This window comes from Bradyrhizobium sp. dw_411 (assembly GCF_018449695.1).
In the GTDB taxonomy this organism is placed as follows: Bacteria; Pseudomonadota; Alphaproteobacteria; order Rhizobiales; family Xanthobacteraceae; genus Bradyrhizobium.
This window is the reverse complement of the sequence record NZ_JAAVUY010000027.1, coordinates 1-81,682: the sequence shown is the minus strand read 5'-3', so window position 1 is coordinate 81,682 and position 81,682 is coordinate 1. Positions and strand designations below refer to the sequence as shown.

Genomic DNA, 81,682 nt, shown 5'->3' with positions numbered 1-81,682 from the left:
TCCGTATTGTGCGCGGTCTCACTCATTTTGATGCAGTGCAGCGCGTAGAGCAGACCCGACGTCAACGCATGTGGTGAAATGTTGGGCGGTATGTAAAAGGGGGCCGCAAGCTTTGAGTCCCCCCCCCTGATGTTGCAATTCCCAGTTCCCGTTGAGACCAAGTCCGTAGAGACCAAGTCCATAGAGACAAAGTCTTCCTGGACCATCGCGTTCGTAGCGCTCTTCATTCTCGGGATGTCGTTCGGCGCTGCCTGGATTGCCGTGGTCGCGCTCAAGGACATCGCCAGCGAGGTCGGCGGATCGCGTTCCGTTCCGGCGCTCGCCAGTGCGCTGGCGTGGCTCGGTTCCGGCGTCGGCGGAATCCTGATGTCCCGGATCGCCGACCGGGTCGGCACACGCTGGACCGTCATCTTCGGCGCGTTGATGATCGGTCTTGGCCTCTCGATTTCGACGCTTGGGCCGCCCTGGCCGCTGTGGCTCGGCCACGGTCTGTTCATCGGCTTGATCGGGCTCGCGGGCATCAATGCGCCGCTGTACATCTATGTCAGCCGCTGGTTCGACCGCCGCCGTGGCTCCGCACTCGCGCTGATCTCAAGCGGCACTTATCTGGCCGGCGCGCTATGGCCGCCGGTGTTCGAGCAGGCGATCGCCCGTTTCGGCTGGCGGCAGACGATGCTGTGGTATGCGCTCGCTGAAATAATTCTGATCGTGCCGTTGGCGGCGATTTATTTTCGCGCGCCTCCCGAAGTGATTCATCACCCGGCGCCGGCCGCAGCCGGTTCAGGCCCGGTGCGTGTGCTCGGCTGGCCGCCCAATGCAGTGTTCGCCGCGATGTGCGCCGCCGCCGTGCTGTGTTGTATTCCGATGGCGATGCCGCAGGGCCACCTGATCGCGTTTTGCACCGATCTGGGGATCAGCCGGTCGATGAGCGCGCTGATGCTGTCGGTGCTGCTCGGAACTGCGTTCCTGAGCCGGCAAGTCTGGGGCGTGATATCGGATCGCATCGGCGGTCTTGCGACCGTCTTGATCGGATCGGCGTGGCAGGCAGTGTCGATGACGGCGTTTCTGCTGACGCAGAGCGAAGCCGGCCTGCTTTTGGTATCCGCCGCATTCGGGCTCGGCTTTTCCGGCATCATCCCGGCCTATGTGCTGGCGGCGCGTGAATTGTTTCCGGCGGCGGAAGCCTCCTGGCGAATCCCGACCATCTTGCTGTTCACTGGATTGGGCATGTCCTCCGGCGGCTGGATCGCCGGGCTGCTTTACGATCATCTCGGATATTATGCGCCTGCCTTCTCTCTCGGTATCGGCGCCAACATTCTCAATTTGCTGATGATCAGCCTGCTGGTCGGCCGGCAACGCCATCGCGCGATCCCTGCCTGAGGTTTAAGGCGCACTATTTGTCGGCACGGACCATCGCATGGTACGTTGCATGTCTTGCATGGTCTCAAAGCATGAAAATTGGGTCGCGGTCTGTCCGGCGGCCGGTCTGACAGCGAAGGCGTTCGTCTGCGCGCGGGTGGAGACTGTCGATATCCTGCTGATGCGGGATGGCGATCGGATATTTGCCTGCGAAAGATTCTGTCCGCACGAACAGGCCGATCTGAGTCAGGGGCGGATTTCCGACGGCCGCTTGTTCTGCCCGCGCCATCTCGCGTCGTTCGGCCTGCTCGACGGCAATATGTCTGCGGGGTGGCCGAGCCGGGATTTGCGGGTCTATCCCGCGCGGATTGAAGGCGACACGATCTGGGTCGATACGGCAGCGATGGGCCGGGCTGGATAACAGGGACGGTGGCGTTCGCGGCGGTTTGAATATTCGCCGCACAGCCTCATCTGGAAAACAATTCCGGCCGATATTCAAAGTGCATGGTGTCGTAGTGATACCATTTTCCGCCCCAGATAAATCCGTGACGCTCGAAGATGTCGACGATCTCGCGCGGCATCCTGTTTTTGTAGGGAATCGTCCCGCTCTTTCCGGACCACAACCAGTAATCGGAATATTTCAGGTTCAGGTCGATAGCGGCCGCATATCCGTGCACGCTCATCTTTCCCGTGTCGGCGACGGGGCGACACGCAAGCACGCCCGCGATGGGGAACGCGGCGGCCTTGATCGAAGGCTCAAGCTCCTCGATCTCGGTGGAAATCGCCTTGAGCCGGTCTGCAATCCCGTTTATCCGCGTCACCCGGATTTCTTTTCCCCAGGAGCGGGGTAACCAGGCGATCGTAGCGAGGTTCTTTTGAAAGTCGCTGTTGTGGCAGTCGCCGTACATTTTCCTGAAGAAGGCTTCATTTCGAAAGCGGCCCGGATCGTCGTTGAGTTGCGGCGGCCGGGAAGCGCCCGTCAGGTAGGGTAAACGAAGCTGATCCAGGATGGAGGCGTTGCGCAGCAGCTCATCAAAGGACTTTGCGCCGATCCCGTCATCGGCATGCATGATTGTCCCGTCTCGCCAGAATATATCCCTGTCGTCGTGTCCGGATAATGCCTCGGGATAGGCCCGGACCAGACGATCCAGGCTTTGATCTGCGGTCTCGGCGCTCAGCTCCGTGGGCGCCAAGAGCTGGCAGAATAAGAGCTGGCCAATCAAGATCGCCGCTGCTCCGAGCGAAATTCTGTTCACTATCGCTTCTCGATCTGGTCCATGAGCGCGACGTTGGCCTGCTCGACCGAATTGAGCCGCGGGTTCCAGGTATTTGGACGGTACCATGAGAAACGTTCGAACCGGGCCTTGAGGTCGGCTGCATCGAAGTAGCGGCCGCGTCTGGCGAAGATTTCGTTGCGGGCTATGCGCAGTTCATCCTTCGAAAGCTTTCTGAGATCGCCGATCGAGAGCACGCGCCTGTCGGAGTCGGGAATGATAAATTCACTGCCGGTCGCTGGAGCGGCCTCCGCGCGCTCGATCGATGCGATGTTGGCCAGCTCAATGCCATTAAGTGGCGGGTCCCACGTGTTGGGAGTGTACCAGGAATACTGGCCAAATCTTGCCTTGAGGTCCGGCGAAGTGAAGTAGCGCCCCTTGCGAGCCAGAATTTCGTTGCGGGCCACCCGCAGATCGTCTTTCGAGAGAGGGTTCAGATCATCAGGCGTGAGCGCTCTCCTGTCGGAATCGGGAAATATGAAACCCGATTGCGCCACCCTGGGCGTCGACGAGGGAGCCGTAGGAATCGGCGCAGACGGCAGAGGGTCGTTGGCCGGACCTGCCGTCGCGAGCTGGCTGGCCGTACCGGAGAAGTAGAACGAACCGTCGATCGGCGACGTCGAGACCCACGGCTGCTGCGAGCTTCCGGTCGCGCGCTTCACGGTCAGCCCGACCTGATTGAATGTCTGGAACACGTCGAGGCCCGGCTTCTGCATCGTATCCACGAGGGCCTTCGTATAGGGACTGTGTCCATCGTCGCCGTCCAGCGCCACGTTTCCCGGCTGCGTCGCGTAGGAAAGCAGCGTGCCCTCCGGTGCGCGGATCTGGGCGAGGCCGCCGTCCGAGGATCGCAGGCCGCGCCCTCCGAACGGGTTGTTCCGGCAAGCGTCCAGGATCACGAGATTGAGCTTGGTGCCGGCGCCCTCCATCTGACGGAGAACGAGTGAGACATCGATCATCTGAAAATCAACGTCGGTTTCGCGGACCGGGTTTGCCGTGATCGGAACCAGATAGTTGGTACCGCGGACCTGGATGCCATGCCCGGCGTAATAGAACAGGGCGACATCGGCGCCGATCAACTGGTTGCCGAAATTTTGCACGGCGGCATCAAAGCGTGCCTTGTCGAGGTCGATCTGCGCACCGCCGCCGACCAGGACGAAGCCCAATCGGCCGAGGGTGGCGGCCATCAATGTGGCATCCGACTTGGGATTGGGGAGCGGCGACACGTTCTGATAGGCCGAATTGCCGATCACGAGCGCTACGCGTTTGTCAGCAAAAGCAGGCGAAGACAGACACGCGATCAGGACTGCGGCCGCAAAATACTTCCAGTTCATAATCGACTTCCATCGACAATATCCGGTCAATTTAGCGGATGGTATCCGACAAATCGAGGCTCACATAGCCTCGCGGGCGCTTGCTGTATCGTGTTTCCGCCGGCGACGCGGACCAAGACCCCGACCTCTCCCGGCTTTAGCGTTGCACTGGCTCCCTGGCGGCGGCGAGAATCCAGCTTCGGAAAGCCTTGATGGCAGGATCGCGCAGGCGATCGTCGCGGATGATCAGTTGATACTCATCGGCCCGCAATTCAGGGCCCGCGATCGGACAGACCAGACGGCCGGCGGCGATGTCGGCTTCAATCAGGTGCAGCGATCCCAACGCAATGCCGAGCCCGTCGACGGCGGCCTGAAGCTGAAGATAGACATGATCGAGCTCAAGGTGTTTTGCCGGCGCGAGGCCCGGGACACCGGCCGCCGCAAACCATTTTGGCCATGCGGAGCGCGTCGTCGTGGAATGCAACAGAACGTGCCGACGCAAGTCTTGCGCCGTTTCCACCGGCCGGTCGCGCAGGATTTTGGGATTGCACACCGGAAGCTGCCGGTCCGGCATCAGCGTCTCGCATTGAATGCCGGGGCCGCGCTCGACGCCTGCGCGGATGCCGATGTCGAAACCAGTTCCGACATAGCGCAGCTTGCGCGACGAGGTCGAGATTTTGACCTCGACGCTCGGATACGCGTCCTGAAATCGCGAGAGTCTTGGCAATAGCCAGCGCAGCGCAAAGCTCGACAACACATTGACGCGAACGATGCCGGACACGCGGCGTGCCGATTGAGGTCCGCGAAGCCTTGATGTTGCCGAGGTCAGGCGCGTCAGCGCCGCGCTGACATCGGTCAGCAGATCCGCGCCATGGTCCGTCAGCGCGACGCCGCGTGTCCGCCGCTCGAACAAGGGGACGCCGAGCCAGTCTTCCAGATGTCTGATCTGTTTGCCGATCGCCCAATGGGTGACGTGCAAATCCTTCGCGGCCTCGACAAAGCTGCCGCGCCGGGCCGCGGCCTCGAAGGCCCTGATCGCATTGAGGGGTAGTTCATCGCCCATGAGTGACTTTTTCTCTCCTCTGACGGGAAAATAGCTCAGTTGAAGGCCCACCGCTACCGGACTATGCCAGCTTGGTAGAGGGAAATGGTCGCAAATGCAGGATCCCTCCTGGGAGGAGTTCTCCCCATTTCGGCCAAACAGCGAATCGGACCGCGGATGATGGCGCTGGAAGCAAACGAGGGAGACGCGGGCGTACCGGCGGCCTCGCGTGCACGGACGCTCTGGACCGCCTGTGCGGCCCACGCGCTGCATGACGGCTACACCGATCTGATTTATCTGCTGCTGCCGATCTGGCAGGCCGAATTTGGGCTCGGCTACGGCGCGCTCGCGTTTCTGCGCGGCGTGGCGGCGGCGACGATGGCAGGACTGCAATTGCCGGCGGGATGGGTCGCCGAGCGTCTCGGCGGCCGCACCGTGCTGGCGCTCGGGACGCTGCTGGCCGCGCTGGGCTATGTGCTTGGCGGGTTTTCCGCCGGATTGATTGGACTATGCGTGGCGCTCGCGGTGACCGGATGCGGATTGAGTACGCAGCATCCCATCGCGTCGGCCGCGGTCTCGCGCGCCTATCAGAACGATGCGCGCGGTCCGCTCGGCACTTACAATTTCTCGGGCGATATCGGCAAGGCCGCTATACCGAGCGGCGCGTCGCTGTTGCTCGGCTTGATGTCGTGGCACTACATGGTGTGGTACCTCGCGGCGCTCGGCGCGGCCGTGGCACTGGCGGTGGCGATCTTCTTTCCGGCCAATCTGCGGCCGGTTGTGTCGGATAAAAAGATCGAACATCACGCTTCCGGCGCGCATAAGGGCTTCACGCTGCTGCTGAGTATCGGCATCCTCGACTCCAGCGTCCGCATGGGATTTCTGACCTTCCTGCCATTCCTGCTGAAGGAGCAGGGCGCATCGCTGTCGACGATCGGCTCGGCGCTGGCGCTGGTGTTCATTGGCGGCGCGGCCGGAAAGTTCGCCTGCGGCTGGCTCGGCGCACGGTTCGGTGTGCTCGCGACGGTGCTGCTGACCGAGGCCGGCACGGCCGCCGTCATTCTCTCCGTGCTGGTGCTGCCGCTCGGCGCGGTGCTGGCGCTGTTGCCGGTCGTCGGCGTGATGCTCAACGGCACATCGTCGGTTCTTTATGGAACCGTTCCCGAACTGGCGCCCGCCGGCCGCACCGAACAGGCCTTCGCGATCTTCTACACCGGCACTATCGGGGCCGGTGCGATCGCGCCGATCCTGTTCGGGATATTGGGCGATGCGGTGGGATCGCACGGCGCGATGATGGCGACCGCGATCACGGCCGCCGTCATTTTGCCGCTCGCGATCGCCCTAGCACCGCGGCTTCCGGCCGCAGCATCGGTAAGCCGCGACGCTGATTAAAGACCTTTGACAGAGCCGGGCTTGAGCAACGCGATGGCGCGATCGATCAGGGATTGCTGATAGCGATAAAACATCTCGTCCCCCATCGGGGTCACGAACGAGCTGACTTGAGTTTGGCAGCGCTCGCGCAGTTCGGTCAGGCGGAGCAGGATGTCGGCGCGGGTGTCGGGCAAACGAACTTGCGATGAACCGGCTTCTGGCTGAAGGTGCTGAACTTCGGCTTCGAGTTTTTCGCGTGCTGAGTCGATGCGCCAAAGACGAAACCGGCTCAGTCCGCGCAGCCCGTTGGAGAACGCGGTTGCGGCCATCAGCAGATAGACCCAATAGACCGGCGACATCAGATTGACGGCCCATGGGAAATATCGATCGGGGAATTGCATCTCTCCGGTGGCGAAGAATTGCCTGGCTTCGGACGCCAGCGGGACCGTGGCGGCCGAACTGGTCCAGGCCGGCGGATTGCTCTTGATGAAATCCGGAATCTCCGCGCTGAGCAGCGAGAGAAATGCAATCCGGTCCGCACGCTTGGCGCAGGGATTCGCGATGATCAGCGTGTTGACTTGCGCCGCGAGTTTGTCGGCTTCCGGCAGCGGCGGGACCAGGCTGAAGCGACCCGCGGGAATCCGCCCGAGCGTCAGCCATCGATAGCGGTCAACCAGGCCCGGCAAGTCTTTCAATTCCACAATGTCCAGATTGTTCTGCCGAATGATGGTGCGCAGAAATTCCGCATCGCTTCTGATCACATAGGCTGCAAGATCAAGCCGCCCTTCCGATACCGCGCGCGCTTGTTGCTGCAAATCCATGGTCGGCATCTCGATTTTCAGACCAGCCAGATCAGGATCGGCGAATAGCTGCCGCATCAGAAATGCCGTCCCGGAGCCTTCCGGGCCGATGCCGATGGATTTGTTGCGCAGGTCTTCGAAGGTCCTGATGGTGTTGTCGCGACGCGTGAGCAGCACCAGTGTTTCCGGCTCGGGAAGCCGTCCTATCAGCTCCAATCCCATGTCGGCCTGCATCGGCGTGCCGTCCTGGACCAGCGCGAACGCCGCGTCGCAGCGCGTGGCGCCTTGCACCAGACGGCTGACGTTTTCGACGGAGCCCGACGTCGCGACCGGCGTGAGCTTGCCGTGATCGCTCATCGCCCGCTCGGCCAGGCGCGTCGCCAGGGCGTAGTATGCGCCGGTCGGCGGCCCGGACAGCAGCGACGCTTTGAGAAAGCCGTATTGGCGTGCCAGACCGAACATCGAGATCAATGCCGCCACCAGCGCGGACGCGATCAGGATGACCGCGGCACGCAGCACGCCCCGACGTCGCCAGATCGATAGACGGTTGAGGCTTTCATCCGCTCGCGTCGGCATGATCGCGCCTTTTGCTATTCGACGTGTTCGGCCTCTCTCAATAGCAGCAGTATTATATTGGGTAATTTGCGGCGTTTTCGCTCGCTTTTTAGATATTTCAGGCGCCAGGCGTTGGGTGGCCTCCCGGCTTTGGTCGCGCGAAATACTGATGTAGTCTCACGTCATGAGATTTGTCGCATTCCTTGTTGCGCTTGTTGTCCTGTCCGGGAGCGCTTTGGCCAAGCCAGCCAAACATCGTGCCAGATTGCAGGGAAAGCCGGCTCCAACCGAGCAGCGGACATTTCCCTCCAATGGCTACGCCATGCCGGTTCGATAACAGAATGCACGGCAAAGGGGAGTGCGCTTTATGCCGCGTAACCGGCTTCCCGCCCGCCGGATGGCAGAGCCTTCAATCCTTCTGCGCGTTGACCGCGCCCTTGAGCCCGGCGGTTGTTTCGATCTGCTGCAAGCGTCCGCTCGACTGGACGTCGCGAACGAAGTTGTCGAGCAGTCCCTGCGCAGTTTCACGTCCCTTGGGGACGGCAATGGCCATGTGTTCCGCGCCCCAATTGCCATCCAGAACCCGCGCGCCGGGCAGCGACCGCGCCATCTGGAACAGGATCGACTTGTTGGTGGCGTAGACGTCGAAAACACCATCGCGCAGCGAATTGATCGCATCCGGGACGCTCTCGGTCGAAATGATCTTCGCATTCCGGTATTTTTCCGCCAGCACCCGCTCCGACGTGCCGCCCTTGGAAACGCCGATGCGGATGCCCGGCCCGTCGATCTGCTCGGGCCGGGCAATCGGCGAATTCGCGGGCACCAGGTAGCCGAGTTCGACCATCAACAGCATCTTGCTGAAGTTGATGTCCTTGGCCCGCACCGGCGTAGCATTGGTGACGGTGAAGTCGACTTTGCCGTCCTTGATCGCGTCGATGACATCGGCGACGCGCGGAAAGTTCACATATTCGACCGGCACATTCAGCCGCGCGGCGAATTCCTTACCGAGGTCGTAGGTCACGCCGTGCTTCTCTTTGGTTTCGGGATCGGTCACCTCCGAGGTCGGGCTGCCCGCATAGACGCCGACACGCAAATGGCCTGATGGCGCCAGCGCCTTGCCGGCGGCCGGATCGGTCGACTGCGCCTGGAGCGCGCCGCCACCGGCCAGAAAAGCGAATGCGAGTGCCGCAAACCCTGCGCGCAGCGATAAGCCCATCATCGTGATCCTCCGCTTTGGGGTAGGTGAACGGTTTCGAATCCCGGCTCCCGGCTCTGTCAGAAGCTCAACTACCCCGGGCAAGTCAAGCAGCCGGCGACAATGAACTTGATCGGGACATGGACGACTAACCGCCAGATGAGATCAAAGGAACCATGAAATGAAGCGCAGGGCATCCTGGATCGGCCTATTGGTTGCCTGCAGTATCGGTGTCTGCAATGCGGCGGCCGCCGCGCCGCCCGCGGGTTACAAGATCGAAGAGAAATACACCCGGAAATCGCCCGATGGAGCGACGACGATCGAGCAATATCTGAACAAGGATACCGACGACTGGACATGGCAGTTCTGGGTGCGCCGGCAGGACGCATTCACGCTGCTCGATCCAAAGCCGGCCGATTACCCCGCGGATTTTATCTTCACCAGCGATCTGAAATGGATCGTGCGGGTGCAAAAGATCGGCTCAGGCACCGCCACGCTGCATCTCTATCGTCTGACGCCGCAGGGCTATGCGCGCGCGAACAAGAAGCCGCTCGGCGACATGGCGTGGGATTATCTGAAGATGAGGCCCGACTGGCGAAAGCTCGTGAAGACGCCGGAGTATCACACCTCGGCGTATCTGCTGGAGGGGCTTGAGGAGAACTATCGCGGGCACGGCGTCGATTGGCCGGCGAACCGCTATCTCCTGATCGCCCTGTCGGGGGACGCCGACGTCAGGGGGCGCAAACCGATGCAGACCGGCGTCGTGCACGGCTGGCGCTGCCGATATGACCTGGAGAGCGGCAGGTTCGACGTGCCTGCGCTTTTTGCGGGTAACAATGCGAAGGCCATCATGCCGGAGTGAATGAGGCTTTTGATCGTCGCAACGTCCGGTCGCCGAGGTCGCGGGCCGTTTCGTATCAGGCCAACCCTGCGAAGCTGCCTCTCTGCGAGGCGAGAGCGCGCATCTTTAGCTGGAAGGCGGGGCTGTTACGATGTCTTCATAGGCATAGCGCTTCTTGATGAGCCCGGCATGCTGGAAGATATCCTGCGTCGCCTCGAAGGCTGATCGCGTGATTTCGACGTGCGGGCTCCACGTTCCGAGTTTCTGATACGCCGCGATGGTATCGGTGAGCACGGAAGGATCGGTGCCCTTGAAATAGGAAGCCTCGGCGCTGGCGATATCCGATGCCTTGGTCGCGATCACCCAGGCGCGCGCCTTGCGATAGGCGCGCATGAACGCTTTTGCCTGATCGGTTTCCAGCCATTCGCGTTTGGCGGCGAGGCTGGAGAACGCGCAGGGGCCGATGACATCAGCCAGCGCCGTCACGATATGGGCAGCGCCGTCGTGCTCGAGCTGCTGCGGATACGGCCCCTGCAGATGAATGTAATCGCCTTGACCCCCGCGGAAGGCCGTCACCATGGCGTCGGCCGAACCTGCATCGATCATCTCGATATCCTTGATGTCGATGCCGCTTTTGAAACAGGCATATTTGAACATCGGGGGTGGCTGGTATCCTCCCGTCACAAGGACCTTCTTTCCTTTCAGTTTCTGCCACGAGAAATCCCGGTCGGCGTCTCGCGCGGCGAGAAAGAAACCGTCCCTTTCGTTGATCTGCGCGAAATGGACGGCGGAAGGACGCTCGCCTTTTTCCAGCGCATTGAACGCCTGGGCCGGCGCCGACTGGACCACATGCGCGCTGCCATTATCGAGGCTGGCCAACGCCGATTTGCCGGGAGGCGCTACGGTAAAAACCGGGGCCAGGCCTTCGGCCTGCAAAAAGCCTCCGGCCATGGTCGCGACGAGCGGAGAATAAAACGCGGAGAACAGAGTGAACTCTATTCGGATCGGTTCAGCGGCCATCGCGATCCCCTTGGAAAACAGGCCGCCCGCGAGAGAAGCCGCAGACAATCCCAACATTTTCCGACGATTCATCATCACAACTCCCGGAATTCAACGATCCAACTTGAAGCTTATACTACTTGTTCAAGATCGTGGCAGGGCGCTGTTCGACATCGGCAGATGAAAGCTCAGTCATTCGTGCCGCAATGAATTTCTATGCATCGTCCATTACGAAATTTCATGGGCGGCCACTCGCACGCTCACGCTAGAATTCTTCCAAAAATCCCGACCAAAAGTCGTGGCGAACAATCATACGGAGGAAATCAGCGATGGACACAATAAGTCCGCTTCAGGCCACAAAACCCGCTCCCAATATGCCCGTAAATGCCAGTCGCCGCCCGGGCGAGCCATCGAGGTTCGTGCACAACACCTGGTATGTGGCGATGTTCTCCAGCGATCTTGAGCGGGGGCAGATGGTGCACCGCACGATCCTGAACGAGCCTGTCGTCTTCTATCGGAAAGAGGATGGCGGCGTGGCTGCGATGATCGATCGCTGCTCGCACCGTTTCGCGCCGCTCTCGATGGGCAAGCTGCTGCCGGGCGACCGGGTTCAATGCATCTACCACGGCCTGGAGTTCGGCGCCGACGGACAATGCGTCAAGAATCCCCACGGCAAGGGCACCATCCCGCCGCCGCTGCATCTGCGCAGCTTTCCCGTCGTCGAGCGTCATACGTTGATCTGGATCTGGATGGGCGACAAGAAGGCCGATCCTGCGACGATCCCCGATTACTCCTGTCTCGATAATCGGCCGGCACTCCATGTCACCCGGCCGGGTTATCTGAATGTGGCCGCGCATTACGAACTGGTGGTCGATAATCTGCTCGACCTCAGCCACATCTCCTATGTGCATGTCGGAATTCTCGGCAATGCCGATACCGCGAATGCCGACATCGGCGTCGACCAGAAAGGCGATGTCGTGGCCGTGAGCCGCATCTCCAAGAATGCCGAGACGCCGGGTATTCTCAAAATGATGAGTCCGGCTGGCTTTGAACGCGGCGATCAGTGGAACACGATTTCCTGGTATCCGCCGAGCAACATGATCCTCGAATTCGGAGCCAGCAAGCCGGGCGAACCAAAGGAAAAGGGCACCGGCTATTTCGCCATCCATCTGCTGACGCCGGAGACGGAGCGCAGCACGCATTATCACTACACCGCGGCGCGCTGGAACGTACTCACCGACGACGAACAGAATGCGAAGATCCGCGACAAGATCTACGAGATGCGGACCTTTGCTTTCGCCGAACAGGATGTGCCGGTGATCGAGGCGCAGCAGATCTGCATGGATCAGCCGGAGAAGCCGCTCAGGCCCGCGCTTCTCAGCATCGATGCCGGCCCGATTGCCTACCGGAAGGTGCTGGATCGGCTGCTGAGCGAGGAAGGTTAGTGCAATCCGATTGAGCCGGCGGTTCGCACTGACGCGTGCGTGCCGCCGGCCGGATCACGGATATTGTGCCTGCCGGCTTAATTCACCCGGCCGGTCGAAGGCGGATTGTTGGACGGCGCGACATTGAGCAGATAGGCCGGGTTGTCAATGCACATGGTCCGGATCGCCGTCTCGGAAAGACCTTTTTGGTTCAGCCCTTGCACGTATGAACGAAGCATCTCCGGCGGGTTCGGATGAAACGGCTGGCCGGCATCGGTCGAGATGATGGCGTGTTTCGGACCAACCGCCTCCATGATGTCCTTCATCTGCTGCAGTGTCCTTCCGGCGATGATCGGAAAGACATTGGCGGCGCAAAACTCCAGATAAATTCCCTGGCGCGTCAGATCGATCATGGTTTCCAGATCGAGATTCGGCACGGTGAATTCGGGATGCGTGATCAGCATCCGTTTCAGCTTTTGCGACAATGCATATTCGGCGACCGCATAAATCTCTTCCTTCGAGATGTGTCCGGTCGCCAAAACCGCATCATATGCATTGACGATGTCGATCACTTCCTTGGTCTCGGCGCTGAGCTTTCCGTTGCCGTCCAGTACGGTGTATGTCTTGTCAAAGGTGCTCGGCCGCTTGAAGTCGAGCGTCATCGCCTTGAAACCATAGGTTCCCGCACCGCCAAAGGCGCGGGCATGGTTGGCGGCGTCCAGCGTCGGCAGCCAGACGATCTTCGCGCCCATATCCATCGCGAGTTCGACCGCCGCCGGATTGATGCCGCCGACGCCGCGATTTAGCGCGATCGCCGCATAGACTTTGAAGCTCGGACTATTGATTTCTTTGTTGGCGTGGTGCGCGCGCGCGATCGTGCTTTCGAAATGGCCTTTGGTGACCATTGCTGCCATTCCCGCCGCGGCACACATCCGTCCTACGTCCCCGGCATCGCCGATACGCCGAAATGAAACCGGCCCGGTGTGAACGTGGAGATCGTAGAAGCCTTCGATGCTGATCGGTTCCATGCGTGGTCTCTTTCTTATTTGCGTCCTCACTATTCACCATCGATCTGGCATGCGCCACTGCAATTTTCGTTTCGTTGCGCTATGCGCAACATAATGAAGTCAAATCATCCGTTTTGCCTTTGATTGGAGGCGTGAAACTGAAGTGATGGGTGGCAAACATAAAACTGTGCAGTGCAGCTCATTTCGCTCGATAGTCACTGCGACGGCGAACAATTCCATTTCGTTGTTGACAACAGCACGGCAAGAGTCGAGCATTTGTCTCGCAATATCGTTGCGCCATGCGCAACAATTTGAAAGACAACCTGAAGATGACGCGCCCTTCGCAAACTGCACCGCTTCCCGCGACCGACGCCAAGGCGGCGATGGCGAAGTCACGGGCCGCGTCGAGATCGGCGCGGGCCGAACCCGGTAATCCGGCCAAGTCGAATCCCGTCAGGTCCGATCCGGCCAAATCGCGTTATACGGTTCAATCGCTCGTCGTCGGTTTGCGCGTGCTTGAGGCCTTGGCGAAGGGCGGCGAACCGAGAGGCGTTACCGAACTGGCGCGCGCGCTCGGCACGACCAAGTGGGTGATCTTCCGTCATCTGCACACGCTTTGCAGCCAGAAGTTCGTGGTTCAGGACGCGGTGACGGAGAAATACGAGATCGGTCCCCGGTTTTATGCCTTGAAGGAAATGCTGCCCGACCGCTTTGCGTGGGCGCCCAAGGCGCGTGGCGAGATGCTGCGCCTGCGGCAGGAGGCCGAGTATACGGTCGCGATAGCGGGACCGCTCGAGGATGACAGTGGCGTCGTCATTCTTGACGTCAAGGGCGGCATGCAGAACGTGCAGTTCATGCTGAAGGTCGGCGCGGTGTTCGATTATCACGCCTCCGCACATGGAAAACTTGCACTGGCTTTCGGAGATCCGCGGCTGCTCGAACGGGTCATCGCGCAAGGTCTTCCGCGCCGGGCACGCAAGACGATCACTTCACCGGACGCCCTTCGGCGGGAAGTTACCAAGGTGCGCAAGCGTGGCTGGGCTATGGCTCCTGAAGAATCCGACCCCGGCATGAATGCCCTGACCGCGCCTTTCTTTTCCAGTCAGGGCAAGTTCGAGGGGTCGATCGGTATTTTCGGTTCGCTCGATCAGATCAGTGACAACCCGCCGCCGGCGTTGGTGCGGGCAGTCGTCCAGGCGGCGCAACGTATCTCGCAACGCCTGGGTAACAGAACGCTTCACGTCGCCGACAACCGAGTCCAGTGATGGAATAGGCTGTCGAAAGCACCGCAGCCGCTGACGTCGCAGTTTAAAGGGGTCTACCGCAAAAGCCAAAAAGAGACACGCAAACCCAGTGTTTCGAGCAAGCCAACGCAGAGTGGCGATGCCGACATCAATATGAGGGAGGGATTCATGTTTGCCTGGTTGAAAGACCTGACGAAATCCGAACGCCGGACCATGATCGGCTGCGTGGGCGGCTGGGGCATGGATGCGTTCGATCTCAACGTCTACGGATACGCGGTTCCGACACTGATCGCCGCCTGGGGCATCACCAATACGCAGGCCGGGATGATCGGCACGGTGACCTACGTGGTGTCGGCCCTCGGAGGCTGGGTGGCCGGCATGCTGTGCGATCGCATCGGCCGGGTGCGGATGCTGCAGATCACCATTCTTTGGTACGCCTTCTTCACCTTCGTTTGCGGCTTTGCCCAGAACTTCGAGCAGCTCTTTGTCCTGCGTGCGCTTCAGGGCGTGGGCTTCGGCGGCGAATGGGGTATCGGCGCCGTCCTGATGTCGGAGGCGATCCGCGATAAATATCGCGGCCGCGCCGTAGGTATCGTGCAGAGCGGTTACGCGATCGGCTGGGCCGCGTCCGCGTTGATCTACACGGGCCTGTTCGCATTCCTGCCCGAATCGATCGCCTGGCGCTGTTTGTTCTGGCTCGGCGTGCTGCCCGCACTGCTTGTGTTCTGGATTCGCAAGCACGTCCCCGAAACCGCCATCTACCAGAAGGAGGGAGAGGGCGCGGCCAATCACGGGATCGGCCATCTCTTCTCCATCTTCGAGCGGTCATACCTTTGGACCACGGTGAGACTTTCGGTCATGATCATGGGCGTGCAGGGTGGCGCCACCGTGATCGCCATCTGGCTACCCACCTATCTGCGGACGGAGCGTGGGCTTTCAGCCGTAACCAGCGGTAGTTACCTGTTTGCGCTGATCTGCGGCGCGTTCGTCGGCTACGTTGGCGGCGCGATCCTTGCGGACGGGATCGGCCGCAAGCCGACGTTCATGATCTCGGGCCTGGGCTCGATCGTCGTGATGACGATCTACGCCTTCGCACCTATCAGCAACACGTTCATCCTGCCGGTCGGTTTCGTACTCGGCGTGTTTGTGTTCTCGGCGTTCTCGCCGATCGGCGCCTTTACCGCCGAGCTCTATCCTACCCGTATCCGCGGTACCGGTCAGGGTTTTACTTACAGCTTCGGTCGGGCGATGGGCTCGACCTTCGCGACCGTCGTTGGCTACCTCAGTCAACATGAAACCTCGCTCGGGATCGCCATGGGGGCGATGGCCGTGAGCTGTTATGGGCTCATGCTGCTCGGATTGATCCTGCTGCCGGAAACGCGGGGCAGAAGCCTGCTCGCGCTCGATGCCGAAGACAATGAACGCGACCAAATCGCACGGGCGAATACGGCGCGCAAAGCCAGCGCAACTGTCACGCCGTGACTTGAAACCACAGGATCCGAACACACCAGCCGCCGGGAGAAGATATGTCGCAACGCCTGAAAGTATACAAGATCGCCGATCTGCCGCTCGAAACGCGGCTTCATGAAGGGCGGATGAAGCGTTACTCGCTGCGAACCCAGCACGCCCAGATCGTATTTGGGGAAATTACGCCGCAGCCGCCCGGACAGCAGCACAATCACCGGACACCGCATGACCATCCATACGACATGCTGCTGGTCGTGCTGGACGGCACGATGATGCAGGATGTTGAAGGCGTCGAGTATCGGCTCGATGCCGGCTCGGCAACGATCGTTCCGGCTCATTACATGCATCGCGGCTACGCCTTCGGCGACCGCCCGGCGTCGCTGTTCGAGGTCTTCGCCCCCGCGCGCACCGACTACATCGATCTGGTTTCATATCAGACCGAGTTTACCGACAAGGGCGAGCATTGGGTGAAGGGCGATAGCTTCACCTGGACACCCTTCACCCGCAACGATCCCGGCAAGAAACGACTGCCGGTGTATCAACTGTCCGGCATGCCGGTGGAAAACAAACTGCATCAAGGCCGCATGCAGCGGAAATCGATCCGCACCGAACATGCCCAGGTGGTATGGGCCGAGATCACGCCGCAGCCCAGGAGTCAGCAGGCCCATCACCGCAAACCGCACGATCATCCCTATGACATGATGCTGATATGCACCAAGGGCGGCATGCGAATGGAAGTGGACGGTGTCGACTACGACATGCCGGCGGGAACGGCGATGATCATCCCGGCATTCGCCATGCATCGCGGTTACGCTGTCGGTGACGAGACCGCGTCGCTCATTGAAATTTTCGCCCCCGCGCGATTGGACTACAGCCATCTGGTTGAATATCAGCAGGAGCAATTCAGCGATAAGGGAAAGCCCTGGGTCAAACCCGAATTCGATTCCTGGAACAAGCCTTCAACTTGAAGGCAGTGTGGCGACCCCGAGTGGATGACCGGACAATTCGGGGTCGTTTTCTTCCGCGACTTTAGCTGTTTCGACGCAAAGAGCTCACGGGTGTCCCTCATGATTTCCTCTTTATATGAAATGAATGAAGCAACTCCTGAAGAAGGCCTGGATCTGCTGCGGGCTTTTATGAAACTCAGGAATCGCGAGGTGAGAACGCAAATAATCGAACTGGTCGAACGCGCTCTATCCGAACAGCGTGCGGAGAAACGTTTCCAGCGAAATCCTCGGAAACCGTAAAAACATTCCGGCGCTGATATCTTTCGCGCAGCGACATTACGCCGGGAAACGAGGCATCGGCTTGCGGACCGTGAAGCCGTGTGGTTCTGACGCCTCGGCGCTGGCGTTCAAGTTGGCGGAAGTGTCCGCTGATGACGGCGACAAAAAATCCCGATGACCGGGATTGTCTAGCGAAACCATTCTTCGCTTTGCTGGCGAAGGCGGGTCGTTCGAGCCTCCCTTGAAATCCAGCTGCGGAGTGCCCGCAATTTCTTGAGATTCCGGCTCTCTTTTGGATAGGTCAGATAGTATCCGGAGTTACCGATCACCTTTCGCGGATATGCAGCGACCAGTCGTCCGCTTTTGAGTTCGTCCCAGCAAAAAGCAGGCTGGCCCAGCGCAATACCAAGCCCCTCCAGGGCCGCCTGGTAGGTCAAGGTCGAGCTTTGGAAAGTCATCGGACGTTTGAGTTCGAATTCCGTCGCCCCCGCAGCCTTGAACCATTGAGCCCAATCCAGTGGGCGTTGGATCGAGTCCAACAAGGACTGTTCGGAAAGCGATTGCAGCGTGAAGCCGCCATCCGGTCGAGGAAAATCGGCACTGCAGATCGGGAAAAGCATATCCTCAAACAAGAGATGCTTCTCAAGCGCTGGATCAATTGACGCCGACCATTGCACGGCGGCATTGCAATCATCGTGGTCAAAGTCGGCAGGATCGTGCGACGTTGTGATTTGGACCGAAATATTCTGCTCTTCCGCGTGGAAGTTTGCCAGCCGCGGGACCAGCCAACGGATTGCAAATGTAGGCGGCGATCTAAGCTTGAGCTCTCTGTCGTCCAGTCGGGTGGTCGCCCTGGCGGTCGCGCGCGAGATCTGATCGAACGCGATCCGCACATCCTCCAGATACGCAGCACCGACGGCCGTCAGGGTGACCCTGCGATGCTGCCGCTTGAACAGTTTCGCCTTGATGTCATTTTCGAGTAACGCAACCTGTCGACTGACAGCGCCCGGCGTCACATGAAGTTCTTCACTGGCCTTCTTGAGGCTCCCCAGCCGTGCGGCGGCTTCGAAGGCCCGAAGGGCATTGAGGGGAGGTAGCCGACGGGTCGCGCCGATCCCAGACGCGCCAATCCCATTTGCGGCCTGCGCCGGGGCTGCGCCTTTCAGATCGACTTTCTTCTGTGGGCCGGGATTTGCCATGAGTGAGAATTTCTCAATTAAAACCGCCAATTTTTGGTCTGTCAATTTTTATAATCCTGGCTCATTTCTCGGGAAATGGAGCCGGTTTGACCGGCGCTCGCGAAGTAAGGCTGCGGATCATCAGGCGCTTGCGTGAGCTTTGGTCAACCAACGAGAGAGGGGGGATTGTGATGACACGGCAATCGATACGCCAAGCCCTGTCGGCCGAGTCGCCCCTAGTGATGCCGCTCGCGCATGACGCTTTGTCAGTCCGGTCGATAGAACAGACTGGATTCCGCGCCATTACGGTTGGCAGACGCGCGCTGCTCGCATCGTGAAGACAGATCGCCCTATCCGCAAGGCGCTGTCTTTGGTTTGATCTTTTGCCGTGGCGGCACCCCGCCCGGTCGCTGTTTGTCGCGCCGCTAGGCCAGCCGGATGGCTTGCGGCTCGGATCGAGTATCTAAAAAGAAAACGATAACAACAGGTGGGGAAAGCAATGACGAACATCAGCGCCGATACGCCGATCGCCAGCAAGAACGATCTCAATGTGCCTTGGTACAAGACACTCAACCGCACGCAGTGGAACACGCTTGCCGCCTCGAATCTGGGATGGCTTTTCGACGGGTTCGAGAATTACGCCTTGATCCTGACGGCAGGGCCGGCTCTACGTCAGTTGCTCGATCCGGCCTTCCACGCGCAGGTTCCGTTTTATGTCGGCGTGATTATCGGCATCAACCTGCTTGGCTGGGGGATAGGTGGCCTGCTCGGCGGGATCCTCGCCGACTATATTGGCCGCAAGCGCATGATGGTACTGGCTATCATGGCCTATTCCATTATGACGGGGCTTTCCGCGTTTGCGTTTAGCTGGTGGTCCTTTGCCGCTCTACGCTTCATGGTCGGTATTGCGGTGGGTTCGGAATGGGCGACCGGAAGCTCCATGATCGCCGAACTGTGGCCGGACCGTGCTCGCGGCAAGGGGGCCGGGCTCATGCAATGCGGGCTCGGCATGGGCTTTTTCTTGGCGTCGCTGGTCTGGCTTTTCATCGCGCCAATAGGACCGAACAGCTGGCGCTACATGTACATGGTCGGCGTGCTCCCCGCCCTTTTGACGCTCTGGATCCGACGATCCATTCCGGAATCGGAAGTCTGGGAAAAGACCAATGATCGACGCGAAGCGGCGCAAGAGCGCAAGCGCCGCGGCGAACAACTCTCGGTGTCGGACGAACGGATCACCCGCTTCACGCTCACGGATTTGCTGACGGACGGAACGACCAGACGCTACACCATCGCGGCCTTCCTGATGTCGCTGACATCGACCGTCGGCTTCTGGAGCATCTCGACATGGGTGCCGCCCTACATCGGTTCGCTCGCCGCCTCCGAAGGGATACCGGTCGCTCAATGGACGAGTTATGTGGGCATGTGTTTTACGGCAGGCGCGATCGTCGGATATGCCGGATTCGGATTTCTTGCCGATGCTTTTGGCCGAAAACCGGTGACCCTCACCTTCTTCGCCCTCTCGTTTATCCTGACCCCTGCACTTTTCTTCCTGACCAAGGATCCGCGGGCATTGTTGGTGCTGGCCTTCGTCAACGCCATTTTCGTCAGCGGACAACATAGCTGGATGCCGATCTGGCTTCCGGAACTTTACCCGACACGGATGCGCGCAACCGCCCTTGCCTTTGTTTTCAACGGACCGCGATTCATCTCGTTCATGGGGCCGATGCTGGCAGGATCCATGATAGTCATGTTCGGTGGATTCGTAGAGGCTGCGATGACCCTGTCGTGCATTTACGTGGTCGGCTTTGTCGCGGCCTTCTTCCTGCCGGAGACGAGGGGCAAACCGCTGCCTGCTTGATAATATCCGGTAAGGCAAGCGGACCGTTTCGAGTGGCGAGCCATGGGCTGCGCATAGATGGAGAAATGACAATCATGGCGGCTCATCGGAAGACGGTTTACCGCGGTGTGTTTCCGGTCGTGCCGACAATCTTCGACGAGAACGGAGCGCTTGACCTCGACGGGCAACGCCGCTGTCTTGATTTCATGATCGATGCCGGTTCTCAGGGTCTTTGCATCCTCGCCAATTTCTCCGAGCAATTCGTCTTGACGGACGAGGAGCGCATGCAAGTGATGCACGCCTCGCTGGATCATGTCGCCGGCCGCATACCGGTTATCGTCACGACGACGCATTTCGGCTCGCACATCTGCGCGGATCGTTCCCGCCAGGCGCAAGCGGCCGGCGCCGCCATGGTGATGATCATGCCGCCCTATCACGGCGCGACCTTCCGGGTCGGAGAACCCGCGATCTACGAGTTTTTCAAGATCGTTTCGGACGCGATCGGCATTCCAATCATGATCCAGGATGCGCCGGTCGCCGGAACCCCTCTGTCTGCCGGGTTTCTCGCCCGCATGGCGAAAGAGATCGAGCATGTCGCGTACTTCAAGATCGAAACGCCGCAAGCGGCCAACAAACTTCGCGATCTTATCGAACTTGGCGGCGATGCGATCGAAGGACCCTGGGATGGCGAAGAAGGTATTACCCTTCTGGCAGATCTCGAAGCAGGCGCGAGCGGCGCGATGACCGGCGGCGGTTACCCCGACGGTATCAGGCAGATCACCGATCCGTATTTTGCCGGCGATCGCGCCAAGGCCGCGGAGGCCTATACGCGCTGGCTTCCGCTTATCAATTATGAGAACCGGCAATGCGGCTTGCAGGCCTGCAAGGTACTGATGAAGGAAGGGCGCGTGATCAAATCCGATGCCGTACGTCATCCGCTGAAACAGCTCAGGCCTGAAACGCGCGCCGGCTTGATCGAACTTGCCCGCGGCCTCGATGCGATGGCGCTGCGTTGGGGCCTCTAACACTGCCCGCGCATCTACCCGGACCAGGAGGCCACCAGACTAAAAGCGGACATCCGCTGGCCATGGCAACCTTATAGGTTGACGCCATCGAGACGGCGCAACGCGACGGAGGACTTGCCCGTTGTGCTGATCTGTCGCAGCCGACATCGTTGATCGTACTCCCGTCATTGCATCGCGAAATAGCAAGAACGCGATAGAATCAGCATTGAAAGATCAATAGGCACTTTCAACTGAAGCGCGGGAGAGAGTGATGAAGAGAATTACATTCTCGGCAATTTTGATCATTGCCGCGGTGGTCGCGGTCCTCGGCGGTAGAGCCGTTTCGGCGGAGGACAAGTACACGCTGCAGGTCCCCGGCGGCCTCGCCTTCTCCGAGTTCAGAGGATACGAGGGCTGGTCGGTCATTGCCATCAGTGAGAATGGCGGCCAGATCGCCGTGATCATGGGGAATCCCGCCATGATCGACGCCTATAATGAGGGCGTGCCCGGTAACGGCAAGCCCTTCCCGGACGGCGCGAAGATGGCAAAAATCCATTGGATCCCGAAAAAACAGGAAACGTATCCTGGCCAGCCAACGGTGCCGGGGACCCAGCATGACGTTGATTTCATGGTGAAGGATAGCAAGAGGTTCGCCGATAGTGGCGGATGGGGATATGCCGAGTTCGAGTATAACGCCGCGTCCGAGACGTTTCGGCCCGGCAATTTAAATGACGAGCCGCCACAGGCAAACGATGCCAAGTGCGGATACGCGTGCCACACGATCGTGCAGACAAAAGATTACGTTTTCACGGAATACGGGCACCGGTGAACTGCCGGCAGGATTGCCGGCGCGAGACGCGCGTCAAGTTAATGCAAGTCGAACTTTGAGGCGGGGCGTTATCCAGTTGAGAAACGCGCGGAGCTTGAGAGGCACCGGCTTTCGCGGGGCGTAGATGATGTGCACCGGCAACGGTACCGGCTCGAATTTTTCCAGCACGATCGCGAGTTTTCCCGCGTGCTTTGCCGCGTCCATCTTGTACGACATCACCCGGGTCAGTCCGGCACCTTCGATGGCGGCCAGCACGGCGGCTTCCGATGTATTTACGCACAGCCGCGACCTGATCGGAGCGATCGTCGCGCGGTTGCCGCGCACGAACTTCCAGGTTGACGGAGTGGCGTGATCGTCAATCGTGATGCAATCATGCCTGGTCAAATCGCTAAGCTGCTTAGGATGTCCGTGCGCTTCCAAATATGAGGGGCTCGCGCAAACAACGATGCGAATCGAACCGACCCGGGTCGCGATCATGCCGCTGTCGGGGAGAACGCCGACCCGGATGGCGATATCGATGCCCTCTTCAACCGTGTTGACGATGCGGTCGGTCAACATGAGCCGCAGGCATATTTCCGGGTAGGCTTTGAGGAATTCGACCGCGAGCGGCAACAAATGCGTGTGCCCGAGTCCCCACGGGCTCGTGACACCTAAATCCCCTTTTGGAATTCTGTACTCGCCAGAGACTTCCCGTTCCGCGTCGTCCACCTGTTCGATAATGCGTTTGCAGGCCTCAATATAGGATCGGCCCGCGTCGGTCAGCGTCATCCGCCGTGACGTCCGTTGAAAAAGCTGCGCTTTCAGGCGGGATTCAAGCTCGGCAACCTTTCGGCTTACGGTCGCGACCGGAGACCTCAGACGACGCGAGGCGGCCGAGATACTGCCCGTCTCGGTCACAGCAATGATGACAGACATTGCTTCCAGGCGATCCATGGGGGCTCCCTCTTTCCAAAATTCGAGAACTTCCTTCTCGATCATATGGACTGCCCGGCGGCGCCGCAACGCACTACCACGGTGATTAACCGGGGGCTTTGCATGACGGACCAAAACGGCTGCGACGCCTACGACCGAGCCACCTCACGTCGCGACGTTCTGATCGGCGCCATGGCTGCGGCTTCCACGCTGGCATTGTTGCCCACGGCCGGGATTGCCGCCGGTGCAGCGGATGCAAGCCTGCGGGTCGCACATGCCAGCAGAGGAGTTCGCAGGATGAGCACCATCACGACCAAAGACGGCTCCGACATTTTTTACAAGGACTGGGGCAAGGGACCGACCGTCGTCTTCAGCCATGGCTGGCCGCTCAACGCCGATGTCTGGGACGACCAGATGATGTTCATGGCTTCGCATGGCTATCGTTGCGTTGCCTTCGACCGCCGAGGCCACGGCCGATCGAGCCAGCCGTGGGAGGGCAACAATTATGACACCTTCGCGGAGGACCTCTCGGCCCTGATCGGATCGCTTGATCTCAAGGCCGCCACTCTGGTCGGGCATTCAGCGGGAGCCGGCGATATCGCGCGCTACATCGGGCGGCACGGGACCGTACGTGTTTCTGGAACGGTGATGGTATCTGCCATTCCACCGCTCATGCTCAAGACGTCGGCCAATCCCGGCGGCGTCCCGGTCGAGGTCTTCGATGGCATTCGTGCCGCGGTCGCTGGCGACCGGGCGCAGTTTTACCGCGACCTCGGCGGCGGACCGTTTTTCGGCGCCAACCGCCCGGACTCAAAGGTGTCTCAGGGTGTCAAGGACGCCTTCTGGCTCTGGAGCATGCAGGTTGGACTACGCGCTTCCTATGAAGGCATCAAGGCGTTCTCGGAAACCGACTTCACGCAGGATCTCAGACGATTCGACGTCCCGACATTGATCATCCATGGCGAGGACGACCAGAACGTTCCGATCGCGAACACAGCGCTGCTGTCATCGAAATTGATTAAGAAAGCAACGTTGAAGGTCTATCCCAATGCTCCGCACGGGCTGACGATCACCCACAAAGACAAGTTCAACGATGACCTTCTGGCGTTCGTCAAGGGCGTGAGCTGACGTTCAAAAGAGGTCCGGTCAATCGACCTAATGTGGAAGGGATGTGAACGATGAATACGGTGACGACAAAGGACGGCGTCGAAATATTCTACAAGGACTGGGGAAGCGGTCAGCCCATTGTGTTCAGCCACGGCTGGCCGCTGTCGGCCGACGACTGGGACGCGCAGATGCTGTTCTTCCTTGATCACGGCTATCGCGTCATCGCCCATGACCGCCGCGGCCACGGCCGTTCCACCCAGGTGGGTGACGGTCACGATATGGATCACTATGCCGATGACCTTGCCACGCTGACCGCGCATCTCGATTTGAAGCACGCCATTCACGTCGGTCATTCCACCGGCGGTGGCGAGGTGGTGCGCTATCTCGGACGGCACGGCGAGAGCCGTGTGGACAAGGCCGCGATTATCAGCGCGGTGCCGCCGTTGATGGTGAAGACATCAGGCAATCCGGGAGGACTTCCCAAGGAAGTTTTCGACGGATTTCAGGCGCAGCTCGCGGCCAACCGATCGCAGTTCTATCGCGAGGTCGCAGCAGGTCCCTTCTACAATTACAACCGGCCTGGAGTTGCGGCTTCAGAGGCGATCATCCAGAATTGGTGGCGCCAAGGCATGATGGGCGGCGCCAAGGCGCATTACGACGGCATCGTTGCTTTCTCCCAGACCGACTTCACCGCCGACCTCAAGAAGATCGGTGTTCCAGTGCTGGTGATGCACAGCGAAGACGATCAAATCGTTCCCTACGCCGACGCCGGGCCATTGTCGGCAAAGCTTCTGAAGAACGGGACATTGAAAACATACAAGGGATTCCCGCACGGCATGCCGACCACGCAGGCAGACATCATCAATGGTGACGTGCTCGCATTCCTTAGGAGCTGAGGAGAAAGTCATGAAACAGTCAGGCGGGAAATTGTTGTCGCGACGGGGGTTTTGCCTCTGTTGCGTGGGCGGCGGCACTTTGGCGGCGACAGGCGGATGGCTCACGCCGCGCCAGGCCTTCGCCGAAGCGCGGGGCCTCGTCAGTCTTATCAAGGACAGTGCCGCGGTGTCGCCGATCGTCACCCACAGGCTGCGCAACAATATAAGCGTGCTCGAAGGCTCCGGCGGGAACGTCGCGGTGCTGACCGGCCCCGACGGCAAAGTTCTGGTCGATGCCGGCATTGGCGTGTCACGCCCTCAGGTCACTCGGGCGCTTGCTGACCTCGGCGCCGATCCCATCACCCACCTCATCAACACACACTGGCACTTCGATCATACCGATGGAAATGCGTGGCTGAATTCGGCCGGTGCAAAAATCATCGCACAGGAAAACACCCGCAAGCATCTTCGCGAAGTTCAGCGTGTGGAAGACTGGGATTATAATTTCCTGCCGCTGCCACCGGGGGGAATTCCAAGCGAGATATTCGCAAAGGAACACGCCCTCAAGCTTAACGGCGCGTCCATTGCGATGAAATATTACGGCTCCGCCCATACCGACAGCGATATTTCGGTCACTTTCGCCGAGGCGGACGTCGTGCATGTGGCCGACACCTTCTGGAACGGCATCTACCCGTTTATCGACTATTCGACCGGCGGCAGCATCGACGGGATGATTGCGGCCTCCGACGCAAACCTCGCGGCGACAACGGACAATACCATCATCATTCCCGGGCACGGCAAGGCGGTGAGCAACAAGGCGGAGCTCAGGGAATTCCGCGAAATGCTCGTTACCGTCCGCGACAACGTTGCCGCGCTCAAGAAGCAGGGACGATCGCGGGACGAAACGGTCGCGGCCAAGCCGACCGCGGCCTTCGACGCCAAGTTCGGCCAATTCGTCATCGATCCCGGCTTTTTCACCAGGCTGGTCTACGAGGGCGTCTGACCGCGAATGTGCCAATCACCTTGACCTGGAGCCTCACATGAAGACCATCGAGCTTGCCGACAAGCGATATTCATTGGATCGCCGCCAGATTTTCTTCGGTCTGCCGCTATTGGCCGCCGGCGCCGCCTCGCCGCATGAGGTGTTCGCGGCGACGGCCTCACCGGGCAACGCAGCACCTATCGTCACACATCATCGGACCAGGACGATCGACGGCGTCAAGATATTCTATCGTGAAGCCGGGCCGGCGAACGCTCCCGTCGTTTTGTTGCTGCATGGCTTCCCGACTTCGTCGCACATGTTCCGCAATCTGATCCCGGAGCTTGCCGATCGTTATCATGTCATTGCCCCGGACTACCCGGGCTACGGCCAGAGCGACATGCCCGACCGCGCGAAGTTCGCCTATACTTTCGACCGCTTCGGGGAACTGGTTGACGGCCTGCTCGATCAGCTCGGCGTTGCGCGCTACGCCATGTACGTCATGGACTATGGGGCGCCGGTGGGTTGGCGTCTTGCCCTCAAGCATCCCGACCGCATCACGGCTCTCATTGTGCAGAACGGCAATGCGTACGAGGAAGGGTTGAAGGAATTCTGGGACCCGATCAAAGCCTATTGGTCCGATCACTCGGAAGCACACCGCAAGGCGCTTTACGTGCTGGTCGCGCCGGAAACGACCAAGTTCCAATACACGGACGGCGTCGCCGATGTCAGTCGCGTTGCGCCGGACAACTGGGTTCAAGACCAGGCACTGCTCGATCGGCCCGGCAACGCCGACATCCAGATGGATATCTTCTACGACTATCGCACCAATCTGCCGCTTTATCCGGCCGTGCAGGCTTATTTTCGCAAGCACCAGCCGCCGACGCTGATCGTCTGGGGCAAGAACGACAAGATATTTCCCGCCGATGGCGCGTATCCCTATAAGCGCGACCTTCCCAAGGTCGAATTCCATCTCATCGATACCGGTCATTTCGCGCTTGAAGACAAAGCAGACGAAATGGTCCCGCTGATCCGCGATTTCCTCAAGCGCAAGATCTGATCTTGAGGGGTCACCATGAAACGGCATGTTGTCATAACCTGTCTGGGTGCGATGACCGCATTCCTGGCCACGGCAATGCTATTGACGGCCGGGCGTGCCGACGACAGCTCTCCGATCTTCGGTGTCAAAATCCCGGAGGGATATCGCCAATGGGAGCTGATAGCGCCGTCACACGAAGCCGGCTTCAACGAGCTTCGCGGTATTCTCGGCAATGACGTCTCGATCAAGGCCTATCGCGAAGGAACGCTTCCTTTCCCCGACGGGGCGATACTGGCCAAGCTCGCCTGGAAGCGTGAGCCATCGTCAGAGTTTTCCGGCGCCTTCGTTCCCGGTCACAGCACGACAGTTCAAATCATGGTCAAGGACTCGAAAAAATACGCCTCGACCGGCGGCTGGGGCTTCGGCCGGTTCATCGATGGCAGAGCGGTGGACCAGGCACAGCACGAAACATGCTTTGCCTGCCACCAGGCCAATGTGAAGGACCACGACTTCGTCTTTACGCGGTTCGCGCCATGACGAGCGCGTTCGACTTGCCGGCCATCGCGGCGCCAGCTTCGCAGGAGCCAGCACGCCTTGTCGTTGGGCCGCCGCTCGCCGAGGCGCTGTCACGCGGCCTTGTCGTCGTTCAATATCGTGCCGCCAACCTTCGCATCATTCCCGTCTTCGGACCTGCTGCGCTCGCCGTGACCCCGCGTATCGGTCATGTGCATGTCACGCTTGACGATGCGCGATGGCATTGGGTGGATGCGAGCGGCGAGTTGATCATCCAGGGTCTTGCGCCGGGTCCGCATCGCCTGCTGATCGAGCTCGCCGATCCCACGCATCGGGTGATCGACAGCAAAGAGCTTGCTTTTGAGATTCCGGCACAGCCATCAAAGCAGACGTCCGCTGGCGACTCTTGACTTGTGGTTTACGCCTTGAACGCTGTGTGCGCGTGATTTGCCCGTCGCGTTAATCTGTCGCAAGCGGCGTTGTTGATCGCGCCCCCAAATCAAAGGCAGAATCATCGCGTCTCGTCCCACATGAGGGGCGTATCGCGATCGTCACGGACGCGGGATGGGATGCGGTGGACGCGGATGCGCCTTTGACGAATGGCACTGATGCGGACGGCAAAGTCGTGTGGTCCTGACGCCTCGACGCTGGCGTCAAGTTTCGCGGAAGTGTCCGCGAGGCGACGGTGGCAAAAGAGCCCGATCACCGGGGAGAGCACGAAGGAAACCGTTAACACCATCGCGTGCGGGAATGCCGGGTGTTTCGGCGTATCCGTGGTGACTAACGCGCGTGTTACCTACACACCACGCGCGGCTGCGGGTGCGCGAGCACCCGGCATTCCCCACGCCCTCAAGGGCGGAAGTTTTGGGCATAACCCGGGCGCATCGCGTCGCGGGAATACGAAGGTGTGTGCAGAAGAAGCACGAACACAACTCGTCATGCCCGGGCTTGACCCGGGCATCCATCAATTTCGCAAAAGTTTTTTAAGTGATGGATTGCCGGGTCAAGCCCGGCAATGACGGACCAATGGATAGTTTGAAAATTGAATCGGGAAACACCAACGCGCCCACACTCACCCCCGCTTCCCATACTTCGCCAGAAACATCTGCGTCGCGCTTTCGACGACTTGCGCGATGCGCTCGGGCGAGGGGGGCGGGGCGGCCTGGAAGATGAAGGGCAGAAACAGCGAGGCCTGGCACATCATCATGAATTGCGACGCGGCCAGTTGACAGTCTTCGATCGCGACATCGCCGGCGGACACATGCGCCTCGAGATAGCGGGCGAGGCTGTTGATGGTTTTTTCCAGGACGTTCTCATAATAGCGGCGGCCGACATCGGGCATCCGCTCGGCGATCGCCATCACGGTGCGGATCGCCGATCCGCCGCCGGGCCGGCAGATCAGGTGGATATAGTTCTGGCCGAAATCCCGCAGCGTGGTCGGCACGTCGCGCTCGGGGTCGAAGTTGAACGACAGCCGGCCTTGTTCGAGGGTTTCCTGCGCGACGATGGCCTCGAACAGCCGGCTCTTGTCGGCAAAGTAGACGTAAAGCGTCCCCTTGGAGACGCCGGCGGCGCGGGCGATTTCGCCCATGCTGGCGCCGTCAAAGCCGAGATCCATGAAGACCTTACTGGCGCCGGCGAGAATCTGCCGGCGTTTCGCGTTGTCCTCGTCAAATGATGTCTGCAGGTTGGGGTAGGGGGCTGCAACCATAAGTATCTTTTCTCGAAAACTCGCGGTCGTGGAAACGGCCGGGAAAGGACTCCTGCTCTATGATTCGAATATAACTTGACCGAACCGTTCGGTCAATGATAATTTAGTGAATGACGGTGCGGCGGAGCCATGTTGGGTCCTTCCGGCGCCGCGATATTTTATGAGGAGGCCGTTATGGCCGCAGCACGCGATCAGGCCGCACGTATCGTTCGCACCGAGCCAGGCCCGGCCGACAACGAGTCCGTGCGTGACGCCGCCGAACTGGCCGAACAGCTTCGCGCGAAGCTCTCGGAAGAAACTGCAACGCGTACCGCCGAGGTTTCTGAACGGCCCGCCGCCAACCCCACCAGCCAGCCGGCCGCTCCGGCCGCGACGGCTCCCGTTGTTGGAGCCGCGCCGAAATCCGGCAAGCGCAAGTTCGTGCTGATGGGCGTCGGTCTTTTGCTCGCGCTCGCCGCCGCCTCCTATGGCGTGCATTATTTTCTGGTCGGACGGTTTTTGGTATCGACCGACGATGCTTATGTGCGCGCCAACGCGACCACGCTCGGGGCGCGCGTATCGGGGCATGTCGCGACCATCTTTGCCGGCGACAACACGCTGGTGAAGGCTGGCGAAGTGGTCTTCAAGATCGATGACGGCGATTATCGCATCGCGGTCGATGCCGCGCGCACCCGGATCGAAACCCAGCAGGCCACCATCGACCGGATCGGCCGTCAGATCACCGCGCAGGAAAGCGCGGTCGAGCAAGCCAAGGCGCAACTCGCCTCCGCGGAAGCGGGCCTCAAGCGCGCCGGTCTCGACTACGACCGCCAGCACGAACTCTCCAGCCGGGGTTTTGCCTCGCGCGCGACCTTTGAACAGTCCGAAGCCGGCCGCGATCAGGGCGTTGCGGGCGTGAAGCAGTCACAGGCGGCCTACGATGCGGCGCTGAATAATGTCGAGGTCAACAAGGCGCAGCAGAGCGAGGCTCGCGCCCAACTGGCCGAACTGAAGACCTCGCTCGCCAAGGCGCAGCGCGATCTCGACTTTACGTCGGTGCGCGCGCCGGTCGACGGCACTTTCTCCAACCGTATGGTCAATACCGGTGATTTCATTGTGATGGGACAGCGGCTCGGCAATGTGGTGCCACTGAATGATGTATTCATCGATGCCAATTTCAAGGAGACGCAGCTCAAGCGGATCCGTCCGGGCCAGCCGGTGACGATCTCGGTTGACGCTTACGGCCATCGCAAGTTCGCGGCTGTCGTCGAGAGCATTTCGCCCGCTGCCGGTTCGGTGTTCACGCTGCTGCCGCCGGATAACGCCACAGGTAACTTCACCAAGATCGTGCAGCGGCTGCCGGTTCGCCTGCGGGTGCCGGCCGATGTCGCGCGGCAGAACCTGCTGCGCGCGGGCATGTCGGTCTACGCCACCGTCGATACCAAGGAAGGCGCCAAGGATGCCGACAGCGATGTCGACCTGGATTCACCGACAATGATTCACCCGCAATAATCCTTGCATCGGGCCGTGCGCCCGATGCCATCAGATGTAAGCCGAGCCCATCATGGCTGATGCCACTGCCGCCGCACCGGGAATGATGAACGCCACGGCCGCGCCGTCCGAGCGCATCGCGCCGCGGCGGCTGGTGGCGTTTCTCATCATGGTGTTCGGGATGTTCATGTCGATCCTGGACATCCAGATCGTCTCGGCCTCGCTTACCGATATCCAGGCCGGACTCTCCGCGAGTTCGAGCGAGATATCGTGGGTGCAGACTTCGTATCTGATCGCCGAAGTGATCGCGATTCCTTTGTCCGGCTTTCTGTCGCGCGCGCTCGGCACGCGGTTGCTGTTTGCGATCTCGGCTGCCGGCTTCACCATCGCGAGTCTGCTGTGCGGCTTTACGTCCTCGATCGAGCAGATGATCCTGTGGCGCGCGATCCAGGGTTTTTTGGGTGCGGGCATGATCCCGACCGTGTTCGCATCGGCCTATACGGTGTTTCCGCGCTCGAAATTCCATATCGTCGGCCCCATTATTGGTCTGGTCGCGACCCTGGCGCCGACCATCGGCCCGACGGTAGGCGGTTTCATCACCGACGCGATGTCATGGCACTGGTTGTTCTTCGTCAATGTCGTGCCGGGCGTGATCATCACCGTCGGCGTGCTGACGCTGGTCGATTTCGATCAGCCGAATTTCGCGTTGCTCGATCATTTTGACTGGTTCGGCCTGATCGCGATGGCGGGATTTCTCGGCGCGCTGGAATATGTGCTGGAGGAAGGCCCGCAATATGAATGGATGCAGGACACGTCAGTGGCGATCTGCGCCTGGGTTTGCGTAATTTCCGCGATTGCCTTTTTCTATCGCGTGCTGACCGCCAAGGAGCCGATCGTCGATATCAGGGCGTTCAACGACCGCAATTTCGCGATCGGTTGCCTGATCTCGTTCTGCGTCGGGATCGGACTTTACGGGCTGACCTACATGTATCCGCGCTATCTCGCGGAAGTGCGCGGCTACAGCGCGCTGATGATCGGCGAGACCATGTTCGTCTCCGGCATCACCATGTTCCTGGTTGCGCCGATCGTGGGGCGGCTGATGCAGAAGGTCGATATGCGCCTGATCATCGCGGCCGGCCTGATCATCTTTGCGCTCGGCTCCTACCAGATGACCTGGATCACCCGCGATTATGATTTCTATGAACTCCTGGTGCCGCAGATCCTGCGCGGCATCGGTATGATGTTCGCGATGGTGCCGACCAACAATATCGCGCTCGGCACTTTGGCGCCGGACCGGGTCAAGAATGCCTCGGGGCTGTTCAACCTGACGCGCAATCTCGGCGGCGCGGTCGGGCTCGCTGTGATCAACGAGGTGCTCAACGATCGCACCGATTTGCATATCGTGCGGTTGCAGGAACGGGTGACCTGGGGTAACGCGACCGCGACCGAAACGCTCAACATGTTCACCCAGCGCCTGCAGGGCATGGGCGACGCGGCCTTGATGGCGATGAAGCAATTGTCCCAGATCGTTCACCGCCAGGCCCAGGTGATGGGCTATGGCGACGCCTTCTTCATGCTGACGCTGTTCTATTTCGGCCTCAGCCTGATGGTCTTGCTGTTGAAGAAGCCGGCCGCGCTGTCCGGAGGCGGCGGCGGACATTAACGCCGGCGTAACCGGATATTGTCTGCCGCGGCGGTTCATGCTTGAACGGCGGCATGATGCGCGGCCTTATCCTCTCGCAATTGACGTCGCTGCCGCGCGCGCAGGCGGCGTCCGCGCGATGGATTGCCGCGGCACTGGGGCTGACGGCGGTGGCGTGGCTCGCGGTGCTGGCCGGATTGCTGGCGATAGCCGATCGTGTCCACGACGATGTGCCGGTCATGCTCGCGGTCAAATTGCCGCTATTGGCCTCGAAGCCGGAATTGATCTTCGCCGGCGAGAGCCGCACGGTCTATCAGGTCGATCCTTCACTGGCCGCGCAATTGATCGGCAAGCCGCCCGGCAGTGCGATCAATCTCGGCTACGATGCCGGCGAGCCTCTGGCGCTTGAAGCGGCGATGCATCGCATGCCCGACCGCTTTCGCAGTGCGCATGTCGTGATCAGCGTCGCACCCTTCCTGTTCAATGAGGGCGTGCGCTCGGCCGCCGTCTATCCGCAGGATGTCGCGGCACGGCTCGGTGTCGCTGAACTGATGAGTTCGTTCCTGCCGCTGCGGGTGGGCACGCTGATCCGGTTTATCCGCGAAGCCTTCGCCTCACGGCTGGTGGCCGATCAGCATATTGCGGAAATGGGTGCGCAGCCCAGCGCGTTCGGCCTCGATGTCATCGGCCACACCCAGCCCGATGACCGCTGGCCTGTAGATATCGGCTCGCATGCGCATTACGCCAACTGGAATATTGCCGGCGCGAAGGCGCGTTACGAACTCGGCGCCTTGTGCGACATGGTTGCGCTGACGCGCCAACTGACCGTGGTGATCCCGCCCTGGGCGCCGCGCTACGATCGCGCGCAGGATGCCGCGTGGCGCGACAAGGACGATCAATACGTCGCACTGGTCACCGATGCCGGTCATCGTTGTGGCTTCGATGTCCTCAACATCCCCTCGGTCGCTGGATTGGCGCAGGCCAATTACGCCGATGAGATGCATGTCAACATCTCGGGCATTCCAACCTACACGCGCTATCTGATGTCGCAGTTGAAGCATTAGCGACACGATGCTGTTCAGCTCCTACACGTTCCTGTTTCAATTCCTGCCGGTCACCGTGCTGGCCTTCGCGGCGGCGCGGCGGCATTCCCCGCGCGCGGGCATTCTGGTGCTGGCGGGCGCGTCGCTGTTCTTCTACGGCGCGTGGCGGCCGGTCTATCTGCTGTTGCTGCTGGCATCGGTCGGCGTCAATTTCGGGCTGGGCCTGCGGATGGAGGATCCGCTTCGCCGCCGCGCCATCGGCATATCAGGCGTCGCGCTTAATCTCGCATTGCTCTGTTATTTCAAATACACCAACTTCATCCTCGACAGCCTCAATGCGTTGACCGGCGCGCCGCTGCCGTTCGTCAATATCATCCTGCCGCTCGGCATCTCCTTCTTTACGTTTCAGCAGATCGCCTATCTGGTCGATGTGATGCGCGGCGCCAGGGTCGAGCGCGATATCGTCAGCTACACGCTGTTCGTTTCGTTCTTCCCGCACCTGATCGCTGGGCCTTTAGTGCATCACGCCGAGATGATCCCGCAGTTCAAGCGCGGCCGCACTGGACGTTCATCGGTGCTGGCGGCGCGGGGACTGGCGATCTTCGCCGCCGGCCTGTTCAAGAAAATTGTCATCGCCGACAATCTGGCGCAGTTCGTCTCGCCGGTGTTCGCGCATCTCGATGCCGGCGGGGGCGTCACTACGTCTTGGGCGTGGCTCGCGACCTCGGCCTACACGCTGCAGATCTATTTCGATTTCTCCGGCTATTCCGACATGGCGGTCGGGCTCGCGCTGTTGTTCGGCATCCGCCTGCCGGTGAATTTCCGCTCGCCCTATAAGGCAACCTCGATCGTCGATTTCTGGCGTCGCTGGCACATCACGCTGTCGCGGTTCCTGCGCGACTATCTCTACATTCCGCTCGGCGGCAACCGGCTCGGCGAGATCAGGCGCTATCTCAATCTGCTGGTGACGATGCTGCTCGGTGGCCTCTGGCACGGCGCAGGCTGGAATTTCCTGATCTGGGGCGGCCTGCATGGCCTTTATCTCTGTATCAATCATCTCTGGCAGGCGTGGCGCGGTGGCCGTGCTTCAAAGAGTGGCCTGTTTGTAAAAATCGTCTCCTGGGCGATCACATTCGTGGCCGTCGTTCTCGCATGGGTGTTCTTCCGCGCCAAAACCCTCGGCGGCGCGTGGCAGATGCTGAGCAGCCTGTTCGGATTTGATGGCGGCAGTTCCGCCTATGCTTCGCCCGGCATCCTGCGGCTGATGGATTTGCCGCTGCTGGTCGGCGAGCCGCTTCTGCTGACGATCGGTGGCAGCGCGGTCGCATTGGCGCTGGCGATTGCGCTCGGCCTGCCCAATGTCCCGCAACTATTTGGCTATCGCGAATACCGCCGCGCACCGGAGCGTACGAACTTTGTGCGCTGGCGGCCGAATGCCGTATGGGCGCTGCTGTCAGCGCTGGCGCTGGCGATCTCGCTGTTCGGCATGTGGCAGCGGCTGGAGTTTCTGTATTTTCAGTTCTGAGCTTGCGCCTCGATCGCGTCCGCCGACGGCTTGCGAGTCCGGGTGCGGCTGCTGATCGCTACCGTGGCGACGACGGCAGCGGCGAACAGCAAAATCTGCGGCGTGATCGTTTCGCCATTGAAGAAAGCCGCGATCGCGAACGTAACGAAGGGCTGCAGCAACTGCACCTGCGAGACGCGCGTGATGCCGCCCATCGCCATGCCGGCATTCCACGCAAAGAATCCGATCCATTGCGAAAACAGCGCGACGTAGAGCAGCGCCAGCCAGGGCTTCAATCCGATATGGGTGATATCCGGCGGCAGGGTCAGTGCGGCTGCGGGCAGCGAGATCGGCAGCGCCACCACCAGCGCCCAGCTAATTACTTCCCATCCCGGCATGATCGCGGTGAGCCGTCCGGAATAGGCATAGCCGACCGCGGAGGATGCGACCGAGCCGAACATCAGGAGATCGCCGACCGAAAGCGAGCCGCCGCTTTGGCGCATCGAAAACCAGATCACAAGGGCCGCGCCGACGAGCGATGCGATCCAGAACAACGGCTTCGGCCGCTCATGGGTGATGATGACGGCCATGCATGCCGTGGCGATCGGGAGAATCCCGAGCACGACGGCGCCGTGCGAGGCGTCGACGGTTTTCATGCCGATCGCCATCAGCAGCGGAAACATGATGCTCACGCCCAGCGCCGCGACGGCCAGTTGCGGCCACAGCCGGCGCGGCGGAAGCGGCCGGCGCAACACGATCAAGACTGCCAGCGAACACAGTCCGGCGATCGCGGTGCGCATCGCGGTGACGGCGAACGGATCGATGGCCGACACCGCGATGCGCGTCGCGGGTAGCGAGCCGCCGAACACGACGACGCCGATGAAGCCCAGCAACAGACCGAGATGTTCGCGGGAGATTGAGGCGGAGGGCAATGATGAGGAAGACATGGGCGCCAAGGAAGACATGGGCGCGCAGAGGTAGCGACTTTGCCGGTGCGCGTATAGCGCTCACAGTCCTCGCATGGCGGCCATGCGTTGGATCGTTTAACGCAAGCTGCTCCAGACCAAAGTGATCCCGGACAGAAACAAAATGCCGAGCACGACATCGCGGAAATTATTGTCGCTGAGCGCGCGATAGGTCCGTGCGCCGAGCCAGGCGCCTGTGATCGTGCCCGGCAGCGCGAGCAATGTCAGCGACATGATTTCCCGGGTGATGAATCCAGTGCCGGCCTGCAGGCAAAAAGCGGCTGTTAACACCGTCCAGTTGAAGGTCTGAAACACGCCGCGCCGCTGGTCCTTGTCCCAGCCGCGCACGCTGGCCCACAGAATCGGAATCGGACCGGACAGGCCGGCCAGTCCGCCGAGGATGCCGCCCACGAATCCGATTCCCGTATCGGCAATCCGGCCGCCGAAGGAGAGCGCCACCGGACGGCGGTTGAAATGGAGCGCCACCGGAAACACCAGCAGCAATACCCCGACGCCTAATTTGAAACTGGCGGGATCGGCATGGGCGATCAGCAGGGTCCTGAGCGGCACGCCGGCGAGACCACCGAGCAGAAAGGGCCAGACCAGCCCGAAGTCGATGGATCGCCAGATCGAGGGCGGCGTCGAAGTCTGCGAGATGATGGAGCAGATCAGGATGAGCGGCACGACCACCGAAGGCGGCAGCACATAGAGCCAGATCCCGAGCACGATCAGCGCGGTGCCGAACCCGGCGAGGCCGGAGACAAAGCCTCCGGCGAGCGCGCCGAACAACACAACCGCTGACGCGATCGGGCTCATCGCCGCCCGGCCATTGCGGCGCTTTCACATCTGTTGTTCACGCTTACTGACCGTCGCGGCGCCTGGATCCAAACAACGCCGTGTACAGATCGGTCGTCGGTCCGTTGCTGGTGATGCCGTAAGCCGTCGGCGTGTCGGCCTCGGGCGGAGGCTGTGGCGCGGCTGGCTGTTGCGCGACTTGAGCGTTGACGGGTGGCGGCGCAGGCTGAACCGGCTGGGTTGCCACCGTTGAGTTTGCGGGCTGAACCTGACGGTTCGCGGCGGATGCGGTGGCGCGCTGAGCCTTTTGCTTTGCGGCAGGTGTCGTCGCGGGCGGGACCGGCTCGATTGGCGTGGACGCAACCACGGGTTCGACCGGCTGTGATGCGGCGGGCGGCGGCGCGTCGCGCCGGCTGGAGCCGAACAATTCGGTGTAGAGATCGGTGGTGGGTCCGTCGCTGGTGAAGCCGTAACCGGTCTTGTAGGGCTGTTCGCCCTGGTCGTTGGACGCCTGGGCGTTTGCGTTCGACGCGGTCATGCGTGAGTCCGCGCAGCCGGCGATCGCAATCGCTGCAGCGGCGAGTACCGGCATGGCTCGGATACAACGCAATAGACGGCTCAAGACGATTTCCCCCGGACCGACAAGTAGGCCACCGGGTAGCATTACCGCCAAGGTATGGCACCGGCAAGGCAAACGGCAGTCAAGCACCGCCGGAAGGAACCCGCCGCGACCGATCGGCCGTCATGCTTAATTGGCGAGGGGTCCGGCGTGGTTGCGCCGAACCCCTCATTTTGGTCCATTTAGACGCGTTTTCTTCACGCGAACCGGAAGTCCACTTCGCTCGAAAACGCTTTAGAGCATCAGCCGGCCTGTAAGCCGGGTTTTGTAGGGCACCGCCGGCTTGCGCAGACGATACGTGACGGCCATTCCTCTGGGACAATGTTTGCACATTGCCTCGAGCAACCTACCCGGACGGCGAGCCTGACAACGCCCTGCGGAGTTATCGCCTTGCGGCGAACATCCCGCGTTGCCGTCCCTATTCGGTCTTGCTCCCGGTGTGGTTTGCCATGCCGTTTCCGTTGCCGGACCCGCGGTGCGCTCTTACCGCACCTTTTCACCCTTACTGCGCCGACGCCCCGAAGGGAGAAGGCGAGCGGTTCGTTCTCTGTGGCACTGTCCCTGGGGTCGCCCCCGCCGGACGTTATCCGGCACCGTTTGTCGATGGAGCCCGGACTTTCCTCCCCAGCCACCTTTCGGTGATTGCCGGAGCGGCCGTCCGGCCGACTGACGCCTTAAGGCATGAGGGCTCGGGCCTGTCGCGTCAAGGCAATTACGGCGGTACGGTCTCCCAAAATAAATTATCCTGAAGATGTCGTTTGACGATCGGACCGTTCGACTGGATGTCGGCAAGGGAGCCAATCAAGTCAGCCGATCACGTCAGCACAGGGAGTTAATGCGATGCAGTATTTATTGATGATTTATCGGAGCGAAGCCGAACTCGGGACCATGAGCGCCGCCGACCGCAAGAACATGACGGCGGAATATGGTGTGTTCACCCAATCCATTATCCAGAGCGGCAATTTCAAGGCCGGCGATGGGCTGCAACCGACATCGACCGCGACCACCGTGCGCGTCCGCGACGGCAAGACGTTGACCACAGACGGTCCGTTTGCGGAGACGCGCGAACAGCTCGGGGGCTATTATCTGGTCGAAGCCAAGGATCTCAACGCCGCGCTCGAGATCGCCGCCCGCATTCCCGGCGCCAAGACGGGATCGGTCGAGGTTCGGCCGGTCATGATCTATGATTGAGGGACAAAGGACGCCGTCATTCCGGGGCATCGCGATAGCGATGAGCCCGGAATCTCGAGATTCCGGGTTCGTCCTTCGGACGCCCCGGAATGACGGCGAACCACAATAATGACACCGACCGAGATCGAAAAAATATTTCGCGACGAGACGGGTCGGGCGCTGGCAACGCTGATCCGCCTCGTCGGCGATTTCGATCTCGCGCAGGATGCGTTGCAGGATGCGTTTGCGGTCGCGTTGGAGCGCTGGCCGGCCGGCGATCCGCCGTCCAATCCGCGGGCGTGGCTGGTCAATGTCGGACGCAACAAGGCGATCGACCGGGTTCGCCGCCAGACTACGTTTCGCGGCAAGCAGTCCGAATTGACGCATGAATTGCTGAACAACGCCGCCGCTTCCGACGAGGCGTTCGAACTGAGCGAGCTTGACGACGACGCGTTGCGGCTAATCTTCATCTGCTGCCATCCGGCCTTCGCCGATGAGGTCAAGGTCGCGCTGACGCTACGCACGATCTGCGGGCTGACGACCGCACAGGTCGCGCGCGCATTTCTCGTCAGCGAAGACGCGATGGGGCAACGCCTGGTCCGCGCCAAGCAGAAAATCCGGCTCGCCGGTATCCCCTACGAGGTGCCGGACCGCGAAGCGCTGGCGCCGCGGCTGCGCGGTGTGCTCGCGGTAATCTATCTGGTGTTCACCGAAGGTTATGCGGCGACCTCGGGCGAGGATCTGATGCAGCCTTCACTCGCGCGGGAATCGATCCGGCTGTGCCGTCTGCTCGATGGCTTGATGCCGCAGCGGCGCGAGATCAAGGGATTGCTGGCGCTGATGCTGCTGCACGATGCGCGCCGTGCCGGGCGCGAAACCGCCGGCGGCGATATCGTGCTGCTTGAGGAACAGGATCGCGGATTGTGGGATCATGCGCAGATCGCCGAAGGTCTCAAGCTGGTCGAGGACGCCTTGCAGTTACCGGGGCCGCCGGAACCCTATGCGGTGCAGGCTGCGATTGCGGCGCTGCATGCGCGGGCGCCGAATTATAGCGATACCGATTGGCCGCAGATCGCCGGGCTTTATGAAGTCCTGCTGCGCATCAGCCCGTCGCCGGTGATCGAGCTTAATCACGCTGCCGCGGTCTCGATGGTCGACGGTCCATCTCGCGCACTCGATCTGATCGGTGCGCTGGAAGCCCGCGGCGGACTGAACGGCTATGATTTATTGCCTGCGGTCCGCGCCGATTTGTTGCGCCGGCTCGGCCGCTTTGAGGCGGCGCGCGAGGCCTATCTGGCAGCGACCGCCGCGACGCAACTCGAGCCGCTGCGAAGGCTCTATGCGCGGCGGATGGCGGAGATGGATGGGAAGTGAGTCTGGCTCGCTATTTCCGCGTCATTGCGAGCCAACGGGTCGGCGCAGAGCGCCGCCCGATGACAGGCTCCGCGAAGCGATCCATGAAACAACGGTACTGGGTGCGAGATGGATTGCTTCGTCGCTTGCGCTCCTCGCAATGACGATTCTGAATGGGGTTACCCCGCCGCAACCGCCTTGGCTTCTTCCGGCAAGCTCGCCAGCAGCGCCTGCAGCGTGGTCAGTGTCGAATGGTCGGCAACGCCGTCGACGCGGGCGGGGCGGAAGTGGCGCTGGAACGCGGTGACCACCTCCATGGTGGTCCCGTCGTATTTTCCGTTGATCGGCAGGCCGTAGCCGTAGCGGGCGAGCGCCTGCTGCAGATCGCTGACGTCGTCGCCGATGGTGCCGAGTTTAAGGCTCTCACCGCGCACCACCGGCGCCGGCTGCACCCAGTGGCCGACGCCTGAGTTCGCCAGGGAATGCCAGGGAAATTTCTCGCCGGGATCTTTCTTGCGCGAGGGCGCGACGTCCGAATGTCCGAGCACGCGATGCGAGGGGACGTTGCGGCGGAGCATGATGCCGCGGCACAGTGCGATCACAGCGGCGGTCTGGCGCAGCGGAAATTCCGGATAGCCCCAGTCATGGCCGCGGTTAACGATCTCGACGCCGATCGAGCAGGAGTTGATGTCTTCTTCGCCGGCCCATAACGCGACGCCGGCGTGCCACGCGCGCTTGGCTTCGGGGACGGTCTGCACGATGCGGCCGTCTTCCAGCACGATGTAATGCGCTGATACGTCGGTGCCAGCGGTGCACAGCCGCGCGATCGCGCCCTCCACATCGGGCATGCCGGTGTAGTGCAGCACGATCATGTCGGGAAGGCGGCCCTTGTTGCGGTCGCCATAATTCGCCGACGGGATGACGTCCGAAGCGATCGAGGAATCGGGAGTGAATGTCTTCATGTTCGCATTGGTATGGGGCAGCGGAACGGCGCGTTGACGCTTCGAATCAACACCAGCAGACGCGAACGTACCGAGCGACATGTGACTACTCAAACCGGGCAGGAGAACGGCAAGGTTGCGTCTTCACGACGAACCTCGTTTACTATTCCTTTACGATGTCATTGATGCAATGCGGAAATCCACGCCACTTCGTATTTTGGCCGGGTGTGTGCGACGTGCATCACTTGGGGTTCCGCCGGTCCTCAGATCCTCCAAACCCGTCAACGCTTTCTTAACGCTAACTGACGTTACTAAGTGGTGAAGAGCCGAACCGGTTTTGGGGCGGCCGAAGCCCTTTTTCACGCTCGAAATCCCATGGCAGGCCACCAAATTCCATCGGGAAGTCAGGGTTTGCGGGCATCAGGGATCGGCAATCCGGCTTGGCAAGGTTTCTTTGAGCAAGGTTTCTTTGAGCAAGGCTTGTTTGAGCAAGGCTTGTTTAAGAAGGCCGGGTCGTTCGAGGAGAGCCGGTTGTTCGAAAACACCTGCCTTTTCGGGGCGCAAAGCCCCGGGAAGCGCAGATATTTGAGGGGCAATGGGCCTGTTGGCGTCCGATTTCCGCTTTTTTGCCCGGATTTCGCCGGAAGCCGACGCATGAGCTCATCGGACCCGAATACCTCAAGACACATTCCCGTCCTCGGCCACCAGGCCGTGGCGCTGTTGGACCCGCGCGACGGCGGCATTTATGTCGACGCGACCTTCGGGGCCGGCGGCTATAGCCGGATGATCCTCGATACCCCGGGAACCCGCGTCATCGGCATCGACCGCGACCGCACCGCGATCATGGGCGGGTTCAACCTCGTCGATCAATTGGCCGGCCGGCTCACGCTGGTCGAAGACCAGTTTTCGAATCTCGCCGAGATTTGCGCCGCGCAGGGCCAGGACCTGGTCGACGGCATCGTAATGGACATCGGGGTGTCCTCGATGCAACTCGATCAGGCTGATCGCGGCTTCTCGTTTCGCCTGGGCGGTCCGCTCGACATGCGGATGGGGCAGGACGGCCCGACCGCGGCCGATGTGGTCGCGCGGGCGTCCGAGGCCGATCTCGCCAACATCATCTACATCTTCGGCGAGGAGCGTCACTCGCGCGCCGTTGCCCGCGCCATTGTCGCCGCGCGCAAGGAAGCGCCGATCACCACGACGCGGGAACTCGCCGATCTCGTCGGCAAGGTGGTGTGGTCGAAGCCCGGCGAAATTCATCCGGCGACGCGGACGTTCCAGGCGCTGCGGATTTTCGTCAACGGCGAACTCGACGAACTGCATCTGGCGCTGGCCGCAGCCGAGCGCGTGCTGAAGCCGGGCGGCCGGCTCGCGGTGGTGTCGTTCCATTCGCTGGAAGACCGCATCGTCAAGAATTTCCTCGGTGAGCGCGCCAAGGCCGGTGGCGGATCGCGCCATCTTCCTGAGGTGGCGCAGGCCGCACCGAGTTTTGCGCTGCTGACCAAGCGTCCTGTCATCGCGGACGACGACGAGATCGCCGCCAATCCGCGCGCGCGCTCGGCAAAGCTGCGCGCGGCCGAGCGAACGACCGCGCCCTCGCATGAAGCGGCCGATCTGCCGGCATGGCCTGTACTCGCCGATGTGATGAGGGGAGGCTGACCATGCGGTTCATCCACCTCCTCGTGATCGGCGCGCTGGTATTCGCCGCGGCCTATGTCTACCGGATCAAGATGGAATCCACCGACCGCACCGAGCGGGTACTGCGGTTGCATGCCGAAATCCGCGAACAGCGCGACGCGATTGCGACGCTGCGTTCGGAATGGGCCAAGCTCGATGCGCCGTTGCGGCTGCAGGGCCTCGCCGAGCGGCATCTGCCGTTAAAGCCGCTCACCGCCACGCAATATGATTCACTGAAGAACCTGCCCGAGCGGCCGCCGAATTTCGCGCGATCAGGCACACCCGATCCGATCGGCGCCATGATCGATACGATCGAAGCCAAAGCCGTAACGGGTTCGGTCCCGGCGCCGGAGGATCAGCAATGACCGGCCAAAAGCTTGTTCCCACGAAGCCGGCCACCACCAAGCCTGTGGAGCCATGGCGGCAGCGGCTGATCCGCAGTCTGTTGTATGGGCGTAACGTCGACCGTGCCGCCAAGGCGCGGGCGCGCGTCGGATTTGCGATGCTGGCTTTCGCGGGAATCTACGCGATCATCGGTGGCCGGCTGATCATGTTCACGATCAATGGCGATACGCACAGCGCGCGCCGGGCCGCGGCACAGGATGCCATCGCGACCGCGCGGCCTGATATCACCGACCGCAACGGCGAAATCCTCGCCACCGACGTCAAGGCGCCGAGCCTGTTCGGCGAGCCGCGCCGGATCATCGACAAGGATGAGGCGATCGAGCTTCTGACCGCGACGTTACCGGATCTCGACACCGGCGAAGTGCGTGACCGGCTGTCCGTCCGCAAAGGTTTCGTGTGGCTGAAGCGCGAAATCTCGCCGCAGCAGCAGCAGGAGATTCATCGCCTCGGCATTCCCGGTATCGGCTTCCTGCGCGAAAACAAGCGCGTCTATCCGACCGGCGCGGAAGTCGCGCATCTGATCGGCCTGGTCAATATCGACAACCAGGGCATCGCCGGCATGGAGAAGTGGCTCGACACCAACGGGCTTGCCGATCTGCACCGCGCCGGCTTTGCGACCGACCGGCTGCAACGGCCGGTGGAATTGTCGGTCGATCTGCGCGTCGAGCATGCGCTGCGCGACGAACTGCTGAAAGCGAAAGAAAAATTCCACGCCAAGGCGGCGTCCGGTCTCGTTTCAAACGTGAAGACCGGCGAGATCGTGGCGCTGGTGTCGGTGCCGGATTTCGATCCGAACAATCCCAAAGAAGCGCACGATCCCGATCGCATCAACCGGCTGACCACCGGCGTCTACGAGATGGGATCGACCTTCAAGGCCTTCACTTTGGCGATGGCTCTGGATACCGGCAAATACGATCTCAATTCGCTGTGGGATGCGCGTGGCCCGCTGCACTATGGGAAATTTGCGATTCACGACGACGAGCCGAAGGGCCGCTTCCTCAACATGCGCGAAGTGTTCACGTTCTCCTCGAACGTCGGCGCGGCGCGCATCGCGTTGTCGCAAGGCGTGGAGGCGCACAAGGCGTTCCTGCGCAAGATGGGCCAGCTCGAACGGCTGCGCACCGAATTGCCCGAAAGCGCGTCGCCGATCCTGCCGAAGCGCTGGAGCGAGTTGAACACGATCACGATTGCGTTCGGCCACGGCGTCGCGGTGGCGCCGCTGCAGGCGGTGATGGGCATCGATGCGCTGGTCAATGGCGGCTACCTGATCCCGCCGACCTTCCTCAAGCGCACCGAGCAGGAAGCGATGCAGGTCGCCAAGCGGGTGATCAAGCCGGAGACTTCCGAGAAGATGCGGTTCCTGATGCGGCTCAATGCCGAGATCGGCACCGCGCGAAAGGCCGACGTCAAAGGCTATTACATCGGCGGCAAGACCGGCACCGCCGAAAAGGTCATCAACGGACGCTATGCCAAGAAGCGCGTGCTGACGGCGTTCACCGCGATCCTGCCGGCCGACCATCCGCAATACCAGCTATTGATCATGCTGGACGAACCGCAGTCGCTCAAGGAAACCTACGGATTCATCACATCGGGCTGGAACGCGGTGCCGACCGGCGGGGCGGTGATTGCCCGTATTGCGCCGATTCTGGGCATTGAGCCGCGCTTCGATCTGCCGCCGTCCGACCGCCTTATTCTTGCGGCATCCAGGGGAACCCAGTAAGGCGTACCCCTGACGCTGGAGCATGATCCGGAAAAGCGGGAACCGGCTTTCCGAAAAGATCATGCTCTGACAAGACGACGACGAGCAGGATTCAACCCGGTTGAATGATGCTCTGGCCGGACTGGAAGACAATGAGACTCCGCGACCTGTTCAGCGATGACGCCACGATCGAGCCGCAGGCCGAAGCGGTCGAGGTTCGTGGCTTGGCCATGGACAGCCGCACCGTAAAGCCGGACGATCTGTTCTTTGCGCTGGCCGGCAGCAAGACCGATGGCACCCGTTTTATCGATGCGGCGATCGCGTCGGGGGCTGCTGCCATCGCGGGCGATCATCCGCCGCCGGGCGAACGCCGCGTGCCGTTTGTCGTGACATCGAATCCGCGGCGCGCGCTGGCGCTGGCCGCGGCGAAATTTTATCCGCAGCAGCCGGCGACCATCGCGGCCGTCACCGGCACCAGCGGCAAGACCTCGGTTGCGGCTTTCGCGCGCCAGATCTGGCAGCGCCTCGGCCTTGTCTCCGCCAGCATCGGCACCATCGGGCTGGTTTCACCGAAGCGTACGGTCTACGGCTCGCTGACGACGCCGGATCCGATCGCGCTGCATCGCCAGCTCGACGAAATCACCCGCGACGGCGTCACGCATCTCGCGTTCGAGGCGTCCTCACATGGACTCGATCAGTATCGGCTTGATGGCGTGCGTATCGCCGCCGGAGGCTTCACCAATCTCAGCCGCGACCACATGGATTACCATCCTGATGTTGCGCATTATCTCGCCGCCAAGCTGCGGCTGTTCCGCGATCTCGTGATGCCGGACGGCGCGGCGGTGATTTCGGCCGATCATGATTGCTCGCAGGCCGTGATCGATGCGGCGCGCTCGAAGCATTTGCGGATCATCACGGTCGGCGCCAAGGGTGACGGCGCCGGTGAGGGCATCTCGATTGCGGCTGCCGGCATTGATGGCTTTGCGCAGCGGTTGGAGCTCGTGCATTGCGGGCGGCGCCATGCGATCCGGCTGCCGCTGGTCGGGGAATTCCAGATCGAGAATGCACTGGTCGCGGCGGGGCTTGCGATCGGTACCGGCAGCGAACCGGATCAGGTATTCGCGTCGCTCGAACATCTCGAAGGCGCCAAGGGCCGCCTCGAGCAAGTCGGCGAACACAACGGCGCGCCGATCTTTGTCGATTATGCGCACAAGCCCGACGCGCTGGCCAAGGCGCTGCAGGCATTGCGGCCCTACGCCCAGCGTAAACTCGTCGTGGTGTTCGGCGCCGGCGGCGACCGCGATGCCGGCAAGCGGCCTCTGATGGGCGAGATCGCGTCCGACAATGCCGACAGCGTCATCATCACCGACGACAATCCGCGCAGTGAGAATCCGGCAACCATCCGGTCTGCGATTCTCGCCGCGGCAAAAGGCGCGCGCGAAATCGCTGACCGCGCCGAGGCGATCCGCACCGCGATCACAGGGCTTCAAGCGGGAGACGCGCTGTTGATCGCCGGCAAGGGCCACGAGACCGGGCAGATCATCGGCGACAAGGTGTTGCCATTCAGCGATCACGATGCGGTTGCGTCCGCGCTAGCGCCGAGGGTTGCATGAGCGTGACACCGTTGTGGACCCCTGACGCGATGATGGCGGCGATGCGCGCCAAGGCTAATGGCGTATTGCCGGAAGCCATCACGGGCCTCTCGATCGACAGCCGCACCATTGCGCCGGGCGAGGCTTATTTCGCGATCAAGGGCGATGTCCATGACGGGCATGCCTTCGTCGCGGCGGCCTTGAAGGCGGGCGCGGCGCTGGCGGTGGTCGAAGCGGCGCAGCGCGACAAGTTCGCAGTCGATGCGCCGTTGTTGATTGTCGATGACGTGCTCGCCGGTCTGGTCGATCTGGCCCATGCCGCGCGGGCGCGGCTGGGTGGGCAGGTGATCGCGGTCACGGGCTCGGTCGGCAAGACCTCCACCAAAGAGGCGTTGCGGCACGTGCTCCGCGCGCAGGGCGAGACCCATGCCTCGGCGGCATCGTTCAACAATCACTGGGGCGTGCCACTGTCGCTGGCGCGTTGCCCGGCATCGGTGCGTTTTGCGGTGTTCGAGATCGGCATGAATCACGCCGGTGAAATCGATGCGCTGGTCAGGATGGTGCGGCCGCATGTGGCGATCATCACCACGGTCGAGCCGGTGCATCTGGAATTCTTCGCCGGCATCGAGGCGATTGCCGACGCCAAGGCGGAAATCTTCGAGGGCGTCGAGAGTGGCGGTGCTGTCGTGCTCAACCGCGACAATTCGCAATTCGCCAGACTGCAGCGCCGTGCCAAGAAACTTGGTGTTTCGCGCATCGTCTCATTCGGCGCCGACAAGAAATCCGACGCGCGGCTGCTCGACGTGTCGTTGCATGCCGCCTGTTCGGCGGTTCATGCCAATATTCTCGGGCTTGAGGTGACCTACAAGCTCGGCATGCCCGGCCGTCACATGGCGATGAATTCGCTGGCGGTGCTCGCGGCGGCGTCGCTCGCGGGTGCCGATCTGGCGCTGGCCGCGCTGGCGCTGTCACAGCTTGAACCCGCCGCCGGCCGCGGGGTGCGGCGCACGCTGGAGGTCGCCAGCGGCGAGGCCACTTTGATCGATGAAAGCTATAATGCCAATCCGGCATCGATGGCCGCGGCGCTCAACGTGCTCGGCCAGGCCGTGATCGGTCCGCAGGGTCGGCGTATCGCGGTGCTCGGCGATATGCTTGAACTAGGCCCCACCAGCGCAGAATTGCATCGCAGTTTGAACGAGGCCATCAAGGCCAACCATATTGATCTCGTATATTGTTGTGGTCCGCTGATGCGTAACTTGTGGGATGCGCTTTCCACGGGTAAACGGGGCGGATATGCCGACAGCGCGGCGAGTCTCGAAGCGCAGGCCGTCGGGGCGATTCGCGCCGGCGATGCGATCATGATCAAGGGCTCGCTCGGCTCGAAGATGAAAACGATTGTGCAGGCGCTCGAAAAGCGCTTTCCCGGCAAGGCCGCGCTCGACGAAGCCGCGGTATAGGCGGTTTGAATGTTTTACTGGCTGATTGAGCTTTCCAACACGGTTCCCGGCCTGAGTGCGCTGCACCCGTTTTTGAACGTGTTCCGCTACATCACCTTTCGCACCGGCGGGGCCGTGGTGACCGGCGCGTTGTTCGTGTTCTTGTTCGGGCCCTGGATCATCGATCATTTGCGGCTGCGCCAGGGCAAGGGACAGCCGATTCGCACCGACGGCCCGCAGTCGCATCTTTCCAAAAAGGGCACGCCGACCATGGGCGGGCTGATGATTCTGTCGGGGCTTGTGGTCTCGACGGTGCTGTGGGCCAACCCGCTCAATCCCTATGTCTGGATCGTGCTGGCGGTGACGCTGGGCTTTGGTTTTGTCGGTTTCTATGACGACTATCTGAAAGTCACCAAGCAGACTCACAGCGGATTCGCCGGCCGCATCCGGCTATTGCTTGAGGCCATCATCGCGATCGCGGCGTGTTACGCGCTGATCCGGCTTGGACGTGAGACCTCGGCGACCGTGCTGGCGATTCCGTTCTTCAAGGAAGTCGTATTGAACCTCGGCTGGTTCTTTGTGCTGTTCGGGGCTTTCATCATCGTCGGCGCCGGCAATGCGGTGAACCTGACGGATGGCCTCGACGGCCTCGCGATCGTCCCTGTGATGATCGCCGCCGCAAGCTTCGGGATGATCGCCTATCTCGCCGGCAATGCGGTATTCTCGGACTATCTGCAGATCAATTATGTCCCCGGCACCGGCGAGCTCGCAGTGCTGTGTGGCGCGGTGCTGGGCGCGGGTCTGGGATTCCTGTGGTTCAACGCGCCCCCCGCGTCGATCTTCATGGGCGATACGGGTTCGCTGGCGCTGGGCGGCATGCTCGGCTCGATCGCGGTGGCGGTCAAACACGAGATCGTGCTGGCCGTGATCGGCGGGCTGTTTGTGCTGGAAGCGGTCTCGGTGATCGTGCAGGTGGCGTCGTTCAAACTCACCGGCAAGCGCATCTTCAAGATGGCGCCGATCCACCATCATTTCGAGCAATTGGGCTGGACCGAACCGCAAATCGTGATCCGGTTCTGGATCATCTCGGTGATGCTGGCGCTGGCCGGCCTCTCCACGCTGAAACTGCGGTGATGACGTTGAATATCACCCACCGTCATTCCGGAGGCCGCGAAGCGGCAATCCGGAATCTCGAGATTCTCCGATGTGCAATTGCACATCGTAGTTCGTGCTTCGCACGCCCCGGAATGACAGGCTAAATCATGATCCCCGTCACTTCCTTCGCGGGCAAGACGGTCGCGGTGTTCGGCCTCGGCGGGTCGGGGCTTGCGAGCTGTCACGCCCTGAAGGCGGGCGGCGCTGAAGTGATCGCCAGCGACGACGGCGCGGACAGAATGGCCGAAGCCGCAAAAGCCGGTTTTGTCACTGCTGATCTGCGAACCGTCTCGTGGCAGAATTTCGCGGCACTGGTGCTCACTCCCGGTGCGCCGCTGACGCATCCGGCTCCGCACTGGACGGTGCTGGCGGCGAGGGAAGCCGGCGTCGAAGTGATCGGCGATATCGAATTGTTTTGCCGCGAACGCCGCCGCCACGCGCCCGATGCGCCGTTCGTCGCGATCACCGGCACCAACGGCAAATCGACCACCACAGCCCTGATCGCGCATCTGATGCGGGTCGCCGGTTACGACACCCAGATGGGCGGCAATATCGGCACCGCGATCCTGTCGCTGGAGCCGCCGCGCATGGGCCGCGTCCATGTGATCGAGATGTCGTCCTATCAGATCGACCTGACGCCGTCGCTCGATCCCAGCGTCGGCATCCTGATCAATGTCAGCGAAGACCATATCGATCGCCACGGCACGCTGGAGAATTACGCCGCCGTGAAGGAGCGCCTAGTCGCGCGGGTACAGAAGCAAGGTACTGCCATCGTCGGTGTCGATGATATCTGGTGCCGCAACACCGCCGACCGGATCGAACAGGCCGGCCAGCGCGTGGTGCGCATCTCCGTGAAAAATCCGCTGCCCGACGGCATCTATGTCGAGCGCGAAACCATCTGGCGCGCGTCCGGTGGCGCGCGCGACGAAGTCGCTGAGATCGGCGGCATCGGTTCGCTACGTGGCTTGCACAATGCACAGAACGCAGCCTGCGCATCGGCCTGCGCGCTAGCGCTCGGCGTCTCCGGCGCTACGCTGCAGAACGGACTGCGCAGCTTTCCTGGTCTTGCGCACCGCATGGAGCAGGTCGGCCGCCGCGGCAATGTGCTGTTCGTCAACGATTCCAAAGGCACCAATGCCGATGCATCGGCGCATGCGCTGTCGTCCTTTGGCGATATTTTCTGGATCGCGGGCGGCAAGCCGAAGCTCGGTGGTATCACCAGCCTCACCGAATACTTCCCGCGCATCCGTAAAGCGTATCTGATTGGCGAGGCCGCGCAGGAATTCGCCGGCACGTTAGGGGCCCGCGTGCCGCACGAGATTTCCGAAACCCTCGATGTTGCGATCGCCAGCGCGGCGCGCGACGCCGAGGCTTCAGGGTTGAGCGATCCCGTGGTCTTGTTGTCGCCGGCCTGTGCGTCGTTCGACCAGTACCGCAATTTCGAAATCCGCGGCGCCAAGTTCCGCGAATTGGTGTTGCAACTCGGCGGCGTTATTCCCGTTACTTAGCGCTGCGCTCGCGATGTCCCCGGCTTGAACAGATCGAGGTCGATGCTCTCGCCCATCGCCAGATAGCCGGTGCGATTGGGATGCAGTTTATCGCCGGGGCCGCCGGTGGTGCTTTCGGGCACGAATTCCGGCTTGAGGCCGCCCGATTGCGGATCGAGCGCCGCCTTGTCGAAATCGGCCACGCCGTCGAATGTGCCGGATGAGCGGATGAAGTCGTTGAGTGCCTTGCGCTTGCTGTCCTGCTCGGGGAAACCGTGGGCGGCGCTCGAACTGCCGAGCGCCGAAGTTACCGTGGCGCCGATGATGCGGATGTGGGGCCATTTCGCGCGCAACCGGGCGACGCCGTCCTTCATCGCGGATATCACCGGTTCGACCGGCGCATTGCCGTTCTTGCTGAAGTCGTTGATGCCTTCCAGCCAGATCAGGCTAGTGATGCCTGAGAGCGCCAGCACGTCGCGGTCGAGCCGTTGCACGGAGGACGGGCCGCCGGCAAACGGCTTGGCGGGACCATAATCTGATGGTCCGGCGATCTGGTTGCCGCCGATACCGCCGTTCACCACCGCGACCTTGTTGCGATAGATTGCCTTGAGGCGGCGCGATAGCACGTCCGGCCAGCGGTCGTCGCCGTTCATGGTCGAGGCGGTACCGTCGGTGATGGAATCGCCGAATGCCATGATGGCGAAAGCCTCAGTCGGCGCCATCATCTCGACCGCATCGAGGAAAAACCACGACGCGGTCGCGTAAGGGAATGCCTTCTCGTCCTCCTGGGCGCCCACGGCGCCAGCGCCGGGCGCGGTGACGTAGGAAGTCGTGAGCGCCTTGGCGTGCCAGGTCATCGGCCCGCTGTCGCCGGCGATGTGAAAGCTGACCGCAAGCCGGCGGCCGGCGAGGTCATCCGGCTGTTTCACGAATGGCAACGCCACCGGATCGCTCCAGGCCGAGCCGCCGGGCGGAACAATGACGGAAGACTTCCCGCCAAATGTCACCGTGCGATTGGAGCCGGGCACCAGCGCCGCGCTGCCCCATTGCAATCCGGCATACACGCCGTCGAACGTTACCGGCTTGGTGCCGAACGCATTGCTTAATCTGATGCGGGTCTGACGCCCCCACAGATCGGGCCGCACCATCAAGCGAAAGGTCTGATCCCGTGCGCCGGCCGATGGATCGGGAAAGGCGAATTTCTGGTCGGGCTGTGCGGATGGATTGCCGATGGGGTAGGGGCCTTGCACCGAGCCCGTCCATGACACCACCCAGTTTTCGTTAGTGGCGGCCAATGCAGCCAGGGGCGAAGTGACGAACAGCGATGCGATGATGACGCGAACAAGCGAGCGCATGGTTTCCCCGTTTTTTTGATCTTGGCGCGATCCTAAAGCCTAATTCTTCGCTTCGCCAATCGACTTTCTGTCCGCACGTGCACAAAGCGGGATGAGGGTACAAGACGTCGCAATCTCAAAACATTTCCAATCCGTTAACCCCTTGGAAACCATCCTAGGCGACCAATGGGCAAACCCTTTTGTCTTTGGGAATGCCCATGCTCTCCCGTGAACAGCGAAATCCCCTCAGCGAATGGTGGTGGACCGTCGATCGCCTGCAACTGGCGGCGATCCTTGCGCTGATATTGGGCGGCATCATCCTGTCGCTGGCGGCGAGCCCGCCGGTCGCGACCCGGATCGGGCTCGATCCGTTTCACTTCTTCAACCGCCATGTGATGTTCCTGTTGCCATCCTTCATGGTGTTGATCGGGGTGTCGTTCCTGTCGCCGCGGCAAATCCGGCGCACCGCGCTGCTCGTGTTCGCAATCAGCATCATTCTTATTGTTGCGACGCTGCTGATTGGTCCCGAGGTCAAGGGCTCGCGGCGCTGGATCACGTTGATCGGCGTCAACATCCAGGCTTCGGAATCGGCAAAACCCTCCTTCGTGGTGATCGCGGCGTGGCTGTTTGCGGAATCGACCAAGCGGCCGGAAATGCCGGCGACCTCGATGGCGCTTGTATTGCTGATGATGCTGGTCTGTCTGCTCGTGATGGAACCTGATTTCGGCCAGACCATGCTGATCCTGATGGTATGGGGCTCGCTGTTCTTCATCGCGGGCATGCGGATGATCTGGGTGCTCGGGCTCGCGGGCGCCGCGAGCGCGGGACTTTTCGCCGCTTATTTTCTGGTGCCGCACGTCGCCGGCCGCATCAAGCGCTTCATGAATCCGGCCTCGGGCGATACGTTTCAGGTCGATACCGCGATGGAAGCGTTTTCCAATGGCGGCTGGTTCGGCCTTGGGCCCGGCGAAGGCATCGCCAAGCGCAGCCTGCCGGACAGCCATACCGACTTCGTGTTCGCGGTCGCGGCCGAAGAATTCGGAATCATCCTGTGCCTGGTGCTGCTGGCGCTGTTTGCCTTCGTGGTGATCCGCGCGCTGTCGCGAGCCTATGCCAGCGAGGATATGTTCGCGCGCTTCGCGGCTTCGGGTCTGGCCATTTTGTTCGGCGTGCAGGCCGCGATCAACATGTCGGTCAATCTGCAATTGATCCCGGCCAAGGGCATGACGCTGCCGTTCATCTCCTATGGCGGCTCGTCGATGATCTCGCTGGCCTATGGTGTTGGCATGATGCTGGCCTTGACGCGGCACCGGCCCCGTACCGAAATGGAATCGATCGGCGATGCCAATGCCGTTCGCAGCTACGCGTGATCTGCACTATTTTTTGTCATTGCGGGCACAGCGAAGCAATCCATACTTACTTTGCCGATTCATGGATTGCTTCGCTTCGCTCGCAATGACGGCCTACTCGCAAAGTTTGTCTCAATGACCACTTCGCCTCTCATTCTGCTGGCCGCGGGCGGCACCGGCGGGCATCTGTTTCCCGCCGAGGCGCTCGGCGTCGAACTGATGCGGCGCGGCCTGCGCGTGCGCCTTGCGACGGACGCGCGTGCGCTGCGGTACAGCGGTTTATTCTCCAAGGACATGATCGATGTAGTGCCGAGCGCGACGGTGCGCGGCCGCACGCCGTGGTCGCTGGCCTATACCGGCATCACGCTTGCGGTGGGCACTGGCGTCGCGCTCAATCTGATGCGCCGCTTGAAGCCCGCGGCCGTGGTCGGCTTTGGCGGCTATCCGACATTGCCGCCGCTGCTGGCTGCAAAGCTGTTCGGGATTCCCGGCCTCATTCACGACGCCAACGCCGTGCTCGGCCGCGCCAACCGGTTTCTGGCGGGCCGTGTCAGCGCGATCGCGACCTCGTTGCCCGGCGTGCTCGATCGCGATCCGGAGCTGGCAGCCAAAGCCACCACCGTGGGCACGCCGATGCGTCCCGCGATTTTGGCGGCGGCTGTGGTGAAATTTGTCTCGCCCGAGGCGAACGGGCCGCTTCGGCTGTTGGTGATCGGCGGCAGCCAGGGCGCGCGCGTGATGGCCGATATCGTACCGCCGGCGATCGAGATGCTTGATCCTTCCATATGGGGTCGGTTGATCCTGACCCAGCAGGTCCGCGAAGAGGACATGGCGCGGGTGCGTGCGGTCTATGACCGGCTCAAGATCAATGCCGAACTGGCGCCGTTCTTCAGCGACCTGCCGGCGCGGCTGGCGTCGAGCCAGTTGGTGGTGTCGCGCTCCGGCGCCGGCACCGTGGCCGAACTCGGCGCCATCGGCCGCCCTTCGATTCTGGTGCCGCTGCCGGGCGCGATCGATCAGGATCAGTTCGCCAATGCCGGCGTGCTGGCGCAGGCCAACGGCGCGCTGCGGATTCCGCAAGTAGAATTCACGCCGGAACGGCTGGCCGCGGAACTCTCCGCACTCGCCGCCGATCCGGCGCGGCTGACCGCGATGGCGGCCGGCGCCCGTACCGTCGGCCGGCTGGATGCGGCGGAGCGGATGGCCGATCTGGTGATGAAAGTGGCCAAAATCTAGGCGTTTAGTCCAGTCATTCCGGACAGACCGCGTAGCGGGTTGATCCGTAATCTCGAGATTCCCCGATGTGCAAGGGCACATCTGAGGTTCGCCGCTGCGCGTCGCCCCGGAATGACGGAAAAAGCCCTTGTCACGTCGTGCCGAAGCAAGGCATCCAGTACCCGAATTGACAGGAACCGCACCATGAGACTGCCGCGCGAGATCGGGCCTATTCATTTCGTCGGGATCGGCGGCATCGGCATGAGCGGTATCGCCGAGGTCCTGAGCAATCTCGGCTATACTGTGCAGGGCTCGGATGCGTCCGAGAGCGCCAACGTCAATCGCCTGCGTGAAAAAGGCATCACCATCCATGTCGGCCATAAGGCCGAGAATGTCGCCGGCGCCGATGTGCTTGTGGTGTCGACCGCGATCAAGCGCGACAATCCCGAATTGATGGCGGCGCGCGCGCAGCGCATTCCCGTGGTGCGCCGTGCCGAAATGCTGGCTGAATTGATGCGGCTGAAAAGCTGCGTCGCGATTGCCGGCACCCATGGCAAGACCACCACGACCTCGATGGTCGCGGCCTTGCTCGACGCCGGCGATCTCGATCCGACCGTGATCAATGGCGGCATCATCAATGCCTATGGCACCAATGCGCGGCTCGGAGCCGGCGAGTGGATGGTGGTGGAAGCCGACGAGAGCGACGGCACGTTCCTGAAGCTGCCGGCGGATGTCGCGATCGTCACCAATGTGGACCCTGAGCATCTCGATCACTTCAAGACCTTCGAGGCCGTGCAGGACGCGTTTCGCAACTTCGTCGAGAACGTGCCGTTCTACGGCTTTGCCGTGATGTGCATCGATCATCCCGTGGTGCAAACCTTAGTGGGCAAGATCGAGGATCGCCGCATCATCACCTACGGCGAAAATCCGCAGGCCGATGCGCGGCTGGTCGATCTCACGCCCACGGGTGGCGGCTCGAAATTCAAGGTCGTGTTTCGTAATCGCAAGACCGATGCTACCCATGAAATTCCCGATGTGATGTTGCCGATGCCCGGCCGCCACAACGCGCTCAACGCCACGTCGGCGATCGCGGTGGCGCATGAACTCGGGTTGTCCGATGACACCATCCGCAAGGCCATCGCGGGCTTCGGCGGGGTCAAGCGGCGCTTCACCAAGACAGGGGAATGGAACGGCGTCACCATCATTGACGACTATGGCCATCATCCCGTCGAGATCGCCGCGGTGCTGAAAGCGGCGCGCGAATCCACCAATGGCAAGATCATCGCCGTGGTGCAGCCGCATCGCTTCACGCGCTTGCAATCGCTGTTCGAGGAATTCTGCACCTGTTTCAACGACGCCGACACGGTGGTCGTCGCTGAAGTCTATCCGGCCGGCGAGGCGCCGATTGAGGGCATCGACCGCGATCATTTCGTGCTTGGCCTGCGCGCGCACGGCCATCGCGAGGTGATCGCGCTGCAGGATTCTTCGGAGCTTGCGCGTGTGATCGGCGGCCTCGCGACCAGCGGCGATTTCGTCGTCTGTTTAGGCGCGGGCAATATCACGCAATGGGCCTACGCATTGCCGGGCGAATTGAAGGCGCTGGGATGAGTGTGCAATCCGCACAGTGTTTGAGTTCGTCATGGCCGGGCTTGGTCTCTCCGTTCCCTCCCCCCTTGCGGGGGAGGGTTAGGGTGGGGGGTGAGCCGCAGACACCGAATTCGCGGCTACCCCCCTCTCCAACTCTCCCCCGCAAGGGAGGAGAGGGCAGACCGCGCCGCGCGGCAGCACCGTGGCCCAACAACGCATGACCTTCCCCGACATCACGCCCGATCTCAAAGCCGCGATGCCTGAGTTGCGCGGGCGGTTATTGGCGAACCAGTCGCTGGCCGAGTTGACCTGGTTTCGGGTCGGCGGTCCGGCGCAGGTGCTGTTCACGCCGGCGGATGAAGCCGATCTGGCGTACTTCCTCGCGCATCTGCCGCAGGAGCTTTCGGTCTATGTCGTCGGCGTCGGCTCCAATCTGATCGTGCGCGATGGCGGTTTGCCCGGTGTGGTGATCCGGCTCAGTCCGCGCGGGTTTGGCGAGACCAGCGCCCATGAAGATATCGTCAGCGCCGGAGCGGCGGCGCTCGACAAGCGCGTCGCCGAAACCGCGGCGGCGGCTAATCTCGGCGGGATGGAATTTTTCTTCGGCATTCCCGGCACCATCGGTGGCGCGCTGCGCATGAACGCCGGGGCCAATGGTTCGGAGACCAAGGACGTTTTGATCGAAGCCTCCGGCGTCGGCCGTGACGGCAAGCTTCATCGCTTTGCCAATGCCGACATGAAGTTCGTCTATCGCAACAATGGCGTCGATCCTTCGATCATTTTCACGTCGGCGCGTTTTCGTGGGTTACCCACCGCGCCGGAAGCCATTCGCGCGCGGATGAGCGAGGTGCAGAGCCACCGCGAGACCGCGCAGCCGATCCGCGAAAAAACCGGCGGCTCCACCTTCAAGAATCCACCCGGCAACAGCGCCTGGAAGCTGATCGATGCCGCCGGCTGCCGCGGCCTGCGCGTCGGCGGCGCGCAGGTGTCGGAGATGCATTGCAACTTTCTGATCAATACCGGCACCGCGACCGGCCACGATATCGAGACCCTGGGCGAGACCGTGCGCACGCGGGTCAAGGAAAACACTGGAATTGAGCTACACTGGGAAATCAAACGGATTGGAATAGCGGCGTAGTCGTCATTCCGGGGCGCTCGCAAGCGAGCGAACCCGGAATCTCGAAGAGGCAATAAGGAGATTCCGGGTCTGTGCTTTCAGCACATCCCGGAATGACGAAAGAGCGGAACGAAATGATGCGCATCACCATTCTTTTCGGCGGCACCAATAAAGAGCGCCTGGTCTCGGTCGCGACCGCGCAGGCGCTGCATACGGCGTTGCCGGAGGCCGATCTGTGGTTCTGGGATATCGATGACAGCGTGCATCAGGTCCAGTCCGAAAAGCTTCTCGGTCATGCCAGGCCGTTTGAGGATCCGTTCAAGCCCGACGGCGTCGGTGTCGCGATCGAACTGGCGCTGGACAAGGCCAAGGCGGAGGATCGCCTGCTGGTGCTCGGCCTGCATGGCGGCCGGGCGGAGAACGGCGAATTGCAGGCGATGTGCGAAATGCGCGGGGTCGCCTTTACCGGTTCGGGCTCGGCCTCGTCGCATCTCGCCTTTGACAAGATCGCGGCCAAGCAGTTCGCGGCGCTTGCTGGTGTCAAGGCGCCGGCTGGCGTCGCGCTTGGGGATGCCGAGAAGGCGCTGGCCGAGTATGGCCGGTTGATCGCCAAGCCGGCACGGGATGGATCGAGCTACGGCCTGATCTACGTCAATGCCAGGCAGGACCTCGTCGCCGTGCGCAACGCCGCCAAAACGGAAGAATATGTGATCGAGCCGTTTATCTCAGGCACGGAGGCGACCTGCGGCGTGCTGGAGCAGGCGGACGGTTCTGTTATCGCGCTGCCGCCGATCGAAATCATCACGGCGGATGGCGGGTTCGATTACACTGCGAAGTATCTGGCCAAATCGACCCAGGAAATCTGCCCGGGGCGCTTTTCGCCCGAAATTAGCGCTGGGATCATGGACCTTGCAGTTCGGGCGCACCGGGCGATGTCGTGCAGCGGCTATTCGCGTTCGGACTTCATCGTCTCGGCGAAAGGGCCGGTCTATCTGGAAACCAACACCTTGCCCGGCCTGACCAAGGCCTCGCTCTACCCGAAGGCGCTCAAGGCGCAGGGCATCGAGTTTATTGATTTTTTGCGTGGCCAGATCGAGCTTGGGGCCAAACGGGCGCAAAAATAGCGGGCTGACCGCGTCGCTTCCGGCCGGGGGGCGGAACCGCGGCGTTGCTAAAATCCTACAATTGTTGGGCAAAGTGTTCAGCCGGCACACCAAATCGTACCCAGTTGGTACCTACTTTACCCTTTGTTTACCAGGAAGTCCGAAGGTTAACGCTGGCGGCGCATGTGGCGTTTGGCTGCCGGGGCGTGAGCTGTTGCGGATTTCCGCTTCGACGACCGCATCGAGGGATCAGATGGCCTCTTTCCAGCTTGAGGCCAGCCCGCAACCCGGCATGACCGAGACGTCATCTGTGCCAGAACCCGCAAGCTTTTGCGGGCAAACATGTGACGAGCTCGTGCAATGGATGGTGCAGGACGCCTCGCTCGGTCGTTGAGATCGCTGGGGCCCCAAGCTGACCTGAAAGCGGCCGCCGTTGGGGCGGTCGTGCTGTTGCGCGAGTGGCTGGCCGAAAAGCGGGCGATCGCCGCCGTAAAGCGCGCGCCGGCCAAGCCCAAAGCGCGTCTCGACCGTGCCGAAGAGGCGCCCCGTCTGATCGCGCTCGTGGAGCGCTATCTTCCGCATCGTGTTGGCGTGATCGCAACCGTGCTGTTGCTGCTGGGCAGCGCCGGGTTCGGCATCGTCAGGGGTGGCCATCTCGAGGAATTCACCGCCGCGCTGAGCGATAGCCGCAACGCGATGGCCAATTCGGCCGGGTTCCGGATCACCACCGTCGGAATCAACGGCCGCAAGCAATTGTCCCAGGATGAAATACTCGCGATCGGGGGCGTCAACGGCCGCTCCTCGCTGCTGTTCCTCGACGCCGCCGCGGTGCGCGACCGGCTGAAAGCCAATCCCTGGATCAGCGACGCAACGGTGCTGAAATTCTATCCCGGGCAGTTGCGGATCGACATCGTCGAGCGCACGGCGTTCGCGCTGTGGCAGCAGGATGGCCGCCTGTCGGTGATCGCCGATGACGGCGCGGTGCTCGAACCCTACGTGTCGCGCCGCTTCCTGACGCTGCCGCTGGTGGTCGGCAAGGGCGCCGAAACCCGCGCCCGGGATTTCCTGGCATTGCTGGCGCGCTATCCGCAGGTCAATTCGGTGACCAAGGCCGCGATCTTTGTCGGCGAACGGCGCTGGAACCTGCGCCTCAAGGACGGTCTCGACGTCCGGCTGCCGGAAAACGAGGTCGGCAACGCGCTGGCTTCGCTGAGCAAGCTCGACAAGGACGACCGGCTGTTTTCCCGTGATATCGTCGCCGTCGATATGCGGCTGCCGGACCGGCTGACCGTGCAATTGTCGGATGATGCGGCGAAAGCCCGCGAAGACCTGTTCAAGGACAAGAAGGCCAAGAAGAAAGCCGGTGACGCATGACCGGCTTCGAACGCAATCAGACCCCGAAGACGCGTCCGATGCCGCAGAAGCGCACCGCGCTGGTGGCCTCGCTCGATATCGGCACCAGCAAGATCGCCTGCATGATCGCGCGGTTGCGGCCGTGCCCGCCGAACGAAGCGCTGCGCGGGCGCAGCCATGCGGTCGAACTGATCGGCTACAGCCAGATCCAGTCGCGCGGCGTCAAGGCCGGGGCGGTGGTCGATCTCGCCGAATGCGAACAAGCGGTGCGCCAGGCGGTGGCATTGGCCGAACGCATGGCCAAAGTTCGCGTTGAATCGGTTTTGCTGTCGGTTTCGGCAGGCCGGCTGCAAGGCCAGTTGATCGAAGCCGCGGCCGACATCAAGGGCGGCGCGGTGACTTCGGCGGACATTAGCCGCGTCACCTCCACCGGCATGCACCACGCCACCGGCGAGGGCCGCACGGTTTTGCATGCGCTGCCGGTCAGCTACGCGCTGGATGGCGTCAAGGGCATCCGCGATCCCAAGGGCATGGTGGCGCGGCAGTTCGGCGTCGACATGAACGTGGTCACGGCGGACGCGACGGTCGCCAGGAACCTGATGCTGGTGGTCGAGCGCTGTCATCTCAACGTCGAAGCCATGGCCGCAAGCCCCTATGTGGCCGGTCTCTCGGTGTTGACGGATGATGAAGTCGATATCGGCGCCGCCGTGGTCGAGATGGGCGCGGGCACCACCACGATCGCGACCTATGCCGGCGGCCGCTTCGTGCATGCCAGCGGATTTGCGCTCGGCGGGCAACACATCACGATGGATCTTGCACGCGGCATCAGCGCATGCATTGCGGATGCCGAGCGAATCAAGACGTTATATGGCACCGTGCTGACCGGCGGGTCCGATGCGCGCGAGTTGATGTCTGTGCCGTCGGCCGGCGACAACGAGCGGGATGTTCCACAGGTCGTCTCCCGCGCCACCATCGCGAACATTATCCGGCACCGCGCCGAGGAGATTTTTGAAATGGTCAGGGACCGGCTTGCCGATTCCCCCTTTGCGTCCGAACCGAAGGCCCGCGTTGTCTTGAGCGGTGGCGCATCGCAGCTCTCCGGAACGCTTGAATTGGCGACCCAGATTCTCGGCCGCCCGGTGCGGATCGGCCGTCCGCTCGGGTTTGGCCGGCTGCCCCATGAGGCGAAGAGCGCGTCGTTCGCGGTCCCCTCGGGCCTCCTGGTCTATCCGCAATACGCTCATCTTGAACACGTCGAACCGCGGCATACGCGGCAGCTTCGGACAGGGACTGACGGCTACTTCGGAAAAGTCGGCCGATGGCTTCGTGAGGGCTTCTGATGAAACTTTTCCGCACCCTCCCATTTTCACCACTTCCCGCGGCCGCCGGCCGGGGCGAACCAACGCGCGCGTCGTAATCGAGAGGCAACCATGGCACTCAATCTAACACCCCCTGACATCAGCGAGTTGAAACCGCGGATCACCGTGTTCGGCGTAGGTGGCGCGGGCGGCAATGCCGTCAACAACATGATCACCGCCGGATTGCAGGGCGTCGATTTCGTCGTCGCCAATACCGACGCGCAGGCGCTGACCATGTCCAAGGCGCAGCGCATCGTGCAGATGGGCACCCAGGTCACCCAGGGCCTCGGCGCCGGTTCGCAGCCGGATGTCGGCGCTGCCGCGGCGCAGGAAGTCATCGATGAAATCCGCGATCATCTCTCCGGCGCCAACATGGTGTTCGTCACCGCCGGCATGGGCGGTGGTACCGGTACCGGTGCGGCCCCCGTCATCGCCAAGACCGCGCGCGACATGGGCATCCTCACCGTGGGCGTGGTCACCAAGCCGTTCCACTTCGAAGGCCAGCGCCGCATGCGCACCGCCGAAGCCGGCATTGCCGAGCTGCACAAGGTGGTCGACACCCTTCTGATCATCCCGAACCAGAACCTGTTCCGGGTTGCCAACGAAAAGACCACCTTCGCCGACGCGTTCGCGATGGCCGACCAGGTGCTCTATTCGGGCGTCGCCTGCATCACCGACCTGATGGTCAAGGAAGGCCTGATCAATCTCGACTTCGCCGACGTCCGCGCCGTGATGCGCGAAATGGGCAAGGCGATGATGGGTACCGGCGAAGCCTCCGGCGACAAGCGCGCTTTGACTGCAGCCGAAGCCGCGATCGCCAATCCGCTGATCGACGATTCCTCGATGAAGGGGGCCCGTGGCCTCTTGATCTCGATCACCGGCGGCAAGGACCTGACGCTGTTCGAAGTCGACGAAGCCGCGACCCGAATCCGCGAAGAAGTCGACCAGGACGCCAACATCATCGTCGGCGCCACCTTCGACGAGAGCCTCGATGGCGTGATCCGCGTCTCCGTCGTGGCGACCGGCATCGAACAGGCCCTGATCTCGCGCAATGCGACCGCCCCGGCTGCTCCCGTGACCAATGCGGTGGCCCCGGATACGCGTTTGGCCGATCTGACCGCGCGGTTGCGTGCCGACAACGCGCGCTTGGCCGAGCGCGCCGCCCAGAAGATGGAAGCGCCCGCCATGGCGCCGCAGCCGGCTCCGGTCGTTGCCGCGCCGCAGCAGCAACGCGCTTCCGGTAGCGTCGAACGTGCCGCCCTGGCTGCAATTGCCGCCGCGGTCGCGCCGGAAACTTCACAGCCGGCGATGTCGGCGCCGCTGCAGCCCGCCTCCTACGGCGACGTCACGGTTCGCCCGATCGCGCAGAAGCCGTCGCTGTTCCCGGATCATGATGTTGCTCCGGTCGCAATCCACGAGCCGGCGATGCCCGAGACGTTCATCCCGCAAGCGGCTGAGCGGGCGCCGTCGCGCACCCCCCGGATGCCGAAATTCGAAGACCTGCCGATGCCCGCGCAGAACGAAATCCGGCAGGCCCGCGGTGAAGTCGAGGAAGAGCATCCGCAGAAGACCCGGATGTCGCTGCTGCAGCGTCTCGCCAATGTCGGCCTCGGCCGCCGCGACGAAGAGAGCGAACCGCCGATCGCGGCCCGCGCCTCCGGTCCGGCGATGGCGCCGATGCCGCCGCTGCCGGAACGCAAGCCGCAGCGCAGCGTCGCACAGCAAATCGCAGCCAGCGAACCGGTATCTGAATACGCTCGCCGGCCCGCTCCGCAGGGATTGGACGTCCATGGCCGCCCGGCACCTGTTGCCGCCGCGCCACAGGGCGACGACCATCTTGATATCCCGGCCTTCCTGCGCCGCCAGTCGAACTGAAGTTTGTTACAATTCCGACGACCCTGGAGGCCCTGGCTGGATCAGCCGGGGCCTTCTTCTTTTTTAAGGGTTGGAATAGTCGCTTCAGAGCCAAGCAACTGATTATAAATGATTAATTATGCATTTCGTGGTGAAGTGAAAAAGCCAAACTGCCTCTGGCAGCGGCGGAGTTTGGTCAACCTTTGGCGTGAATACGGCAGAGATTGGGTAACAATCCGTAAAAAAGCGTGAGTTGGCGTGCTTTGAGGCAATCACTATGGTCTGCCGTGACTTGGGGATACTTCGAGACGAATCGACGCAGGTTTGGGTCGGTCTGAACTCTTGGTAAAGTCAGTGGGCAATTTTCGCATGAAGTTTAGCCGGCAGACAACGCTTCGCTCGCAAGCCACCGTTACAGGTGTCGGCGTTCACTCAGGGTTGCCTGTCAGTCTGACGCTCGGGCCTGCATCTGTCGATGCGGGCTTTGTTTTTGTTCGCACCGGCCTCGATGGTTGCGACCGCGAAGTTCAGGCGACGGCAGAAGCCGTGATCTCCACCGAACTCGCGACTGTGCTGGGCGACCGTGAGGGCCCGCTGGTCTCCACCGCGGAGCATGTCCTTGCTGCACTGCGGGGCATGGGCGTCGATAACGCCACGATCGAAGTCGATGGTCCGGAAGTTCCGATCATGGACGGCAGCGCCGCTGCTTTCGTCGCCGCGATCGAGCAGGCCGGTATCGTTACCCAGTCGGCATCGCGCCGTTTCATTCAGGTGCTCAAGCCCGTGCAGGTCACGATGGGCGCCTCGTTCGGCGAGTTGCGGCCCTATGCGGCTGGCTTCCGCGCCGAAGTCGAGATCGATTTCACCAATCCGGCGATCGGCCGTCAGAATTATACGCTCGATCTCAGCGCGGAACGGTTCCGCCGCGAGATTTCACGCGCCCGCACCTTCGGGTGCATGAACGATGTGGCGCAGCTCTGGAGCGCAGGTTTCGCGCTCGGTTCCTCCTTTGAGAATTCGGTGGTGTACGATCAAACCCGGATCCTCAACACCGAAGGCCTGCGCTATCCCGACGAATGTGCGCGTCACAAGGTTCTCGACGTGATCGGCGACCTCGCGCTGGCCGGATTGCCCCTGCTGGGCGCTTTCCGCTCGGTACGCGGCGGTCACAAGCTCAATCACGCGGTGCTGACGGCCCTCTTGGCCGATCGCAGTGCTTGGCGGGTAGTCGAGGCGGAAACCGCACGCCGTCCGCGCGGTCACGCCGAGGCCGGCAGTGGCATGGCTGGCGGCATGATCGCCCCGGCCTATGGTCCGGACGTTTCCTGACTTTCGCTTGCGAAATGTCCTGACTTTGCTTTCCTGACGCTTTGCTTACCTGACATTTTGGCTGATCAGGCGCGGTAACCAAGATTGGCCGCGATCGCTCGCAGCTGCCTTAATCCGGGCGAAATGCCTGCGTATTCGGTTGGTTATGGGACTTTTTTCGGTTAAAAAGGCGTGCGGTTGCATGTATGGCGCCGCGAGTCATTTACCGCGTCTATGACCATGTTCAGGGCGCGCGGCGGGCACCGCATCACAGCACAGGCGTCAGGTCTTGATTTTATGTCGGTACAGCGCATGACGCTTGGATTTCACACGATCTCGTCTGGTCTGCGCCGGTTTGCGCTGCCGCTGCGCCTGGCCGCGGGCCTTGCCGTTGTCGGGATTCCGCTGAGCGGCTGCAGCTCCATGACCGAGACCTACGACAAGGTTTTCAACAAGGACGAGACCTTCGTCGAGGAGCCTGCGGACAAGCTCTATAATGAGGGCCTGTTCCTGATGAATGACAGGCACGACCCGAAGCAGGCCTCGAAGAAGTTCGAGGAAGTCGATCGCCAGCATCCTTATTCCGACCTGGCGCGCAAATCGCTGCTGATGTCGGCCTATGCCTTCTACACCGCCAACGATTACGACAGTTGCATTGGTGCTGCGACGCGCTACGTCACCCTGCATCCGGGCAGCCCCGACGCTGCCTATGCGCAATTCCTGATCGCGGCCTCGCATTACGACCAGATCCCCGACATCACGCGCGATCAGGGCCGGACCGAAAAGGCCATTGCCGCGCTGGAAGAAGTGGTCCGCAAATACCCGACCTCGGAATATGCCGTCAGCGCCAAGGCCAAGCTCGAAGCCGCGCGCGACCAGCTCGCCGGCCGCGAAATGAATGTCGGCCGCTACAACATGCAAAAGCGCAACTACATCGGCGCCATCAACCGCTTCAAGACCGTGGTGACGCAGTATCAGACCACCCGGCATGTCGAGGAAGCGCTGGCCCGGCTGACCGAGGCCTATATGGCGATCGGTATCGTCAGCGAGGCCCAAACCGCTGCGGCCGTGCTTGGGCACAATTTTCCTGACAGTCCCTGGTACAAGGACGCGTATAATCTAGTAAAGTCCGGTGGCCTCGAACCGACCGAGGACAGAGGGTCCTATATTTCGCAGGCCTTCAAGAAACTGGGTCTTGCTAGGAATTGATTTCACATGCTGGCGCGTCTTTCGATCCGTGACATCGTCCTGATCGAACGGCTTGATATCGAGTTTTCCCGTGGCCTTGCGGTTTTGACCGGTGAGACCGGGGCGGGCAAATCCATCCTTCTCGATGCATTCGCGCTGGCGCTCGGCGGCCGCGGCGACGCGAGCCTGGTGCGGCATGGCGCGGAGCAGGGCCAGGTCACCGCGGTGTTCGATATCCCCAAGGGCCATCCGGCCTCGGCGATTCTTGGAGACAACGGCCTCGACGATACCGGTGAAATGATTCTCCGCCGCGTGCAGCTTGCCGATGGCCGCACCCGCGCCTTCATCAACGATCAGGCGATCAGCGTGCAGACCCTCAAGGCGGTCGGCGCGGCTTTGGTTGAAATTCATGGCCAGCATGACGAACGCGCGCTGGTCGATGCCTCGACCCATAGGCAATTGCTCGACGCGTTTGCCGGCCTGGAAAAGGACGTCGCGGCACTTGAACTGTTGTGGGACGCAAGGCGCGCGGCCAATACGGTGCTCGATGAACATCGCGCCGGCATGGAGCGCGCGGCCCGCGAAGCGGATTATCTGCGCCATGCCGCCGATGAGCTGAAGAAGCTGGCGCCGAAGGACGGCGAGGAAACCACGTTGGCCGGCCGCCGCACCTCCATGATGCAGGGCGAGAAGATCGCGACCGATTTGCGCGAGGCGCAGGACGCCGTCAGCGGCCATCACTCGCCGGTCGCCGCATTGTCCGCGGCGGTGCGCCGGCTGGAACGGCGGGCGGGAAATTCGCCGACCCTGGTCGAGCCCGCGGTGAAGGCGATCGACGCCGCGATCAACGCGCTGGAGGAAGCCGACCAGCACCTCAGCGCGGCGTTGATCGCGGCGGATTTCGATCCGTCCGAGCTTGAGCGCATCGAGGAGCGGCTGTTTGCGCTGCGCGCCGCCGCGCGCAAATATTCGACGCCGGTCGATGGCCTCGCGGCGCTAGCCGCGAAATACGCTTCGGATGTCGCGCTGATCGATGCCGGAGCGGATCAACTGACCAGGCTGGAGAAGATCGCGGCCGAGGCCGACAAGCGTTACAGCGCGGCTGCGACCAAACTTTCCGCGGCGCGGACCAAATCCGCCGAAAAACTCAACAAGGCCGTCAACGCCGAACTCGCGCCGCTGAAACTGGAGCGCGCCAAATTCATGACGCAGGTCGAGACTGATTTGAAATCGCCGGGGCCGCAGGGCTTCGATCGCGTCGAATTCTGGGTCCAGACCAATCCCGGCACCAGGGCCGGTCCGATGATGAAAGTGGCCTCCGGCGGTGAGCTATCGCGGTTCCTGCTGGCGCTCAAGGTGGTGCTGTCCGACAAGGGATCGGCGCCCACGCTGGTGTTCGACGAAATCGACACCGGGGTTGGCGGTGCGGTGGCCGATGCGATCGGCGCGCGGCTGGCGCGGCTCGCGGGCAAGGTGCAGGTGATGGCCGTGACCCACGCGCCGCAGGTCGCCGCCCGCGCCAGCCAGCATTTGCTGATTTCAAAGGACGCGCTCGACAAGGGCAAGCGCGTCGCCACCCGCGTCAACGCACTCGCCGCCGATCACCGCCGCGAAGAAATCGCCCGCATGCTGGCCGGCGCCGAGATCACCGCGGAGGCCAGGGCGGCGGCGGAACGACTGCTGAAGGCGGCGACGGCGTAATATCCTCCGTCATTCCGGGACGATGCGCAGCATCGAACCTCAGATGCGCAATTGCGCATCGGGGAATCTCGAGATTCCGGGTCTGGTCCTTTCGGACCATCCCGGAATGACGAATCCATCAATCAGCAAATGGATTCATACAAATCCTCCCACTGTGGATTTTTCTCTTCAATTAGCTTGGTCTTCCAGGCCCGCTTCCACTTCTTTATTTCTTTCTCGCGGGAAATCGCGGAAATTGGATCATCGTAGATTTCGAACCAAACAAGTCGTGTGATATTATATTTGGATGTGAAGCTGCGGACGGCTTTTGTTCGGTGTTCGAAAATCCGGCGCACGATATCGTTTGTTACCCCGATGTAGGTTGCTCCATCTTTTCTGCTTGCGAGTATGTAGACGTAGTAGGCCATGACTTTCATCACTCTCAACGTCGTCATTCCGGGGCGTGCAAAGCACGAACCCGGAATCTCGAGATTCCGGGTCTGGTCCTTCGGACCATCCCGGAATGACGGGTTACAATTTATCTCATGACAGCAAAACCAAAAAAATCTCCCCCCGCCGTCGATGCCCTCACCAAGGCGCAGGCGAAGGTTGAGCTGATGCGGCTGACGCTGGAGATCGAGGGGCACGACAAGCGTTATTATCAGGACGATGCGCCGAAGATTTCTGACGCCGCGTATGACGAGCTGCGCAAGCGATTCAACGCGATCGAGGCGCGGTTTCCGGAATTCGTCACCGGCGATTCGCCGTCGCAGAAAGTCGGCGTCGCGCCGTCTGGACGATTCAAGAAGGTCCGCCACGCGGTCCCGATGCTGTCGCTCGACAACGCCTTTGCCGAAGAGGATGTCGTCGATTTCGTCGGCCGCATCCGGCGCTTCCTGAAACTTGGCGACGAAGACGAGATCGATTTCAGCGCCGAGCCGAAGATCGATGGTCTGTCGATGTCGCTGCGCTATGAGGGCGGCGAACTCGTTACCGCCGCGACGCGTGGCGATGGTACGGAGGGCGAGGACGTCACGGCCAACATCCGTACGCTCGAGGATGTGCCGAAGAAACTGAAGGGCCGCAATATTCCTGACGTCTGCGAGGTGCGCGGGGAGGTCTACATGACCAAGCAGGCGTTTCTCGCGCTCAATGAGCGGCAGAAGGCCGCCGGCGAGACGATTTTCGCCAATCCGCGCAATTCAGCCGCCGGTTCGCTACGTCAGAAGGATCCCGGCATTACCGCCTCGCGTCCCCTCGGCTTCTTTGCCTATGCCTGGGGCGAGATGAGCGATATGCCGGCCGATCTGCAATCCGGCATGATCTCCTGGTTCGAGCGCTGCGGTTTCAAGACCAATCCGCTGACCAAACAATGTCATTCGGTCGAGCAGTTGATCGCGTTCCATCGCAAGATCGAGGAGCAACGCGCCGGGCTCGATTACGATATCGACGGCGTGGTCTACAAGGTCGACCGGCTCGACTGGCAGGAGCGTCTTGGCTTTGTGTCGCGCACGCCGCGCTGGGCGATCGCGCATAAATTCCCGGCCGAGCGTGCCATCACCGTGCTGCGGGATATCGAGATCCAGGTCGGGCGCACCGGTTCGTTCACGCCGGTTGGCAAGCTTGAACCGGTCGGCGTCGGCGGCGTCATCGTGCAAAATGTTACGCTGCATAACGAAGACTATATCCGGGGTATCGGCGGCGACGGCGAGCAATTGCGCGAGGGTCGCGATATCCGCATTGGCGACACCGTCGTGGTGCAGCGCGCCGGCGATGTGATTCCCCAGATCGTCGACGTCGTGATCGACAAGCGGCCGAAGACTGCCAAGGAATATCATTTCCCGAAGAAATGCCCGTGCCCGCTGCATACCGATGTGGTGCGCGGCGAAACTGCGACCGGCGAGGAGGGTTCGCGCGCGCGCTGCACCGGCGAGTTCGCCTGCCCCTATCAGAAGATCGAGCACTTAAAACTGTTCGCCTCGCGCCGCGCTTTCGATATCGACGGGCTCGGCGAAAAGCAGATCGAATTCTTTTTCGAGCAGGGATGGGTAACAGAGCCCGCCGATATCTTCACGCTGCCGAAGCGCAACGCCAAATTCAAGCTTGAGGAGATCGAAGGCTACGGCGAGACATCGGTGCGCAATCTGTTCGCCTCCATCGAGGCACGGCGCAATATCTCGCTTGAGCGTTTTATCTTCGCGCTCGGCATGCGTCATGTCGGCGAGACCACCGCGCTGGCGCTGGCGCGCGGCTACGGGTCGTGGACGGCGTTTCACGATGCCTGCCTGAAGGTCACGAAAGACGACGAGGAAGCCATCGCCGAGATGGATGCGCTCGACCAGATCGGCGACACCGTGATCGCCAGCATCAAGGCCTATTTCGGCGAGAGCCATAATCGCGGGATCGTCGAGCGGCTGACCAAAGAGGTCACCATCCTCGACACCGAAAAGCCGAAGAGCAATTCGGCGGTCGCCGGCAAGACGGTGGTGTTCACCGGATCGCTGGAGAAGATGACGCGCGACGAAGCCAAGGCGACGGCGGAACGTCTGGGTGCGAAGGCCGCGGGCTCGGTGTCGAAGAAGACGGATTATGTGGTGGCGGGGCCGGGGGCGGGTTCGAAACTCGCCGAGGCCAAGAAGCATGGCGTGACCGTGCTGACGGAGGACGAGTGGTTGAAGCTGGTCGGGGAGTGAGATTGGACCCGCCGTCATTGCGAGGAGCGTAGCGACGAAGCAATCCACTCTTTCTTGCTGCCCGATGGATTGCTTCGCTTCGCTCGCAATGACGATCTTCCAGGCTGATCGGGTAACCCTCTACAACAACCCCGATTCTTCCTCTTCCGCCTGCTCGATCAACTCCTCGCTCACCACCACCGTCCGCCTCGGCACCAGGAACACCATTGTCGAGGCGCAGGCCAGCGACAAGACAAGGACGGCGATGTTGAGCGGCACCGGCGTTGTAAAATGCCCGCCTAGATAAGCTCCGAACTGCGAGATAAACGAGCCCAGCCCCATCTGCAGAAATCCCATCGCGCCCGAGGCGGTGCCGGCGGCTTCCGGGCGTACGCTGATCGCGCCGGCGGCTGAGTTCGACATCACGAAGGCGTTGGCGAACATCACCAGCATCTGGGTGCCGAACAGCCAGGACGGCGATTGATTGAGCCCGGCGATGCCCCAGACGAGATTCAAAAAGCTGCCCAGCAGTTGCAGCGCGAGGCCGAACCAGATCAGCCGTTCCAGCGAGTGCCGCGGCGCGAAGCGCACGCAAAACAGATTGCCGATCAGATAGGCAAAACCGGTCGTCGCGAACCATGCGCCATATTCGGCGCTGGAGCGGCCCATCTGCGTCACGACAATATAGGGACCGCCGCCGGCGAAGGCGAAGATGATCTGCGAGGCCAGCACCTGGCACAGCATATAACCGAGGAAAGCGCGGCTCTTGAACAGATTGCCGACATCGCCGCGAAACCCGCCGGCCTCGAGGCGATCGCGGCGCGTCTCCGGCAGCGCGATGGCGATGCCTGCGCCGATCGCGATCGAGGCGGCGGTGATGACATAGAAGATCGAGCGCCAGCCGAAGGCGATTTCCAATAGGCCGCCGGTCAGCGGGCTCAGCATTTGCGCGATCATCATCACCGCGATCACAAGGCTGATCATGGAGCTGATGCGTTCGCGGCTATAGAGATCGCGGATGATGGCGCGGCTTACCACCATGCCGGTGGCGCCGCCGAGCGCCTGCAGAAACCGCGCCGCGATTAGTTGCGGCAGCGTTTCGGCGAAAATGCAGGCGGCACTCGCCACCACCATCAGGCAAAGGCCGGCCAGCAGCACCGGACGGCGTCCGAATTTGTCGGAGAGTGGCCCCATGATGATCTGCGAGCAGGCGATACCGACCATATAGAGCGACACCGTCATCTGCGCGATCGAGATATCGCGGCCGAAGGTGGTGGCCAGCAGCGGCAGCGCCGGTACCAGCATATAGAGCGAAATCGGCGCCACGCCGGTCATCGCGACCAGCAACAGCAGCATGATCCGCGGTGGCGCGTTACTCGCGATGCCGTTCGCCGCCCCCGGCGGCTTGCCTGCTACTCCGTGCATGAAGGCCTGACCCAATCCTGTGAATCAGGACTCTAGCGTTATCTCGCGCCTGCAACATGGCCGTTTCGGAATGCGGCTATTCGTTTTTCGGGAGGCGGTGAAAAGGCCGGTAAAGCGCTGCCGTAGCCACACATACCGCCGTCATCACCCGCGAAAGCAGGTGATCCAGTATTCCAGAGGCGGTTGTGATTAAGCCGAGAAGCTGCGGCGTACTGGATACCCGCCTGCGCGGGTATGACGACCTAATGCGATATGGCGACCGGCGCTAGAACTGCGTAGAACTACGCCGACAGCGGCGCCGTCGCGTCATCCAGCCACAGCTTCGTCGCCTCATCCACATGCGAGCGAACCGCGTGGCGCACTTTCGCGTGGTAATCGTTGAACCAGCTCAGCTCATCGCCGCTGAGCATATTGAGATCGACCAGCCGGCGATCGATCGGCGCCAGGGTCAGCGTCTCGAACGTATTCACCGGCTTTTCGGCGCCGGCGATATCGGCGGCGGCAACGACCAGTTCGAGGTTTTCGATCCGAATCCCAAAACCGTCGGTCTTGTAGTAGCCTGGTTCATTGGAAAGGATCATGCCCCGGCGCAGCGGCGCGGTGCCGAGCTTGGAAATTCGCGCCGGGCCTTCATGCACCGACAGATAACTGCCGACGCCATGGCCGGTGCCGTGTTCGAAATCGATGCCGGCCTGCCACAGATATTGCCGCGCCAGCGTGTCGATCTGCGCGCCGGTGGTGCCGTCCGGGAATAGCGCGCGGGCAATCGCGATATGGCCGCGCAGCACGCGGGTGAAGCGGTCGCGCATTTCATGGGTCGGCGCGCCGATCGCGATGGTGCGGGTGACGTCGGTGGTGCCGTCTTCATATTGCGCGCCGGAATCGATCAGCAGCAGATCGCCTAGCGCAATCCGCCGGTTGGTCTTGCGGGTGACGCGATAGTGCACGATGGCGCCGTTCGGCCCGGTGCCGGCAATCGTCGGAAACGAGACATCCTTCAGGGCGCCGGTGTCGCGGCGGAAGCTTTCCAGCGCCTCGACGGTGTCGATCTCGGTCAGCGCACCGGAGGGCGCCTCGCGGTCGATCCAGGCGAGAAAACGCGCCAGCGCCACTGCGTCGCGCCGATGCGCCGTTTTGGTGCCCTCGATCTCGGTCGCGTTCTTGACGGCTTTGAGGAGACTGACGGGATCATTGCCGCGCACCGGCTTGCCGCCGGCTGCCGTTATCAGGCGGCTCAACGCGTCGGCGGCAGTCGCGCTGTCGAGCGCGATCGACGCGCCGCTTTTCGACAATTCGGTGAGCCTTGCCGTCAGCGTATCGGGTTCGGCGACATCGGCGGCCTGTTCGAGATGGTTGCGGGCGCTGTTGGAGAGCTTGCGGTGATCGATGAAGATGACGGGGCGGCCGTCCCTGGGCACCAGCGCGTAGGACAGCGGCAGCGGCGTATGCGACACGTCGGCGCCGCGGATGTTGAAGGTCCAGGCCACCGCATGCGAATCCGACAGCACCAGCGCCTCGACACCCAGCCGCGCGATCTCCTGGTGAATCCGTCCCAGTTTGGCGGCCTCAGATTCGCCCGAGAATTGCGGGCCGTGAACGCTCACCGCGCCTAGCGGCGGGGCAGGGCGTTCCGTCCATACGGAATCCAGCGGATTGCTGTCGACGGCGACCAGTTCCGCGCCGGCCTTGGCGCAGGCCGCGGCCAGCCGCTCGGCTGCCGCAAAAGTGTGCAGCCAGGGATCGAATCCGAGGCGGTCACCGGCGGCCAGGTGCTTGGTCAGCCAGCTCTCGGGCGGCGGATCGATCAGGGATTCAACGTTCCACGCCTTGGTATCGACTTGTTTCGCCGCCTGCAGCGTATAGCGGCCATCGACGAATATCGCGGCCTCCCGGGAGAGCACGATCGCAAGCCCGGCAGATCCGGTGAAGCCGGTGAGCCACGCCAGCCGTTCTTCGGAGGGCGCAACATATTCGTTTTGCTGCGCATCGGCGCGGGGAACGACGAATCCGGTCAATTTCCGCCGGGTCAGTTCCTCGCGAAACGCGGATAGCCGTGCGGTCAGCGCTACGCCGCTTTCGGGTTCGTCGAACGTCTGGAAATGGGCTTCGAACATCATCCGCTACTTTAGGAGCAGGTGGAGAAACCTGCAATGCAACGCAAATTGCTTTTGATTTGGCATAACATATGCTTGAATTATTCTACCTGCATTAGACGGGGATAAAGCGGTTGGTGTCACAAACCGTTCGTCTAACACGGTCCGGGGAAATACCAGGAGTGTTTCAACTCAACGACGAGGGGATACACCATGCCCGCCTTTACGTTTGAGAAAATAACGCCTCCGTCCAGCGGGCCCGTTTCGTCCGTGGCGAAGAACGTCGGGCCGTCGGTCGCCAAGAAACAGCGCGGCGTCATCGTTCAAATCCTGGATCGTTTCGTCGAGACCCGCGTCAAGCGCACGTTGAGCGACGAAAAGGGTGTTGCTGCCCGCAAGCCGAAGTCGCGCTAGCTAGCACCGTCATTCCGGGGCGATGCGCAGCATCGAACCCGGAATCTCGAGATTCCCCGATGCGCAATTGCGCATCTGAGGTTCGCTCGTTTCACTCGCGCCCCGGAATGACGTTGAGAACTTATCCCTCCTTCCGCATCAACAGGCTGCTCCAGCCCTCGATCTGAATGTGCCGTTTTAAAACAAGTCCGCGCGTCCGATACGCCGCGATCACGCTTTGCGCCTGATGCGGCAACAGCCCGGATAGTATCACCAGCGCCGAAGGCGCCAGATGCCCAGCCATCGCCGTTGCCATCTGGCGCAGCGGATTGGCGAGGATATTCGCTAGCACCAGGTCAAACGGCCCGCGCTGTGCGAACTCCGGTGCCGCAAAGCCAACCGCCTGGATCGTTTCCACCAGGTCGCCGGTCCCATTGAGTCTTGCATTCTCATGCGCGACCCGCACCGACAGCGGATCGATGTCGCTGGCCAGCACGCCGATCAGCAGCGCTTTGGCCGCGGCAATCGCCAGCACGCCGGTGCCGGTGCCCAAATCGAGCACCCGCCGCGGACGATAGGCTTTCAGCACGGAATCCAGCAGCAGCAGGCAGCCGCGCGTGGTGCCGTGATGGCCGGTGCCGAACGCCAGCGCGGCCTCGATCTCAATGCCAAGTTTGTTGGGCGGAATCCGCGCGCGGTCATGATGGCCATGCACGATGAAGCGTCCTGCGCGCACCGGAACCAGCTCTTCCAGCGTAGCCTTGACCCAGTCCTTGGCCTCGACGGTGTCGAAGGTGATGGCCTGCGCGACGTCATCGCCGGCGGCAATGCCGACGAGTTCGCGGATCGAGACTTCATCCGGCGGGTCGGCGAAATGTACCGTGATGTCCCAGCGTCCGTCCGGGCGCTCAAACGCCGCGATCGCGGCCTGGCCCTCGAAAAAACTCTCGGTCAACAGATCGACCACGCGCTTGGCAGTCTGTTCGCTGCCGATGGCGAAGGTGGCGCGGTGGGTACTGGGCGTGATGGTATTCATGAACAATCCGGAAATTTCAGAACAGGCGAAATCGATTACGCGCAAACCTATTAGACATGCGGGCGGTGACAGACGGCTTCGATGTTGTGGCCGTCGGGATCGAGCACGAATGCGCCGTAGTAATTCTCGTGATAATGCGGGCGCAATCCCGGCGCGCCGTTGTCCTTGCCGCCGGCCGCGAGCGCGGCCTGATAGAACCGCTCGACGGTCACTCTATCCGGCGTCGCAAAGGCGACATGGGCGCCGGTTTGGGCAACGCCTTTGAGGCCGATCCAGAAGAAAGGCTTGCCGCCCACGCCATAGCCGGCGCAATCGTTCTCGACGTGCAGCCGCTCGATGCCGAGCGGGCGCAACGCCGCATCGTAAAATGCCTGCGAGCGCTCGATTTCGCGCACGCTAAAAGTGACGTGATCCAGCATCCTTGGCCTCCATGGTTCTTCTCTCATCCCGTCGATATCAAAGCCGGGCGCGGGTCGATAGGGCAGGGCTCTGAAATATTCTTGCCCGAGCTGTCGGAGGCGCGCCGCCTTAAACGTCCTGTGGCAGGCTGCAATGGGCGGCGATTTTAATGGGAAAGGATTTCGGATGAACAGGGGTCAGGGTCAATCAGAAGAAGCGGCAGTCCGCAGCGTCATCGAGTCCTGGACATCAGCGGTGCGGCGCCGGGATATCGACGGAATCCTGAAAAACCATTCGCCTGACATCGTCATGTTCGATGTACCGCCGCCGTTTCAATCCCGGGGCATCGAGGCCTACCGGAAGACGTGGGACATGTTCTTTTCCTGGACGCGCGATCCGATCCCCTTCGATGTCGCCGACATGAACGTTATCGTCGGCGATGACGTCGCCTTTGTCGTGGCGGCGATGGGATGCGCTGAACCGGGAAGCGACGGCAAGCCAAAACCCCTCGCTTTTCGTCTGACGGTCGGGCTGCGCAAGATCGGAGGACAATGGACCATTGTGCATGAGCATCATTCGGTCCCGGCGGTGGATTAGAGGCCGGTTCAAGCTGTTCTGAAGAATTGGAATGGAGATTTGCAGCATGGCGAAGCTCGTCTTTGGAATGAACCAGTCGCTTGACGGTTACATAGACCACATGGAGTTTGCGCCAGGTCCGGTGCTCTTCCGTCACTTCATCGAGCAGGTGCGCGGCTTGGCCGGCAGCGTGTACGGTCGCCGTATGTACGAGGTGATGCGCGTTTGGGACGAAGACCGTCCCGAGTGGGACGCGGCGTTTCGTGACTTCGCGGCGGCGTGGCGGAGCCAGCCAAAGTGGGTCGTGTCGCGCTCGCTCAAGTCAGTCGGCCCCAACGCCACCCTTGTCGCAGATGATCTCGTGGCGGTGATACGTGGGCTGAAGGCCGAACTCGCCGGGGAGATTGAAGTCGCGGGACCAGATCTGGCGCGAAGCCTGACCGACCTTGGTCTCATTGATGAGTATAGACTCTACCTCCATCCCATTGTGCTTGGCCGCGGCAAACCATTCTTCGCCGGTCCCCGGCCGCCGCTCCGCCTTGTGGCCAGCGATCGGATTGGCGAGGACGTGATCAGGTTGACCTACGTTCCTGCGTGATCACGCAACTCGCTGGAGTGGATCGCGCCGACGCGTCAGGCCGACTTTGGCGCGTGAGAGGAAATTCAAACTGAGAACCACAGGTTATCCCCCGAACCATACCGAGTTTCCCACAGTCTTCTGCCGGGGATTTACCCCGCAACCACACAGCTTCTCCCCAAGCTTATCCCGGCGTCATCCACCGGTTTTCCACAGCCTGTCCACCGGCTTGTGAACCGGTTGTCCACGCCATCGGTGCCCCGTCAGCTATCCGCCAACCGCTTCAGCGTCGCGCGAAAGCTCAGGCTGCGGTTGCCGGATAAAGTGGTGCCGAACACTTCGGCCTGGTCGCCGGCGAAGGTGCCTGAGAACCCGCTGGAGACTTCCTGGCCGGCGAATAACGGGCGAGCGGTGGGGTCGGGAAACCTGGTGTGCTGATTGGTGGTCAGTGAACCTTTCCAGGTCCCGTTGCCGACACTGTAGGATCCAACAGACCAGAAATAGGGTCCGCCGCCGAGAAATTTGCCGTCCATGAGAATGAGAATACCACTGTCGCGGCCTCTGACGCCGTCGAGCATGTGAATGTGGATCGAATAAAGCCCATTCTTCATTGAAAATACTGCCGCTCCTTCGATCAGCGACGCTGAAAAATCCATTCTAGCTTGAAAGTTACCGGTGATTGAGACTCGAAGTGCTGCTTTGGGGCATTGCCGCTATGCACAGGCTTTTCCCAACGTCATCCACCGGTTATCCACAATTTTATCCACCGCCGGGCGGGCTGGTAAACCAACACCAGACGATGACGATGGCGATGTTGCCGCGGAGGTTGCGCGCCTTTTTGCGCGTTGTAAAACTTGTGACTTGTGCGGGCCGCAACCGGCGCGGCCTTAATCCTGTCGTTAGGCTGCGCTCAACTTTTAGCCGGTAACGATAAGAATCAGGGGGAGAGTGTCATGAATGGAAAGAAATATGCGGCCGAAGCGATCGGGACGTTTTGGCTGACCTTTGCGGGCTGCGGCAGCGCGGTCATCGCCGCGGCGTTTCCACAGGTCGGCATCGGGCTGGTCGGGGTGTCCCTGGCTTTCGGGCTGAGTGTCGTGACCATGGCCTATGCGATCGGTCATGTCTCAGGTTGCCATCTCAATCCCGCCGTGACGGTGGGTCTCGCGGCCGGTGGACGTTTTCCGGCCGCGCAGGTCGTGCCTTATATCGTCGCTCAGGTGATCGGCGCGATTGCGGCGTCGGCGTTGCTGTATGTGATCGCGAGCGGCGCGGCCGGGTTCGACGTGACAAAAGGCTTTGCGTCGAACGGCTATGGCGTGCATTCGCCGGGGCAGTATGGCGAGGCCGCCTGCTTCATCATGGAAGTCGTGATGACCATGATGTTTCTGTTCATCATCATGGGCGCGACCCATGGCAGCGCGCCGGCCGGCTTTGCGCCGCTGGCGATCGGACTGGCGCTGGTGATGATCCATCTTGTCAGCATCCCCGTCACCAATACGTCGGTGAATCCCGCGCGCAGCACCGGTCCGGCGCTGTTCGTCGGCGGATGGGCGTTAGCGCAGCTCTGGATGTTCTGGGTGGCGCCGTTAATCGGCGGCGTGCTGGGCGGCGTGATCTATCGCTGGCTCAGCGGAGAGCCGACCGGCACGGTGCAGGGCCGGGGATGACGAGCCTTTATATTTGACGCGTTTTCTTCACGCGAACCGGTACCCACTTCGCTCGAAAACGCTTTACCCAAACAGCGCGCGGTGATCCCCAAGGATCACCCGCGCGGCGTTGTGGCCGGGGGCGCCGGTGACGCCGCCGCCGGGATGCGCGCCGCTGCCGCAATGATAGAGCCCCTTCAGCGGCCCGCGGTAATCGGCATGGCCGAGCATCGGCCGCGCCGAGAACAATTGATTGAGCGACAGTGCGCCATGAAAAATGTCGCCGCCCAGCAACCCGAATTGACGCTCCAGATCTGATGGAGACAGCACCTGACGGCCAATCACGCTCGCCGCAAAACCTGGCGCGTATTTATCGACCGTCGCGATCATGAGATCGGCGACCTCGTCGCGGTGATCGTCCCACGACCGCCCATCGGATAATTCTGGCGCGACGTGCTGGCAGAACAGACTGGCGACATGCTGCCCTTTTGGGCTGAGCGTGTCGTCGAGCGTCGAGGGGATCAATACCTCGACCACCGGCTCGCGGCTCCAGCCCTGTGCGCGCGCGTCCAGCCAGGCGCGGTCCATATAGTCGAGGCTCGGCGCCAGGATGATTCCGGCGGTGAGATGATCGCCGGTACCCGGAAGCGCGGTGAACGAAGGCAGGGAATTGAGCGCGACATTCATCCGGAATGTGCCGGAGCCGTTGCGCCAGTTTTTGATGCGGCCAAGAAAATCCGCCGGCAGCGCATCCGCCGATATCAGCCGCGTATACAGCAGTTTCGGATTGACGCTGGAGGCGACATATTTGGCGCGCACGGTTTCGCCGTTGTCGAGGATCACGCCGACGGCGCGGTCGCGCTCCACGATCACCTCGCGCACGCCGGCCTCGAGCGCGATATCGGCGCCATGGCTGCGCGCTGCCTTGGCCATCGCCTGGGTGATCGCGCCCATGCCGCCGATGGCGTGGCCCCATACGCCTTTCTTGCCGTTCACCTCGCCGAACGCGTGATGCAGCATCACATAGGCCGAACCTGCCGCGTAGGGGCTGGCGTAATTGCCGACGATCGCGTCGAAGCCGAACAGCGCCTTGACCAGATCGCTCTCAAAGGTCTCGTCGAGCATCTCGCCGGCCGAGCGCGTGAACAGATCGAACAGGCTGCGCTGTTGTTCGAGCGATAGCTTGCGCAGGATGTTGGCGGTGCCGAGCGCGTTGAAAGCCTCGCGGACCGAACCCGCACTAAACCCTTCGACGATGTTTGGCGGCGCACGCAGCAGGAATTGCCGCAGTACATCGGCGATCACTTCAAGTTCGCGCGTGAACGCGTCGATCTTGATGGCATCGCGTTCGCTGAGTTTGGCCACCGACTGATGGGTGCGGCCTTCGCCGGTCAACAAATAGCGGCTGTCGGGCGCGGGGAGGAAATTTTGCGCGCGGCGCTCGACGATCCGCAGGCCGTGCTCGGCCAGTTTCAAATCCGCTGTGATTTGCGGGTTGAGCAGGCTGACCGTGTAGGCCGCCACCGAATTGCGAAACCCCGGATGAAACTCCTCCGTGACCGCCGCGCCGCCCACCACCTTGCGGCGGTCGACGACCTTCACGCGCAGCCCGGCCATCGCCAGATAGGCCGCGCAAGTGAGGCCGTTATGCCCGGCTCCGATGATGATGACGTCAGTTTCTGTCATGGTTGTTTCAAGAAGTTTCCCGTTCGACCTTGCCCGTCATTCCGGGGCAGCGCGCAGCGATGAACCCGGAATCTCGAACGCCAGACCTGGACTATCGAGATTCCGGGTTCGATGCTTCGCATCGCCCCGGAATGACGAGACTAACCCTTAGCGGACGCGTCGATATCAGCACAGCGTCAAGTGATGATTTTGTAACCTGCCCCCCGCATTGCCCGCCGCGTCGGCCTATGCTCCATTGCCGCTCCCGCCACCGGCGCCCGCCGGAGTTGTTCCGGAGCCTTTATGTCTTCATCTGATACGTCCGTCGCTGCCGGCAAGCCTTCCGCCGGCCGGAACCGGCTGGTGCTAACAGTCTATACCGCGGCGATTTTTGTCAGCGCGCTGTTGCTGTTCTCGGTGCAGCCGCTGTTCACCAAGATGGTGCTGCCGCGGCTCGGCGGATCGCCAGCGGTATGGTCGGTCGCGATGGTGTTCTTCCAGTCGCTGCTGCTCGGCGGCTATGCCTATGCGCATTATCTGATGCAACTGCGCAACCGCATGATCCCTGTAGTGGTGCATCTGGTGCTGCTGGTGATCGCGCTGTTGACGCTGCCGCTGTCGATCGCGGGCGGCTGGGGCGAGCCGCCGACCTCGGGCTATGCGGTCTGGCTGCTCGGCCTGTTCGCGGTCTCGATCGGGCTGCCGTTCTTTGCGCTGGCCGCGAACAACCCGCTGCTGCAGGCATGGTTCGTCCGGACCGGCCACCCTAACGGTCCCGATCCATACTTTCTTTATGCGTCCTCGAATATCGGCAGTTTCCTGGCGCTGTTGTCCTATCCGGTGCTGCTGGAGCCGATGTTCACGCTGCGCACGCAAAACCTGATCTGGACCGGTGGCTATGGCCTGCTGATCGTCCTGATCGCGGCCTGCGGCGTGTTGTTGCTGCGCTCGCCGGCCTCGGCCGTGGTCGATACGCTGGCCGAACAGACCGACACGCCGCCGCCGCCCTGGATGCTGCGCGCGCGCTGGATCTTCCTCGCCGCGGTGCCCTCGGGGCTGTTGATCGCGGTAACCGCGCATATTTCGACCGACGTCGCCGCCGCGCCGCTGCTATGGGTGCTGCCGCTGTCGCTGTATCTGTTGACCTGGGTGCTGGTGTTCCAGTCGCGCCCGCTGTTGCGGCATAGCTGGATGCTGTTGCTGCAGCCGCTGGCGATCGCGGGCGTGGTCGTGCTGCTGGCGGTCGGCGGCGAGCAGAACCTGCTGCTGACGCTGGGCGGTCATCTCGTCTGCTTCTTCGTCATCGCGATGGCCTGCCATGGCGAATTGGCGCGCACCCGTCCGGCGGCGAAATATCTCACCGGCTTCTATGTCGCGCTGTCGTTCGGCGGCATGGTCGGCGGGCTTTTTGCCGGCCTGATCGCGCCGTTCGCCTTCTCATGGATCGCGGAATACCCGATCCTGCTGGCGCTGGCGGCGTTGTGCCGGCCACCCGGCGGCGACGCGCGCCTGGCGCGCTGGAGCAACTGGTATTGGCTATTCCTTGCGGTGCTCACGGCGGTCTTGATTGTGCCGACCGTTGCGGACGGCAAGCTGATGGCGAAGGCGATGAGCTTCCTCAGCGATAACCGGGTCTGGGTGATCGGCGGCGTCGGTGTGCTCTCGGCGCTGCTGGCGCTGGGCCTCAACGCCAGCCGCTGGAAAATCTTTGCCACCGTCGCGGTCGCGCTGGTCTTGATCCGCGCCTATCCCTCGGATGACGGGCGGGTGGAAACCGTGCGCAGCTTCTTCGGCGTCCACAAGATCGTGGTAACGCCGCACGGCCAGTATCATGTGCTGATGCACGGCACCACGATCCATGGCGCGCAGAAATTCCAGAACGATGATGGCTCGCCGATATCAGGGCGGCCCGAGCCGATCACCTATTACCACAAGGACGGCGGCATCGGCCGCGCGATCACCGCGATCCGCAAGCGCAAGGGCGCGCCGCTGCGCGTGGCGGTGATCGGCCTCGGCTCCGGCACGCTGGCCTGCGCGTCGGAGCCCGGCGAGAGCTGGAAGTTCTTCGAGATCGATCAGTCGATGGTCGATACCGCGCGCGATCCGAAATATTTTACCTACATCAAAAATTGCATGCCCGATCTGCAGCCGGTGATGGGCGATGCGCGGCTGACCTTCGCGCGGGAGCCCGATGGCGTCTATGATCTGATCATCATCGATGCCTATTCATCGGACGCGATCCCGATCCACCTCGCGACGCAAGAGGCGATGAAGATCTACAAGGCCAAGCTCGCGCCGCAGGGCGCGGTGCTGATGCATGTTTCGAACCGGCATCTGGATTTAACCAGCGTCGTGGTCGGCATCGCCGCGGCCAACGATCTCAAGAGCTGGGTCTACAGCGAGGATTCCGGCCGCGACCCCGAATACATTTTTGCCACTTCTGTCGTCGTTTCAGCGCGCGAGGATGAGGATGTCGGCGAACTGGATTCGTCAGACGTGTGGGCCGAGACCGCAGCCGACAAGAACCAGCGGGTCTGGACCGACGATTATTCCAACGTGCTGGGCGCGGTGTATCGAAGGCTGCGCGATGGGGAGCAGTAGTTAGAGTATGAAGAGATTGGGCTGATCTCTCACAGCGACGGCGGCGAGCTCCCTCTCCCGCGTGCGGGGGAGGGTTGGGGTGGGGGCGCTTCAACA

General features: G+C 61.9%; 70 protein-coding genes, 1 other RNA gene and 1 pseudogene. 49 read left to right on the top strand and 23 right to left on the bottom strand.

Annotation, left to right across the window (positions count from 1 at the left end):
* The first annotated feature begins 129 nt into the window (after positions 1-129).
* Positions 130-1,380 carry an MFS transporter gene (locus HB676_RS31575; protein WP_213742412.1) on the top strand — a complete coding sequence of 417 codons (1,251 nt, stop codon included), beginning with the start codon at positions 130-132 and terminating at the stop codon, positions 1,378-1,380.
* Between the two features lie 58 nt (positions 1,381-1,438).
* On the top strand, positions 1,439-1,780 hold the full coding sequence (locus HB676_RS31570; protein ID WP_213742411.1) for a Rieske (2Fe-2S) protein: 342 nt from the start codon (positions 1,439-1,441) through the stop codon (positions 1,778-1,780).
* A gap of 46 nt (positions 1,781-1,826) precedes the next feature.
* Here the strand turns inward: HB676_RS31570 and HB676_RS31565 are convergent, their stop codons facing one another.
* The 3 genes from HB676_RS31565 to gcvA all read right to left on the bottom strand — a co-directional run bounded on the left by HB676_RS31565 (position 1,827) and on the right by gcvA (position 5,009).
* Entirely contained in the window at positions 1,827-2,615 is a 789-nt protein-coding gene (locus HB676_RS31565; RefSeq protein WP_346347469.1) for a M15 family metallopeptidase, read from the bottom strand.
* Positions 2,615-3,967, bottom strand: coding sequence for a YARHG domain-containing protein (locus HB676_RS31560; protein ID WP_213742409.1), 1,353 nt, complete (start codon positions 3,965-3,967; stop codon positions 2,615-2,617). The genes HB676_RS31565 and HB676_RS31560 overlap by 1 nt, the downstream gene beginning before the upstream one ends.
* A gap of 136 nt (positions 3,968-4,103) precedes the next feature.
* Positions 4,104-5,009 carry a transcriptional regulator GcvA gene (gene gcvA, locus HB676_RS31555; RefSeq protein WP_213742408.1) on the bottom strand — a complete coding sequence of 302 codons (906 nt, stop codon included), beginning with the start codon at positions 5,007-5,009 and terminating at the stop codon, positions 4,104-4,106.
* A gap of 159 nt (positions 5,010-5,168) precedes the next feature.
* Here gcvA and HB676_RS31550 point away from each other — a divergent pair, with 159 nt between their 5' ends.
* Entirely contained in the window at positions 5,169-6,380 is a 1,212-nt protein-coding gene (locus HB676_RS31550) for an MFS transporter (protein ID WP_213742407.1), read from the top strand.
* Here HB676_RS31550 and HB676_RS31545 read toward each other — a convergent pair.
* A complete protein-coding gene (locus HB676_RS31545) occupies positions 6,377-7,735 on the bottom strand; it encodes a TAXI family TRAP transporter solute-binding subunit (protein WP_213742406.1) in 1,359 nt (452 codons plus the stop codon). The two genes, HB676_RS31550 and HB676_RS31545, sit on opposite strands and share 4 nt — an antisense overlap.
* 388 nt (positions 7,736-8,123) lie before the next feature.
* Positions 8,124-8,933 carry a transporter substrate-binding domain-containing protein gene (locus HB676_RS31540; protein ID WP_249780554.1) on the bottom strand — a complete coding sequence of 270 codons (810 nt, stop codon included), beginning with the start codon at positions 8,931-8,933 and terminating at the stop codon, positions 8,124-8,126.
* 157 nt (positions 8,934-9,090) lie between these two features.
* On the opposite strand from HB676_RS31540, the gene HB676_RS31535 reads away from it, so the two are divergent.
* Positions 9,091-9,771, top strand: coding sequence for a hypothetical protein (locus HB676_RS31535; protein ID WP_213742405.1), 681 nt, complete (start codon positions 9,091-9,093; stop codon positions 9,769-9,771).
* 105 nt (positions 9,772-9,876) lie between these two features.
* On the opposite strand, the gene HB676_RS31530 is transcribed toward HB676_RS31535, so the two are convergent.
* Entirely contained in the window at positions 9,877-10,842 is a 966-nt protein-coding gene (locus HB676_RS31530) for an ABC transporter substrate-binding protein (RefSeq protein WP_213742404.1), read from the bottom strand.
* A gap of 236 nt (positions 10,843-11,078) precedes the next feature.
* Between HB676_RS31530 and HB676_RS31525 the strand changes: the two genes are divergently transcribed.
* Positions 11,079-12,194 carry an aromatic ring-hydroxylating dioxygenase subunit alpha gene (locus HB676_RS31525; protein WP_213742403.1) on the top strand — a complete coding sequence of 372 codons (1,116 nt, stop codon included), beginning with the start codon at positions 11,079-11,081 and terminating at the stop codon, positions 12,192-12,194.
* 77 nt (positions 12,195-12,271) lie between these two features.
* Here the strand turns inward: HB676_RS31525 and HB676_RS31520 are convergent, their stop codons facing one another.
* Complete coding sequence (locus tag HB676_RS31520; protein ID WP_213742402.1) at positions 12,272-13,201, bottom strand: DUF6282 family protein; 930 nt, start codon at positions 13,199-13,201, stop codon at positions 12,272-12,274.
* A 308-nt stretch (positions 13,202-13,509) separates the two neighbouring features.
* Between HB676_RS31520 and HB676_RS31515 the strand changes: the two genes are divergently transcribed.
* The 4 genes from HB676_RS31515 (at position 13,510) to HB676_RS31500 (ending at position 17,138) form a co-directional block, all read left to right on the top strand.
* On the top strand, positions 13,510-14,445 hold the full coding sequence (locus tag HB676_RS31515; protein WP_213742401.1) for an IclR family transcriptional regulator: 936 nt from the start codon (positions 13,510-13,512) through the stop codon (positions 14,443-14,445).
* Between the two features lie 147 nt (positions 14,446-14,592).
* Positions 14,593-15,906 carry an MFS transporter gene (locus tag HB676_RS31510; protein WP_249780553.1) on the top strand — a complete coding sequence of 438 codons (1,314 nt, stop codon included), beginning with the start codon at positions 14,593-14,595 and terminating at the stop codon, positions 15,904-15,906.
* A 44-nt stretch (positions 15,907-15,950) separates the two neighbouring features.
* Entirely contained in the window at positions 15,951-16,859 is a 909-nt protein-coding gene (locus HB676_RS31505; RefSeq protein WP_213742399.1) for a cupin domain-containing protein, read from the top strand.
* A 24-nt stretch (positions 16,860-16,883) separates the two neighbouring features.
* Positions 16,884-17,138, top strand: a complete 255-nt coding sequence (locus HB676_RS31500) for a hypothetical protein (protein ID WP_213742398.1) — start codon at positions 16,884-16,886, stop codon at positions 17,136-17,138.
* 167 nt (positions 17,139-17,305) lie between these two features.
* On the opposite strand, the gene HB676_RS31495 is transcribed toward HB676_RS31500, so the two are convergent.
* The gene (locus HB676_RS31495) at positions 17,306-18,361 is read right to left on the bottom strand and encodes a LysR substrate-binding domain-containing protein (RefSeq protein WP_213742397.1); all 1,056 of its coding nucleotides are present in this window, start codon (positions 18,359-18,361) and stop codon (positions 17,306-17,308) included.
* 433 nt (positions 18,362-18,794) lie between these two features.
* On the opposite strand from HB676_RS31495, the gene HB676_RS31490 reads away from it, so the two are divergent.
* The 3 genes from HB676_RS31490 to HB676_RS31480 all read left to right on the top strand — a co-directional run bounded on the left by HB676_RS31490 (position 18,795) and on the right by HB676_RS31480 (position 21,965).
* Positions 18,795-20,153: an MFS transporter gene (locus HB676_RS31490; RefSeq protein WP_213742396.1), complete on the top strand. Its 1,359-nt coding sequence runs from the start codon at positions 18,795-18,797 to the stop codon at positions 20,151-20,153.
* A gap of 74 nt (positions 20,154-20,227) precedes the next feature.
* Positions 20,228-21,157 carry a dihydrodipicolinate synthase family protein gene (locus HB676_RS31485; RefSeq protein ID WP_249780552.1) on the top strand — a complete coding sequence of 310 codons (930 nt, stop codon included), beginning with the start codon at positions 20,228-20,230 and terminating at the stop codon, positions 21,155-21,157.
* A gap of 250 nt (positions 21,158-21,407) precedes the next feature.
* Positions 21,408-21,965 (top strand): cytochrome P460 family protein, encoded by a 558-nt coding sequence (locus HB676_RS31480; RefSeq protein ID WP_213742394.1) that lies wholly within the window; start codon positions 21,408-21,410, stop codon positions 21,963-21,965.
* A 33-nt stretch (positions 21,966-21,998) separates the two neighbouring features.
* Here the strand turns inward: HB676_RS31480 and HB676_RS31475 are convergent, their stop codons facing one another.
* On the bottom strand, positions 21,999-22,898 hold the full coding sequence (locus HB676_RS31475; protein ID WP_213742416.1) for a LysR family transcriptional regulator: 900 nt from the start codon (positions 22,896-22,898) through the stop codon (positions 21,999-22,001).
* Between the two features lie 102 nt (positions 22,899-23,000).
* On the opposite strand from HB676_RS31475, the gene HB676_RS31470 reads away from it, so the two are divergent.
* Genes HB676_RS31470 through HB676_RS31445 form a run of 6 tightly spaced genes read left to right on the top strand, consistent with a single transcriptional unit; the run spans position 23,001 to position 27,800 of the window.
* Positions 23,001-24,005, top strand: a complete 1,005-nt coding sequence (locus HB676_RS31470) for an alpha/beta hydrolase (RefSeq protein ID WP_213742393.1) — start codon at positions 23,001-23,003, stop codon at positions 24,003-24,005.
* A 50-nt stretch (positions 24,006-24,055) separates the two neighbouring features.
* Positions 24,056-24,880, top strand: a complete 825-nt coding sequence (locus HB676_RS31465) for an alpha/beta hydrolase (protein ID WP_213742392.1) — start codon at positions 24,056-24,058, stop codon at positions 24,878-24,880.
* Positions 24,881-24,890: 10 nt separating this feature from the next.
* Positions 24,891-25,862: an MBL fold metallo-hydrolase gene (locus HB676_RS31460; RefSeq protein ID WP_213742391.1), complete on the top strand. Its 972-nt coding sequence runs from the start codon at positions 24,891-24,893 to the stop codon at positions 25,860-25,862.
* A gap of 37 nt (positions 25,863-25,899) precedes the next feature.
* Positions 25,900-26,898, top strand: coding sequence for an alpha/beta hydrolase (locus HB676_RS31455; protein WP_213742390.1), 999 nt, complete (start codon positions 25,900-25,902; stop codon positions 26,896-26,898).
* Positions 26,899-26,949: 51 nt separating this feature from the next.
* The gene (locus HB676_RS31450) at positions 26,950-27,414 is read left to right on the top strand and encodes a cytochrome P460 family protein (protein WP_249780555.1); all 465 of its coding nucleotides are present in this window, start codon (positions 26,950-26,952) and stop codon (positions 27,412-27,414) included.
* The gene (locus HB676_RS31445; RefSeq protein WP_249780551.1) at positions 27,411-27,800 is read left to right on the top strand and encodes a DUF6130 family protein; all 390 of its coding nucleotides are present in this window, start codon (positions 27,411-27,413) and stop codon (positions 27,798-27,800) included. The genes HB676_RS31450 and HB676_RS31445 overlap by 4 nt, the downstream gene beginning before the upstream one ends.
* Positions 27,801-28,462: 662 nt before the next feature.
* Here HB676_RS31445 and HB676_RS31440 read toward each other — a convergent pair.
* Positions 28,463-29,101, bottom strand: coding sequence for a TetR/AcrR family transcriptional regulator (locus tag HB676_RS31440; RefSeq protein ID WP_213742387.1), 639 nt, complete (start codon positions 29,099-29,101; stop codon positions 28,463-28,465).
* Positions 29,102-29,275: 174 nt separating this feature from the next.
* Between HB676_RS31440 and HB676_RS31435 the strand changes: the two genes are divergently transcribed.
* From HB676_RS31435 to HB676_RS31420, 4 genes are read left to right on the top strand one after another with little or no spacing between them, the layout of a single operon-like run.
* Entirely contained in the window at positions 29,276-30,592 is a 1,317-nt protein-coding gene (locus HB676_RS31435) for an HlyD family secretion protein (RefSeq protein ID WP_213742386.1), read from the top strand.
* Between the two features lie 52 nt (positions 30,593-30,644).
* Complete coding sequence (locus HB676_RS31430) at positions 30,645-32,234, top strand: DHA2 family efflux MFS transporter permease subunit (RefSeq protein WP_213742385.1); 1,590 nt, start codon at positions 30,645-30,647, stop codon at positions 32,232-32,234.
* A gap of 53 nt (positions 32,235-32,287) precedes the next feature.
* Positions 32,288-33,277 (top strand): hypothetical protein, encoded by a 990-nt coding sequence (locus HB676_RS31425; RefSeq protein WP_213742384.1) that lies wholly within the window; start codon positions 32,288-32,290, stop codon positions 33,275-33,277.
* Between the two features lie 7 nt (positions 33,278-33,284).
* A complete protein-coding gene (locus tag HB676_RS31420) occupies positions 33,285-34,781 on the top strand; it encodes an MBOAT family protein (protein ID WP_213742383.1) in 1,497 nt (498 codons plus the stop codon).
* Here the strand turns inward: HB676_RS31420 and HB676_RS31415 are convergent.
* From HB676_RS31415 to rnpB, 4 genes are all read right to left on the bottom strand, one after another.
* On the bottom strand, positions 34,772-35,707 hold the full coding sequence (locus tag HB676_RS31415) for a DMT family transporter (RefSeq protein ID WP_213742382.1): 936 nt from the start codon (positions 35,705-35,707) through the stop codon (positions 34,772-34,774). The genes HB676_RS31420 and HB676_RS31415 overlap by 10 nt on opposite strands.
* A 96-nt stretch (positions 35,708-35,803) precedes the next feature.
* On the bottom strand, positions 35,804-36,541 hold the full coding sequence (locus HB676_RS31410; protein ID WP_213742381.1) for a sulfite exporter TauE/SafE family protein: 738 nt from the start codon (positions 36,539-36,541) through the stop codon (positions 35,804-35,806).
* A gap of 43 nt (positions 36,542-36,584) precedes the next feature.
* Positions 36,585-37,058: a hypothetical protein gene (locus HB676_RS31405; RefSeq protein WP_213742380.1), complete on the bottom strand. Its 474-nt coding sequence runs from the start codon at positions 37,056-37,058 to the stop codon at positions 36,585-36,587.
* 319 nt (positions 37,059-37,377) lie between these two features.
* Positions 37,378-37,809, bottom strand: an RNA gene (gene rnpB, locus HB676_RS31400) — RNase P RNA component class A.
* Positions 37,810-37,979: 170 nt separating this feature from the next.
* On the opposite strand from rnpB, the gene HB676_RS31395 reads away from it, so the two are divergent.
* Positions 37,980-38,330 (top strand): YciI family protein, encoded by a 351-nt coding sequence (locus HB676_RS31395; RefSeq protein WP_213742379.1) that lies wholly within the window; start codon positions 37,980-37,982, stop codon positions 38,328-38,330.
* 108 nt (positions 38,331-38,438) lie between these two features.
* Complete coding sequence (locus tag HB676_RS31390; protein ID WP_213742378.1) at positions 38,439-39,683, top strand: RNA polymerase sigma factor; 1,245 nt, start codon at positions 38,439-38,441, stop codon at positions 39,681-39,683.
* A 158-nt stretch (positions 39,684-39,841) separates the two neighbouring features.
* Here the strand turns inward: HB676_RS31390 and HB676_RS31385 are convergent, their stop codons facing one another.
* Complete coding sequence (locus tag HB676_RS31385; RefSeq protein WP_249780550.1) at positions 39,842-40,624, bottom strand: N-acetylmuramoyl-L-alanine amidase; 783 nt, start codon at positions 40,622-40,624, stop codon at positions 39,842-39,844.
* A 633-nt stretch (positions 40,625-41,257) separates the two neighbouring features.
* Here HB676_RS31385 and rsmH point away from each other — a divergent pair.
* The 7 genes from rsmH (at position 41,258) to murD (ending at position 50,075) form a co-directional block, all read left to right on the top strand.
* Positions 41,258-42,262 carry a 16S rRNA (cytosine(1402)-N(4))-methyltransferase RsmH gene (gene rsmH, locus HB676_RS31380; protein WP_213742376.1) on the top strand — a complete coding sequence of 335 codons (1,005 nt, stop codon included), beginning with the start codon at positions 41,258-41,260 and terminating at the stop codon, positions 42,260-42,262.
* Between the two features lie 2 nt (positions 42,263-42,264).
* Complete coding sequence (locus HB676_RS31375) at positions 42,265-42,645, top strand: hypothetical protein (RefSeq protein WP_213742375.1); 381 nt, start codon at positions 42,265-42,267, stop codon at positions 42,643-42,645.
* The gene (locus tag HB676_RS31370) at positions 42,642-44,405 is read left to right on the top strand and encodes a penicillin-binding protein 2 (protein WP_213742374.1); all 1,764 of its coding nucleotides are present in this window, start codon (positions 42,642-42,644) and stop codon (positions 44,403-44,405) included. The genes HB676_RS31375 and HB676_RS31370 overlap by 4 nt, the downstream gene beginning before the upstream one ends.
* A gap of 131 nt (positions 44,406-44,536) precedes the next feature.
* The gene (locus HB676_RS31365; protein WP_213742373.1) at positions 44,537-45,997 is read left to right on the top strand and encodes a UDP-N-acetylmuramoyl-L-alanyl-D-glutamate--2,6-diaminopimelate ligase; all 1,461 of its coding nucleotides are present in this window, start codon (positions 44,537-44,539) and stop codon (positions 45,995-45,997) included.
* Complete coding sequence (locus tag HB676_RS31360) at positions 45,994-47,433, top strand: UDP-N-acetylmuramoylalanyl-D-glutamyl-2,6-diaminopimelate--D-alanyl-D-alanine ligase (protein WP_213742372.1); 1,440 nt, start codon at positions 45,994-45,996, stop codon at positions 47,431-47,433. The genes HB676_RS31365 and HB676_RS31360 overlap by 4 nt, the downstream gene beginning before the upstream one ends.
* A 9-nt stretch (positions 47,434-47,442) precedes the next feature.
* Positions 47,443-48,546, top strand: a complete 1,104-nt coding sequence (gene mraY, locus HB676_RS31355; protein WP_213742371.1) for a phospho-N-acetylmuramoyl-pentapeptide-transferase — start codon at positions 47,443-47,445, stop codon at positions 48,544-48,546.
* Positions 48,547-48,674: 128 nt separating this feature from the next.
* Positions 48,675-50,075 carry a UDP-N-acetylmuramoyl-L-alanine--D-glutamate ligase gene (gene murD / locus HB676_RS31350; protein ID WP_213742370.1) on the top strand — a complete coding sequence of 467 codons (1,401 nt, stop codon included), beginning with the start codon at positions 48,675-48,677 and terminating at the stop codon, positions 50,073-50,075.
* On the opposite strand, the gene HB676_RS31345 is transcribed toward murD, so the two are convergent.
* Complete coding sequence (locus HB676_RS31345; protein ID WP_213742369.1) at positions 50,072-51,409, bottom strand: GDSL-type esterase/lipase family protein; 1,338 nt, start codon at positions 51,407-51,409, stop codon at positions 50,072-50,074. The two genes, murD and HB676_RS31345, sit on opposite strands and share 4 nt — an antisense overlap.
* Positions 51,410-51,606: 197 nt before the next feature.
* Between HB676_RS31345 and ftsW the strand changes: the two genes are divergently transcribed.
* The 12 genes and pseudogenes from ftsW (at position 51,607) to recN (ending at position 66,521) form a co-directional block, all read left to right on the top strand.
* Entirely contained in the window at positions 51,607-52,758 is a 1,152-nt protein-coding gene (ftsW, locus tag HB676_RS31340) for a putative lipid II flippase FtsW (protein WP_213742368.1), read from the top strand.
* A gap of 114 nt (positions 52,759-52,872) precedes the next feature.
* Positions 52,873-53,973 carry a UDP-N-acetylglucosamine--N-acetylmuramyl-(pentapeptide) pyrophosphoryl-undecaprenol N-acetylglucosamine transferase gene (locus HB676_RS31335; protein ID WP_213742367.1) on the top strand — a complete coding sequence of 367 codons (1,101 nt, stop codon included), beginning with the start codon at positions 52,873-52,875 and terminating at the stop codon, positions 53,971-53,973.
* Positions 53,974-54,156: 183 nt separating this feature from the next.
* Complete coding sequence (gene murC / locus HB676_RS31330) at positions 54,157-55,560, top strand: UDP-N-acetylmuramate--L-alanine ligase (RefSeq protein ID WP_213742366.1); 1,404 nt, start codon at positions 54,157-54,159, stop codon at positions 55,558-55,560.
* 196 nt (positions 55,561-55,756) lie between these two features.
* The gene (gene murB / locus HB676_RS31325) at positions 55,757-56,677 is read left to right on the top strand and encodes a UDP-N-acetylmuramate dehydrogenase (protein ID WP_213742415.1); all 921 of its coding nucleotides are present in this window, start codon (positions 55,757-55,759) and stop codon (positions 56,675-56,677) included.
* A 116-nt stretch (positions 56,678-56,793) separates the two neighbouring features.
* Positions 56,794-57,780 carry an ATP-grasp domain-containing protein gene (locus HB676_RS31320; protein ID WP_213742414.1) on the top strand — a complete coding sequence of 329 codons (987 nt, stop codon included), beginning with the start codon at positions 56,794-56,796 and terminating at the stop codon, positions 57,778-57,780.
* Positions 57,781-57,824: 44 nt separating this feature from the next.
* Positions 57,825-58,153, top strand: a pseudogene (locus HB676_RS33980) (D-alanine--D-alanine ligase); the annotation flags it as partial.
* Positions 58,120-59,133, top strand: a complete 1,014-nt coding sequence (locus HB676_RS31315; RefSeq protein ID WP_213742365.1) for a cell division protein FtsQ/DivIB — start codon at positions 58,120-58,122, stop codon at positions 59,131-59,133. The pseudogene HB676_RS33980 and the gene HB676_RS31315, both read left to right, overlap by 34 nt.
* A complete protein-coding gene (gene ftsA / locus HB676_RS31310) occupies positions 59,130-60,452 on the top strand; it encodes a cell division protein FtsA (RefSeq protein WP_213742364.1) in 1,323 nt (440 codons plus the stop codon). The genes HB676_RS31315 and ftsA overlap by 4 nt, the downstream gene beginning before the upstream one ends.
* A gap of 90 nt (positions 60,453-60,542) precedes the next feature.
* Positions 60,543-62,345 carry a cell division protein FtsZ gene (gene ftsZ, locus HB676_RS31305; RefSeq protein WP_213742363.1) on the top strand — a complete coding sequence of 601 codons (1,803 nt, stop codon included), beginning with the start codon at positions 60,543-60,545 and terminating at the stop codon, positions 62,343-62,345.
* A gap of 348 nt (positions 62,346-62,693) precedes the next feature.
* Positions 62,694-63,653 carry a UDP-3-O-acyl-N-acetylglucosamine deacetylase gene (gene lpxC / locus HB676_RS31300; RefSeq protein WP_213742362.1) on the top strand — a complete coding sequence of 320 codons (960 nt, stop codon included), beginning with the start codon at positions 62,694-62,696 and terminating at the stop codon, positions 63,651-63,653.
* Between the two features lie 276 nt (positions 63,654-63,929).
* On the top strand, positions 63,930-64,841 hold the full coding sequence (locus HB676_RS31295; protein WP_213742361.1) for an outer membrane protein assembly factor BamD: 912 nt from the start codon (positions 63,930-63,932) through the stop codon (positions 64,839-64,841).
* Positions 64,842-64,847: 6 nt separating this feature from the next.
* A complete protein-coding gene (gene recN / locus HB676_RS31290; protein WP_213742360.1) occupies positions 64,848-66,521 on the top strand; it encodes a DNA repair protein RecN in 1,674 nt (557 codons plus the stop codon).
* Between the two features lie 122 nt (positions 66,522-66,643).
* Here the strand turns inward: recN and HB676_RS31285 are convergent, their stop codons facing one another.
* Positions 66,644-66,928 (bottom strand): GIY-YIG nuclease family protein, encoded by a 285-nt coding sequence (locus tag HB676_RS31285; protein WP_213742359.1) that lies wholly within the window; start codon positions 66,926-66,928, stop codon positions 66,644-66,646.
* A 117-nt stretch (positions 66,929-67,045) separates the two neighbouring features.
* Here HB676_RS31285 and ligA point away from each other — a divergent pair, with 117 nt between their 5' ends.
* Entirely contained in the window at positions 67,046-69,193 is a 2,148-nt protein-coding gene (gene ligA / locus HB676_RS31280) for an NAD-dependent DNA ligase LigA (protein ID WP_213742358.1), read from the top strand.
* A 120-nt stretch (positions 69,194-69,313) separates the two neighbouring features.
* On the opposite strand, the gene HB676_RS31275 is transcribed toward ligA, so the two are convergent.
* The gene (locus HB676_RS31275) at positions 69,314-70,597 is read right to left on the bottom strand and encodes a multidrug effflux MFS transporter (RefSeq protein WP_213742357.1); all 1,284 of its coding nucleotides are present in this window, start codon (positions 70,595-70,597) and stop codon (positions 69,314-69,316) included.
* Positions 70,598-70,878: 281 nt separating this feature from the next.
* A complete protein-coding gene (locus HB676_RS31270) occupies positions 70,879-72,711 on the bottom strand; it encodes an aminopeptidase P family protein (RefSeq protein WP_213742413.1) in 1,833 nt (610 codons plus the stop codon).
* Between the two features lie 192 nt (positions 72,712-72,903).
* On the opposite strand from HB676_RS31270, the gene HB676_RS31265 reads away from it, so the two are divergent.
* The gene (locus tag HB676_RS31265) at positions 72,904-73,104 is read left to right on the top strand and encodes a hypothetical protein (protein ID WP_213742356.1); all 201 of its coding nucleotides are present in this window, start codon (positions 72,904-72,906) and stop codon (positions 73,102-73,104) included.
* Between the two features lie 121 nt (positions 73,105-73,225).
* On the opposite strand, the gene HB676_RS31260 is transcribed toward HB676_RS31265, so the two are convergent.
* On the bottom strand, positions 73,226-74,110 hold the full coding sequence (locus HB676_RS31260) for a 50S ribosomal protein L11 methyltransferase (protein ID WP_346347470.1): 885 nt from the start codon (positions 74,108-74,110) through the stop codon (positions 73,226-73,228).
* A 59-nt stretch (positions 74,111-74,169) separates the two neighbouring features.
* Positions 74,170-74,538: a VOC family protein gene (locus tag HB676_RS31255; RefSeq protein ID WP_213742354.1), complete on the bottom strand. Its 369-nt coding sequence runs from the start codon at positions 74,536-74,538 to the stop codon at positions 74,170-74,172.
* Between the two features lie 166 nt (positions 74,539-74,704).
* Here HB676_RS31255 and HB676_RS31250 point away from each other — a divergent pair, with 166 nt between their 5' ends.
* Positions 74,705-75,115 carry an SgcJ/EcaC family oxidoreductase gene (locus HB676_RS31250; protein WP_213742353.1) on the top strand — a complete coding sequence of 137 codons (411 nt, stop codon included), beginning with the start codon at positions 74,705-74,707 and terminating at the stop codon, positions 75,113-75,115.
* 46 nt (positions 75,116-75,161) lie between these two features.
* Complete coding sequence (locus tag HB676_RS31245; RefSeq protein WP_213742352.1) at positions 75,162-75,692, top strand: dihydrofolate reductase family protein; 531 nt, start codon at positions 75,162-75,164, stop codon at positions 75,690-75,692.
* Positions 75,693-75,934: 242 nt separating this feature from the next.
* On the opposite strand, the gene HB676_RS31240 is transcribed toward HB676_RS31245, so the two are convergent.
* The gene (locus HB676_RS31240; protein ID WP_213742351.1) at positions 75,935-76,282 is read right to left on the bottom strand and encodes a hypothetical protein; all 348 of its coding nucleotides are present in this window, start codon (positions 76,280-76,282) and stop codon (positions 75,935-75,937) included.
* Positions 76,283-76,624: 342 nt separating this feature from the next.
* Here HB676_RS31240 and aqpZ point away from each other — a divergent pair, with 342 nt between their 5' ends.
* On the top strand, positions 76,625-77,341 hold the full coding sequence (aqpZ, locus tag HB676_RS31235; RefSeq protein ID WP_213742350.1) for an aquaporin Z: 717 nt from the start codon (positions 76,625-76,627) through the stop codon (positions 77,339-77,341).
* 63 nt (positions 77,342-77,404) lie between these two features.
* On the opposite strand, the gene HB676_RS31230 is transcribed toward aqpZ, so the two are convergent.
* The gene (locus HB676_RS31230) at positions 77,405-79,006 is read right to left on the bottom strand and encodes an NAD(P)/FAD-dependent oxidoreductase (RefSeq protein WP_213742349.1); all 1,602 of its coding nucleotides are present in this window, start codon (positions 79,004-79,006) and stop codon (positions 77,405-77,407) included.
* Between the two features lie 282 nt (positions 79,007-79,288).
* Here HB676_RS31230 and HB676_RS31225 point away from each other — a divergent pair, with 282 nt between their 5' ends.
* Positions 79,289-81,586, top strand: coding sequence for a fused MFS/spermidine synthase (locus HB676_RS31225; protein WP_213742348.1), 2,298 nt, complete (start codon positions 79,289-79,291; stop codon positions 81,584-81,586).
* Positions 81,587-81,682 lie beyond the last annotated feature (96 nt).

Bases quoted from the DNA above. Each gene is read 5' to 3' on its own strand.
- gcvA (WP_213742408.1), bottom strand. From the start codon at position 5,009: ATGGGCGATGAACTACCCCTCAATGCGATCAGGGCCTTCGAGGCCGCG.
- HB676_RS31295 (WP_213742361.1), top strand. From the start codon at position 63,930: ATGTCGGTACAGCGCATGACGCTTGGATTTCACACGATCTCGTCTGGT.
- HB676_RS31450 (WP_249780555.1), top strand. From the start codon at position 26,950: ATGACCGCATTCCTGGCCACGGCAATGCTATTGACGGCCGGGCGTGCC.
- HB676_RS31430 (WP_213742385.1), top strand. From the start codon at position 30,645: ATGGCTGATGCCACTGCCGCCGCACCGGGAATGATGAACGCCACGGCC.
- HB676_RS31335 (WP_213742367.1), top strand. From the start codon at position 52,873: ATGACCACTTCGCCTCTCATTCTGCTGGCCGCGGGCGGCACCGGCGGG.
- HB676_RS31320 (WP_213742414.1), top strand. From the start codon at position 56,794: ATGCGCATCACCATTCTTTTCGGCGGCACCAATAAAGAGCGCCTGGTC.
- HB676_RS31425 (WP_213742384.1), top strand. From the start codon at position 32,288: ATGATGCGCGGCCTTATCCTCTCGCAATTGACGTCGCTGCCGCGCGCG.
- murD (WP_213742370.1), top strand. From the start codon at position 48,675: ATGATCCCCGTCACTTCCTTCGCGGGCAAGACGGTCGCGGTGTTCGGC.
- HB676_RS31490 (WP_213742396.1), top strand. From the start codon at position 18,795: ATGACGAACATCAGCGCCGATACGCCGATCGCCAGCAAGAACGATCTC.
- HB676_RS31535 (WP_213742405.1), top strand. From the start codon at position 9,091: ATGAAGCGCAGGGCATCCTGGATCGGCCTATTGGTTGCCTGCAGTATC.
- HB676_RS31465 (WP_213742392.1), top strand. From the start codon at position 24,056: ATGAATACGGTGACGACAAAGGACGGCGTCGAAATATTCTACAAGGAC.
- recN (WP_213742360.1), top strand. From the start codon at position 64,848: ATGCTGGCGCGTCTTTCGATCCGTGACATCGTCCTGATCGAACGGCTT.
- HB676_RS31435 (WP_213742386.1), top strand. From the start codon at position 29,276: ATGGCCGCAGCACGCGATCAGGCCGCACGTATCGTTCGCACCGAGCCA.
- ftsZ (WP_213742363.1), top strand. From the start codon at position 60,543: ATGGCACTCAATCTAACACCCCCTGACATCAGCGAGTTGAAACCGCGG.
- HB676_RS31275 (WP_213742357.1), bottom strand. From the start codon at position 70,597: ATGCACGGAGTAGCAGGCAAGCCGCCGGGGGCGGCGAACGGCATCGCG.
- HB676_RS31485 (WP_249780552.1), top strand. From the start codon at position 20,228: ATGGCGGCTCATCGGAAGACGGTTTACCGCGGTGTGTTTCCGGTCGTG.
- ligA (WP_213742358.1), top strand. From the start codon at position 67,046: ATGACAGCAAAACCAAAAAAATCTCCCCCCGCCGTCGATGCCCTCACC.
- HB676_RS31390 (WP_213742378.1), top strand. From the start codon at position 38,439: ATGACACCGACCGAGATCGAAAAAATATTTCGCGACGAGACGGGTCGG.
- HB676_RS31345 (WP_213742369.1), bottom strand. From the start codon at position 51,409: ATGCGCTCGCTTGTTCGCGTCATCATCGCATCGCTGTTCGTCACTTCG.
- HB676_RS31285 (WP_213742359.1), bottom strand. From the start codon at position 66,928: ATGGCCTACTACGTCTACATACTCGCAAGCAGAAAAGATGGAGCAACC.
- HB676_RS31415 (WP_213742382.1), bottom strand. From the start codon at position 35,707: ATGTCTTCCTCATCATTGCCCTCCGCCTCAATCTCCCGCGAACATCTC.
- HB676_RS31540 (WP_249780554.1), bottom strand. From the start codon at position 8,933: ATGATGGGCTTATCGCTGCGCGCAGGGTTTGCGGCACTCGCATTCGCT.
- HB676_RS31420 (WP_213742383.1), top strand. From the start codon at position 33,285: ATGCTGTTCAGCTCCTACACGTTCCTGTTTCAATTCCTGCCGGTCACC.
- HB676_RS31230 (WP_213742349.1), bottom strand. From the start codon at position 79,006: ATGACAGAAACTGACGTCATCATCATCGGAGCCGGGCATAACGGCCTC.
- HB676_RS31250 (WP_213742353.1), top strand. From the start codon at position 74,705: ATGAACAGGGGTCAGGGTCAATCAGAAGAAGCGGCAGTCCGCAGCGTC.
- HB676_RS31520 (WP_213742402.1), bottom strand. From the start codon at position 13,201: ATGGAACCGATCAGCATCGAAGGCTTCTACGATCTCCACGTTCACACC.
- HB676_RS31505 (WP_213742399.1), top strand. From the start codon at position 15,951: ATGTCGCAACGCCTGAAAGTATACAAGATCGCCGATCTGCCGCTCGAA.
- HB676_RS31445 (WP_249780551.1), top strand. From the start codon at position 27,411: ATGACGAGCGCGTTCGACTTGCCGGCCATCGCGGCGCCAGCTTCGCAG.
- HB676_RS31395 (WP_213742379.1), top strand. From the start codon at position 37,980: ATGCAGTATTTATTGATGATTTATCGGAGCGAAGCCGAACTCGGGACC.
- HB676_RS31575 (WP_213742412.1), top strand. From the start codon at position 130: ATGTTGCAATTCCCAGTTCCCGTTGAGACCAAGTCCGTAGAGACCAAG.
- HB676_RS31365 (WP_213742373.1), top strand. From the start codon at position 44,537: ATGAGACTCCGCGACCTGTTCAGCGATGACGCCACGATCGAGCCGCAG.
- rsmH (WP_213742376.1), top strand. From the start codon at position 41,258: ATGAGCTCATCGGACCCGAATACCTCAAGACACATTCCCGTCCTCGGC.
- HB676_RS31545 (WP_213742406.1), bottom strand. From the start codon at position 7,735: ATGCCGACGCGAGCGGATGAAAGCCTCAACCGTCTATCGATCTGGCGA.
- HB676_RS31510 (WP_249780553.1), top strand. From the start codon at position 14,593: ATGTTTGCCTGGTTGAAAGACCTGACGAAATCCGAACGCCGGACCATG.
- HB676_RS31570 (WP_213742411.1), top strand. From the start codon at position 1,439: ATGGTCTCAAAGCATGAAAATTGGGTCGCGGTCTGTCCGGCGGCCGGT.
- HB676_RS31385 (WP_249780550.1), bottom strand. From the start codon at position 40,624: ATGAAGACATTCACTCCCGATTCCTCGATCGCTTCGGACGTCATCCCG.
- HB676_RS31525 (WP_213742403.1), top strand. From the start codon at position 11,079: ATGGACACAATAAGTCCGCTTCAGGCCACAAAACCCGCTCCCAATATG.
- HB676_RS31470 (WP_213742393.1), top strand. From the start codon at position 23,001: ATGACGGACCAAAACGGCTGCGACGCCTACGACCGAGCCACCTCACGT.
- murB (WP_213742415.1), top strand. From the start codon at position 55,757: ATGACCTTCCCCGACATCACGCCCGATCTCAAAGCCGCGATGCCTGAG.
- ftsW (WP_213742368.1), top strand. From the start codon at position 51,607: ATGCTCTCCCGTGAACAGCGAAATCCCCTCAGCGAATGGTGGTGGACC.
- HB676_RS31550 (WP_213742407.1), top strand. From the start codon at position 5,169: ATGGCGCTGGAAGCAAACGAGGGAGACGCGGGCGTACCGGCGGCCTCG.
- HB676_RS31560 (WP_213742409.1), bottom strand. From the start codon at position 3,967: ATGAACTGGAAGTATTTTGCGGCCGCAGTCCTGATCGCGTGTCTGTCT.
- HB676_RS31245 (WP_213742352.1), top strand. From the start codon at position 75,162: ATGGCGAAGCTCGTCTTTGGAATGAACCAGTCGCTTGACGGTTACATA.
- HB676_RS31240 (WP_213742351.1), bottom strand. From the start codon at position 76,282: ATGAAGAATGGGCTTTATTCGATCCACATTCACATGCTCGACGGCGTC.
- HB676_RS31460 (WP_213742391.1), top strand. From the start codon at position 24,891: ATGAAACAGTCAGGCGGGAAATTGTTGTCGCGACGGGGGTTTTGCCTC.
- aqpZ (WP_213742350.1), top strand. From the start codon at position 76,625: ATGAATGGAAAGAAATATGCGGCCGAAGCGATCGGGACGTTTTGGCTG.
- HB676_RS31500 (WP_213742398.1), top strand. From the start codon at position 16,884: ATGACCGGACAATTCGGGGTCGTTTTCTTCCGCGACTTTAGCTGTTTC.
- HB676_RS31255 (WP_213742354.1), bottom strand. From the start codon at position 74,538: ATGCTGGATCACGTCACTTTTAGCGTGCGCGAAATCGAGCGCTCGCAG.
- ftsA (WP_213742364.1), top strand. From the start codon at position 59,130: ATGACCGGCTTCGAACGCAATCAGACCCCGAAGACGCGTCCGATGCCG.
- HB676_RS31370 (WP_213742374.1), top strand. From the start codon at position 42,642: ATGACCGGCCAAAAGCTTGTTCCCACGAAGCCGGCCACCACCAAGCCT.
- mraY (WP_213742371.1), top strand. From the start codon at position 47,443: ATGTTTTACTGGCTGATTGAGCTTTCCAACACGGTTCCCGGCCTGAGT.
- HB676_RS31225 (WP_213742348.1), top strand. From the start codon at position 79,289: ATGTCTTCATCTGATACGTCCGTCGCTGCCGGCAAGCCTTCCGCCGGC.
- HB676_RS31480 (WP_213742394.1), top strand. From the start codon at position 21,408: ATGAAGAGAATTACATTCTCGGCAATTTTGATCATTGCCGCGGTGGTC.
- HB676_RS31375 (WP_213742375.1), top strand. From the start codon at position 42,265: ATGCGGTTCATCCACCTCCTCGTGATCGGCGCGCTGGTATTCGCCGCG.
- HB676_RS31455 (WP_213742390.1), top strand. From the start codon at position 25,900: ATGAAGACCATCGAGCTTGCCGACAAGCGATATTCATTGGATCGCCGC.
- murC (WP_213742366.1), top strand. From the start codon at position 54,157: ATGAGACTGCCGCGCGAGATCGGGCCTATTCATTTCGTCGGGATCGGC.
- HB676_RS31440 (WP_213742387.1), bottom strand. From the start codon at position 29,101: ATGGTTGCAGCCCCCTACCCCAACCTGCAGACATCATTTGACGAGGAC.
- HB676_RS31360 (WP_213742372.1), top strand. From the start codon at position 45,994: ATGAGCGTGACACCGTTGTGGACCCCTGACGCGATGATGGCGGCGATG.
- HB676_RS31410 (WP_213742381.1), bottom strand. From the start codon at position 36,541: ATGAGCCCGATCGCGTCAGCGGTTGTGTTGTTCGGCGCGCTCGCCGGA.
- HB676_RS31515 (WP_213742401.1), top strand. From the start codon at position 13,510: ATGACGCGCCCTTCGCAAACTGCACCGCTTCCCGCGACCGACGCCAAG.
- HB676_RS31265 (WP_213742356.1), top strand. From the start codon at position 72,904: ATGCCCGCCTTTACGTTTGAGAAAATAACGCCTCCGTCCAGCGGGCCC.
- HB676_RS31315 (WP_213742365.1), top strand. From the start codon at position 58,120: ATGGATGGTGCAGGACGCCTCGCTCGGTCGTTGAGATCGCTGGGGCCC.
- HB676_RS31270 (WP_213742413.1), bottom strand. From the start codon at position 72,711: ATGTTCGAAGCCCATTTCCAGACGTTCGACGAACCCGAAAGCGGCGTA.
- lpxC (WP_213742362.1), top strand. From the start codon at position 62,694: ATGAAGTTTAGCCGGCAGACAACGCTTCGCTCGCAAGCCACCGTTACA.
- HB676_RS31530 (WP_213742404.1), bottom strand. From the start codon at position 10,842: ATGAATCGTCGGAAAATGTTGGGATTGTCTGCGGCTTCTCTCGCGGGC.
- HB676_RS31405 (WP_213742380.1), bottom strand. From the start codon at position 37,058: ATGACCGCGTCGAACGCAAACGCCCAGGCGTCCAACGACCAGGGCGAA.
- HB676_RS31475 (WP_213742416.1), bottom strand. From the start codon at position 22,898: ATGGATCGCCTGGAAGCAATGTCTGTCATCATTGCTGTGACCGAGACG.